The following is a 115343-nucleotide window of genomic DNA, read 5'->3' as shown; positions in this document are numbered from 1 at the left end:
CTGATTTACCGCAATTTCATGCCGAGCTGGCTCGCGATCACGCTCGCCGTGGTGCTGGTCGTGCTCAGCCAGATAAAGATCAACGTGACGAACGCGTACTCGGGGTCGCTGGCGTGGACCAATTCGTTCACCCGCGTCACCAAGCATTACCCGGGGCGGGTGGTATTCCTGGGCGTCAACCTCGTCATCGCGTTGATCTTGATGGAAGCCAACATGTTCGACTTCCTGAACACGATTCTTGGCTTCTACGCCAATTGCGGTATGGCCTGGGTGGTTTCGGTTGCTTCGGACATCGTCTTCAACAAGTACCTGCTGAAGCTGTCGCCGAAGACACCGGAGTTTCGGCGCGGCATGCTGTATGCCATCAACCCGGTCGGGTTCGGGTCGATGCTGCTGGCGGCCGGGCTGTCCATCATCGCCTTCTTCGGGGGCCTCGGCGCAGATTTGCGCGCCTATTCACCGTTGGTCGCAATCGTCATCGCGTTGGTGATGCCTCCGATTCTGGCGATCGCGACCGGAGGCAAGTACTACCTGCGGCGCAGCGACGACGGTATCGACCTGCCGATGTATGACGAATACGGCAACCCATCGGCCGCAACGTTGAAATGCCATGTCTGCCATCACGACTACGAGCGGCCCGACGTGCTGGCGTGTCGGACGCACGGCGCGCATGTCTGCTCGCTATGCCTGTCCACCGACAAGCTCGCCGATCACGTGCTGCCGGCGCACGGCTAGTGTTGTGAGTCGTTAATTCGCTTGCAGTAGTTGGCGATGGATTCGAGGATTTGATCGGCGGTCTTGGTCCAGACGTAGGGGCGCGGGTTGTCGTTCCACGTGTCGATCCAGGCGCGGATGTCGGTGTTGAGTTGGCGCACCGAGGTGTGGGTGCCACGGCGCAGTTTTTTGGTGGTCAGTTCGGCGAACCAGCGCTCGACGAGGTTGAGCCAGCTTGAGCTGGTCGGGGTGAAGTGCAACACGAAGCGTGGGTGAGCGTTCAGCCAGCGTTTGACCTGCGGTGTTTTGTGCGTGGAGGCATTGTCCAAGACGACATGGCAGTCCAAGTCGGCAGGCACCGCGGTGTCGATCTTCTTGAGGAAGGCCAGAAATTCCTGGGCGCGGTGACGCGAGTGCAGGGCACCGATGACCTGGCCGGTGGCCAGATCCAGGGCGGCATACAAGCTCGAGGTGCCATGGCGGACGTAGTCGTGGCTGGCTCGCGCCGGCGTGCCGGGCAGCATCGGGAACACCGGTGCGGTGCGGTTGAGGGCCTGGATCTGGGTTTTCTCATCCACGCACAACACCACCGCCCGCTCGGGTGGGTTCAGATACAACCCGACGACGTCACGGACCTTCTGGACAAACAGCGGGTCTTTGGACAGCTTCCACGAATCCTGTTTGCGCGGAGCCAATCCGAACGCCCGCCACACCCGCGAGACCATCGACTGGCTCAAACCCAGATGCTCGGCCATCGACCGCGTCGACCAGTGCGTGGCATCGGGGGGCGTGGTCTCTAGCGTCGCGGTGATCAACGCTTCAATCCGCTCATCACCGACCACCCGGGGCCGGCCCGGGCGCGGCTCGTCGAGCAATCCCTCCAGGCGGTCAGCGGCAAAGCGATTACGCCACTTGGTCACCATTCCCCGCGTGATACCCAGATCGCGTGCTACCGCGGTATTACTCGAATCCCCTTCGCAGGCAAGCACAATCCGCGAGCGCAAGGCCAACGCCTGGGCGCTCTTGGGGCGGCGCGCCCACCCCTGCAACTGCTCACGTTCCTCATCGGTCAACACCACGGGCACAGCAATCGGACTCGGCACACCCCAAGTCTACCCAGTGATCGCGAATTAACGACTCGCGACACTAGGTGTTTTCGTACTGCTGCACCGTCTGCCCGCGCCGCGCCTGCCAGACCGCGGGCCGAAACGCCGCCAGCAGCGTGCCGGCCGCCAAGATCACCGCCGTCAGCCACGGGAAGTGCCCATCGGAGGCAAAGCCATCGGCGGCAATCAGCGACAGCGCGTAGGCCGCCATCGCGGCACCGGCCAACATCACCGGTTCCGCCCAGCGTTCCGTGAGCGGGACACCGAGCATGGGTAGGGGAGCGGCGAAAACCCTTCGCGCCCAGAACAGCAGCGCCATCTCGGCCACAGTTACCACGCCGAGGACGACCACCCATTCCAGCCGGGCCAGCCACCAGTCCGCGCCACCTTCGGGCGGCTGCGGCAACAGCCCGGCCGGATAACCGACGATCGCCACGATCACGACGGGAATCATGTGCCACAGGTAGAGGGCCATGATGTTGTTGTTGGCGATGGACAGCGCCCGCTCGGCGCGCATGGCCCGTAGCGCGCGGTCGAGCGCGGGTGCGGCCGCCATCGCGATTCCGGCTTGGGCGCACCCGAACGCCACCAGGGCGACGGTCGGTGGTGTCGTGTTGTCGATGGTCTGTCCCGGAACACCGATCATGCTGACCGGATAAATCTTCAACCACACCAGCAATGCCAGCGCCACCGCGGAAACACCGGCCAGCAGAAAGGGTTTGCGACCCCCTAATGACCCGCCGTGCCAAGCGATCCCGAGCTGATACAAGGTGCCCCAACCCAGCAGATAATTCACCCAGTTGAGGTAGGGCAGGTGGCCGACCAGCCGGGCGACGTCGGTCACCGCGATGGCCAGGGCGAGAACGCCCGGCACCAGCAGACCCCAACGGCGCTGTGCGGCAATGGCAATCGGCGTCAGCGACACCACCACCAGGTACACCGCCAGGAACCACAGATGCATCGCCACCGCCCAGCCGGCGTACTCGAGCACAGCGCCGGCCACACCGCACGCGCCCAGGATAATCACGACCACCGACACCAACGCGATGTACACGGCCGTCGGCCCGAGGACTCGCGCCAGTCGGCGCTGCACCCAGGTCCGACGCGAAACGCCGTCGGTGTCGTGCCGATGCGTCCAGGAGACGGCGGCGGCGTAGCCGGCAACCAGGAAGAATGCCGGCACTGCCTGGAAGGGCCAGGTCAGCCATTGGGTCCAGGGCTGGTCGACGAGCGGGTTCTGTCGGCCGAACTGTCCGTCGTGGTAGGTCACCGATCCGGCCAGCCAGTGTCCCAGCACGATCAGCACCACGCCCGATACCCGGTAGTAGTCGACCGCCAGATTGCGCGCCGGTCGCGCGGTGTTTGCGCGGTCCATCAGATCGGGGGAGGCTCGACGCGGTACACAGCGCCACGGTACCGTCCAGCAGGCGGCGGGGTCTCGCGCAACCGATGAATAGGGGACATCCCATGAAGCTGGCTCGACTCGCCGAGTTACAGGTCGGTCGTCTCGGTCTGGGTGCGATGGGGATGTCGGTGGCCTACGCCGGCGCGGGCAGTGATGATGCCGAATCGATCCGCACCGTTCATCGCGCCATCGATCTGGGTGTCACGCTGATCGACACCGCCGAGGTTTACGGCCCGTATGTGAACGAGGAACTTCTGGCCCGTGCCTTGCACGGCCGGCGCGATCAGGTAGTGCTGGCAACCAAATTCGGCCTGATTTCGCACACCGGCCGCGACGGCCTCGACAGTAGTCCCGCCAACATCCGCATCGCCGTGGACGGTTCGCTGCAACGATTGGCGACCGAGCACATCGATCTGTACTACCAGCACCGCCTCGACCGCCAGACCCCCATCGAAGACACCATCGGAGCGCTGGCCGAGCTGGTGGCCGCCGGGAAGGTTCGGCACATCGGGCTGTCCGAGGTCGGCGTGAACACCATTCGTCGCGCCCACGCCGTGCATCCCATCACCGCCGTCCAATCGGAATACTCGCTGTGGACACGAGATCAAGAAGACGAGATCTTGCCGGTGCTGCGCGAGTTGGGGATCGGGTTCGTCGCCTACTCGCCGTTGGGCCGTGGCTTCCTGACCGGCGCCATCCGCTCCGCGCAGGAGCTGCCTGACACCGACTATCGCAAGACGAATCCGCGGTTTTTCGACGACAACTTTCAGCACAATTTGCGGTGCGCGGACGAGTTACGCGACATCAGCGTGGACGTCGGCGCCACGCCGGCTCAGGTTGCGTTGGCTTGGCTGCTGGCGAAAGGGCCTGACATCGTTCCCATTCCCGGAACTAAACGTGTCACCCGCCTGGAAGAAAACGTCGGTGCCGATGCGGTGGAACTGACGGCCGACCAACTGGCCAGACTCGATCGCCTCACCCGGCCCGTGGGAGGGCATCACGCCGAGGCGCAAATGGCCTGGATCGACCGCTAGTCGCGCTAGTCGACGCTGGCCAAAGCCGCTGTGCCATACTTCTTCTCGATCAGCGACCATGGGTCGGCGTAGGGGCCGCGTCCCTCCAGCCGGCGCTGAACGATCAGAACCGCACGCAGCGCCGGGCGTAGCACCGGGGCAAGCACCCGCAGCATGAGTCGCAGGCGGCCCTGCGATTCGGCAACCCACGCCATCGTCTGGCTCCAGTCGTGCTCCTGGAAGTCCAGCAGCGCCTGCGCTTCGGTGGTGTCGTACCAGCCGGTGAAACTCCAGCCGCGGTCGTCGGCCGGGTCGCCGGGCAGGCTCGCCGACGGGCCCAGCGCGCCGAGGCCGATGGCCTGCATCATGCTGTCCTCGAGCTCGCGCTGCGTCAGCACGTAGGACTCGTTGCCGCCAATGAGCAGGACCTTGCCGGAAATGGTCGACTCGCGATCGACCCCGTTGGCGAATGCCAGCGCCACATCGCGCGCGTCCACCGCATGCATGCGGTTGTCACCAGGCATCGATCGCATCAGCAGCAGGGAGTCGCCGTTGACCGTCGTGTGGGTGTCCGGCGAGATGACGCCGCCCAGCCGGAAAAGCGCGTACGGCAGGCCGCTGCCGCGGATGGCCGCCTCGGCGAGCACCTTGTCCTGGCCGTACTGATCGATGGGGTTCACCGGGGTATCCGGGGTGATCCGCTCGGGCTGACGGTAGGGATTGCGCGACCCGTATACCGCGGCGCTGGACGCCATCAGGAACAGTGGCCGGCGGGGGAGCGCCGAGCAGGCCGCCAAAAGGTTCTCGGTCCCACCGACATTGACGCGCCGGGCCACCGCGGGCTTGCGGTAGGACAGCGGAGCGACGACGGCGGCCAGGTGAACGACGGCCCCCGGGTTATGAGCCGCGACCAGCTCGCTCACCGCCTCGGCGTCCAGGAGATCGGTGTACGCGGGAATCAGCGTTCCCGGCCACCCGCCGGCGGCGAGTTCTTTCTCGGCGGTGACCGTGTTGTCGTTGCGCAGATCCATCGCGACGACGGTCCGTCCCCGCTCCAGCAGGATCTGCGTGCAGCGCTTACCGACCTGCCCGAACGCGCCGGTGACCAACACGGTGTCGACTGTCATCGGCGAGTCACCGATCCATCAGGCGGCCGGCGATCCGGCCGATCGCGGTGCGAACCCGGGGAGACACGTAGATCGAGAAGAACGGCGTCACGATGTCCTCGCGGAGTCGAGTTAGCTTGGAGCTCTTGATAAGCCACTCACCGTGGATGTTCTCGTAGGTTTCGTGGTAGTGGCCGTAGCCGACCAAGGTTACCCCGGGCCCGAACCGGACCACGTCTTGCAACGCCCATATCCCTCGGGCGGTCGTCGCCGAAGTGAACTCGATTTCGGGTGTGTGCACCTGGTGGGCGGTGGGCTGGGTAGGGCGGCCCAGGGCGTGGCGGGTGAACGCCACGAAGGCGTCGGCGCCGGCGATCAGCTTGCCGCCGGCCTCGGACGTGTCACTGACGAAGTCGTCGGCAAAGATCGTCCGCCAGGCCGCCCAGTCCTTGGTGTCCAGGTAGCGGCAGTAGCGGGCCTTGAGCTGCTTGATGGACTCCCGTGCCGGCAGCGTCTCGGCGACCAGGCCTTCCGCGCGCTCTGTCATTGCGGCTCGATTCTTCCGGTAACCGTCCCGGCGTGACGTTTCACTGGCGAAGTGTAAACCGGTCACCCTTTGAAGTAGACGATCTGATGCGTGGTGGCCAGCAGCCCGCCGTCCCGCGTCCAGACTTTGGCGCTCTGGTCGAAATAGCCGCGAGAAAAGCGGTTCGCGTGGGCGGTGGCCAGCACGAAGTCGCCCGCAAGGGTGTCGAGCTGAGGCTGGTCGGCGTGAAAGTGCGTGGTCAACGAAATGGTGCCGGACGGGATGAAGCCGCCGCGGCGCAGGAACACCCGCGGGTAGAAGATGTCACACATCGCGGCGAGCGCCGGATAGTCGACCCGGCGTCCCGCACTGTCGCGAACCCACAGCGTCGAGGTCGACGACGGACCCGGAACCCCGCCTTTACCGGGCATCGCCCCTTCGACGTACCGCATGTCGTACAGGCTCGTCCATCGAACGAGGCCCGGATCGATCGCAGCCACCTGCTCGGGCGGCGGCGCGCTCGGCGGGTGGCTCTCCGTGTCGGACCAACTTTCGCGCCGGACCGCGAAGATCGCGGTCGCCGTCGTCTTGACCACGTCGTCCTGTCTGAGCTCGACGATCCAATGCTGATTGGTGCGGTTGGTGCGCGCGGCCCGCAGCGTGAGGTCGAAGTCGCCGTCGGCGATCGGCGCGGCGTAGTTGACGGTCAGGGCCAGCGGCTCCCCGATGTGCTCGGGGTGTGTTTCGACGGCGCGCAACATGACGGCGGCGGTGATCCCGCCGAACGGTCCGACCATGTTGGCCCACTCCGGGTGCGTGCGGCCGCGCCTGACGTCCGCATCGACCGTGTCGAGCAGGAGGGCTTCGTCGAACGGATGTGTGTCGGTCATGTGGGTTCCTTGTTCGCCAGAGCGTGCAGCGCCGTTCGGCCGGGCCGCGCCACCGCCACCGTCACCGCCCCGACACGAGTCGACCGCAGATTACTTGCGGCCGGCCGCCTTGCCGAACACCGGGTCTTGGCATGTGGCGCCGAGCCGACGCGCCTGTACACCCGTGTGACGGTGCTGTACAGTCGCCCAGCACAAGGTCGACGCTCGAATGAGAGGCCATCGGTGTGACTTCCGAGTCGGTCGAGGAATTCCGGACCCGGGCCAGGGCCTGGCTGGCCGCGACCATGCCGAGACTCGATCCGGCCAAGGCCGCGCTGCTGGAGCGTGATGAGCTGCCGTCGTGGCACCGGGCTCGGGAACTACAAAAGCTGTTGTGGGAAGGCGGATTTGCCGGGATCTGCTTCCCGCGCGAGTATGGCGGGCTCGGGCTGAGCTACGAATACAAGAAGGCGTTCGACGTCGAGTCCCAGGCATACGAGACTCCGCTTTTGCTCAACGTCCCATCGTTTGCCATCTGCTGCGCAACGATTCTCGACATGGGCACCGAGGAGCAGAAGCGCACGCACATTGCGGCCGCGCTGCGTGGCGACGAGGTGCTGGTGCAACTGCTGTCCGAACCCAGCGGGGGTTCGGATCTGGCCGGCGTCATCACCCGTGCCGAGCGCCGGGACGGACGGTGGGTCATCAACGGCGCCAAGACCTGGAGCACCTGGGCGTTCGCCGCCGACTACGGCCTGTGTCTGGCCCGAACCAATTGGGACGTCCCCAAACACGATGGCCTGACGATGTTCCTGGTGCCGCTGCGCCATCCCGGTGTCACCATCAATCGCATCCGGCAGGTGAACGGCTCCGTCGAATTCTGCGAAGAGTTCTTCGACGACGTCGACGTGGGCGACGACGCCGTCGTCGGTGAGCCGGGCAAGGGGTGGGACGTCGCATCGCGGCAGCTCTACCATGAGCGGCGCACCATGGGAGACGGCTCGGAGTACACCAGCGGGCCGGGAATCGCTGAAGCCCACGATGTTTCGGTCGACCTGGTGTCGCTGATCGAAAAGACGAACCAGGCCGGTAACCAGCGGCTCCAGGAAATGGTCGGCCGGGCGCTGGTACACCGGGCCGTGCATGGACAACTCAGTGAACACGTCTTCCATGCGGTGGCCGGCGGGGCCCTGCCGCCCGCCGCGGGGTCGATCATCCGGCTGTACATGGCCGAGGTGCACGACGTCGAGACCGATACCGCGCTGGCCGTGGCCGGCCCAGGCGCGGTGGTTGACGACGAGGGCGGATTACTCGATATCGGAACGCGCTATCTGGGCCGTCAGACCGCCAGCATCGGCGGCGGCACCACAGAGATGGCGCGCAATGTGATCGGCGAGCGAGTGCTGAACTTCCCGCGCGAGCGCGCCGACGACCGCGGTGTGCCGTTCAACCAGGTGCGGCGCGGCAAAAGCTAAGGAGGCGAATCGGATTGAGCGGTCAACTGCGTGACATTCGAGAGTTGACGGGTGACTCCGACGCCTACCGCGATGAACTGTACCGGCGCTGGACGGGCCTACTGAGCTACCGCTACATCGGTCGCAAACACTCGTCGATGAATCTTGGGGAGACCGACGACACCGTGGTCATCCGCCGCGACATGCGCAACCAGGCGGGTGGAATCATGGTGGCGCCGTTAGCGATTTCGTCTCCGGAGGGCTGCCAGACCGACATGGTCGCCGTGCCCAATCCGGTTATCGCGTCGGTACAGATCGTCGATCCCGGTTACGACGTGAACAGAATCGAGATCGTCGGGTCGGGGATCGTGCACCAGGGCCGCACCATGGGCTACGGGCGCTGCACCATCGTCGACGCCGACAACCCGAGCAGGGTTATCGCCTTCAACGAGGGGCAGGGGGCGATCATCGGAACCCCGCCGGAAGGCCTTGACCGCATGGACGTTTCGGGTACCGAGCTGGTGGTCGAGGACTCACCCGATTTGCCGCCGCTGTGGCAGGCCTTTGGCGCCGCTCGCCGAGACGACGGTCATTGGATACTGCCCGAGCTGAGCACCGAACTCGCGTCGCCGGATGCCGCGCTGCACATCGGGCCCCAGCACGTGGTGCTCGAGACCGCGGCGATCGACCTCGCCGCGGGGGTCGCCGGAACAAACAAGCTGCAGGTCGTGAGCTGGCATGTGATGTTCATGTCGCGCGGCAAGGTGGGTCCCTTCCGGGTCGAGGGCACCGCGCATCGGGGTGGACCCGGGCGCGTCGGCGTGCGCATGCTGCTGCACGACGAGGGCAACGCCGACAAGGCCATCACCTCAGCCGCGGCGGTCTTCGACATCGTCGGTTGAGGCGGGTTTGGCGCTTCCAACCCGCGCGATGTGTGCTGTTAACCAACGAGTTCCTTGATCAAGGACTTTGGGCTCTGCCCGCGAATCCTGCCAGCTGACAACATTACAGAGCTGTAGCCAAGCGGCCGACGGTGTCCTGCCCGTACACCGCGAAGACCGTCCAGGAGTCAACCATGATCGAGCATTACCCGGATGGTGCGCAATGCTCTCCGGCGGTGGACATTTGACGTGCCATGCGGTCGCCCATGAACTCGCCTCCAGCTTGCCCGGGGATGGCGCATGCCTGCCGTTGACACCTTCCCGAGTCCTGGCGTAGTGCAGCGCGCAGCGCGCAGCCCCGTCGCCGATCTGGCAGTTTTCCTTGGCGCCGTAATCATCTTGTGGTTGGTCGTGCGTGTCGGCCGTGGAATGGCCGCGCCATGGATGGTGACGGGCGCACCGCAGGCGGTGTCCACGGATCCGTTCCAGTTGCCTTATTTCGCGGCGCGGTCGTTGCTGCGCATGTTCGTCGCGCTGGGCTTGTCCCTGGTGTTCACGTTCTTCTATGCCACCGCAGCGGCGCGCTCGCGCCGCGCCGAGAAGGTGCTGATTCCGCTGCTCGATATTCTGCAGTCCGTTCCCGTGTTGGGATTCCTGGCGATCACGATCACGGGGTTCATTGCTTTATTTCCCGGTTCCATGCTGGGGCTGGAATGTGCATCGATATTCGCGATCTTCACCTCTCAGGCATGGAACATGACGTTCGCGTTTTACCAATCGCTGATCGCCCAGCCTCACGACCTGGATGAATCGTCCCGACTGTTGCGACTCTCACGATGGCAGCGATTCTGGCGAGTTGACCTGCCCAGCGGTGTGATCCCGCTTGTTTGGAACGGCATGATGAGTTTCGGCGGCGGCTGGTTCTTCCTGACAGCGTCAGAAGCCCTGAGTGTCAACAATCATAAGTTCGCTCTGCCCGGCATCGGCGCCTACATGGCCGCTGCCAGCGCCGACGGAAATTTGACAAGGGTACTGCTGGCCATCGCGGTCATGATCGTGTTGGTCGTTGGAGTCAATGCACTGTTTTGGCGGCCGCTGACGGCATGGTCGGAACGATTTCGGATCGAGGAATCCGAGGCTGCCGAAGCGCCGCGAAGCGTGACGCTGGAGGTTCTGCGACACTCGAGCATTCCGGCGATTGTCGGCCGTCCCCTTGGACGGCTCGTCTATCCGATCGACCGGATGACGGCGCCGTTCGGGATAACGAGGCGGCCGCTGAAAACGTCTGCGACGCGCCGCAGTATCGGCGACGCCGTATCGGTTGTCGTGTTGTCGGTCGTTCTCGGCTACGGCGCATTTCGGGTGATCGAATACATAGTCAGCAGCATCGGCCTCGCCGAAATCGGCCATGCGGCACTCCTCGGCGTGGCCACCTTCGCCCGTGTTGTAGTAGTGGTGGTGGTCTCGACGTTGATCTGGGTACCTATCGGTGTCTGGATCGGCTTGAATCCCAAGGTAACTCGATTAGCCCAACCCATAGTCCAGGTGTTGGCGTCGTTTCCGGCGAACTTTCTGTTTCCGATATTCACCGCCGTGCTGTTGATTACTGGCGTCAGCCTGGACTGGGGCGGCATTTTGCTGATGGCGCTCGGCACGCAGTGGTACATCCTCTTCAACGTCATCGCCGGTGCCAGTGCGATCCCCACTGATCTTCGCGATGCCGCCAACAACCTGAGGCTGTCTTCAGCGCTGAGATGGCGCACCCTGATACTGCCGGGAATCTTCGGCAGCTACATCACCGGCGGTATAACTGCGGCCGGCGGTGCCTGGAACGCTTCCATCGTCGCTGAGGTCGTCCAGTACCACCACACCACGCTTTCTGCCGTCGGCCTCGGCGCCTATATCACGCATGCCACCGCGGTGGGTGATGCCCCGCGGCTGCTCATCGGTGTGATCGCGATGAGCTTCTACGTCGTAACGATGAACATCGTGCTGTGGCAGCCGCTTTACCGCTTATCCGAGCGACGCTTCTCGCTATCCTGACTCTGACGGAGGTTTCTCATGTCCCCACCCGACGTGATCGTTCAGCTGGACCACGTCAGCAAGAGTTTCAGCAAGCCCGGCGGTGGTACCTTGCTGGTTCTCGACGACATCAATCTCGACGTCCGAGAGGGGGAAGTCGTCGCCCTGCTGGGCCGCTCCGGATGCGGCAAATCGACCTTGCTGCGCGTGATCGCCGGCCTCATCGGCCCGAGCAGCGGCGTGGCACGTTACGACGGGATCGAATTGCGCGGCGCCAACCCGGGCACCGCGATGGTTTTCCAGAACTTTGCCCTGATGCCGTGGCTCACCGTGCAGAAGAATGTGGAACTAGGGCTTGCGGCGCGCAAGGTCGGACCTGCCGAACGCAGCAAGCGCGCGCTCGAAGCGATCGATCTGATCGGCCTTGACGGCTTCGAATCCGCGTACCCCAAAGAATTGTCCGGGGGGATGCGCCAACGAGTCGGGTTTGCCCGCGCGCTGGTACTGCAGCCCGATCTGCTGCTGATGGACGAACCCTTCTCTGCCCTTGACGTTTTGACCGCCGAGAATCTGCGCAATGAGTTGATGAGCCTATGGACAGGACCGGAATTTCCGACCAAGGCCATCTGCCTGGTCACGCACAACATCGAAGAAGCGATCCTGCTGGCCGATCGGATTATCGTGCTGGGCAGCAACCCGGGCCACATCCTTGCTGAACTGCCGATTGGGCTGGAGCGTCCCCGGGACCGACGTTCCCCACCATTCCAAGCGCTGGTTGACCAACTCTATGAGCTGCTGACAGGGACCGGGCCGGCCACTACCCTTGTCGACCCCGACAGCGCGACGCCTACCAGTCATCCCTTACCGAGCGCCACTGTCGGCGGGTTGGCCGGATTAGTCGAAATCATCGACGGCAAAGGCGGGCGTGCCGATATCCCTACGATCGCCGCGGACTTGCGCATCGATGCGAAAACCCTGCTGCCACTCGTCGATGCCGCAGCTCTGCTCGACTTCGTGCGCATCGACTCCACCGACCTGGAATTGACCCCGGTCGGAAAGGAGTTCACCACCGCCGATATCCAGACCAGCAAGACGATCTTCGCCCAACAGGCGCGTGGCCGCGCACCGCTGGTACGCACCATCTGCAACGCCTTAGACGATTGCCCGAACAGTACCCTGCGGGCGAGCTTCTTCCTCGACATCCTTCAAGGGTTCAGCCAGAAAGACGCGAAGCAGCAACTCGATACCGCCATCGCTTGGGGACGCTACGCCGAGCTATTCGACTACAACACCGACACCGATGAGATCACCGCGGAACGCGGGGTGAAGATTCCGGCGCCGACCACTACCGCGAGTTAGCGTTCGGTATCGGGGGCCCGCGACGGTCGGCCGCGCATCCCGCTCGACAGACATCGGCATACGGCCTGTTGCCGCGGTCGGCCCCGCGGGCCGAAAGGCCCGCCAGTGTGGGCATTACGGCACTTGCCCGCCAGTGTGCACGACTGATCCACTCGGTAGGGACGGAGTCGGCCGTCGTCGCGATGCTCGATGGCTTTGGTTCTCGATGACACGATTGCGAGGCCGGAGGAAGCGCTCATGGTTTTCGGTGCGCCCCGCCGTTGGATCGCGTGGGTACGGCCCTATGTCGAACCGGCTTTGGTGGCAAGCACATTGGGTGCACTGACGGGCGGGGGGATCGCGTGGCTGGGCGGTTGGCGCGAGATAGCCGATGACTGCTGGGTCGCGGGCACGATACTGGCGATCTTGCCGGCTTCAGTGTGGATGATGTCGGCGTTACGCCGCCGACGCGGCGGTGTCGACTTCATTGCGCTGTTGTCCCTGATCGGTTGTCTGCTGGTCGGCGAGTACCTGGCCGGTGCACTCATTGCGCTGATGCTGACGGGAGGGCGTGCGTAAGATGCGGCGGCCGAGCGCCGTGCCTCGCACGATCTGCGCGCTCTGCTTCAGCGCGCGCCGCGCTTTGCGCGGCGACGTATCGGAACCCAGGTGACTGTCATCCCGCTGGCTGATGTAGCTGTCGGCGACGTGGTGGTGGTCGGCTCCGGTGAGGTGGTGCCGGTGGACGGGCGGGTGGCCGACGTCACGGCAGTGTTGGATGAGTCCGCGCTCACTGGGGAACCGCTCCAGATCGAGCGTGGTGTTGGCGAGCCTGTCCGCAGCGGTGTGATCAACGCCGGCAGCGCGTTTGAACTCCGTGCGACCAACATCCCGGGCCGGGGTCATCGTCCGCGGCGGTGGCGTAATGGAAAACCTTGGTCACGCAACCACTCTGGTGATGGATAAGACCGGAACGATGACAATGGGACGGCCGATGGTGGTCGACACGTTGGCCGCTGCGGGAGAGGAACCGACGTGCATCCTGCGGTTGGCCGCTTCGGCGGAGCAGCTTTCGCCGCACGTGCTGGCCGAGGCCATCGTCACCGAAGGGCTGCGCCGCGGCCTGGAGCTTTCGCTTCCTACCGACGTGGTCGAACACCCGGGCCGTGGTGTGGCGGCGACCGTTGATGGAAGGCGTGTCACCGTGGGCAAACTGCCGGCCGACGCGGTGAGCAGCCCTTGGACATTAAGCGTGCTGAATCGCGCTCGCCTTGACAGCGCAGCCATCGCTTGGGTCTGCATCGATAATCGGCCCGTAGGCGCGGTTCTGTTACGAGACCCGCTGCGTTGGCAGGCGCCCCGAACCGTGCGGCGGTTGCGCGAGGCCGGGCTGAATCGGCTGGTGATGCTCACCGGCGACCGCCCCGAGCCGACTCGTGAGATCGCCGCCGCGGTCACCCTTGCAGCCGCAGCGTAGCTGCCGGCGATGTACACATGGTTGCCGATTTGTGGCACAAAGTCCCTCGCAGCTGAGGTCGTCATCCCCTCGCGTACTTCCGCGTGACCGCACAACGATTGACACAGCCACGCCACGGAAGGAGCCGATTGAGATGACGAAGCGTTTTCCCGATGAGGGCACCATCCGGACGGTGTTGGCCCTGGCGTCTCGCGCGCCTTCCGTACATAACACGCAGCCGTGGCGATGGGCGGTGGGCCAGGAGAGTCTGCACCTTTACTCGGACGTCGATCGGCAACTGCCGAACACCGATCCGGACGGCCGCGACATGATCTTGAGTTGTGGGTTGGCGTTGAATCACTGCGTCATTGGCTTCGCAGCAGTGGGGTGGCACGTCAAGGTGGCCCGTCTGCCTAACCCGGCCGAACCCAATCACCTTGCGGCGATCGAATTATCCCGTTCCCCTGCGGATCCCGTCGACATAGCGCTCGCCGCGGCCATACCGCGGCGTCGAACTGACCGGCGCCACTACAGTTCCTGGCCGGTTCCCGTGGGTGACATCGCGCTGATGGCCGCCCGGGCCGCCCGCAATGGCGTCACGTTATGCCAAGTCGAAGACACCGACAAGCTGCACAAGATCGTGACCCAATCGGTCTGGGATCACATGAATCATGATTACCTTATTGAGCTCACCGCGTGGAGCGGACGCTACGCGTCGGTAGCCGGAGTTCCCGCGCGGAATACGCCCAAGTCCGACCCCAACGCAAAGATACCCGGCCGGCTCTTCGCCGGTCCTGCGCTCACCATGCCATCGGGATCTTCTGCCGCCGAGGACAATGCTGCACTGCTGGCGCTTGGGACCAGGAACGACGACAGGTTGGCCCAGTTACGGGCCGGCGAGGCCACCAGCATTGTGTTGCTGACCGCGACGTCGATGGGCCTGGCCACTTGCCCGGTAACCGAGCCGCTGGAGGTTGCGGAAACGCGGGAAGCGGTGCGCGCCGAAATCTTTGGCGGGATCAGCTATCCGCAGATGTTGCTTCGGGTTGGCTGGGCGCCGATCAACGCCGACCCACTGCCATCGACACCTCGGCGCGAACTTTCAGATTTCGTCGAATGGATGGCTGATCGTGAACGAAACACCGCTGATTAGTTCCATGAGGCATCGAAATCGCTAGAGCTCGTGGGAGTTTGTGATGGAAACGTTCATATGGGATCCACGCTGCTGGCAGATAGCCCGCATCTTTGGCCGCAATCCGCTGCTCCGGCGTACCGATCGGGTTGAATCCCTGGCCGTGTTGGTCGCGATCGTCGTGTCGCTTATCGCGATACCTGTAGCGGGCATCGAAGGCACTGCGGTCTACGCTGCGCTCCACAGCCGATACCTGCAGGAAGCGAACCAACGGCACGCGGTTGTGGCGACAGTGACCGCGACCGGGATCGATCGCATGGATCGCTCTGTCGTACAGGCGAGTTGGCCGGCCGCAGGCGGCGACCGCACTGGCACAGTCGGACTCACCACTGAGGCCAAAACGGGCCAGCACGTCCCAATTTGGATCGATCAGCATGGCAATCCAGCAGACCCGCCAACGCCGACTTGGCGAGCGCTGACCCGCGCACTGGGAACGGTGATGGCGATGGTGTTGGCGACCGGTTTCGCTATGGTCGCACTTGTTGCCGGCATCCGTTTACGGCTAGATCGTGCGCGTGACGCTCACTGGGAGCGCGCAATCAGGTGCTTCCAGGAGAATGGCGGCCGCGCGAACCAACGCTGACGTCATTCGGGGACAAACGTCTCTATGCAGAGCACGCAAATCGGGCGGAAGATATGTCGATGGGCGGATATCGCGACAATCCCGAAGTGACGATGTTAACCGCCGCTGGGCTGCAATGTCTTGTCGAGGAGCTGATCGAACGAGGATACCGCGTTGTTGGTCCGACGCTGCGCGACAACGCAATCGTCCTGGCCGAGCTCGACTCGGCAGATGATCTGCCCCGAGGCTGGGGTGTGGATGTGGGTCCGGGACATTACCGGATCCGCCGTCGCGAGGACGATGCGGCATTCGGGCACTCGGCTGGCCCCCAGTCCTGGAAACAATTTCTTCATCCGCCGCGGCAGCGCGTGTGGAGCGGCACAAGGGACGGGGCCGGCGAAACGCAATCCGAAGAAGATGCTCCCCGGTACGCATTCCTGGGGGTGCGTGGGTGCGATCTCGCTGCGATCGCCACCCTTAACCGCGTACTGGGCACCTCCGAGCATCCCGACCAGTCGTTTGTCAGCCGTCACGGCCGTGCTTTCGTGATCGCGGTGAACTGCACGGAACCGGGTGGACTGTGCTTCTGCGCATCCATGGGCACCGGCCCGGCCGCTGGGCCCGGTTATGACTTGGCCCTTACGGAGCGCCTCGCGGGTGACGAGCCGTCGTACCTTGTCGACGTCGGAAGCGTGGAGGGCGCCGACGTGCTCGCGGCGGTGCCACAACGAGCGGCTGATGCAACCGAAATCAATTCTGCGCGTGCCGAAGTCGAGACGGCAGCCCTACGAATGGGCCGCCAGATGCCGCAGGCGGATCTGCGAGACCTGCTGGTCCGCTCCCGTGAATCGCCGCGGTGGGATGAAGTGGCTAGTCGTTGCCTCACCTGTGGCAACTGCACAATGGTGTGCCCGACATGCTTTTGCACCAGCACGGATGACGTCAGCGATCTCACCGGCGGGCACGCCGAACGCTGGCGCGAGTGGGCGTCGTGTTTCGAGTTCGATTTCACCTACGTTCACGGCGCCGGCAGCGTCCGTCAGTCGGGCGCATCGCGCTACCGGCATTGGCTGACCCACAAATTGGGCACCTGGCATGACCAGTTCGGCATGTCGGGCTGCGTCGGCTGCGGACGCTGTATTGCGTGGTGCCCCACCGGTATCGACATCACTGCAGAGATGAACAAGATGGCCGGCAATGACTGACTGGGCGGCCAGTCACGCCGCACCGCCGTCAGCCATGGCGCCGGTTCCATATCGGGTACGCACCCGCGCGGTGGAAAGCCGGGACTCGGCTACCCTGACCCTGGCACCGGTCGACGAAGCGCTACGCACGCCGCAACCGGGAGAGTTCATGATGCTGTATGCGTTTGGCGTGGGTGAAGCGGCAATATCTCTAAGTGGCGATCCCACCGTCACAGACGGCTCCATCACTCACACCATTCGCGCGGTCGGCGCCGTCAGCCGAGCCCTGCATGCCGCCGAGCCGGGAACCGTTGTCGGCGTGCGTGGTCCGTTCGGCACTGCGTGGGGGTTGGACGAAGCGGCCGGAAGGGATTTGGTGATGGTCGCCGGTGGCGTGGGGCTATGTCCGCTGCGCCCGGCGGTGCTCGGCGCGCTGGCCCAGCGGCAGCGCTACGGCAAGGTTATGCTCGTCGTCGGCGCGCGCTCCCCGGCCGACTTCGTCTTCGCCGCCCAGCTGGAGAAGTGGGCGGAAGAACCCCAGATCGAACTGCATCTGATCGTCGACGCCGCTACGTCCGGCTGGAGCGGCGAGGTCGGCTTGGTCACTGCGCCGCTGGGCCGGCTGGAGCTGGATGCCGATCGCACTACCGCATTTCTGTGCGGGCCGGAGCCGATGTTGCGCTTTGGGGCGGAGACCCTGCTCGCGAAAGGGGTTGCGGCGCAACATATCCGAGCATCATTGGAACGTAACATGCAATGTGGAGTTGGATGGTGCGGTCACTGCCAGCTGGGGCCGCTACTGCTGTGCCGAGATGGTCCGGTGGTCGGTTATGACATTGCCGGCCCGCTGCTGCGGGTAAAGGAGCTCTGATGAGCCGACCGACGCTGGCCGTATGGAAGTTCGCCTCCTGCGACGGTTGTCAGCTGACCCTGCTGGACTGTGAGGACGAGCTGCTCACCCTGGCTGACCAGGTCGAGATCGCCACCTTCGCCGAAGCTTCTAGTGCAACGGTCGGCGGCCCCTACGACGTGTCGTTGGTCGAAGGCTCGATCACCACCCGGGGCGATGAGCTACGCATCCACGAGATTCGGGACCAATCGAAAGTGTTGGTCACCATAGGAGCATGCGCAACGGCCGGGGGAGTGCAGGCGCTGCGCAATTTTGCCGACGTTGCCGAGTTCACGTCCGTTGTCTACGCCAAACCCGAGTACATCGATACGCTGGCCACCTCGACGCCGGCATCGGCGCATGTCAAAGTTGACTATCAGCTGCAGGGGTGTCCGATAGACGGCGGACAATTGCTCGACACCCTCGCGGCGCTGCTGATCGGGCGCAAACCACGACTGCCGGCCAAGACGGTGTGCACGGAATGCAAATTGCGCGGCGTGACGTGCGTCTTGGTCGCGGAGGGCATCCCGTGCCTCGGGCCGGTCACGCACGCCGGCTGTGGGGCCTTATGCCCGCGGCATCATCGAGGTTGCTATGGCTGCTTCGGCCCGTCGGCGGTACCCAGAACCGCGACACTGATCCCGCTGCTGCGCCGTGACGGAATGTCTGAGGACCAGGTCGACCGGGCGTTCTCGACGTTCAACGTCGCACCCTTCACCGAAGAGCGAGACAAGCAATGAACCAGGAAACGCGCACACTGGGTGTGCGCGCGCTCACCCGGGTCGAAGGCGAAGGCGCGCTGCGCATCTCCCTCAAGGGGGAGGAGCTGCAGAGCGTCCAGCTCAACATCTACGAGCCGCCGAGGTTCTTCGAAGCGTTCCTGCGGGGCCGTTCTCACTCGGAGCCCCCGGACCTGACCGCCCGGATCTGCGGAATATGCCCCGTCGCCTATCAGGTGAGCGCCTGCAACGCGATTGAACAAGCCTGTGGCATCCGGGTGGATGACGATATCGTCGCGCTGCGCCGTCTACTGTATTGCGGCGAATGGATCAATAGTCACGCCCTGCATATTTACCTGCTGCATGCGCCGGACTTCCTCGGCTACGCCGACATCATCGGCATGGCCCGCGATTACGGGGCGGCCGTGGAACGTGGGCTTGCATTGAAGAAGGCCGGGAACCAGCTGATGGAGTTCGTTGGTGGCCGGGCGATCCACCCCGTCAACCTGCGCCTGGGCGGGTTTTACTCCGTGCCAACCAAACTGGAGTTCCAGCCAGTGGCCGAGCAGTTGCGTAGGGCGCTGGACAACGCACTGGCCACGGTTGAATGGGTGTCCGGCTTTGATTTCCCCGACCTCGAGCTGGACCATGAATTCCTCGCGCTGACGGCATCCGGCCGGTATCCCATCGAAAATGGCCTGATCGCACGCAGCGCCGGCCCGGCGTTTCCCGCCGCCGATTTCACCAGCCATGTCGTTGAGTCGCAGGTTCCGTACTCGACGGCGTTGCATGCGACCCTGGACGGCGGACGCTACTTAACCGGGCCGCTCGCGCGTTATTCGTTGAACTCGTCGGCGCTGTCGCCCATGGCCGCGCAGGCCGCCACGAACGCCGGATTGTCATCAGAATGCCGAAATCCATTCCGCAGCATTATCGTTCGAGCCATAGAAGTGGTCTATGCGCTCGAAGAGGCATTGCGGATCATCGACGAGTATGAGCGTCCGTCGCGCCCATGCGTCGACGTTCCTGCCCGCACCGGCGTAGGACATGGCGTCAGCGAGGCGCCACGCGGCCTGCTGTATCACCGCTATCAGATCGATGATGCGGGCCTGATAGAGTCTGCGACCATCATTCCGCCCACCTCGCAGAATCAGGCAGCCATCGAGGCGGATCTGGGCCGCGTCGTCACGGACAATCTGTCTCTCGATGATGACGCGCTGACCACCCTGTGCGAAAGAACGATTCGCAGTTATGACCCGTGCATCTCCTGCTCGGCACACTTCTTGCGGCTGACGGTGTTGCGACAGTGACGGGCGCGTCCGGTCCAATCGTAATCGTCGGTATCGGATGCGGTTGCCGGCGCGATGACGGCGTGGGTATTGCCGCTGCGACCGCACTCGACGACCGAGCGATTCCGAACGTCGTTGTGAAAACGGGTATCGCCGACTCGATGAGCCTGCTCGAGGCGTGGACGGGTGCCTCGCTGGCGGTGATCATCGACGCCGCGATTGCCACCCCGTCGACTCCCGGCCGAATACGTCGCTGCGAATTGAGTGATGTGGCCGCACAAACCCACGGATTGCATTCGCACAGCCTCGATATCGGCCGCACCCACGAACTTGGTCAAGTGCTTGGGCGCGTTCCCGATGAACTGGTGATGTTCGCTATCGAGGTGCCAGATATCGATCACGGCATCGGCCTGAGCCCGCTGGTAGCAGATGCCGTGCCCAAGGTGGTCGATATGGTTGTGGCCGAGATCAACCGCGCCTTGCCTGTGGGCGGACGTCGCCCTTCGCTTTTCGACTCATCGACGACGTCAAGATATTAGTCCGTTTTCCCGCGTCGGTTGAGTACGTTCGACCTTCTGGCCGCAGTTCGGGCAGAATCGCTCGGCGGGGTGATGCTCCGCACCGCAGTGCGCACAGAAGTGAGGTTCGTTGGCGTCCGACTGGTTCGGTATCAGACGAAGCGACTGTACGCCGCCGGTATCGCCGGAAATGTCTGGCGCCGATGTCTGCTTCGCAGATGTAACGGCGCGTGCACCAGTCGATTCGGCGTACACGCGAACAGGGCGGGAACTGGCTCTGAGCAACAACGAAGTCAGCGCGGCGCTCAAGCCGACCACCGATACGACGCTGATGAGCAGGTACCACCACAGCACCGCGCCGCTCAACAGCGCCGTATCTCCGTACTGCTGGCGCAGATTGACCGCGCTGGTCCTGAGGTCTTCTAGGCCGGGATAGCCAGGCGACAACGCCAAAGCCTGGTCGAACTCGCCGATCGCATCGGTGTAGCGACCCGAATAAAGATTCCGCAGCCCTCGCCGATAAAACACATCTGCCGGCCCTAGCGTCGATTTCACGCCGCGGGCGGTCAAGATTGCGGTGAGCCCGCCGGCAGGTGTGATGAAGTTGAACGGCTGGGTTTCGCCGGCGGGGGCGAAACTGTTGACTCCGACCACCTTGCCGTTCAGCCCGATCGTGGGGCCACCGCTCATGCCTTCCGTCATGGCAGCGTCGATCTCATACTCCGGGCTTGGCCCCACGGTCGACTTCTTGCTGATAGTGCCGCTCTTGTAGGTGGGATCCAGCGATGGGCCGGTGATGTTTTGGGTGCTTTCGGGGAATCCCACCGCGAGAATGGGCGTCCCAATGGCCACGTCAGCGTCCGCTCCCAATTCGGAGGACGGAAGGTTGGACTTGGCTATTTTGAGCACAGCGACGTCGCCCTCTCCGAGGGGACGGAAATCGACGACGTTGGCAGCTAGTTTCGCGACGAGCTTGGCCCCGGTACCGGACATGACCTTGAAACTCACGCGCGGACCCTGCCCGGGCGCGTCACCTTCCACTACCGCGTTCTTCTGGAGCCAGTCGAGGGTCTCCGAGGGCTCGCGCGACTCCGGGACATCGGGGTATTGACTTCGGTACTCGCTGGCGGCCCGCTTGAGGATGAGCATCTTGGCGCTCGCCGGGTCTACGCAGTGACCTGCCGTCGCCACCCACCCGTCGGGATTGACGGCAAAAGCCGTGCAGTTCCAGGTGACCAGGAAAGGCATGCTGGACCCGCGTCCGAATTGAGACAGAACCTCGCCATTGGGCAGGCGCACCTGGCCGTTGCCCTCGCCGGCGAGGTACATAACGGATGGCCGTATCAGATCGGCCGCCCGTTCCTCCAGTTTGGCTTGCTGAGATTCGTTATCGGCGAATGCCGTGCCCGGCGGCTCAGCCAGCAGGATCAGCGTGGCCGCAAAACATACCGCCAACGCTCGAAACCAGGGCGCGCTTGATACGGCCTGGGCCGCACGGGAAGCCGTCATTTCTGGCACCACTTGCCCCGAGCGATCTCGCCCTCCGCGCAGCGCTTGGCCAGCGATGACGGATGACGGCTCATTGCCTCTAGGCGCTCGGCTGCGTACCGTTGCGCCGCAATCCAACTGGGATGCGACGCAAGAACGATTACCTGCCCTCTAACGACCGATGTCATGGTGAACCGCTCCTCCCATAAGCAGGTGCAAGCACGGCCGGAACGGCGATGGAAAACTCAGGTGCGCGTGAGAACGCCTTTGCAGCATGTCTCTTCCTTCCAGGAAGGGTCGCAGTCACATCATTCATTTGAGCGGTTCATTGGAACGGTTGATAGGGACCGAAGTCCCGACCGTAGAGGACCTACGTTCGTCCCTACTGGCCACAAATGTCTGGTCGAACGCGGCTCGGTATGGCGCACATGTCGGTTTGGTGACCTACGGCACTAGGCGGTCGCTCGTACCGCCTACAGAGTTAGGTGTAGCGAAGGAGGATCCGATGATCGAAGTGTTGCCGGACATGCCGCAGGGGGTGACCGGTATCCGGATATCGGGCCGGCTGCGCGGTGATGAACTGCGTAAGGAGAGGCCCGCTATTGAGAAGATGCTCAACGCCGGTGAAGTCAGGATCGTGGAGGTCATCGACTCCGATTACGAGGGTTTCGGCCCCGGTGGCTTCGTCGAGGACGTCAAGCTGGGCTTAGGCACCGTGTTGCCGCACCATTCGGCGTTCCGGCGAATCGCGGTCGTATCCGATAAGGAGTGGATCGCACCTACCTTGCATGCCCTGGCGTGGATGGTCCCCGGTGAGCTTGCTGTGTTCGGGCTCGACGAGCTCGACCACGCCAAACAGTGGGCGGCTGGCACAGGACCGTCCTTCTGATCCAGGCGAAAACGTCCGCGTCATAAGGACTTGGGGCCATCCAAGGTGGTGACGTGATACCTCTTCCGCCACCGGCCATACACGTACACGATGTGCTGCAGTAGAGCAATGCACTAGAAAGGAGAACCTCGTGAAAGCGAAAGTCGGTGACTGGCTGGTGATCAAGGGCACCACGATTGGGCAACACGAGCAGCGGGGACTGATCACCGAGGTTCACGAATCAGATGGTGCACCACCGTATGTGGTGCGGTGGCTCGCCGACGACCACGAGGCGATCGTCTTCCCAGGCCCGGACGCCGTGATTGTGACCGCCGCGGAGCAAACGGACGCTGACAGGCGGGCGCGGGACCGCTTCGGGGCCGTACAGTCGGCCATCTGGCATAAGAGCAGAGCCGACTAGCGCATGAGATGAAGCATTGAGAATGCTGTACCAGTGAATGGGGAATGCGGCCACCAAACCGCTGGTCCCAATGTGACTTACTGTCGACGAACCTGCCGCGAGCTGGCGTCGCTCGTTGAACCTGTTGCACTTGATGAGTTTTCATTGCGTGAGCGATATAGGGCCGATAGGCGGTCGGCGAACTTTTCGATAACCGCGTTGCGGCGCAGCTTCATGCTCGGGGTCAAGTCGCCGGCTTCGACCGAGAGTTCGCGATCTGCGATCGCAAAGTCTTTGATCTGTTCCCAGCGGTTCAGCTGCGAGTTCAGCACGTCGAGGTATTCGGCGATCAATGCGTGCGTCTTCGGTTCGGAGGCGATCTCGGCGAATGACTTACCCGCGAGACCATTCTTGCCGGCCCACTCGGTGATCGCCTCGGCATCGAGCCCTACCAGCGCCACACAGTACGGCCTCGCCTCCCCATACACCAGGAGCTCGCTCACATACGGACAGATGCCCTTGAATCTCGCGTCGATCGCCGATGGCGCCACGTACTTGCCCTGCGAGGTTTTGAACATGTCCTTCTTGCGGTCGGTGATCCGCAGAAAGCCATCGGCGTCAATTTCCCCGACGTCGCCGGTGCGGAACCAACCGTCCGGACCGAGCGCCTCGGCGGTGGCGTCGGGCAGATCATGGTATGCGGTCATCAAACCCGGTCCTCTGAGCAAGATTTCACCATCGTCGGCGATCTTGGCCTCGGTGGCCGGGAACGGCCAGCCAACTGTTCCGAATCTGTAGGCGCCGGGGCGGTTGATGAATGACGCGGCGGCGGTCTCGGTGAGACCGTAGCCCTCGAGCACGACGATGCCGATGGCGTCGAACCACTGCGCCACATCACGGTCGAGGGCGGCGGCAGCGGAGACGAAGAACCGCAGCCGTCCACCGAACCGCTGCCGGATGGTCGACAACACCATCCGGTCGGCCACCTTGTAGGCCAGCGAAGACGTCACCGAGGGCTTCTCTCCCGCCTGCCGGGCGGCCGACACCTTCAAGCCGACTGCGACCGACCAGTCGAACACCTTCCTGCGGAACCGGCCCTGCTCGGCGACCATCTCCTGGATGTGGGCATGGGCCTTCTCGAAGATGCGCGGTGCGGCGCCCATGATGGTGGGATGTAACGCCGCGAGGTTATCGACGATCCTTTCCACCCGGCCGTCGATTGCGGTGGGGAACCCGATCTGTAGCGGCAGCGCCAGCATCACCTTGCCGAATGCGTGCGCCAACGGCAGCCATAGGAAGTTCAAGTCGTCGGGACCGAGGATGCCGAGCGCGTCGATGGCCGCCGCGGTGTACGTCCATGCGCCGTGGGTCAGCCGCACGCCTTTCGGGCGCCCGGTGGTTCCGGAGGTGTAGATCAGGCTGGCGAGTTGATCGGGCCCTATGGCCGCGACGCGCTCCGCGACGGCGTCGGATGAGTCAGCGAGCAGTTGCTTTCCGAGTTGTTCGAGCTCACCGAGAGTGATCACCCAGTCGCCGTCACCGTTGCCGTCGAAGATCACCACCTTGCCTACGTTCGGCAATTCGGCCCGATGGATGAGTAGTTTGTCGAGCTGGCTCTGATTCTCGACGATCACCACCCTGCTGCCCGAATTGGCGATGATGTATGCGGTGTCGCGGTCGTTCGTCGTCGGGTACACCGTGGTGGTAGCCGCACCGGCGCACATCACGGCGAAATCGATGAGCACCCACTCGTAGCGCGTTGACGATATGAGGGCGACCCGATCCTCGGGTGCGATTCCCAACGAGATCAGACCGCCGGCGACATTGGAGACTCGTTCGCCGACCTGCTGCCATGTCACGCTCTCCCAGGTGTGGTCCTGTGGATATCGAAAGGCCTCGGCGTGTGGAGTGGCAGCGACTCGGCTGAGGAACATGTGAGCCACCGACGGCGCGCGATTCTCGATCTTGGCGAAGTCTGGCTGCTCCGCCGCGACGCTTTTTGCTTTCATGGCGCTAATCCATTGGTGCCGAATCCGAAACGCTCGTAGGAGCGTGTGTTGCCGCTCTGACGGTCCCGCGGTCCGCCGACCGAGGATAGAGGCGAATGTCACGCGGATGTCGACAAACGGCCCTGCCCAGCTTGGCTGTCCTCGCGCGGTTACCCGGGATCACAACTGACGAAGGCCCCGGTCCACATGAGTGTGGACCCCCGGCGGCGAAACTTGAAATGGCGAGAAACCAAGGGCTTTGAGGTAATCGGAACGTATTCGTGCCGCAGGTTCGACACGCTGGGGCCATTCGGGTCGCTCCGGGCATTAACCGGGGCGGCCCGTCAGCCACGATCTTGAGCGGGCCGGTGCGTTAAGCTTCGCCCGCTGAGTTTGGTTCCATGGCGCCAACACTCGAGTGATATCCGGGTGAACGCGACTGCGTCGCAGTGCGGCCGGCGGCCGTCCCGTGCTGGTAACCGCTGCCTGGCTGCAAGGGCACGCCGCCGGGTCTATTGGCAATCAACCGGAGGTCTAACGACCCTAGCAACGGCAAACGGATCACTTTACTTTCGGCAACAGGCGGGATTACCCAGTCCGAGGAGGATGCGATGACCACTGCACGTGACATCATGAATGCCGGTGTGACTTGTGTGGGAGAACGCGAGACGCTCAACGCGGCAGCACAACACATGCGCGAGCGCGATATCGGCGCGCTGCCGATCTGTGGAGACGACGACCGACTAAACGGCATAGTGACCGACCGTGACATCGTGATCAAAGGCCTCGCGACGGGTCTGGATCCCAACACCACCACGGTCGGGGAGCTGGCGCAAAACGGTGTCCATTACGTAAGTGCTGATGCAAGCATCCAGGAGATGCTTAACGTGATGGAAGAGCATCAGATTCGGCGCCTTCCGGTCGTCGAGGGCCATCGCCTTGTCGGCATGGTCACCGAAGCCGATATTGCCAGGCATCTGCCTGAACACGCCGTCGTGCAATTCGTCAAGGCAATTTGCTCACCCGCGGCCATTACCAGGTGACCGGGCCGCCGGGGGTCTGGCTCTACGATTAAGTATGACCCCTGACGCCTAAAGAACGATCCCACAACCGTTTCGGAGGCGACGAGGTGCATGGCGCGTTTCCGTTAGGAAGATTTGCCGGGTTCCAGATCAAGGTCCACTGGAGCGTGATCGTCATCCTGTGGCTGTTCACCTGGAGCTTGGCCACCGCGTTGCCCGGTGCCGTCAAAGGGTATTCGCGACCAATCTACTGGGTGGCCGGCGCGTGTGGTGCGCTGATCCTGCTGGGGTCGCTGTTGGCGCACGAACTGGCGCATGCTGTTGTCGCCCGCCGCATGGGAGTTCGGGTCGGCGACGTGACGCTGTGGTTGTTCGGCGGCGTCACGACGCTGGAAGGCGAGGCGAAGACGCCGAAGGCGGCCTTTCGGATCGCGGTCGCCGGCCCGGCAACCAGCCTTGCCTTATCGGCAGCATTTGCCGCGTTGGCTGCCGAGCTGTCCATGGTGCACGCGGGCACCCTTGCGGTAAGCGTTGTTTGGTGGCTTGCGGTGATCAACCTCGTGCTGGGGTTGTTCAATCTGCTCCCCGGTGCGCCACTGGATGGCGGCCGACTGGTGCGTGCTTATTTGTGGCGCCGGTACGGCGACCGCGTGCGCGCCGCGGTTGGCGCGGCACACGCTGGGCGTGTCGTCGCCATCATTTTGATCGTCTTGGGATTGGCGGAGTTCTTGGTGGGCGGCCTTGTCGGGGGCGTCTGGCTGGCGTTTATCGGTTGGTTTATTCTTGCCGCCGCACGTGAGGAAGAGCTACAAGTGACGACCCGGCAGGCACTGGCCGGGGTGCGCGTCATCGACGCGATGACGGCGAACCCGCGTTCGGCCCCTGGCAGTGTGACAGTGGAGGAATTCATCGAGCGGTACCTGCTCGGTGCGCCGCACTCGGCATACCCGGTCGCCGACGCCGACGGCTCGATCCTGGGACTGGTCACCTTGCGGCAGCTGAGGGAGGTCACGCCCGGCCACCGCGCCACGACGATGGTCCGCGACATCGCGCTGCCGCTAGACCGCGTTCCGACCGCGACGCCTCTCGAGCCGCTCAGCGAAGTCATCGAGCGGTTAGCGGCGGCAGGCCACTGTAGCCGTGCCCTGGTGATCGATGGCGGCAGGGTGGTGGGCATCATCACGCCAAGCGACCTCGCACGGTTGATTGAGGTCTACCGGCTGGCCCACCCGGGCCCAGGTCGGGACGCGCATCCTCGGGAAACCGAACACTATTCCAGCACACAATGATTCGACCAGTCAGGCCATTGTGTTCACCTGATCAACGAGTGCGTGCCACGATTATCGGCACCCGTGCCATCTGGGTCACGGTCTCGCCGACCGAACCCACCAGCAATTCGGCAAACCCGCCACGGCCGCGGCTGCCCACCACAACAAGTTGGGCATCCTGGGACCGCTGAACCAGCTGCTGCGCCGGCCTGTCGCGTACGACTATGCGATCTACGCATACATCGGGATATCGTTCCTGCCAGCCAGCCAGACGTTCGGCTAACGCCTCTGCGGCCATCGAATCTATTGTCTGCAAATCCATTTGGGAGCATTTCGAGATGTTGTTATCGGCCCATGCGTGTAGGGCGAGCAATCCGACGTTTCGCCGCGAAGCTTCGTCGAAAGCCAACGCGGTCGCCGGCTCTGAGGCGGGCGAGTCATCGATACCGACCAACACCGGTGCTCCGCTGTCATCCGATATCGACGCGGCCTCGTCGGGTATAAACGCCACCGGACAATGCGCGTAGCGCAGCAGTCCGGAACTCACCGACCCCATTGGTCGGCCGGTCCACTGTCCGGTTCCACGACACCCCGCCACCACCATCTCTGCATGCTTGGACAATTCGACCAGCGTCGGAACTGCGGCCGCGGGCAAGACCTTGGTGTGCACCTCGGCGGGACCACCACGCCGCGAAGCTTTTTCGGCGATTGCGAATGCGTCTTCGACGAGCCGACGTCCGCGGTCTTGCTGCCAGCGTGCCAGGCCCGCGGGTAACCGCATCGCCGGCCACGTGGCGATCTCCGGTGAGATCGCGTGCACGAGTGTCAGCGGGATCCTGCGGAGTTCGGCGTCGCACGCCGCCCACCGCACTGCCACTTGGGCCCCTGGTGATTCGTCAACACCGACGACGATCCCCAGCGATGCGTTTCGCGATGACATGACCAGACCCCTAGTCGTGGGTGTTTATCCGGCTGGTGCTGAATCGGCAGCCGCCGGCTACCACTATCGGTTCCAGTACAGGGTCGGGCGTCACTCCATCGTGGTGGCCAGCTACCTGGACGCGCGCGTCATGCAGCGCGTGGGATCTCGGGACTCGACGTCGCAGCTTGTGTCGACGGGGGAGCCGGCACCGGCCTCCAGCCGACATAGGTCAGGTAGAGCCCCACCAGCCCGACGAAAACGGTGACACCCACCCATAGGGCGGTCATGCGCATCGCGGCGTCGGCAGCCCCCATGAAGGCATGCGGGAAGGCCATCAGAAATACCGCGCGCAGCGCGAGGACCCATCCCACCACGGACACCGTGATCGCCGCCGCACCTCGCCAGTACTGATGAAGCCCCACGATGACCAGAGCCGCCAGCAGCAGGAAACCGGCCGTCACCCACGGCAACGCGGAATTGGCCTCGAAATCTGACAACAACTTGCGCATTTCCGATGCGCGGGCCACGGTCGTTACGGCGAAGATGACGAAGAACGGGCCGAGCACACGGGCGAACATTCGGGTGCGTAGCCCCGGTATTTCTGTAGTGGTACTCATTTGTCACACCTCCATTGCTGCGCCTGACATCTTCCGATGACAAGTCGTTGCGCGTGAGATATCCATCTCATGGCGATATCTGAGCATTCCTCCGCGACGCTCGGCGAGGGGCGGAAGTCCCACACCATCGGGACATTCGTCGTGAATCCGCCTCCGCCCGGCCGCCCTACTTGTGTGATGACCAAGGGCTACGACCCGAGGACAAATGACCCTCGTCGGTGCGCCGGGGCGCTAATACGGTCGAACTGGTTGCTTTCAGCCCTGCAGGAAGGTTGACCCGTGTCTGATCCGGCGCCCACCGCTCCTCCACAACCAGCGGTGGTGCCGGCCCGGATGAGCGAAATCAGAACGCACAGGAGTCACACGACGGCCGTTGACGATAAGGGTGCCCCGACCGTGGTTCTCGATCCGGAGGAGGCCGCCGATCGGCTGCTCCGGGATCTGCGCAGCACCGGCGAGGGCCTGTCGACCCGCGAGGCGGAGCGGCGGTTGCTGCAGTACGGACCGAATTCGCTACGGCACCAGCGGGTGCGCCGCTGGCCTGTCGAATTGGCACGTCAGTTCACCCATCCACTGGCCCTGTTGTTGTGGTTGGTGGCTGGACTGCTGCTGATCGTCGGTTCCAATGTCGTTGCCGCCGCGGTCGTGCTGATCATCGTGCTGAACGCGGCGTTCTCATTCGTTCAGGAGCTGCAAGCCGAGCGGGCGGTGGAAGAACTCGCCAAGTTCCTGCCGCAACGCGCCGCGGTTGAACGCGACGGAATGACGACTGAAGTCGAGGCGACCCAGCTCGTGCCCGGCGACATCGTGTTGATCCGGGAGGGGGACCGGATCGCCGCGGACGTCCGGCTGCTCGACGGTGCCGTCGGAGTCGACATGTCGGCGTTGACTGGGGAATCCGCGCCGGTACTGCGTTCAGCGGCCATGGCCGATGCGAATGTGCCGCTGTTGTCCGCACATGAGTTGGTGTTCAGTGGCAGTAACTGCACCGCCGGCGAAGCGCGTGGGGTGGCGTTCGCTACCGGCATGGCGACCGAGATCGGCCGCATCGCGGCGCTTTCCGAGCGAGTCAAACCCGATCAAAGTCCATTGGAGCACCAGGTCCGCCGGGTCGCCTGGCTGATAGCCGCGGTCTCGGTAATGCTGGCGCTGTCCTTCATCCCGGTGGCAACCCTGGCTGCGCACCTGACGTTAATTAATTCGCTGGTGTTTGCGGCCGGCCTGCTGGCCGGGATGGTGCCAGAAGGTTTGCTACCGGTGATAACACTGGCGCTCGCGGTAGCGGTGCGGCAATTGGCTCGCCGTGGCGCTCTCGTCAAGCGCCTCTCAGCGGTGGAGACGCTGGGTTCCACCGACGTGATCTGTACGGACAAAACCGGCACTCTGACCGAGAACCGGATGGAACCGGTCGCCGCTTGGGTGCCTGGGCAACGACTTGAGCTCGACGACAACGCTTTTGCGGCCTCCGCAGCCTCTGTCTCCGCGGCAGCGCGGTCATTGGCCGCTGTCGCGGCCAGCTGCAACAACGCGCGCCTGCACGACGCGGGTGATCCGACCGGAGATCCGACCGAGATTGCCATTCTGATGGCCGCCCAGGCGTTGGGAGCGGACCCCGACTACCGCCGGCGAGACGCGCAGCGCTGCTGTCAATTTCACTTCGACCCAGAACTGAAGCTGATGTCAACGGTGGACCAAATGCTCGATCGGCCACCCGTGGTTCACACCAAGGGTGCACCGGAAGCGGTGTTGTCGCGATGCACTCGCGTGCTTGACATCGACGGGCACCCGGTAACACTCACCGCTGCCGGACGCTTGGAAGTCGAGGCGGCCGTCAACGAGTTCGCCACCGAAGGCCTGCGTGTGCTCGCCTTCGCTTCGCGCGACCTGGCCGCCGACAGACCGCAACCGCAGCGCCGCACCGATGCGGAGCGGAACCTGTGCTTCACCGGACTGATCGCCTTGCTGGATCCGCCGCGCGCCGGCGTCGCCGACTCGGTCGCCAAGTGCCGCACGGCCGGGATCCGCATCATCGTGATCACCGGCGATCACCCACTGACCGCGAGAGCCATCGCCCAGCGAGTCGGCATCACCGGTGAACAGCCCACGGTCGTGACCGGTGATCAATTCGAACGGCTCGGTGAGGCACAACTCGCCGCGCTGATTCAGGACAATCCCGAGGTGATCTTCGCCCGAGCGTCTCCGGAAGCCAAATTGCACATCGCTGAGGCACTGCGCGACGGTGGGCACGTGGTCGCGATGACCGGCGACGGCGTCAATGACGCTCCGGCGTTGCGCTGCGCGAATATCGGGGTGGCGATGGGTAGGTCCGGTACCGACGTCGCCCGTGAAGCCGCAACGATGGTGCTCGTCGACGACAATTTCAGCACCATCGTCACAGCGGTGCACGCAGGCCGGCGGATCTACGACAACGTGCGCAAGTTCATCGTCTTCATCTTCGCTCACGCGACGCCAGAAACCGTGCCGTTCTTGGTATTTGCCATCGGCGGCGGATTGATACCACTGCCGATCACGATCATGCAATTATTGGCTTTCGACGTGGGCAGCGAAACGCTGCCGGCACTGTCGCTGAGCCGCGAACCCGCCGAACCGGGCATCATGGTGCGGCCGCCGCGCCCGCGCAAGGAGGGCGTGATCCGTGCTCCGATGTTGGCCCGGGCGTGGTTACTTCTCGGCGCCATTGTCGCCGCACTACAGATGGGTGGATTCTTCTACGTCCTGCTGAAAGCAGGCTGGCACCCGGGCGCACCCGTGTACGGCGATGCCCCGCTGCACCACGCCTATCAGCAAGCGACGACGATGGCGTTCCTGGGCATGATGGCCGGGCAGGTCGGCACGGCGTTTGCCGTGCGGACCCAACGGGCTTCGTTGTGGTCGGTGGGTCTGTTCACGAATCGGTACCTGCTGGCCGCCATTGCCGCCGAGATCGGGTTGGCGGCCCTGTTCGTTTACGCGCCGCCGATGCAATCGTTGTTGGGTACCGCGCCGCTGCCCGCCTCGGATCTGCTTCTGCTGCCGGCGTATCCGGTGATCGTCTGGGGAGCCGACGAGATCATGCGGTATCTGCTGAGGACGTGGGCACCGTGAAAATCGGCCAGCTACGAGGCCGGGTCAGTGCCACACCGGGCGACCGATTCTTGGTCAAAGGTGACGTGCGAGCGGCCCGCACCATCGGCATCGTGTTGTCCGCGTTAACCTGCCTCGCGGTCCCGCTGGTGTACGAGAACGTCGGCCCCGACCGGTTCGGCTGGTCACTGGCGTTGCTTGCCGCGGTGGCCCTGATCGCGCGCGGCATTTTCCTAGGCCGGCCGGTGACGACCGCGCATGCGGCGGCCGCGGCGGCCGTGGCGTGCGTGGGACTGGGTGCACACTTTGTGTCGTTCGGATTAATCGGCAACATCTTTATCGGCGCTAGCGGGTTGACGTTGATGTTGCCCACCTCGGCGCGGCCGCAGCCCGAGCTGCTGGACCGGGTTTGGGCGCTCGTTAACGCGACTCGGGGGGATCCATTAGCGCCCTTCGCCATGCATTCAAGCAAGAGCTACTACTTCAGCCCCGACGAGGCCGCGGCGATCGCTTACCGCACCCGCCTTGGATTCGCCGTCGTCAGCGGCGACCCGATTGGTGATTCGGCCCAATTCGCCACTTTGGCAAGTGATTTTGCCCGCATGTGTCGCAGTCGAGGCTGGCGGATCATCGTGTTGGCGTGCGGTGAGCGTCACATGGAGCTGTGGCCCGATCAACTGATCGGACACCCGAGGCTGGCGGTGCCAATCGGGCGTGATGTCGTTGTCGAAGTTCGACACTTCAGCTTGAAGGGCCGCAGCCATCGCAACTTACGCCAGGCTGTACAGCGCACCCTCAACTGCGGGGTCACCACCCAACTCGTCAATGAGCAGGAAATCGACGGTCCACTGCTCGCCGAACTGACCGATGTGCTGTATGCCGCGCACCGCTCCGGGCGCACCGAACGCGGATTCTGCATGAACCTGGACGGGGCTTTGCAGGGTCGCTTGCCCGGCATCAAACTCGCCATAGCGCGCGACAGGTGCGGGCGGGTAGTTGCATTTCACCGATACGCCACCGCAGGCAAAGGGTCAGAAATCAGCCTGGACGTGCCTTTCCGGCTACCAACTGCCCCCAACGGCGTTGACGAACGGCTGTCGTTTGACATGATCGCCGCGTCGAAAGACGTCGGCGCAGAACGAATTTCGCTGGCCTTCGCCGCGTTTCCAGAGATCTTCGATGCCACTCACCCGGGTAATTTGCAGCGCCTGGCCTACCGGTTGATTCATCTGTTGGATCCGATGATCCGGCTTGAGTCACTTTATCGGTACCTGCGTAAGTACCACTCCCTGGGGCAGCGGCGCTATGTGGTGCTGTGCGCCTACCACATTCCGATTGCGTTGGCGGTGCTGTTGTCGCTGGAGTTTGTGCCGCACCGGTATGACACGCAGCCGACTCGGCCTGGCCCGCAGTAGCTCAGCCGTCTGCGCTTCGAATAGTCGGTTATCAGCGCGGGGTTTTGGACGCGTGCTGTTCGACGTAGCTCACCACGTCTGCCAACGTGCGTAGCGACGCGTAGTCCGCCTCTGGAATATCGACGTTCAACCGTCGATGAATGCCGCGCAGAAAGTTGAGCCAGTCCATGGAATCGAGGTCGACCTGATCCCGTAGCAGAACGTCATCCTCGATGTCGGCGGGTTCGACTTCGGGTGCAATGGACGTCAGGACAGACACGACAACCGCACGTGTTTCATCGGTCATGGCACATCACTTCTCCAGGAGATCGGGTTGCTGGAGCAACTCGTCGATTGCGGCCAGGAACAGCGCACCGCGGTGACCATCACTTGCGCGATGGTCGGCGGCAAGGGTGGCTTGCACGGTGGTGACTACTCGGATCCCCCCGTCGATGACGCAAACCCTCTCGGCCGGTCGGCCGAAACCGACGATGGCAACCTGCGGAGGATAGATGACTCCGAACACGGCATCGACGCCTTGATCACCGAGGTTGGTAACCGTGATGGTCGGGTCCGACATCTCCGAACTGCGCAGCGAGAACGAACGCGCTCGAGCCACCAGATCGGTGAGGTCGTCCATCAATTCGTCCAGCTTTTTCTCCGGAACGTCGTGAATGGCCGGGGCGACCAGCCCGCCACCGCGCAACGAGATCCCGACCCCGACATGCACCCCGGTCACCGGCTCGAAGCCGTCTTGTCGCCAGAAGCCGTTGAACTCACTGAACCGCTGCGCCGCGAGACCGACCGCCTTGAGGATGAGTACGGCCGGCAGGACCCGTTCGTCGATGGACCGCTGCGTATTGCGTGCGGTCAGCCAGGACAGCGACTTCTCCAACGCGATTTCCTCGGCGAGATAGTAGTGCGGGATCTCGCGCTTGGACCGGCTCATCGCGGCCGCGATCGACTTGCGCATCTGGGCCCCCCGATCGGCCGGCGTGGCCTTCGTGGCCGGCTTGGCCGACGGTTCGATGGCCGTTTTTGCAACTGCAGCCATGCGCTCGACGTCGATTATGGTCACAGCCCCCTGCGGACCGGTACCGCTGACCGCATCGACATCGACATGCAGCGATTGGGCCAGCCGTCGTGCGGCGGGGGATACCCACCGCCGATGCCCGGCAACAGCGACCACGGGAGCGGATGGCCTCTTCGACGCTGCGACGGCCGGCTTTGCAGCAACTTTGTTCCCGGTCCGCGGCTTCCTAGCGGCCCGGGCTCGCTTCTCCGCGCGTTCACCCGGCGCCAGCAGCGTCGCCAAAGTCGTTCCCACTTGGACGGTTTCGCCGATCGGGATGAGCAGCTCGTTTACCGTGCCCTCCTGCCAGCACTCGACTTCGACTGCGGCTTTGGTGGTCTCGACCACGGCCACGATCTGGCCGCGAGTCACCTTGTCACCGGGCTTGATCAACCATTCGTTCAGGGTGCCTTCATCCATATCGGAACCCAACGAAGGCATTTTGAAGTCGATCATGACCGCTCACCGAACAAACTCTGAACGCCCGCGACGATACTGGCGGTCTGGGGGAGGGCCGCCTGCTCCAGGTGCTTCGCGTAGGGCATGGGGACTTCCGCGCTGCAGACCCTGACGACCGGGGCATCGAGGTCGTAAAATGCCCCCTCCATCACCCGTGCCATGACTTCCGCGGCGAGACTGCCGGTGCGCCAGGCCTCGTCGACGACCACGGCGCGATGTGTCTTGCGCACCGACTCAAGGACGGTGTCATCGTCGAGCGGTCGCAGCACCCGCAGGTCGACAACTTCACACTCGATTCCAGCTAACGACAATTCGTTCGCGGCGTCGAGCGCCTTCCCCAGGGAGCCGCCGTAGGCCACCACGGTGACATCGTCGCCGCTGCGACGGATTGCCGACCGATAGATGTCGGTGGGTCCGAGTGTATCGATATCCGACGAAGTGTTGTAAAGCTGAACGTGCTCGAATATGACCACCGGATCTGGATCGGCCAGCGCCGGTCCGAGCATGCCGTAGGCATCCTCGACCGTGGCCGGTGCGACCACCTTGATGCCCGGGATGTGCGCATACCAGGGTTCGAGACTGTGCGAATGCTGGGCGGCAAGCTGGCGCCCAGCGCCCGTCGCCATCCGGACTACGAGGGGGACTGAGAACTGCCCACCGGACATATGGCGAAGAGCCGCAGCGGTATTGACGATCTGATCGAGCGCCAGCAGGCTGAAATTCACCGTCATGACTTCCACTATGGGCCGCAGTCCGTTCAGGGCAGCCCCGATGCCGAGCCCAACGAAGCCGAGTTCCGACAGCGGGGTGTCGCGCACACGCTCCGGACCAAATTCGTCCAATAGACCCTTGGAGGCGGCGTATGTTCCGCCGTACCGTCCGACGTCTTCACCCATCAGCACGACGCGTGGGTCGTCGCGCAAAGCGTCGCGAATCGCGTCGTGGACCGCGATTCGGTAGGTGATCTTCATTGCGCCGCCTCCGGTGTCAGCACGTCGCGTTCGAGATTCTGCACGTCCTCCCACGTTCCGGCTTCCGCGAACGCCACCGCGTCGTCGATCTCGGCAGCGGCCGAGTCCTCGATTTCACGCACGTCGACTTTGGACAGGATGCCGTCGGCCAGACACTTTTCGGTGAAGACTTGGATCGGATCGCGCTTGCGCCAGCGTTCAACCTCTGGCTTGCCCCGATACAGTTCCGGGTCGAACATCGAATGCGCCCGGAAGCGGTAGGTGCGGAACTCGATGAAAAATGGCCCGCCGGTGTCGCGAACGTGATCGGCACCCTGTTGCGCAGCGGTATGGCAGGCCTCGACATCCATGCCGTCGACCGCCAGTGTCGGAACCCGGTACGCCGCCGCCTTGACGGTGAGATCCGTCTGTGACTGCGCCCGATCCAATGCGGTACCCATCGCGTAAAGGTTGTTCTCGCAACAGAACAAGACGGGTAAGTGCCATAACGCCGCCATGTTCAACGATTCGTGGAACGCGCCCTCGGCCACCGCGCCGTCGCCGAAATAGCACGCGGTCAACCGCTTCTGGTGCAGCATGGCGTCGGCGAGCGCGATGCCCACCGCGAGCGGCAGGCCGCCCGCAACTATCGCATTCCCGCCGTAAAACCGTCTCGAGGAATTGAACAGGTGCATCGACCCGCCGCGGCCGCGTGAGCAGCCTTCCTGCTTACCGAACATCTCGGCCATGATCGAAGTCATGGGGATGCCGCGCAGCAGTGCATGCGCATGCTCGCGGTAGGTCGCGACTACCGCATCATCATCGGCCAGCGCGCGCAACGATCCGGCGGCGACGGCCTCTTCACCGACATATAGATGTAAGAAGCCGCGAATCTTGCCCGCGCTGTACATTTCCGCGCATTTTTCCTCCATGCGGCGCACGCGGATCATGTCCGAAAGAAGTTCGTGGGCCAACTTCGTATCGCTCATAACGGCACCCGCTCAACGTCGCGGTCAGGATGCTGTTCGATGGTGGAGGTATCACCTTCGGGCAGCCCCAGCTCACGAGCCTTCAGCAGCCGGCGCATGATTTTGCCGCTGCTCGTGTGTGGCAACCAATCGACGAACTCGAGTTCTTTGGGCGCCACTGTGGCTCCGAGCCGCTTGCGCGCGTGGCCTATGAGTTCAAGGCGCAGATCGTCGTCGCCGACTATGCCGTTCTTCAGAGTGACGAAGGCTTTGACCATCTCGCCGACTGTCGGATCGGGCTTACCGATGACAGCCGCTTCGGCCACCGCCGGATGATCGGTCAGCGCGCTTTCCACCTCGAATGGTCCGATCAGATGTCCCGCTGACTTGATCACATCGTCTTTGCGCCCCACGAACCAGAAATAGCCGTCAGCATCCTCCTTAGCGAGATCTCCGGTCAGATAGAACCCGTCTGCGAAGCACTTCCGATATCGGTCCTCGGCGTCCAGGTAGCCCCGGAACATCGACGGCCAACCCGGCTTGAGCGCAAGCTCGCCCTCGATTTCGGGTTCATCGATCACCGTGACCGTCCCGTTTTCGTTGTGGCGCACTATGTATGCTTCCACGCCCGGAAGGGGGCGGCCCATTGAGCCTGGCTTGATGTCGAACGCGGGGGTGTTCGCAATCATGATGCCGCCCGTCTCCGTCTGCCACCAATTGTCGTGAATTGGCAAACCCAGCACTCGCTTTCCCCACCACACCGCCTCGGGATTGAGTGGCTCACCGACGCTCGCGATGAAGCGCAGCCGTGGAAAATGGTAGTGCGTCACCAGTTCGGGACCGGCTTTGATCAGCATCCTTAGCGCGGTTGGTGCCGTATACCAGACCGACACGCCCTGGTCTTGCAGAATTCCGTACCACCGCTCAGCGTCGAACTCCGCCTCGTCCACGATGGAAGTGACGCCATGCAACAGCGGGCTGATGATGCCGTACGAAGTCCCGGTAACCCAGCCGGGATCCGCTGTGCACCAATAGGTGTCGTCGGTATGTAGATCAAGCGCATACATTCCGGTGACGTAGTGCATCGCGACCGCACCGTGGACGTGAATGGCACCCTTCGGTGTGCCGGTGGTGCCGCTGGTGAAATGCAACAGCGCGGGATCATCGGCGGTGGTGGGTTCGATTGGCGCGTTCTCGTCGGCGGCGTCCATCCAGTGCCAAAAGTTGAGCGTTCCGGGCGGCTGGGATGCGGCTTTGTTTTCATCCACTACCAAGACGTGCCGCACCGATGGAATCCGATCGCGGATCTTGGCGATTTTGCGCTGGTAAATCGCCCTGGTAGTCACCAGCACATCTGCTTGTCCGATGCTTACCCGCGTCACGATCGGCTCGGGGCCGAACGCTGAGAACAAGGGTGAAACGATGCTGCCGTTGCGCAGCGCGCCCATGACCGCGATGTACAGCTCTGGGCAACGGTCCATGATCGTGAACACTCGATTGCCTCTATTGACGCCCAGCGAGCGCAGCAAGCTGGAGAATCGTCTGGAAAGCCGGCCGAGCTCGGCGTAGCTGAGGTCTCGTGTCGCGACCGCACCATCCCAGCCCTTGTCAGTGACGAAGCGCAACGCAGTGCGGCTGGCGGTCACGCCGACCGCGTGCCGGTCGACGGCGGCGTAGGCGATGTTGCATTTGCCTGGACCCATTCCCTCGCACAACTGCGGCACGTCGGACCAGCGGAATCGCGCGCAGGCTTCCGCGTAGTTCGTGAGGTTCGGCCGAGTGCTCAGGCCGTGAACGTCTTTGCGGATGATGTCCATGCGGAAGTCCTAGAGAGGTGAGCTATCTGTGACAGCAAGGGCCTTGCGCAAACTCGAGCGGATGCTCCGGGAGCGGTGCTCGGCGCGGCAGATCGCTGGCATGGCTGTCCCTTTTCGTCACGTGGGTGTGCTCATCGTTTTCCGGATGCCGCCTGCCGGACTAGAGACAAAAGTCATCGTCAAGGCGGCGTTTCGTCCTTTTTTGGGCTTCGCGCAGCATTGCCGTCAGCGGGTCGAAGGGCTTGATTGTGGGGGACCTAGAACCCTTCCGGCGCCCCAAAATTGGTCGTCGTTGAAATCGGTGCTTCGCAACGACATTGGGAAGTGCCTTCGTCGCCCTGGACGTGCTAGGCGCGGATGCGCGACCGCGGTTGGCGGAGACCGCTCGGCTCGCCGAAGCCCTGCGCCGCCACGATGATGATTACCACCATGAATTGAATTGGTGGTGCCATCTGCCTCGAGCGCCGGGGCGCGCAGCGATTTCGCCAGCGGAGGAAATCTTGTCAAGCAGTGACTTCGGGCCCTATGCGCTTTCGGATCGCAACGGCAAGAATCGGACCGCTACGACTCAACGTGAGCCGTTTTGCTAAGGCAACGGAGCGACGAGAATGGCAGCGGCACTAGCTGAAGAAGCCGTCCGACGACTTCCCGCGCAAGCGGGGCCGTCACGAACCAATGCGCTGACGCGCGTCCAGCCCTTTTCACACAGGCGAGTCCTGCCCCTCCGGCGCGGCCGGGGTCCGCAGCATGTGATCCGAGAGCGCAAACAGCTGAATCGTTACCAGGCGTATTTAATCGCCAGATCGCTGTGGCCATTCGAACGGCGGAATCCGCACCGCCACGGCGACTCGCCCAAAGCCGCCCATATACGTCGGGGGAAGCGAGATGGCGAATGACGCGCGCCACGACTTCCGTCGGTATTCGCGGCTTTTCCGGATATCTTCGATGCCGCCCTGGGCCCAGTGCAGCGGGTCGCGTATCGGTCGATCCATTTCCTGGACCCGCTGATCCGGCTTGAGCCCCCTCTACCGCTACCTCCGGCACAGTGCCACCTAGCCCCGGCCGCTGCGGTCACAGGTGGATGGCTTTCCCCATCGGCGGCGTGCCGAATTGGAACCGACGCCCGGTGATCCTCTCGGGAAGGATTCGCACATAATGCGGCTTCTCAGACGCCGTCCAGGGCAACACCTGGGCATCCTCGGCGTCCTCGATCTGTTTATTCGTGCGAAGCGAGCGTGCAACACCCTTCACGACCACACTCCAACCCTCGGCGACATTGTGATCATCCACCTCGAACACCACGTGATTATTTATCGCAGCGCTGACCAATTTGGTGCCCTCCGCGGTCTTAAACAGAATCGTCCGGCGCTGGACGACGTAGTTCACCGGGAAGATCTCCGGTTGCCCACCAACATCGGTGACCAGACGTCCCAGCGTCATGCCCGAGAGCAGATCCCAGCACTCGTGAGCGGGCAGGATAGTAACGCCATCAGCGTTTGGATTTGGATGAGTCATAGGGATCAAATTATTCGTGAAAGCCAAGCATCGCACGGGCCAAAAGTCCTGCCGCGCAGGGACAAAAGTTATTGAGCTGCATCGCGCGGCAGAATTACTGGCAAATCTCCAAGACCTCGTCTAAGGGCCGCCGCGGCGTGGGCGCCGGGAGGTTTCCTGTAAGCGGCGCTATCCCGGCGCGGATCACCACCTGCGGCTCACCGTGCTGAGAGATCAGGCTTCGCACGATATTGCGGCTCTCATCGACTTCGATCAGATGGGTCAAAGTGCAGGTCGCCATACCGGCCACAGTGCACTCCAGCAAAACGGTCGACAGCGCTTCACCACATCTCAACGCATCGACTCGCGTATCCGCTGCGGTAGACAACACAAGGATTTTCGACCAGTCCGCGCTGACCTCCGGACGCCGATCCTCATGGCTTCTGATCGGAAATTCACGCCCCACGTCAACGCGGTAGTGTTCTTTGTCGGACGCCAGTGAACTCACTGGTATGCCCTCGGCCGCAACGAAGGGCGACGTCCACCAATCCAGTTCGGCATGGTACGACCAATCGTCGCGGCGAATCGCCTCGGTGAGCCGCGACGCCTCAACCAGCTGTGGTCGCACGTCATCGGAGAGCACATCGAGTGTCACGGGCCTGTCGCCGATACTGCTGCGCAGCACGGGTTCGAAGACACCCCAGTATGTGGGCCGACCCAGCGGAAGTCGATCAGTTCTGCGTTGCAGAATTGCCCCGGCGCGCAGGCGATCGGCATCGGTGACGCCGTCGACGGGACTGAACTCGACTGAAGCCAGATTTTCGGGGTCATGCGGGTCGGGAAACCGCTCGATCTGCGCTTGCCAACCTGCGGCGAGCATCGCGACACGAAGATGATCGAGCACTGCGCCACAACCGATCAGCGTTTCGCGCCCGGACTGGTCGGCGCCGGGCACCGTCTGGTATCGATCGACGAACAGGCGCAGTCGCGCACCGTGGAGCACCCACCGCCATGGCTGGCTGTTATGCATGGACGGGGCCCGGCAGGCGACCAGCAAGGCCCATCGCAGCACCTTGATGTCCAGATTCGAATGCATGTCGCTAACCCCTTGCCGAGCTCTCGGTTGCTCCATGGTCGGGGCAAAACAGCCTTGATACTAGAGTCCTACGTCCCGGGCAACGATGGACTAATTCCAGGCCTTACCGGCTGCCTTTCAGAAAATTGAATGACCCGGCGGTGGGGACCTAAGACTCTGGCGTCCGATGTTCACATGCCTGAAGGTCGTTGCGAAAGAACAGGCAGGTGAGAATGATGGCCCAATTAACCGCGGACACCAATGTGATCACAGCGGCAGTCGAGTTGGCGTGCCATGCCCCGTCGCTGCACAACAGTCAGCCGTGGCATTGGCTTGCCGGCGGCGTCAGCGTCGAGCTATTCCTCGATCCGCGCCGAACAGTGACATCGACCGACACATCCGGCAGAGAGGCGATTATCAGCTGTGGCGCCGCGCTCGACCACTTTCGGGTGGCCATGGCCGCCTCCGGGTGGAGCACGAACGTCGAGCGACTTCCGAACCCGAACAACCTCGACCACCTCGCCTCGATCGGCTTCGGGCCGACCGACTATGTCGCACACGCCCGCCGCGATCTCGCCGACGCGATCCTGCGCCGTCGCACAAGCCGCCTGCCGTTCGGGGCGCCCAAGCATTGGTCATCGTTGGAACCGGTGCTTCGCAACGCGCTGAAAGATGAACTCGTGACCCTGGACGTGTTGAGCGCCGACGCGCGGCCGCGGCTGGCGGAAGCGGCTCGACTCACCGAAGCCCTGCGCCGATACGACGACGATTATCACCAGGAATTAGCCTGGTGGACATCGCCATCGAGGAGATTCGAGGGGATTCCCGACAGTGCTCTGCTTTCGGAGCCGGATGACCGCAGAGTCGATGTGAACCGTCGGTTTCCTGTCGACCCGCTCGACGAGCGGAGCTCCGCGGGCACCTACGACGAAGCGAAAATACTCGTTCTGTCGACCCTGGGGGACGCGCGAGTGGATGCCCTCCGATGCGGTGAGGCGTTGTCGACCACCTTGCTGGAATGTACGTTGGCCGGCTTGGCGACTTGCCCGGTAACGCACATCACGGAGCTGGAAGCTACCAGGGAGATGATTCGGGACCTCACGCGTCGCATCGCCATACCTCAGGTTTTGATCCGGGTGGGTGTCGAACCTGGGGGCGAGTTGACACCCCGGCCCACGCCGCGGCGCCCCCTGAGCGACGTGTTGCGGATCCGGCGCTAGGAAGCGAGAATGGCGTCTCGCCTTGATGATTGGTTGCTGCCGGCTGACTCCGACGTCGATGCGCTCGCCTGGCAGTTCACGAACTCCGCCTACGCGGACGACACCTATGCGGATTGGCCGCTGGATCGGCGGCTCGAGGGGTTCCTGCATCATCGGGGATTGTCCAGCATCGCTGAAGACGGTGACGCCTTCCATTTCGTTCTCGACCGCGTCATGGCGTGCATCGGCGTGTCGTCCGACCGGGTTTCACGGGCATAGCTGGCGATCGGCGTGGAGCTGACGAACGACCTACAACCCGGGGACTTCGGTCCCTTTCGGCATCGCCGGTTGATTGGTGCGATGGACAGTGCAAATACCAGATCTCTTCATCAGGAGACATCCATGAGCACCGTTTCCGTTCAGCGCCGGCCGCTTTCGCTATTCCCGGAGTTCTCGGAGTTGTTCGCCGGCTTCCCATCCTTGACAGGGCTACGCCCCGCCTTCGACACGCGCGTGATGCGGCTCGAGGACGAGATGAAAGACGGCCGCTATGTAGTGCGCGCGGAACTGCCAGGTGTCGATCCCGCAAAGGACATCGACATCACCGTGCGCGACGGGCAGCTGACGATCAAGGCGGAGCGTAGCGAGAAGAAGGACTTCGATGGACGGTCGGAGTTCTCGTACGGCTCATTCGTCCGGACTGTGTCGCTGCCGTCCGGTGCAGACGAAGGCAGCATCGAAGCCACTTACGACCAGGGGATTCTCACTGTCTCGGCAGCGGTCTCGGAACCGAAGCCGGCCGAGCGACACATCGATGTGCATTCGGCCAACGGGCAGTGACCGCGGTGCAAGATGACCAGAGCGGCTGACGTTACCCGGCGCTCGCCGCGGCGCGTATTTCGCGACCGCCGCGAGGCCGGGCAGGTGTTGGGAAACCTCCTCACCGCGTACCGCGACCGACCGAACGTGGTCGTCCTTGGGCTGGCCAGGGGAGGGCTACCCGTGGCATGGGAGGTGGCGGCGGCACTGCACGCCCCGCTGGACGCTTTCATCGTGCGCAAGCTCGGTGCGCCCGGACACGAAGAGTTCGCGGTGGGGGCCCTCGCCAGCGGGGGCCGGGTCGTGATCAATGACGACGTCGTGCGCGGCCTGCGGATCACGCCGCAGCAATTGCGCTTCATTGCCGAACGCGAAGGCCGAGAACTTGTCCGGCGCGAGGCCGCATATCGCGACGGGCGGCCACCCGTAGACGTCACCGGTAAGACGGTCATTCTCGTCGATGATGGATTGGCCACCGGCGCAAGCATGTTCGCGGCGGTGCAGGCACTGCGCGAGGCCGAGCCTGCCCACATCGTGATGGCGGTGCCCGCGGCACCCGAATCTACCTGCCGGGAATTCGCCGGCCTGGTTGACGATGTCGTATGCGCCAGCATGCCGACTCCATTTCTCGCCGTCTGTGAGTCGTTCTGGGACTTTCGCCAGGTAACCGACGACGAGGTGCGCCAGCTGCTTGCCACACCCACCACAGCAGCGAAAACGGCCACGGAGGTGACGCCGGCACAGGTGTTAGCCGGAGCAGCAGTTGACGCACCGGCAGGTGTCTCGCCGCGTGAGGCGTTGGACGCGCTGATAGGTGATGCCCGGATCGTGCTGATTGGTGAGAGCTCGCATGGCACACATGAGTTCTACGAAGCACGAGCCGCAATCACAAAATGGCTGATCGAAGAAAAAGGCTTCTGCGCAGTAGCGGCCGAGGCTGACTGGCCTGACGCCTATCGAGTGAACCGGTACGTCCGTGGTCGGGGCGAAGACAACAGCGCCGACGCGGCACTGAGCGGCTTCGAGCGCTTTCCGGCCTGGATGTGGCGCAACACGGTGGTTCGTGATTTCGTTGACTGGCTGCGCCTGCGCAACCAACGGCAGGATTCGAACGCACACCAGCAGGCCGGCTTTTACGGGCTCGATCTGTACAGCCTGCATCGATCGCTGCAGGAAGTTGTCGACTACCTGGACAAAGTCGATCCGAAGGCGGCGGCGCGGGCGCGGGAGCGATATGCATGCTTCGACCATGCCTCGTCCGACGACGGTCAGGCGTACGGTTTCTCGGCGGCATTCGGCGCCGGCCCGTCGTGTGAGGCACAAGCGGTCGAACAGCTAGTCGATATCCAGCGCAATGCACTGACCTACGCGTGCATGGACGGGCTGCTCGCCGAAGACGAACTCTTCTACGCCGAGCAGAATGCGCAGACGGTTCGTAACGCAGAGATGTACTACCGAGCGATGTTCAGCGGGCGCGTAAACTCGTGGAACTTGCGTGACAGGCACATGGCGCAGACCCTTCAGGCGCTGGCCAAACATCTTGACCGCCATTCGGATGTTCCATCGGCGCGAATCGTCGTGTGGGCCCATAATTCTCATGTCGGCGATGCACGGGCGACCGAGGTGTGGGCGGACGGACAGCTCACCCTTGGACAGCTCGTCCGGCAGCAATACGGTGATGAATCCCGGCTGCTCGGTTTCACCACGTACGGCGGCACGGTCACCGCTGCCAGCGAATGGGGCGGCTCGGCAGAACGAAAGGCCATTCGGCCGGCGCTCAACGGGAGCCTCGAGGAACTTCTGCACGAAACCGGTAATACCTCGTTCTTGGTTTCGGCACTTATCAGCCGGGAAGCTATCGGTCCGCTCAGTGCGGTTCGGTTGGGCCGTGCCATCGGTGTTATCTACCGCCCCGAGACGGAACGACAGAGCCATTATTTCTACGTCCGGCCGGCAGACCAATTCGATGCGATTATCCATATCGACAGCACCCGGGCGGTGGAACCTCTGGAGCCCACCAGCCTCTGGATCGCCGGGGAGACACCGGAAACCTATCCCACCGGACTGTGATCAACGAAGCGGAGTCTACGGAGATGGATGCGCGGGCGCAGTCGATTCCCCACCGGCAACAGATTGTCACTTTCACCATGAATCCGGCTCTGGACATCACAACAAGCGTTGATGTGGTGCGGCCGACTGAGAAGATGCGTTGCCAGACAACGCGTTACGATCCGGGCGGCGGTGGCATCAATGTTGCTCGTATCGCCAACGAGCTGGGCGCTTCGGTGTCAGCCATTTTCACCGTCGGCGGACCGACCGGTGCACTTGTCGCCTCTTTCGTCAGGGATGAAGGAGTTCCCTGCCAGCAGGTCGAAATCGCAGCCCCGACCCGTCAAAGCTTCACCGTCAACGAAAACAGTTCTGGTCAGCAATACCGTTTCGTTCTTCCCGGACCACGGCTGTCGGCCGCCGAACAATCGCGCTGCCTCGAGCGGCTACGGGCCGAGGCGGAGTCCGCCGATTTTGTCGTCGCGAGCGGTAGCCTGCCGCCAGGCGTACCGCCTGACTACTATCAGCGGGTTGCCGACATTTGCCGGGATGTGGACTCCCGCCTTGTTCTCGACACGTCCGGGGGAGGATTGCAGCACATCGCGTCCGGCGTCTATCTACTCAAAGCGAGCGTGCGGGAACTCGGCGAGCGCGCCGGACGCCCACTCGCTACCGAGTCGGAACAATTAGCCGCCGCACAAGCGCTTATTGAAAACGGTTGCGCGCGTACGGTCCTCGTGTCGTTGGGATGTCGGGGAGCACTACTCGCGACGCAGCTGGGTAGCCAGCGATTTTCCGCAATCGCGATACCTGGCGGCGGAAGCGGCGTTGGGGCGGGCGACGCAATGGTTGGCGCTATCACAACTGGGCTCAGTCGTGGATGGCCGCTTGTCAAATCCATTCGCTTGGGGATAGCCGCGGGCGCAGCGATGTCGATGACACCCGGTACCGAAGTCTGCACCCGAGCGGAGGTCGAACGATTGTTTGCCCTCGTCGCCGAACCGTACGACCTCACGTGCCAGTGAACGATATGTGTCGAAGCATCCTCAGCGCGGCATCTTTGGGACGAACGGCTGTCGATAAGAGGCCTAAGGACTCCTCTAGAACCGGTGCAAAATCCATAGCCTGGCATTGAGTCGATCAATGCTCGACTACAACAGCTAGCTCAGGAGCTCCGATGAATCAGCTGCACTCGAAGTCGGTGGTCGTCGGCGTCGACGGGTCGCAAGCCGGGGTTAACGCTGCCAAATGGGCCGTCGACGAGGCGATCACCCGACAGCTGCCTCTTCGCCTCGTTCATGTCGCCGGACGCAAGACGCCGCAATCCACGTCGGTAACGCCATCGGACCGGGAGCTTGAAGTCGGCGAAACGGCCCTTTACCAGGCCGAAGTTGCGGTGCAGGCCGTGGGGAAACCCGTTGAGGTCGAAACGGTTTTACTCTCGGGGGACCCAGAAGAGGTATTGATCAACGAATCATTGGATGCGGCGCTGGTGTGTGTCGGTACCGACCAGCGCCGGTGGGCCGTCGACAAGGTCCTGGGCACGACCGAGGCTGCGTTGGCGACGCGTGCACACTGCCCGGTGGCGATCATCCGCACCAGTCCCGACGGAACGCCGGCAAAACCCGGGGTGATCGCCGTAGTGCTCAACGATGAGCCCGACAACGAAGAGGTTGTCCACCAGGCTATGGAGGAAGGGCGCCGGCGCAACGCCACGGTGCGGCAGATCGATCAGCGCCTGAACAGCTGGGTCCGCCGCTATCCGGACGTGCCCGTTCAAATCGTCGCAGCCGGCACCGGCCCGAAGGCCTCTGAAAACCACAGCAATGCAATAGAACTCGCCGTGGTAGGCAGGGCCGACGCCGGCCACATTGCCGAGCTTGGCACCCCCAATTATCACCCGATTGTGGGCTATCCGAGCTGCTCAGTGCTGATTGTCCGAGATTGATCCGAAAGGCCCTGCGGTGAACCACCTTCCTGCTCCTCGGCCGATTGTCGTCGGTATCGACGGCTCGAATGCGGCCATCCGCGCCGCCCTTTGGGCGGTCGACGAGGCGGTGAGCCGCGACGTCCCGTTGCGTCTGCATTATGCGATTCAGCAGAGCGACGCTCCGAGAGCCGAGCGTGAGGCCATGGCAAGCAAGCTGGCCACCGCAGATACTGCGGTTCACCGCGCAGTCACGGCAATCGAAGCCACAGGTCGCCCGGTAAAAATTGAGACGGAGATTGCCCAGGGGACACCGATCGAGTCGCTGATCGCCGCGTCGGCATCAGCAGCGATGGTGTGTGTGGGTGCGGTCGGGTTATTACATTTCCAACCGAATCGGGTGGGTTCCACCGCTGCAGCTCTGGCAATCTCGGCACGGTGCCCGGTGGCCATTATCCGCGAGCCCCACCATCGACCCAGACAGCCAGTGCAGCGGATCATCGTCGAAGTAGACAAGTCTGCTGACGCTGGGTTACTGCTAGGCGCCGCTATGGAAGAAGCCACCCTCCGCAATGCCACCGTTGAGGCGGTCATCTGTCGACGCATCATGTCGGACGATACGGCGGCGGAGGATGAAAGGGCTCGCCAAGTACTCGCCGACCTCGATCGCCGCCTGGGCTGTTGGAAACATCGCTATCCGCATCTCGAGATGGAGTCGGTGGCGGTCCACAGCACCTTCATGGAGTATCTGGCTTACAACTGCCGATCGGTGCAGCTGGTGATTGTCGGCACCCACGATCGTGCGCATCTCAAGGAACTTATCGGGCCGGTAGGCGGTGCCATCCTGCAGGACGCCGACTGCGCGCTGTTGATTATTAACCATCAACATTTGTGAATCGGCGAATCATAAAGATGTGGGATATTGAGTTCAGCGTTTGACAAATCTTGCCTCGCTGATAGCCGGCAGGAAGGACTTGCAGTGGTTAAGGTTTTTTTAGTCGATGACCATGAAGTCGTTCGTCGCGGGCTCACCGATCTGCTTGCATCGGACCCCGAGTTGGAAGTCGTCGGTGACGCGGGTTCAGTGGCCGAAGCGATGGTGCGAATATCCGCGACGCAGCCTGACGTCGCTGTACTCGATGTGCGCCTTCCCGATGGCAATGGAATCGAACTGTGCCGCGACCTTCTGTCGGAGCTTCCGGAGCTGCGGTGCCTGATGTTGACGTCGTTCACTTCCGACGAGGCGATGCTGGACGCAATTCTGGCCGGTGCAAGCGGTTACGTCGTTAAAGACATTCGGGGAATGGAACTTGCTCAAGCGATCAAGGACGTCGGTGCCGGCAAATCGTTGCTGGACAGCCGCGCGGCCACCGCGCTGATGGCCAAGCTCCGCGGTGGTACGGAGCATAAAGACCCGCTGTCCGGATTGACCGAGCAAGAGCGAACGCTACTGGGGCTGCTCGGCGAGGGCTTGACCAACAGACAGATCGCCGCCCGGATGTTTTTGGCCGAGAAAACAGTCAAAAACTATGTATCGCGGCTCCTCGCCAAACTCGGCATGGAGCGGCGCACTCAAGCCGCCGTGTTCGCGACGAGGCTGGACCAGCACTCCCCGCCGACGAAAGGCGTCTGACCTGCGAAGACGGCGCCTGCCGAGCCTCCCCTTACTCTTGGTGACCAGGCCAGATGAGACTAAGCTGGCCTGAGCACCTCCGCGTCGACGCCTTCGAACTCGCTGTGTGACACGCGCAGTTGCTATGGGGCGTAGTTGTCGGAGGTAGCAGGTCGGTGGCCAACGACGATAACGGCTCGGCTTTCGCCGGACTGGGTAAGCGTGGGCTGGTAGGCAGGATGCACCAGCAGCTCGATGAGCTGCTGGCAGCGCGCGATCAGATGGAGCGATTGCTGCGTGTGATCGTCGGGATCGGCTCCGATCTCGATCTCGACGCGACGCTGCGCCGGATCGTTCATGCGGCCAAGGACCTGACGGGCGCTCCGTATGGGGCGCTTGCCGTGCGCGATCCCGGCGGTGCGTTGATCTCGTTTATCCACGACGGAATCGACGAAGCTACAACGGAACGGATCGGGCATCTGCCCGTCGGTAAAGGAGTTCTTTCCGTCTCGTTTCTCGACACGCCGGCTTTGCGCCTAGACGACCTCACAAAACACCCGGCTGCGGTCGGTTTCCCCGATCATCATCCGGCGATGCAAGCCTTCATCGGGGTGCCCATCACCATCCGTGGAGCGGTTTTCGGCAATCTGTACCTGACCCACGACGAGCCAGGGCGGGTGTTCTCAGAATCCGATGAGGTTGCCGCCCGGGCTCTGGCGGTTGCGGCGGCCGTCGCTATCGACAATGCGCAACTTTTCGAGCGCGAACGCATGTCGGTGAAATGGATGGAAGCCAGCCGCGAGATCACCACCGCTCTACTTTCCAATGCTGAATCGGGCTCGACTCCAATGCAATTGATCGCCGATCGTGCGTGCGCTCTAACCGAAGCTGAGCAGGCGATCGTGCTGGTCCCCGTCGACGCCGACCTGCCCGCCGACGAAATCGATACGCTGGTGATCTCGGCGGCGGTGGGGCTGAACGCCTCCGACGTCATCGGTCAACGGATCCCGGTGGACGCCTCTACCAGCGGTGGCGTTTTCCGCTCTGGTGAGCCGATGATCACCGAGTCGTTGAGCTACCCGATCCAGGCGTTCACCGACGTCGGGCAGCGCAGCGCAATCTTGATGCCGTTGCGGACCCAGGACGAAGTCGCCGGCGTGATTGCAGTAGCACGCAGCGCCGACCGGCCACCGTTCGACGACAGTTACCTTGACCTGGTACGTGATTTCGCCACCCACGCGGCGCTGGCTCTTATGCTCTCGTCGGCTCGCGAGCACGCCCGCCAGTTGACGCTGGTGGGAGAGCGCGAGCGCATCGCGCATGACTTGCACGATCACGTCATCCAACGATTGTTCGCCGCGGGAATGGACCTGCAGGGCACCGTTGCCCGGGCACGTTCACCCGAGGTTGTCGAGCGACTCAATAGGACGTTGGACGATCTCCAGACCATCATCGAGGAGATCCGCACCACGATCTTCCAGCTCAAAACTTCGGACGAACATGAAAGTAGCTTCCGAAGTCGCATTCAGCGGGTGGTCACCGACCTCACCGAGAACCGCGACATTGTGACCACCGTGCGCATGCACGGACCGACGACCACCGTCGGCGGCGAGCTTGCCGAACACGCCGAAGCCGTCACCGCGGAAGCCGTGAGCAACGCGGTCCGTCACTCCGGCGCCTCTCGGTTGACGGTCGAAATTGATGTCGCCGACATGCTGACGCTCGACATCATCGACAACGGAAGCGGTGTGCCCGCTGATAATCAGCGGCGCAGTGGCCTGGCCAATATGCAGTACCGCGCCGAACAGGTCGGTGGCCGTTTCGAAATCTCCAACGAGGCTGGCGGCGGTACGCGTGTTCATTGGACCGCTCCGCTCACCGCTGGCTGATCCGCCATCCGCGACAACGCCCAACGGGACCAATGGCATCGACGCGGGGTCCTATGGCCCTGCCTCGTCTTCAGCCTTCCCCATAGGGTCATTTCCAGGGTGGTGAGAAAGACCGAGACGCGCCACCCGCCCCGGCCGAGGAGACGCAATGGGAAGCCAAGCGGTGGGGAACACTGCCACATCCCGATTGCTGGACGGCCGGGTGATCTCATTGCGCCGCATCGAGAAGGATGATGCCGAAGCCGTTGTCGCTCTTCATCAGCAACTCAGCGATCATGACCGGTACTTCCGCTTCTTCACCCTGCATCCGGCCCACCTCGATCAACTGGTGAGGAAGCTGATCGAACCCAAGGACGGTCAATACGCGTTGGGCGCATTTGACGGGGATCGGCTGTTGGGTGTGGCGAACTACACGGTCTGCGCTGATCCGACCTGTGCCGACATCGCAGTTGTGGTTGCTCATCAAGAGCATTCGGTCGGCGTGGGAACGGCATTGATCAAACGCCTGGCTCACATCGCCAGAGCCCATGGGATTCGGCGATTCGTCGCCGATGTATTGGCTCAGAACCAGCTGATGCTCGCCGTCTTGTCCGATTTCGGCTGGCCGCGCGAACGAAGTAACTTCGGATCAGTCCTTCACCTGGACATCGGTCTGCCCGCCCGCATCGACGCGTCATCATCAGCCGGCCAAGGGATTTCGTAAATGAAAGGAAAATTGTCGGAGAACAAGCATCGCGGAATACTGGTCTGTGTCGACGGATCGGAGGCATCTGATGCCGCCGTGACGTGGGCTGCCCGCGAGGGCATCATGCGTCACTTGCCGATTACGCTGATGCACGCCGTGGCACCGGTGGTCGTCGGTTGGCCGGTCGGCCAGTTGTATGCGGAGATGCCCGAATGGCAACAAGAAAGTGCGCAGCACGTTGTCGACCAGGCCCGCGAGAGGGTCGCAACAAACCTGGATAGTGCGAAGTGCGCTGAAATACACACCGAAATAAGCTATTCCAGCATTATGCCGGCACTGATCGATGCCACCAGGGAAGCGTGGATGGTCGTCGTAGGCAGCCAGGGTCTCGGGGCGGCGGGCCGCCTGCTGCTTGGTTCGGTCACTGCCGGCTTGCTTCACCATGCCTACTGCCCGGTGGCGGTAATCCACTCCAATGCCGCCGTGACCCCCGATGCCAACGCGCCCGTGCTGGTGGGCACCGACGGATCGCCCGCCTCGGAAGCGGCGATCGCGTTGGCTTTTGAGGAAGCATCCCGCCGGGGCGTCGACTTGGTTGCACTGCACGCTTGGAGCGATGTGGGCGTCTTTCCCATCCTGGGGATGAATTGGCGTGACCGCGAGGCTGAGGGCCAGGAGCTCCTCGCCGAACGCCTCGCCGGCTTCCACGAACAGTATCCGGATGTGCATGTCAAGCGAGTGATCGTGTGCGACAAACCCTCTCGATGGCTGCTCGAAGAAGCCGAGCACGCTCAGCTGGTCGTGGTCGGTAGCCGCGGGCGGGGCGGCTTCGCGGGCATGCTGCTCGGGTCGGTGAGCTCGCATGTCGCTCAAGCGGCGTCGGTTCCGGTGATTGTGACCCGCGGTCGCTGAGCTCGCCTATTGGCTTGCTCAGCGCACCACCAGCACCGAACATCCGGTGTGTCCGAACCGCGGAGTCAGGGGGCCGATCATTCGGGCGACCTTATCGGAATACCAGCTGTCCACTACCGCGAGCTCAATCGGTTCCTGCGTGCGGATCAGATATTCAGCGGCTCCATGTCTGGCCGCGGCGGGGCGGACATGCACCTCGGGAAATTGGGTCACCCAGCGGTGAAGTCGACGGTCCAACTGACGGTACGGGATCTCTCCGAAACCCCATCGCCACGTACCTAGTGCCAGGATCGGCGCTTTGCGAAGCCGTGCTTCTGTGAAACCGTGCTCGAGCACCGAGTCGTTCTGGGGTGAGTCGTCGACCACCACGGCGATAGATCCCGAATGTGGCTCGCCCGCAACGCGGTTGGCGCGCACGATCGCGACCGGGCAATGCGCGTTCCGAGCGACAGCCTCGGCGGTTGAGCCGATGACCTTTCGGGCGATCTGCCCGATCCCCACAGAACCCACACAGACCATTGCCGCATCACGCGATTCCTCGACCAGAGCGTTGGGCGGTGAACCGCTCACCAAATCGGTTTCGATTTTGACTTCGGGAGTCATCGCATGCAGCGCTGCGCAAGTGGCGCGCAAGGCAGCTTCGCCGCATTCCACATCGAGAAGATCATCGTTGGGGAGCGCGTCGGCTGAACGCTCGGGAATGGCATAAACCAAACGCAGAGGGATGTCCCGACTGGTTGACTCGGCTACCGCCCACTTCGCCGCATTGATCGCAGCATCAGAACCGTCGATACCCACGACTACCCATTGTGGTGAGTGCGGATCGTTCATCGCTGTTCTCCGATCGAGACCCCGGGCGAGCGGGATAACCATGGTCAACTGGCGACGTTAGTCAGCGTTGCCGGCTCACGGCAGGGCCCTTCGGCCCTTCGCCCGACGGCTATCGTCATCTGTTTTGATATTCACCCGACCTGGATGGTGTGGCCCGGCAGGAGTTGTTGCACGCAACCACGACATTCCACGTCAATCGGCAACGATTTACCGGCTTCCGCGGTCACGGCCGCCGTTCGCCCGCCGATCCGAAGATGAAGGCGTTGACCGCGGTACACGATGGTGAACTCCATCGGACCTAGCGCTTCGGGCCACAGTGGGGCGAGTACGAGCCGGTCGTCACGCATTTCCAGACCGGTGAAGCACCGTTGCAGCAGATCCACGCTGCCGGCCATCGCCGCCAGATGTATCCCCTCCGATGTGGTGCCGCCCTGGATGTCAGCGATGTCGGACTCCAATACCTGGTTGAAGTACTCCATGGCCATGTGCCGGTTGGCGCGAGCAAGAACCCAGGTATGCACGACAGCGCTCAGCGTTGAGCCATGCGACGTGCGCGCGAGATAATAGTCGACTGTCTCTGGGATCTGCGCCGGGGTAAACCTATAGCCGAGGCGGCCGAATAGACCCAGCAATTCCTCGGATGACAACAGGTAGAACAGCATCAGCACATCGGCCTGCTTGGACGCCTTATATTTGTTGACACTGTCATCCTCGGCATCGAGGATGCGGTCGAGGCGCTGAATGTTCCCATAGCGCCGCCGATAATGCTCCCAATCCAGTTCGCCCAGTTCCGAATAACCTTCGAACTGACTGATCACGTGGTCGTGAAACGGGACGAACATGCGCCGTGTCACGTGGTCCCACCGGTCGAGCTCGTCGGCGCCCAGATCGACTTTTGCGACCAGATCGAGCCGGTCCCGCAGCGGCAACAGGTCCAGCGCGTCCATCGCCCGCAAAATCACCCAGACCGCCATCACGTTGGTGTACGCGTTGTTGTCTATCCCGTCGTATTCCTTTCCGGGGTATCCCGAATGGAATTCATCGGGGCCGATGACCCCCCGTATCGTGTAGCGGCCGCGGCTGTCATCAAAGTTGGCTAGGCGCGCCCAGAATCGGGCGATCTCGAGCAGCATCTCGGCTCCGTAGTCGACGAGAAACTGGCGATCACCGGTCACCTGGTAGTGCTGCCACGCGTTGAACGCGACGGCGAGACCCACGTGATGCGCACGCGCGCTGGCATCCGGGTTCCAACGACCGGACCGCGGATTGAGGTGCACTTCCTGACTCACCTCCCGCCCGTCGCTGCCCGATTGCCAGGGATACATCGCGCCGATACAGCCCGCCCGCTGCGCGGCACGTCGGGCCTCGGGAAGCCGCCGATACCGATAAAGCAGCAGTGACCGAGAGACATTCGGTAGCCGCACACTCAGCACGGGGGAGACGAACAGCGCATCCCAGAAGACATGGCCGCGGTAGGCCTCGCCGTGCAGCCCCCGCGCCGGGACTCCGGCGTCCAGTTCGGCTGTGTGAGGCGAAAGCGTCTGTAGTACGTGCACCAGGTGCAGCCGGAGGACCTGCGATGCCGCCGTGGTGTCGGCAAGGCCGACGCTGCACTGTTCCCACAGCCGGGCCCATGCCCGGACGTGCTGGCGGTGCAGATCGGCATATCGGCCGGTCGCGTCAAGATGTTGCTGGGCGGCGCTCGCCGATTCGGATATCGCGCTGTCCCGGCCGGTGAAAATGGTTGCGACCTTTTCCAGTGTGACCGACCGTCCCACGGCCAGCGCGACCCGGATATCGTGACCGCCACGGTTGCCGTCGCGTACGAATTTGTACTGTGCGTTGGCCGGCGCATCGTCGCGCCACACGGTAGTGCGGGCCGCGACCGCGATCGAGATATGCGATTGCGACGTTTGCGTCCGCAATGCGACCGAGTCGGACGCTATTTCGTCTATCGCCGATTCGATCAAATGAGCGCTCGACAATGAACGGTAGCGCTCGATCATGGTGTTTTGCACGTCTCCGTCCAGTAGGGATCTGAACTCGACTGTGCCCAACCAATTTTCGGCGCTGATAATCGTCTGCATGGCAAGAACGTGAGGTTGGTGCATGGAAGCGAAGCGATGCTGCGTCAGCGTGGTGATCTGACCCAAGCTGTCCCGAAAGCGGAGTCTGCGGCTCAGCGTCGCATGCCTTAGGTGGAATGTCTGCCGATAGAACAACACTTCAGTATCGTCTATGTGAAACCATGCCCCGCCGTTGATCCGAAACGTCAGCGGCAGCCAGTTGGGCAGGTTGACGAGGCTCTCGTTCTCGACGGTCCGGTCCGCGATCCGATCGGTCAGCGTGTTGTACACGCCCGTGGCGTAAGTGCCCGGATAGTGGGCCTCGGACGCCGCCGCCTCCGGCGCGCAACCACGAGTGGCGACATAACCATTGCCGACGGTGCACAACGCTTCGCGCAGCCGCTCATCGTTCGGGTCATAACACTCGTAAACGAGTTCCCAAGCGCCGCTAGGCCTCGTCGGGAGATTTTCCAAATCTTCGGCCAGCTGGCGGACGAATTCCACAACAACGGTAGGGCTTTCGACACTGAACAGGGCGGCGGACGGGCGATCACCGTCCTCGCTGTGCCGCACAACGATTCCCACGCCGTCGAATTCGACCGCGTCGAATCCATCTTCGTCGGTGATGTCGTCGCCGATGTAGATCGGTAAGACGGCCCCAGCATCAAGATGGCTATCGCTGGCCCCAATCTGCTCGAGCAGCCAATTGACTGTCGTGCCTTTTCGCCAGTCCATGTTCGGACGCAGCTCGATGAGCTTGCGACCGGTGGCGATCTGTAGGCCCTCGGAACGCCCGAGGTTGCGAACCGCCGCCATCACCCGATCGATGTCTGCCGGATCGGCATTGCGATAGTGAACAGCCACCGCAAAACGCTTGTGCTCCACCACTACTCCCGAGACATCACCCAGCGTCTCTGTCAACCGTCGGGCGGCACGCGCAACGGTAGCGATGACGCCGGCGGCGGCGTTCTCGTGGGGGGTGCCATCGGGTGCGATCAGTTCAAAGCCGTGGCTGACCGCATACCACACTCCGTTGATCTTGACCCGTTCGCGTACATCGGCCAGATCGCGGCCGCTGATCACCGCCACGGGACACTGCGCGGCCAGCGCGCTCAACGCTTCGTCGGCACCGTCGACCAGTGTCGCCGAGTCCCGGTTCGGGGTGATATCGGACAGGGTGCCATCGAAGTCGAGGAACACCACCGGTCGTCGGGTTGACAGCAGTTCCTTCAGCTGGCTGTAAGCCTGCATGGCGTCGGCTTTGGCCGACCTTGCACTGCCGCCACTTCGCACGGAGATCTCGGCCAGGTCGGCGACGACGGCGTCGGCCCCGCAGGACAGCAATTCGTCATCGTAGCCGTTGCAATCGAGCCCGAGGACCAGACCGAAGCCGCCGTCTCTGCCGGCTCTCAGTACGGCTTGGTCGCGGTCGATAACCACGCACCGAACGGGAAGGACCCCCAGGCGCCTTGCCGCTTCGGCCAGCGCCGGCACATCGAGCCTTTCCGGGATCTCGGGTTCGCCGACAACAATGCTGACCAGTTCGTCGACTCCCGCAGCGCGCAGCACTTGCAGGCACTCCGGGGTGGATGAGTAAACGGCCGTTGCGGCGCCGACGTCTCGCAGCCGCCGCAACAGTGGACCGGCGGAACCGCGCTCCTCGACGACACCCGACGCGGTCTCAGTCACCACGGTGTCGAGTCCCAGAATCACCGCGTCGTGGTATCGCCGGTCGATGGTGGCGGGCCACTCGGTCACCTTTGCGACGATGCCACAGCGCGAGCGCCAATCAACCCGTGGCGAGCCGATGAAGGTCTCTCGTCCACGCAGTTGAGGACTAAAGCCTCATGATCGACGACTGTTCGGGCAATAGCGTTTCCGGTGACCAGACCGAAGGAGAAACAATGTCTGCACCGGTAGACCACCACGGCGTCGTCGTCGGAGTTGATGGATCGCCCGCATCGGATGCCGCCGTCGTTTGGGCGGCGCGCGAGGCGGCCATGCGAGACGTCCCGCTGACGCTGGCCCACATGTTGAAGACATTCGTGCCGACATTCCCACAAATACCGATGCCGAGCGGCGTGGGGGTTTGGCAGGAAGACGACGGCCGCAAGGTTCTCGAGCAAGCGGTCAAGATCGCCCAAGACGCCGTGCCGGCAGGCCGAAAAATCTCAGTCGCGACCGAGGTGAAGCATTCGCCCCCGGTGCCGACGCTAGTCGAGCTGTCCGAAAAGGCAGCGATGGTTGTTGTCGGCAGCAACGGGCGCGGCGCGGCCGCCCGGGTTGTGCTGGGTTCGGTCAGTTCGGGTGTGGTCCATGCCGCGAGGTGTCCGGTCGCGGTCATTCGTGCCGAGGATTCATACACGCAGCGTTCCGATCGAGCCCCCGTGCTGGTGGGAATCGATTGCTCGCCGGCGTCGGAGCTTGCCTTGGAAATTGCGCTCGATGAGGCGTCGCGTCGTGGTGTCGAGCTGACGGCATTCCACGCGTGGAGTGATGCTGCGGTGTTTCAGCTCCCATGGGTCGAGTGGGCGGAGGAAGCGGAGCGGAGTCTGGCGGAATATCTGTCGGGTTGGCGAGAGCGCTACCCCGATGTCAAGGTGCGCCGACTCGTCGCTCTGGATCACCCGGGCCGAGCACTGATCGAAGAGTCGGAATCAGCTCAGCTTGTCGTCGTCGGCAGTCACGGTCGAGGCGGCGTTGCGAGGATGCTGTTGGGCTCGGTCAGTAATGCGGTCGTTCACGCCGTCCACACGCCGGTGATTGTCGCCCGGTCGTCCTAGCCCGCTGCACGGGATGCAACACCTGGGGATCAAAGACTCATGACCGATAACCGTTGGAGTCACGGTGTTTTCGGCGGTTGCGGAAGGAGAGCGAAATGACAGAATCCGTGAAGCGCCATGGCATCGTCGTTGGTGTCGACGGGTCGCCCGCGTCGAATTTTGCCGTCTGCTGGGCCGCGCGTGACGCGGCGATGCGTCATCTGTCGTTGACGTTGGTCCACATGCTGCACCCCTTCGTGCCGGCGTGGCCGGTGCTGCCGCTCGTAGACGATGCTGTGATATGGCGGGAGGACGACGGTCGCCGGCTCCTGCAAGAAGCGGTCAAGATCGCCGAGGACGCTACGAGAACAAGCCGCAGAATCGACATCGCGAGCCAACTGTGGAAGGCACCTCCGACGCCGACGCTGGTCCAAATGTCGGACGAGGCAGAAATGGTCGTCGTCGGATCCCGTGGACGTGGGACCATCGGCCGGGCCTTACTCGGTTCGGTCAGTTCCGGCATCGTACGGCGAGCGAGTTGTCCGGTCGCCGTGATTCACGATGAGGACCCCTTGATGCCTTACCCGCAGCAGGCGCCAGTTTTGGTCGGAATCGATGGCTCGCCGGCCTCCGAAGTCGCCACGAGCATTGCCTTCGACGAAGCCTCACGACGTGGCGTTGAACTCAACGCGGTTCATGCCTGGAGCGATACCGAGGTTTTCCGGCTTCCCGGAATGGACTGGGCCGCGGTGAAGCGCGATGCGAAGCGGATCCTGGCCGAACGTCTGGCCGGCTGGCAAGAACGCTACCCCGACGTCACGGTGCACCGAATCGTCGTGTGCGACCAACCGGCAAGGCAGTTGGTCGAGCAGTCAGAATCCGCGCAGCTGACGGTCGTGGGCAGCCACGGCCGCGGTGGCCTGACCGGCGCATTGCTGGGCTCGGTGAGCAACGCGGTCGTTCACTCGGTTCGCATGCCGGTGATCGTGGCCCGGCCGTCCTAGGACCACACCGAGATGTCCACGGCGACTGACAAACCGACGGTGAGGGCACGCGGCGTCGTGACCGCTGACGTTGCGGCAGCGGGGACGTCCGCGGTGCCGTATGTCGATCTTCACGAAACCCATACCGGTGTGGTGGTGCTGGCCGGTGACCGTGCCTACAAGGCGAAGAAGCCGGTGCTGACCGACTTTCTCGACTTCCGTACACCGGAGCAGCGTGAGCGTGCGTGCCATCGCGAGGTCCACTTAAACAGCCGGCTTTCCCCTGAAAGTTACCTCGGGATCGCTTATCTCACCGATCCAGTGGGCGCTCCCCCCGAACCGGTCGTCGTCATGCGCCGTTACTTCGATAAAGACCGTCTGGCATACAAGGTGAGCTGTGGTCCCGACGAATCCCTCTACCAGGTGTTGGACACCATCGCCGCCATGTTGGCCCGCTTTCACCAACGGGCCCAGCGGAGCCGCGCCATTGACGCTCAGGGCCAGGTGTGTGCGGTCGACGGACGGTTTCGGGAAAACCTGATAGAGCTGAATCGTTCTGCGGAAAAGCCCGACTCGGGATTCTCCTTCGAGCATCTAGCCCGGATCCAACGCTTGGCAGTCGATTTCACTTCGGGCCGTGCCACCTTATTCACGCAGCGCATCACAGCCGGGTGCATTGTCGACGGCCACGGCGATCTGCTTGCCGACGACATTTTCTGCGCGGCTGGCGAACCGGCACTCCTCGATTGTCTGGAGTTCGACGACAAGCTCCGGTACCTCGACCGCATCGACGATGCCGCATTCCTGGCGATGGATTTGGAGTTCCTGGGACGCGCGGACTTTGGAGACTATTTCCTCGGACGCTATGCACACCACTCGGGCGACACCGCTCCATCGTCACTGCGGGACTTCTACATTGCCTACCGCGCCGTCGTCCGAGCGAAGGTCGACTGCCTACGGGTGTCGCAAGGCAACCCCGAGGCTGCCGCAGATGCGGCGCGGCACCTGGCCATCGCCACCCGACACTTGGAGAACGGCAGCGTTCGGATGGCCCTCGTCGGAGGGAATCCGGGCACAGGGAAATCGACCATCGCACGAGCCCTCGCCGAAAAGACGGGGGCACAGGTCATCTCTACCGATGACGTACGTCGGGAATTACAGGCAGTGGGAATCATCACCGGCGACCCCGGCGACCTGGACGCGGGATTGTATTGTCCCACCAACGTCCGCACGGTGTACGACGCCGTCTTGCACCGGGCACGGGCGCTGCTGGCCAACGGGCAATCGGTCATCCTCGACGGCACCTGGCGCAATCCGCATGTTCGCGCTCACGCCTGTCGAATTGCCTGCGAGACATTTTCGACCTTTGTGGAAATCCGATGCTCGGCGAAGTCTGAAGTCGCCGCCGACCGAATAGTTACACGCCGGCAAGGCAATTCCGACGTGACTCCGGCCATCGCCGCGGCATTGGCTGGACAGTACGACGAGTGGGAGACGGCGTACCCGCTGGACACGTCGGGGAAGCTCGACCACTCCGTCGAACAAGCTCACAAAGTTTGGCGCCGGGCGGTCTACGGGCCGGCGCAGCGCAACCAGATTGAGAAGGGCTAGACATGTCAACCCAAACCCTTACCGGCAAGTACGTCTCGAATATCGCGACTCTGCGCCTGGGAGACGCCGAGGAGGCCGGCGGCAAGGGCGCCAACATGGGCGAGTTGGTCGCCGCCGGCCTTCCGGTGCCGCCTGGTTTCGTATTGATGCGCAGTAGCTACCTTGCCTCAATGGAGACAGGTGGTGTCGATACCGAACTCGCCGCCCTGCATCGCGAAGCGTTGACACAGGTGGACAGCCCCGCCCGCCTGGCCGAGCTTTGTCAACGCATGCGGACCCTGGTGGCGAAGGCGGGCGTGAGTCCGGACGTCCGCGATCAGCTGCTGGAGTCCTACCGTGCGTTAGGTTCAAACTGTACTGTGGCCGTGCGGTCTTCGGCGACCGGCGAAGACGGTCGGGACGCGTCGTTCGCCGGAATGAATCAAACGGTGACCAACGTGACCGGGGAAACCGCCCTACTCGAGGCAGTCACCACATGCTGGTCCTCGCTGTTCAGCCCGCGGGTCGTCACATACCGCGCCAGCCGTGGATTCGGGGCCGATCCCGCGATGGCGGTCGTCGTCCAACAAATGATCGCCTCCGAGCAGTCCGGCGTCGCATTCACCACCGATCCCAGCACGGGGGAGCGAGAGCACATCGTCATCGAAGCCGCCCTCGGGCTTGGGGAAGTGGTGGTCTCCGGAAAGGTCCAGCCCGACACCTACGTCGTCGACAAGAAAACCTTGGACGTGGTCGACGTGAAAACCGGCTACCAGGCTTTCAAAATCGAGCGCGGCCCTGAGGGACACGACGTCATTGTCGAATTGGACCCCGCCCAGGCGCAAGGGCGAGTCCTTGACGACACGTCGTTGCGCCGCATTGCCGAGTTGGCGATCGCCGTTGAGGCGCACCATGGTTGCCCGCAAGACGTCGAATGGGCGATCGCATCCGGTAAAGCCTGGTTGGTCCAGGCCAGGCCGATCACCACGCTCAATACACACGCGTCCGACGACTCGGAAACAACGGGGGTCCTGGTTCGGGGTCTGCCGGCGGCACCCGGGTCGGCCTCCGGACGCGCGCGAGTGCTCCGCACCCCGGAAGAAAGCAATCGCCTGCTGGACAACGAGATTCTGGTGGCCCCGATGACCAATCCGGATTGGCTTCCCGCCATCCGGCGCGCGGCGGCAGTGGTGACCGAGACCGGCGGTATGACTTGCCATGCCGCCATCGTGGCGCGTGAACTGGGAGTTCCCTGCGTCGTGGGCGCCCGCAATGCGACCACCATCCTGCGCGAGGGCCAGTCCATCACAGTCGATGGCTCGCGCGGGAACGTCAGTGCCGGAAGCCTCAGCCCGCTGACGCGTGTTTCGGCGCCCCAGCAGCCGGTCGTACCCACGAATGCCACTGAGATAACCGGTACTAAGATTTACGTCAACCTGGCCATACCCGATACCGCCGAAGCGGTTGCGGCCCAAGACGTTGACGGTGTGGGGTTGCTGCGCGCCGAATTCCTACTCACCCAGGCTCTTTCGGGCAGGCATCCGCGGGACTTCATCGCAAATGGTGAGCAGTCCGCTCTCATCGAGGGCATCGCGTCATCCATCGGGCGAATCGCGTCGGCATTCGGGAACCGGCCGGTGATCTACCGTGCAACGGATTTCCGCAGCAACGAGTTCCGCGGTTTGCAGGGCGGTGACGCCTACGAACCCGTCGAGCACAACCCGATGATTGGTTACCGGGGGTGCTATCGGTACGTCAAAGAACGGGATCTGTTCGGTCTGGAGCTTCAGGCCCTGGCGCGGGTGCGTGAGCAGAATCCCAACGTGCATCTGATGATTCCGTTTGTCCGAACTCGGTGGGAACTGGAGACCTGTCTTTCGCTGGTTGACATGAGCCCGCTGGGTTCCCAGCGCGGCCTGCATCGGTGGGTGATGGCTGAGGTCCCCTCGGTGACCTACTGGCTACCCGAATACATCGGGCTGGGGGTGGACGGAGTATCCATCGGCAGCAATGACTTGACACAGCTGATCTTGGGGGTGGATCGCGATTCGGAGATCTGTGCCGAGCTGTTCGACGAGTCCGATGGGGCCGTTCTCGACGCCATCGGCCGCATTGTCGCCACGGCGCGCAAACACCGCATCACGTCGTCGCTATGCGGCCAGGCGCCGTCCACCAACCCGACCTTCGCCGAACACCTTGTCAGGATGGGCATCACCTCGGTGTCGGTCAACCCCGATGCGGTGGCCGCCACCCGGCGCGCGGTTGCCGCCGCGGAACGGCGGTTGCTCTTGGAAGCGGCGGAGGTCAACAACTGGGCCACGCGCCCGCGAAGCGGAGTGTGACCGATGCCGCGGCATTGGCTGGTGATGGACGCCGTCGGGGAACGGGTTGCAGCACCATACATCACCCGGTTGGCGAGTGCCGGCAGGCATCTGCCGCAGACACACCTGACGACCGACGAGTTGATGGCAACCACACGGCATCGGACGCACATCGATCTGGAACGCCTGACCGGCATCCGCGAGCGGCGGATCTCTGTGGGCGAAGAAGATTCGTACACCCTCGCCACCTCGGCAGCGATCGACTGCCTCTCCAGGGCGCAACAGGATCCCGCGTCGCTTGATGTGGTGATCAGCTGCAGCATCACAAAGTTCCGTGGTGGCCTAACTCAATGGCTTGAGCCGCCGATGAGCAGCGGTGTGGCCCGCGCGATCGGTGCATCACAGGCCATGACCTTCGACGTATCCAACGCCTGCGCGGGGATGCTCACCGGAGTGACGATTCTGAACAATTGGATTCGGCAGGGAATCGTCGAGCGGGGGCTGGTGGTCAGCGGTGAATACATTTCGCAGCTGAGCCATAATGCGGCACGCCACATCCGCAACATCATGAGTAGGGAATTGGCGTGCCTGACGCTGGGCGATGCCGGGGCGGCCCTGCTCCTCGAGCGGGCCCCTGCCGGCTCTGCCGGCATCACCCTGGCCGGATTCACCACAGTTGCCGACTACAGCCGGCTCTGCTTGGCCTATCCGCAAGGCCATGATCCCGGCGCGCGGATGTTCACGAATTCCCGCGCCATCCAGCGGGCCGCGATTGCCGACACGCCGTTGTTACTCCACGAAGTCCTTGATGCCGTGGGTATTTCGATCCACGACATCGACCATGTGATCACGCACCAGACCTCGGCCCGTGCCATTCGCAAAGGAATGGCACGGATGTCGGAAGCATTCGGCGACAGGCCCCGCCATGACGCCGTAATCACCGTCGATCGGTACGGCAACACGGCATCGACGACCCACACGGTGGCTCTTGTCGAGGAACTCGAAGCGGGACGCATCGCGGCGGGGGAGAGGATCGCGCTGCTCGCGCTGGCGTCGGGGCTGGAAATCGGCGTCGTCTTGATGACCCTGGACGAGGATTTGGTGAGCCGCTATGGGCACGATCATTGATCGAGTCGCCATCGCCCATCCGCGCTGGCGCAGCCGGCATAGTGCTCTGCACTTGGCTGTAGCCGCCGGAAAGGACTGCCTGCAGGGGGCCGGCCGCAACCCCCACGAACTCGATCTCGTTGTCAACGCCGGAATCTATCGCGACCGTAATCTCGGAGAGCCGGCATTGGCGGCGCTGATCCAGGATGACATCGGGGCTAATCCCGAAGATCCCCACACCGGCGCCCACGGCACGTTTTCTTTCGATGTCGCCAACGGCGCCTGCGGGGTGCTCACCGCACTCCAGATTGTCGACGGCTTTTTGCGGTCAGGTGCCGTCCAGCTGGCCCTTATCGTCGCCAGCGATGCCGATCCCGGACACGGCATGAGCGAGCACTTTCCGTTCTCGGCCGCCGGCGCGGCGTTGCTGTGCAGATGGACGGATGAGAACTACGGTTTGAGTCCGGTGTCGTGGTCGAATGCTGAGGACCTCACACCGGAGGTACAAAGCTTCGCCGCCACAGTGGGATTCGCCGATTCACGCAATGTTCTCCGATTCGATCAATCGGGTGACGTCGATGAGCGGTTCGCGGTAGCGGCCGCGTCGGCGGTGTGCACATGCCTGGAAGCCCAATCGGCGCAGCTTGCGGATGTCGACGTGATTGTCGCGGCGCCCGCGTGCTACGGGTACCGCACGATGCTGAGCGAGAGGCTCGGGGTGCCCGTCGACAAGATCTTCGTCGCCGAGGATCAACACATGCACACCGCGGCGTTGCCAGCCGCATTCGATCGAAAAGCCGAGACGCTACCCTTCGGCACTCAAATGCTTTTTGTCGTCGCCGGTGCGGGCACTACAGGTGGCGCCGCTCTCTATCGACAACCACCGTCTGCACTTCCGGTTTCTCAATCAGGCAAAGCGGCGCGGAAGGTGGCCACATGGAGCAGCTAACCGCCTTGGACGCGGGCTTCCTCGAGGCCGAAGACGCCGATCCTCACGTGAGCCTCGCGGTGGGCGGGGTGTCGATCATGGAAGGGCCGGCGCCAAGCTACGACGAGTTCCTTTCCGTTGTCGCAGAACGGGTGCCGACAATCCAGCGATTCAAGCAGGTGTTGCGGACTCATCCACTCGATCTGCGACCGCCCGAGTGGGTGGACGATCCCTGCTTTGAGATCTCGCGCCATGTGCATCGGCTCGCGGTTCCGCGTCCCGGGGCGGATACCGAACTGTTTGAGACGGTCGCGTCTTTGATGGAGCGCCGACTGGATCGCGAAAGGCCACTGTGGGAGTGCTGGCTGATCGAAGGGCTGTGCGATAACCGGTGGGCGGTACTGACCAAGATTCACCACTGCATCGCCGATGGCATTGCGGCAACGCAACTGATGGCGAAATTCAGCGACGATGACGACGGCAACAGCTTCGCGACAAACATTCACGTGGCTCAGCGGTCACCCTGGCGGCCGGGGTCGATGAGACCAAGCACCAACCCATTGAACTGGGTGGCTGACATCGCACGAAGCGCCATCGATGCGGCTACTGCTGTTGAGCACATTGCGGTCGGTACTGTCGAGCTGGCGGCCAGCCTGCTCGCCCCCGCGCCGGAATCGTCACTCAACGGACGGGTCACGACGATGCGCCGGTACAGCGCGGCCCGGGTTCGGCTGGCCGACTTGCAGAAAGTGTCCCGCCATTTCGGTGTGACGGTGAACGATGTTGCGTTGGCAGCGATTACGAACAGTTATCGTACGCTGTTACTCAAGCGCGGTGAACGGCCCGGACGGGGCTCGTTGCGCACGCTGGTTCCGGTTTCGGTTCGTCCGATTGACCAGTTCAACGTGGCCGACAACCGCGTTTCGGCCATGTTGCCCCTGCTGCCGGTCGACGAAGAGGACCCAGTGGAACAGCTGCGGCTGGTGCACGATCGGCTCAACCGAGCAAAAGCGAGCGGCCAAAGCGAAGGTGGCAGTGCTGTGGTCTCGGCTATCACACGTGTCCCGTTCGCCCTCTCCGCATGGACGATTCGGTTGCTGATGCGACTGCCCCAACGGGCGGTTGTCGCCCTGGCCACCAACGTTCCGGGTCCGCGAGGTCAGCAGAGACTGATGGGGCGTCGGGTACTGGAAATTCTGCCAATTCCTCCGATCGCTCTTCAACTGCGCACGGGCATCGCGATGGTGAGTTACGCCGATAGCTTTGCTTTCGGTATCACCGCCGATTACGACACCGCGCCCGACATCGAGGCGCTCGCCAGTGGAATCGAAGATGGTGTCGAGCGGTTGATCAGGGCTACCCGTGCGCGTCGGCGTAAGCGCGCTTCGAAGCCCGGGCGGCAAATCCCTGAATTATCGGGTGAGACTCCATGAATCATTGTGTGGCCGAGCGGTAGCAGCTTCAGTCGAGGCAACGGAAGAGGCCAGCCCTGATGACATCGCCCAGCACCGAAGGCTATCTCAGCGCGGCATTACTCAATAAAAGCCTGCGGGAGCGTCTATTCGACGTTGATGCCATGGTGGATGCGATCACCGACTACGCGATCATCCAAATCGATGCGAACGGTCACGTGGTCCGCTGGTGCCCTGGCGCGCAGGCGATGACGGGCTACTCGGTGGCCGAGGCGCTCGACCAATCCGTGGCGATGTTGTACACGGAAGAGGACCGTGATGCAGGGCTAGCTGAACGCGAGTTGGCCAAGGCGCGCGAGTCGGGTCGCATCGAATTCGAAGCGTGGCGGGTACGCAAGAGCGGTCAGCGGTTTCGCGCCGGCGTGGTGTTGGCCGTGATGAAGGATCACACGGGTGCTGTTACCGGGTTTACGAACGTGATGCGAGATGTGACCGCCGAGCACCAGCGAGCCGAAACCATGTTCCACGCTTTGCTGGAGTCGGCGCCGGACGCGATGGTCATAGTCGGTCCCGACGGGTGCATCATGCTCGCAAACGCCCGAACTGACCAGCTGTTCGGTTATCAGCGTGAAGATCTGCTCGGGAGGGAGATCGAGGTGCTGATCCCGCCCCGACTGCGGGGCGCGCACGTGCAGCATCGTTCCGGCTTCTTCGCCGGGCCGTGCGCTCGGCGCATGGGGGCCGGCCTAGAGCTTTGGGGCCAGCGTCGCGACGGAACCGTGTTTCCGGCCGACGTGAGCCTCAGCCCTCTGCGGACCGAGCAGGGCGTATTGGTGTCGGCGGCCATCCGCGATATCACCCAACAGATGGTCCTCCAGACCGAACTCACCGAAACTCGCGCCCAGGCCGAGGTGCTGGCTGAGCGTGACCGCATTGCCGGCGACCTGCAAGATCATGCCATACAGCGCGTCTTCGCGGTTGGTCTCGCACTGCAGAGCACCATCCCGCTGGCGCGCTCGGCCGATGTGCAGCAGCGCCTTAACACGGCGGTTGACGACCTTCACGCGGTGGTTCAGGACTTTCGCATCGCGATCTTCGACCTGCGCCGCAGGCCTACCGACGTCGCAGGGCTGCGTCAGCGTTTTGATGAAGTGATCGGCCGATTTTCTGACGATCTGGCCACCACCGTTCAATACAAAGGACCGCTTTCGGTGGTTGAAGGTGCGTTGGCGGAAGACGCCGAAGCCGTGATCACGGAAGCGATCAACAACGCCGTGCGGCACGCGGCGGCGACCAAGCTCACGATTGCCGTCGAGGTCGCCGACGAGTTGCGCATCGACGTCGTCGACAACGGTAAAGGCTTGCCAGGCGACATCACGGAAGGCGGCTTGAAGAACTTGCGCCAGCGAGCCGAGTTGGCAGGAGGCGCCCTCAGCGTTGGTAGCGCCGCTGGCGGAGGCGCCCACCTACGATGGGTTGTCCCGCTGCGGTGATCGGCGCCGGGTGCTGAGGCGGAGCGGACAACCGACCTCTGACAGCGTCTTATCAAAATGCATGGCCAGGAAGGCCTAGACGTAAAGTTGCATGACAACAACCTTCCCACCACAGAAGGCGACGCGGAGGAGCGTGGTGGTCATGCAGGTCAGTATGTTCGGTCAACTCAGCGGGTCGGGCAGTGAGTCACCGATCGACGCGACGATCGCCAACCTCGCGATGCTTCGCGATGAAGGCTTCAAACGGGTGTGGATGAGCCAATTGCCATACGAGCCAGACCTTCTCACCATCGTGGCCATCGCGTTGCACGACGTCGACACCATCGAGGTGGCCAGCGGGGTGGTGCCGATCCAGAATCAGCATCCGATGCAGATGGCGCAGCGCGCCCTCACGGTGAGCCTGGCCTCGGGTGGCCGGTTCACGCTCGGGCTCGGTATGACCCACCAGGCGGTCACCGAGGGAATGTGGGGCATCCCATGGGACAAGCCGGTGCGCAGGCTGAACGAATTCCTCGACGGGCTGCTGCCTCTGCTGGCCGGTGAACGTGCCGACGCGGTGGGGGAGACGGTGACCACCCGCGGCGCGCTGATGATCTCGGGGGCGCCGCGGCCCGACGTCTACATCGCGGCGCTGGGCCCGCAAATGCTCAAGCTCGCCGGGCGCCGGACGTCAGGCACCTGCACCTGGATGACCGGCCCTAAGACGCTTGCCGAGCATGTCGGCCCCACGCTGCGGCAAGCGGCCGCCGCGGCCGGACGCGAGGGCCAGGTGCGCGTCGCCGCGTCGTTGCCCGTCAGCGTCACCGACGACGTCGACGCCGCCCGCAAGCAGGCGGCCGAACAGTTCGCCATCTACGGTCAGCTGCCTTCGTACCGCGCGATGCTCGACCGGGAGGGCTACGCCGGACCGCAGGATGCCGCAATCATCGGCGACGAGAACACCGTGCGCGGCCGGCTCGACGAACTGCGCGCCGCCGGTGTCGACGAGTACGTCGCCGCGGCATTCGATCCGTCGGCGGAGGGCCGGGCACGCACCCGCGCACTGCTGCGCGCGTACGACTCCTGACCATTCTTCCGACTATGGCCATACACAGCCGCCGGTACGTATGGTGCAATGACCAACCCACGACAGGAGAAGCGCAGTGGCAGAACGGTTGGCGGGGAAGGTCGCCCTGATCAGTGGCGGCGCCCGGGGCATGGGCGCATCGCACGTGCGGTCGCTGGTCGCCGAAGGGGCGAAGGTGGTCTTCGGCGACATCCTTGACGACGAGGGCAAGGCGGTGGCGGCGGAGGTCGGCGACGCGGTCCGCTACCTGCACCTGGACGTGACCAAGCCCGCGGATTGGGACGCGGCGGTGGCCACCGCCCTCAGCGAGTTCGGCCGCATCGACGTGCTGGTGAACAACGCCGGCATCATCAACATCGGCACGCTGGAGGACTATGCGCTCTCGGAGTGGCAGCGAATCCTCGACATCAATTTGACGGGCGTGTTCCTCGGCATCCGGGCCGTGGTCAAACCCATGAAGGAAGCGGGCCGCGGCTCGATCATCAACATCTCCTCGATCGAAGGCATGGCCGGCACCATCGCCTGCCACGGTTACACCGCAACCAAATTCGCCGTCCGGGGACTCACCAAGTCGGCCGCGCTCGAACTGGGCCCGAGCGGAATCCGGGTCAACTCAATCCATCCCGGCCTCATCAAGACCCCGATGACCGATTGGGTTCCCGACGACATCTTCCAGACCGCGCTGGGCCGGGCCGCCCAGCCCGTGGAGGTCTCCAACCTCGTGGTCTATCTGGCCAGCGACGAGTCCAGCTACTCCACCGGCTCGGAGTTCGTCGTTGACGGCGGCACCACCGCCGGCCTGGGACACAAGGACTTCTCCAACGTCGAAACGGACGCGCAGCCGGACTGGGTTACCTAGCGGCGCTTACCGATTCGGGTTCCGCGGCCGGTTTCGGCCAAGGAGAGGGAACCGGGCGTTGACGGACCCGCTGCGGCCACCAGAACCACTTGCCCAGCAGCGCGGCAATGGACGGTGTCATCAACGACCGCACGACCAGGGTGTCGAACAGCAGACCCAAACCGATCGTGGTTCCGACCTGCCCGATCACCGTCAGCTCGCTGACCGCCATCGTCATCATCGTGAAGGCGAACACCAGCCCCGCCGAGGTCACCACCGAGCCGGTGCCGCCCATCGACCGGATGATCCCGGTGTTCAGGCCGGCGTGGATCTCCTCCTTGAACCTCGCCACCAACAGCAGGTTGTAGTCGGCGCCGACGGCCAGCAGGATGATGACCGACATCGCGAGCACCATCCAGTGCAGCTCGATGCCGATCAGGTGCTGCCAGATCAGTACCGAAAGCCCGAAGGACGCGCCCAGCGACAGCAAGACGGTTCCCACGATGACCGCCGATGCCACCACCCCTCGGGTGATGATCAGCATGATGATGAAAATCAGGCACAGTGACGCGATTCCGGCGATCAACAGGTCATAAGTGTTGCCGTCGCTGAGATCTTTGTACATGGACGCGGTGCCGGCCAGATAGATCTTCGATCCCTCCAGCGGTGTGCCCTTCAATGCTTCGTAGGCGGCCTTCTTGATCAAGGGGATGTGCGAAATGCCTTCGGCAGACATCGGATCGCCGTCATGGCTGATGATGAAGCGCACGGCATGCCCGTCGGGGGAGATGAAGTTCTTCATGCCCTTTTTGAACTCGGCATTGTTGAACGTCTCCGGGGGCAGGTAGAACGAGTCGTCGTTCTTGGAGGCGTCGAACGCCTTACCCATCGCGTTCGAGTTCTTCTGCGCCTCGTTCTGCTGATCCTGCAGACCCTTCTGGGTCGAATACATGGTCAGCATTGTCGTTTTCATGGCCTTCATGTTTGCGATCATGGAGGGCATCAGCGCCACCATCTGGGGCATCAGGGTGTCGAGATGATCCATGATCGGCAGCAGGCTTTCGATGTCGTCGGTCATCGTGTCGATGCCGTCGAGGCCGTCGAAGACCGAGCGCAGTGACCAGCACACCGGGATGTCGTAGCAGTGCTTTTCCCAGTAGAGGTAGCTGCGGATCGGGCGGAAGAAGTCCTCGAAATCCGCCATGTGGTCGCGCAATTCGTTGATGTCGATGGTCATGTCATGCATCTTCTTGACCATCTGGTGCATGTCATTGGTCATCTGCGCGGTGATGCTCTGCATCTTTTCCATGCTGTCGATGGTCGTCTGCATCATGTCGGCCTGATGCAGCATGTCGGCCATCTGATCTTCCTGGTACTTCTGGTTCATCTGCTGGGTGACGCCCTGCATGCTGATCTGGAACGGGATCGAGGTGTGCTCGATCGGCGTGCCCTGCGGGCGGGTGATGGCTTGCACGCGGCCGATTCCCGGTACCCGGAAGACCGTCTTGGCGATCTTGTCGATCACCAAAAAGTCCGCCGAGTTGCGCAGGTCGTGATCGCTTTCGATCATCAGCACTTCGGGGTTCATCCGCGCCTGGGAGAAGTGCCGGTCGGCGGCGGCGTATCCCTCGTTGGCGGGCAGATCGGCGGGCAGGTAATTGCGGTCGTTGTAATTGGTGCGGTAGCCCGGCAGGGTCAACAGACCCACCAGCGCGACCGCGATCGTCATGACCAGGATCGGACCGGGCCAGCGGACGACGAGCGCGCCGATCTTGCGCCATCCGCGGATCCGTTGTGTGCGTTTGGGTTCGAGGGTTTTGCCGAAACGCGTGGCCACCGCGATGACGGCCGCGCCCAGCGTCAGCGCCGCTGCGACCACGACCACCATGCCGATGGCCAACGGGATACCCAGCGTTTGGAAGTACGGCAGGTTGGTGAAGTGCAGGCAGAAGGTCGCGCCGGCGATGGTCATACCCGACCCGAGCACCACGTGGGCGGTGCCCTTGTACATGGTGTAGTACGCCTCTTCGCGGGTCTCGCCGATGGCCCGTGCTTCCTGGTATCGGCCTATCAAGAAGATCGCGTAGTCGGTCGCGGCCGCGATCCCCAACGTGACCAAAAGGTTTGTGGCGAACGTCGAGAGCCCGATGAGGTTGAAGTAGCCGAGAAACGCCACCATTCCGCGCGCGGCCGACAACTCGAGCACCACCATCACCAACGTCAGTAGCACCGTGACGACGGACCGATAGACCAAGAGCAGCATGCCGATAATCACGGTGAACGTAGCCAGTGTGATGAGTTGCAGGCTGCGGTCGCCAGCCTCGTGCTGGTCAGCCGCCAACGCCGCCGGGCCGGTGACGTAGGTCTTGACCCCCTTGGGCGTCGGCACACTCTTGACGATGTTCTGGACGGATTCGACCGACTCGTTGGCCAAGGCCTCACCTTGGTTACCCGCCAGGTAGACCTGAACGTAGGCGGCCTTGCCGTCGTTGCTTTGCGCGCCCGCCCCGGTCAGCGGATCGCTCCACATATCCTGCACGTGTTCAACGTGTTTGGTGTCGGCGTCGAGCTTTTTGACGACCTTGTCGTAGTAGGCGTGCGCGTCGGCGCCCAGGGGATTCTGCCCCTCGAGGACGATCATCACCGAGCTGTTGGACTTGTACTCGTTGAATATCGCGCCCATGCGCTTGGTCGCGACCACCGACTGCGCATCCTCGGGTGCCATTGACACCGAACGCATTTTGCCGACCTCGTCCAGCTGGGGGACGGCGACATTGAGCACCGCGATGAGCGCGATCCAGCCGATGATGATCGGCACGGCCAACGTGCGGATGATCCGCGGGATCTTGTCATGCACGGGTTCTTTGACGACGGGGATGGCGTCGGTGCGGGTGTCGTCGATCGTTGTGCTCATGCGGATTTCACCAAGCAGAAGGTCAGGGCGTGCACGCCGTGGGTGATGTTCTCGGCCTTGACTTCGTCATCGATGGTGATGCGGCAGCCGAGCGAGTTGCCATCGCTTTGTGCCGAAAGGTTCGGGAAGACGGAGGGGGCGGTAGTGCTCAGGACCAGCGTCCACGGCAGCGGCGCGCCGTCGATACGCCTCGGGTCGGCGGACAGGTCCAAGTAGTTCACGTTGGCCTGGCTGGCCGAGCCAAAGACCTCGTATTTGACGACTTTGGGCTTGAACGGCTTCGAATCATCGAGCCGCGGGCTGGTCAGGACGCCGGTGTCGTGGGCGCCGAAAAACGATTTCACCCTGACGACCGCAAAGCCGCCGACCACCACGACCGCCACGATCAACAGCGGCAGCCAGGCGTTGCGCACAAGTCTCGATATCTGCACCTAGGTGATCCCTTCCCCGCCACGCGGTCGTGACGTGGATCAGCGTCTGCGCGACCGGAAGTCGTGGACGGGTGAGTGCCCACAAGTCGCATTGCTCAACAACGAATTGCGTCGATTGCTACGGTTCGCGCGCGCTGGAGCGTCAAACGCGGTGAATGCTGCCCACCCACACCGGCCGACGTCCCCGGCGTCGACACCCGGCTCGCCTCGTTGCTGAAGCCTCCCCGGGTACCGCCACCAGCGCATAGTACATGATGTGCATATCTTGCAGTGCATGCAACATTTGCTGTTGGTGTTTCAGATCACTTTGTGAAGATGCTGTTCACCAGGGCTGCGGCACGCTCAACATAGGGCATCGGCGTGTCGTCGGTTCCATTTGCCTCGCCGCTGGCCCACTTCTCGATGCCGGACCGTACCGCCGTCAACGCCAGCGCGGAGATCAGGGCCGCCATCTCGTCGTCCGGCTTCATCGCCTGGCGGCGCACGATGATGTCGGTCAACTGGTTTTGAAACCGCTCCAGGTCGGCAAGGAACGCCGACAGCACGGCGGGAGAGGTTTTGGCGAGTTCCAGCATGTGGGCCGCGTGTTCCCGTGGCGGGGGCACGTCCCGGAGGTGGTGGGCGGCCAAGGTGATCAGCTCCGCCAGCACCACCGAGTACGGGGCGGGTCCGGCGGCGACGAAATCCGCTACCAGCTCCGGGGGTATGTCCGAGGGACCGTAGGCCAGCGCGGACTCTTTGTTGGGGAAGTAGTTGAAGAAGGTGCGCGTGGCGATCCCGGCTTCGGCGCAGATCTCGTCGACGGTGACCTTGTCGAATCCGCGTTCCAGCGTGAGGCGCACCGCGGCGTCGCGGATGTCCGCGCTCGTCTGGCGCCGACGGCGCTCGCGTAGCCCTACGGGATTGCCCATACCCCTATAGTTGCACCTTCTGCACACTTTGCAGTCAAAAGGCGTCGCGTTCGCCGTCGGCCGCCGGGTGCGCGGCGTCGCACAGCAAAGATCGGCCGATCAAGCTTTGGCGACCGGGTGGCGAGACCGTCGTGCGGCAAGCCACTCCTGCGCAACATCATTCGACTACAGCTGGCGCATGATGCGATGCATGATGGCGGTCAACCACTGGTCGCCAGCGCGCCCCGCAAATATTCGCATTGACTTTCGAAGAACCTCGTCGAGATCGGTGCCTTGTCCGCGAGCTGATCGAACGCATGAAAGGCGCCCGGAACGATTTCCTCGTGCACCGGCACGCCCGCCTCGCGCAGGCGCCGCGCATATTCCAGGCTCTCCTGATAGAAGAGGTCCAGCGTTCCCACGCCGATCCAGGCGGGCGGCAGGCCGGACAAATCCGTTCGGCGAGCCGGTGCCGCCTCTTGGGGATCGGCCCCGTTGAGGTACCACTGCCAGGCCAGTTGATTGTCGGATTCGGTCCACATAATGCGTCGGGGGCCGTCACGCTTGCTGCCGGTGCGATCATCGAGCATCGGATACACCAGCATTTGGAAGGCGATCTGGACGGCGTTGCGGTCATGCGCTCGCTGGGCCACCGCGGCGGCGAAATGTCCACCGGCACTTGCCCCTCCGATGGCCACCCGGCCCGGATCAACCCAGGGCTGGCCGGCCAGCCACAGAAGGGCCGCATAACAATCCTCGACCGGTATCGGGTAGGGGTGTTCGGGGGCCAACCGGTGTTCCACCGCGGCAATGGCGAATCCGGTGCGCTGAGACAGCTTGCGCAGGTACTTATCGTCCTGGGCCGCGTGGCCCATGATGGTGCCGCCGCCGTGGATCCACAGCAGGGCTGGTGACGGGTCCGGCCGGCCGGCCGGCCGATGCAGACGGACGCTGACGTGCTCGTTGACGGCGGCGACGGGCACGGAGCGGAGGCGTCCCGCGTTGCCCATCAGGTTCATGACTGCGCGCTGGAACTTCAGACCGCGATGCAGGGCGTATCCGCGCGGGACGAATCGGGCCACCTTCCGGAGGCCGGGGTCTAAAACCTGGGGGGACGTGAAGGCGTTGTCGGGAAGCTTGTTTGCCATGGAAAGCCCTCTGTTCCCTTGCGCCGGCAGACATCGCTGACCATACAGGAACGGGCTTAGTGTCCATCAGCAGTTAATGTGACTCGGTCGGGTCGTCGACCAGTGCGCGCACTGCGGCATCGAACATGGTCTGCTTTATCGCGCCCAGCGTCCCGGGGTCTTTGCCCTGTAGCGGGCGCACCGCGTCGAGGGCCGTGTCGGTGACCGCACCCTCGGGGCAGGTGGCGTCGACGATGCCGAACCGTTCCGCATCGGGGCCGCTGAAGCGCCGGCCGGTGGTCATCGAGGCGACGGCGGCACGAGGCGTCAGTTTGGATTGGATGAGCGCGGCCATGCCGGGATTGAACGGGATGCGGATGTCCACCTCGGGAAAACAGAAGTAGCCTCGGTCGGCGCGCATCACGCGAAAGTCATGCGCGATGGCCAACATCGCGCCGGCACCGAACGCGTGGCCCACCACTGCGGCCGCGGTGGGCAGGGGCAGCGTCAGCATGCGTGCCAGCAGCCGGTGCACCCGGCCGATGTACCACTGGCCCTGATCGGTGTGCGCGCTCAACCATTCCAAATCCAGGCCGTTGGAGTAGAACTTTCCGACGGCGGTGGTGACCAAGCCCTGGGCGCCGTCGGAGACGGCCTGGCTGAGCGCATCATCGATGTCATCGAGAAACGCAGGGGAGAAACGATTCTCGTCCTCACCGAGACGGATGATGGCGATTTTGTCGGCATAGTCCAATGTCACTGTCATGTGTTTCCTCTCGAGTTGCGCTGTTATGTACTAAGGTTCATCAGCCGCGGCGGCGCAGCGGCGCCAACCGCCAGCACGGCGCGCACGGCCGCGTGCAGCTGCGCGCGTGCGGCGGCGCTGCCAATCCGGTCGCGGCGCAGCAGCAGTGCGGTGGGCAGGTCGACGACGCAGCTGGTTATCGCGTCCACCGCCGCCGCGTCCTTGCGATCCCACACGGCGACGGCGAGCCGCACCATCAACGCGACGAGAAGCTTGTCGAGACGCCGCAATTCGTCGGCTACGTCGCCCGGTACGTCTTCGGCGAGCACTTCCTCGCGACGCACGCGCAGCACCAGCGATGACGAACCGGGGTACTGCTCGGTGAATACGACAGCGGCGTCGGCGGCGGCCACCACGGCGTCGATGGGGCCGGCGCCGGCCATTGCCTCATCGACCAGGGACGTCTGCACGGCCAAAAACCGCTTAGCGGCCCGCAGCCACGCCCGCCCCATCAGCCCGCCCCGCGATGTAAAGGTGTGGTACACGGCGCCGTTGGACACGCCCACCGCCGAGCTGATCGCCCGGATGGTCACCGCGGTCGGGCCCGACCGCGCCACCAGGTCTTCGACGGCGTCGAGCACGACGTCTGGATCGTGCATGCGCGGACGTGGCATGCCGCCACAGTAACAGAGCGTTCGCTCTATTACTGGAGGGCGCCGTGACCTGGCGTTCGTATCGTGCCGCGGTATAGATGCGGAGCCCGCCGGTTTGCCCGGCGCCGGCCGGGTATCCACTGTCGTGCCCTCAACCATGACGAAGATAATCAGCGTTCTGGACCCTCGCACCGGCGAGACCGCCACCCAGGTGCCCGTCACGGAGCCGGCTGAATGTGATGAAGCGATTCGCCGCGCCGCCGAAGCCGCCGAATCCTGGGCTCGCACGTCGCCCGCCGAGAGGGCGGCGGCAATCGCGGCGGCGGCGGCCGATGTTCGTGCGGCTGCGGACGAATTGGCCGAGCTCAACGAGCGGGAGACGGGGAAGTCGCGCGGCGACGCACGTGGGGGCGTGGACGCCGGAGTCGAAACCCTCTTGCAGTACGCGCAATTAGGGCCGCTGCACTGCGGGCGAAGCTTGCAAGGCGCGTGGTCGGCAACGGATTTCATGATTCCACAGCCCCGCGGCGTGGTGGCCGTGCTGACCCCGTGGAACGATCCCGTCGCGGTGGCCGCAGGACTCCTGGGCGCGGGCCTGGTGACGGGAAACACGGTGGTGCACAAGCCAAGCGAGCGTTCCCCCCAGACGGGTAGGCGCTTCGCCGAATTGTTGGCCGCCCGATTGCCCGAAGGCGTATTGCAGATAGTCAACGGCGATGGCACCACTGGCGCTCACCTGGCTGGCGCTGAGCTTGTCGACGTGGTCGCGCACGTCGGCGGCAGCGCGACCGGCCGAGAAATAGCGCAGGCATGTGCGCAACGCGGTGCCAAGGCTCTGCTGGAGAATGGTGGAAACGATGCGTTGATCGTCGACGCGGACGTGGATCCGGGCTGGGCGGCCAGCCAGGCTGCACTGGGTGCCTTCGCCAACGCGGGGCAGATCTGCGTATCAGTAGAACGCGTCTACGCCGTACAGCCCATCGCCGACGCGTTCATCGACGCGCTGATCGAGGAGGCCGCGTCCTGGGCAGCGCGCATCGGGCCCCTGGTCGACGAGCGTCACCGTGACCACGTCCACGCCCATGTCGAGGACGCCAGGCGCCGCGGCGCACGCGTGGTGTTCGGCGGTGAACCGGGTTCCGAGCCGGGCTCGTTTTATCCGCCGACAGTGCTCACCGATTGCACACCCGACATGGCAGTAATGCGGGAGGAGACGTTCGGGCCGATAGCCCCGGTGCGGGTGGTTCCGCACTTCGGCGCTGCGCTGGATGAAGCGGCCGACGATCGCTACGGCCTGGCCGCCACCGTACTGACCGCCGACATGGCGCATGCGCAGGACTCGTGGCGCCGCCTTCCCGTTGGCACCGTCAAGATCAACGCCGTCTTTGGCGGCGCCCCCGGTGGGGCCTCGGAGCCGCGCCGAGCCAGCGGAAACGGGTTCGGTTTCGGGCCTGAACTCCTCGATGAGATGACCGCCATGAAGGTGGTGCATTGGTCGGCGCCCGGGCGCTGACGTGGCATCCGGGAGTTTGGCCGCACGCTTTGATGGTGGGCGCTGACGCGTCAGCCCGAGTCGGGCCGCCAGCTGTGGGGCATCATCGGAAGCGTCGGCGCCCCTCCGAACGCGTCACTTTCCAGTGTGGTCAACCCCGCGGCCGGCAGCGGAGTCACCGTCGCGGCGGCAACCCCTAGCGCTCCTGCGCCCTGGCTGCCCGCCGACACCGAATTCGCTTGTATCGCAACGCTCGAAGCGTCAGCGCATTCCAATCCGGTATCGGATTCGGGGCCGAGGACCCCCTACACAAGCCACGAAACCGGGCACTCGTCACGGCAAATTGCGTTGTGGCGCAGCTATCAGAGCCGCGCGCAGCGCGGACGACACATGTTGCGCCGGTTAGCATCGGGTGTCCGGATGTAGATGTGGAGGGTAGTGCTTTGGCCGCGATACCTGTCATCGCGCTCACCGGCCATCTCGGAGCCGGCAAGACGACGCTGCTCAACCATTTGTTGCGCCACCCTGGCACACGAATCGGTGTAGTGGTCAACGACTTCGGCGACATCAACATCGATGCCGGTCTGGTCGCCGGCCAGGTCGATGAGCCGGCCTCGATCGCCGGAGGGTGCATCTGCTGCCTGCCCGACGGCGGGGGGCTCGACGAGGCGCTCATCAAACTCGCCGACCCGGCTCGGCGCCTCGATGCGATTGTCGTCGAAGCCAGCGGTCTGGCCGACCCGGTGGCAATCGCGCGGCTCATCGGCTTCAGCGAGATACGCGGCGCCCGGCCGGGGGGCCTCGTCGACGTCGTCGACGCCGTGAACCACTTCGATACCGTCGACTGTGGCAGCCTGCCCCCCGCCCGCTATGGCGCGGCGTCGGTGATCGTGGTCAACAAGCTTGACCAGATTCCTCAGCTGGAGCGGTCGGCCGTGGTGCAACGCGTCGCGGAGCGAGCGGCACAACGGAATCCGCGCGTCCATGTCGTGGGCACAACGGCCGGCCGGATAGACCCGGAGCTGCTCTTCGACGCGTCCGCCACGTCCGAGCAAGTGGGGCAACTGTCGTTTTTGGACCTGCCGCCCGAGCACGACCATGTCCATGACCACGTTCACGCCGATGCCGTGACCGTCAGCAGCACGGGTTGCGTCGACCTTGATGCCGTGTTCGACCTTCTCGAAGACCCACCGCCGCAGGTTTTCAGGCTGAAAGGTGTTGTGGCGGTCCGTCACCGCGCCACCGTCCGCGACTATGTCGTCAATCTGGTGGGCAGCGCAATCCATATCGGAAAGGCGCCGCGGGACGCCATGGCCAACTGTCTGGTGGCGATCGGGATGCATCTCGACACCGACGCCGTACGCGCGCGGCTCGACAAGGCGGTGCAGCCTGCGGCGGGGCCGGCATCGACGCAGGCTTTGCGGCGGCTGCAGAGGTACCGGCGACTCAGCGCGTGAGAAGCGATCCGGCAAGATACGTCGTGATGTCATCTTCGCTGAGCGACGTGCTCGCCACCTTGGAGCTGGAGAGGGTCGACCAGTGGCTCTTCGTCGGTCGCCAACTGCCGGCGCCGGCCAACCACATTCTCGGCGGACATATCTCCGCTCAAGCTCTATTGGCGGCCAGCCACACCGCGCCGGGTCGCTCACCGCACAGCGTCCACACCTATTTTCTGCGCGCTGGTGATTCGCGCCGGCCGGTCGAGTTCGAGGTCGTCGATCTCCAAGAAGGCCGCACGTTTTCGGCGCGACGGGTCACGGCGCGCCAAGACGGCAAGATCTTGATGGAAGCGATGTCTTCGTTTAAAGGCGCCGACTCCGCACCCGCTCAGGTCGTTTATCAACCACACATGCCGGCGACTACCAGCCCAGAATCCCTGCCGTGGGTTGCGCCGCACCTGGCGGAGTCCGACGAGAGCGCCCAAGGGCGGTGGGCGAGCCTGCGCTGGTTCGAACGCCGAGTCATCGACACCCAGGTTGTTCCGCCCGCACGTGCGCAGATGTGGTGGCGACCCGACGGCGAGGTTCCCGACGATCCAGCGCTCGCCGCCAGCCTGGTGGCCTACCTCTCGGCGGTGACGTTGACCGAGCCGGCCCATACCGCCCGCGGTGGGGTCGGTGCGTCTGCTCAACGGGACCATTCGGTGTGGTTCCACGCGCCGGCCGCGTTGTCGGATTGGCTTCTCTACGACCGGTCGTCGCCGAGCAGCGCCGGTTCTCTGGCGCTGGCGAGCGGGACGATGTTCAACCGCAACGGCGACCTGGTGTGCACGGTCAAACAAGAGATGCACTTTCCACCGCACACGGGCTGAAACGGCTCACCGAACCGCTGCGCCGCAATGGCATTCGTCACAGTGACGTATTGCTGGCGGTAGGGCCCGGGAGAGGGGGAATGGGAGTCGACGCGCCCGGTTCGTGGATGCGATAGCCCGGTGCCCGCGTCCTCGCCTTGCGCCACCCGTGGTCGTCGGATGGTGGGTGTCGGCGCCGGGTGTGACGAACGTCAACCATCGAAAGTGACGGAGGTCATAGTTTGACCGCCGTTGATCGGGTCATCCTGACCTTTCGTTCGCATATCTAATGGCTGGGAGCGTGATGGCCGACCTCGATTTTGCTTATGACCTGACCCTCGACGAGGCGCGCAGGCGCACCGCAGTGCTCGAAGCGATCGGTGAGGATTGGGACCCCGTCGCTGTGCTCAACGAGGAAGAGCGGGCCTACGACATGCTGTACTCGAACCTGGACGAGGAGCAGCAGCGGGTCTACGACGAGTTGGTCCGCGCCGGCATGCTGCCCGAACGGACGTCTGCCCGTGCTACCGATTGATCCGACCGCCGACCGTGGCCGCCGCGCGTGGTTGCTCTGCCCGCGCTGCGATCACGGCTCCAAGTGCGGTGATTGCCGAAGCAGTCGCAACTGCGATACGCACTGGCAGTATCTGCTGAGCAACAAGGGCACGCTGGTGCACCTGCAGTGCGCCGATTGCGGCCATCTCTGGTCGACCGACACGCATCGCCGCACGCGTCCCAGGTCTTGGAGGCACACGCCTTAACCAACACCGGTCAACGCCGCCCCTCAATGGCCGTGCGCTGCAACGGTATTCGTCACTGTGACGTATTGGTGGCGATGAGCCGGGAGGAGGGGATGGCGTGCCCGGGGCGGCGGAGGGTGCAAAGCCTTGGCGCCGGTCATTGCGTCAACGGAGGCTCACCGTTGGGGCCAGGTGGCTCGGCGTTGCTCGACGGCCGGCGTAGCAACGCTGAGCGATGACCGGTGCCGGGGCCGAGTGGGCAGAGTCGGATGCCATTCCGAAAGTGACTGCGGTCCAGCACAATTCGTCACCGTGACGTATTGGTGGCCGTGTTGGTGGAGGGCGGGAGGGGTAAGCGACCAACCGGTGCATGCCCCGCTTGGCCGGTCGGTAGCCGCTCATTGACCTCCCGTCGCCGACTCCGGGTGATGCCGAGCGTCGCGGCGATCGGGTAACCGCGCATCGGTGGGCGACACCGAGCCCAGTCGCGGCCCAAGAGGTAAAACCACAGGTCAGCGCCCGGAGCGGCTTGAACTCGGCGTTAGCTTGTGCCGATAAGCGACATTATGTCAGATAAACGTGGCCGTTTTCGTCATATGGATCATCCCCGCCGAAAACTTCTGCGCCCTCCACCTCGGTCTTTCGCTTCTAGAATCAGCTGAGCCGTCAAGCTCGTCATCCAGCTTTGTCATGAGCGCCGCGAAACTAGGGAGCACACGATGAGCACTACCGAATCGCAGGCGGACTCGTCGTACCCGAGCTTGGAAGACCCGACCTCGGCATCGACGTGGCTAGCTCTGAGCGGATGCCCAATCACGGACGAAATCCTTCAATGGCCCCCAGATTTGTTCGCCCTCACCGACGTGATCCTGGACTACACACAGGCGTATCGCTTCGTGTTCTCCCCGCCCGGCGACATGACATGGCCGCCCGCCCGCTTGAGCAACTGGGGGCAGGCCGTCGAGGACGCCGGCCGGGGCTTGAGTAACTGGGTCGAGAATCATGACGGTGCACCGCCTGATCTCCTTGCCGAGCAGTGGAGCATCTTCCGCGAGCACAGTGAGATGCCGCTTGACCAGCTGGCCGAGGGCCGCAACTGGCAGGCCTGCGAAGCGCTGCTGACGCTTCATGCCATAGCCGACGAGGCTTGCGCGGGCTTGGGCATCCCCCTGGGTGTCTCCGACGCGAAGGGATGCGTCTATCGCGCCCGCGGCCGCGAACTGTTGGCAAGGACAGGCTCACTTGCTCGCATCCACTCGGGGCTGGTGCGCGTCCTACCGAAGGTCCGTACCTCGCCCAACGGGACGGCACTAGGTTCATTTTCCCGCTACACCTGCGTGCATCGCCCTGGGGCGAAGGTGCGGTGGTCAAAGATTCCCGCCCGCCACCGCGGCACCGATCCCCGAGCCGAATACGCCAACGTGCTGCTTCTGCCCTGGCCACTACGGGTGCGTGAGAGCGATTTTCGCCCGGTGGAAGGGTCGGTGCGCGGGCTTACCAACGAGCCCTTCGGCTACTTCGAGTTCGCACCGGCGGAAAAGCTCGACCTGGACCTCCTAGACCGCACCCTCCTCGCCGCCCGAGACGAAGCCGGCGGTGTCGATGTGGTGGTCTTCCCCGAGAGCGCCGTCGACGAAAGTGATCTTGATGATCTTGAGGCCGTGTTGGAATACCACGGTGTGACCATGCTCATGACTGGCGTACGCCAGCTAGCACCACCACCCGGCCGGCTGCCCGGCAATTGGATGCACATCGGTGTGAATCCGATACTTGAAAAGCGCGCCGTGGCAACCGGTTCCACCCGCCAGCGATGGTTTCACATACGCCAGAACAAACATCACCGATGGTCGCTCGACGAATCACAGATCTTCCAATACCACCTGGGAGGTGCCCTGCATCCCCACATTCTTTGGTGGGAAGCGATGGACGTCGCTCGTCGCACAGTGCAATTTGTCGAGCTCGGCGAAGAACTGACCCTTGTCTGCCTGGTCTGTGAGGACCTCGCCCAACACGACGATGTCGCCGACGTCGTTCGCTCGGTAGGTCCGAGCCTGATCTTCACGCCGCTGCTCGACGGACCGCAACTGACTTCACGCTGGGCCGCCAGGTATGCCAGCGTGCTGGCCGATGACCCTGGCTCGGCCGTCGCGACGCTCTCTGCCTACGGCATGGTGCAGCGATGCCGACCCCCCGGGCAACCTGCCTCGCCGGTCGTCGGCTTGTGGAAAGACCCCGTCCGGGGCATCCGAGAAGTTCCCCTGGAGCCAGGCGCCCACGGCATCTTGCTGACCATCTGCGGAGACCGCGCACTCCGCCGCACCGCCGACAGCCGCCTCCCCATCGATAACTCGATTCACTACTTCGACGTTGCCGTGCATCAAATCCGCGCCGCCACTGCGCCATCGGGATCACAACCACTGCCGACCGAGCCGCCACTCCCCCCGGCGCTGGAAGTCGAGGAGCTGACCATCTTGACCGGCTGGGCCCAGGCTGTCGCAGAGACACTCGAGCACGCACCCGAGCAAGTGGTCAAACTGGTCGCAGACGCACGTCCAGGCCGACGCTGGCGCGCAGCGCTCAAGATTGCCGAGCCATCGGCCCAACTCACCCAAGCGATTGAAATTGTCGACGAAATCGTGCGGGCGAGCACTTCGCCAAGCGGCTATCCCACACCCGACGCACTGATTGCCGCGGCGAGCGAAGACCGGCCGAGTGAAACACGGCTAGCCAAGCTGGTTCGCGCGGTACTGCGGTCAACGCTCGAACAGCATCGCACCCGACAAGCAACAAAAGCCGACCACTGATCATCGGCACCTTGTCGTATGGGCCGTGTTGACCGCAGACCTACTGCCTGATGGCCTGCCGACACCGGCGACCGTCGTCTTCGCCGACCGGCTGGAGGACAACTTTGCCGCGATGCAGCGTTCGCCAGCGACAACGGAATCGCCCTGCGGCCGCACGCCAAGCCCCACAAGTGCGTCGAGATCCCCCGCCGCCAACTCGCCCTGGGGGCCTGCGGTCTGTCAGTGGCGACCGTCGGCGAAGCAGAGGTTACTGGTGATCTAGTCGGTTCGCGCGCGGCTTGCGAGGCCCTAAACGGTCGAAACGGTCACCGCTCGATATCCATTTTGAAACGCACCCGTGTTTCGGCTGGCGCAGGTCTATCGGCAACTGCAGTCACCTCGTTAACATCGCGCGATGCACGATTTGTCTCCAACGGCAAGCGATGTGCGATTGCGCATGGTTTCCCGGCGCGATGCGCTGCGTTACGTCACTGCGCTGGCCGGTTTGGGTGCCGTATCGGTAGCCTGCGGCACGCATACGGCGGCCGCCGCTTCTCCTCCTCAACTGATTGACTTTGCCGCGCGCCAGATTCCGGCGCAGGAGATCCGAGCTGCCGGCTATAGCGGGGTAGTCAATTACGTCTCGCTGTCACGTCCTGGCTCGTCTTTTGGCGCCAAGCCGATCACTCGGTCCTACGCCGACTCATTGAAAGCCGCGGGCTTGGTGATCGTGAGTAACTACCAATATGGCAAGCCAGGTGGATCGGCACCGTCCGACTTCACGCGGGGCTACGCCGGCGGCATCGCGGACGCGCGCACCGCTTGGCAGCTGCACACCGCGGCGGGCGGCGGCGAGAATGCGCCGATCTTCTTCACGATCGACGAAGGCATCAACCGCGACACCTGGAATCGCGTCGCGCTGCAGTGGTTTCGGGGGATCAACTCGGTTCTCGGCGTTCAACGCACCGGAGTCTACGGGGGCATCGATGTGTGCCAGTGGGCCGTGAGCGATGGGGTTATCGGGTCTTCGAGCACAGCTGGCCGCCGGTGGGCCTGGCAAACTCGCGCGTGGTCCGGCAATCGGGTCCACCCCGCGGCTGTTCTCTACCAGCGCGTTGTGAGCACCGCGTCCAATCCCGGCCCACGGGTCGGCGGACTCGAAGTCGACGTCAACGATGTCCTAGCGCCCGATTGCGGCCAGTGGAACCTCCATCGGTCGAGTTATCCGAATGGCGATGTGCGATAGGTCCGATCTCTCCATGAAATCCCATCGAGTCTGGCACGGCGCAATATGCAGGAAGTGGATCTGCCTCGATGAGGCAATTATTCTTCTCTCCCCCAATACTATTCGATGGCTCGTAGGCCCGTGATCCTTCAAGCTGTTGATTCATCTGGTGAATCACACGCGGCGATAACGCCTGGCGCCTGATATCTGTTCGGCGTATCACAGCTCCAATCCCGCTCGAGGACAGGTGCTTGCCCGCGCTCAGGTGTGCCCGTTACCCCTCGCCCCGGCGGCTGAGCGTGATGCCGCGCGCCGTTCCACCAACTGGATTCGAATTAGAGACGACGAGTACGGGAGGAACACAGCTTGATTCATCAGATGAACCGCAGCCGCACCCGGCTAACGCATTATCAAGAACGCCGCGGCGAGGCCAATCACCGTTACGAGGGCCACCAAAATCACCGCGATCACCCCGCGCACGATCTCTTCTTCCGTGAGTCGCCAGTGCGGGCTCGATTCGGCGAGAACGGTGTCCCCTCCACGGGCACCTGCGTTCATTTTTGCGATCGCCAAAAGGAGATCGTCATGCCTGTCGGCGGCGTCTTTGTCGACTGCGTTGTGCGCGGCAATTAAGGTGGTCATATCAGCCCCAAGCTCGTGGACGGCGATAGGCGTAACTGGAAGGTCAGAAACTTAGGCCTTCTGACATGTCCGAAGATACGAGTGCGAGATCACGATTGCGGCAACGATGCTTAACGGTCATGGCACACAACCGTGCTCCCGCAACGTGCGGCGCCCTGTGTGAGCCGCCGTCGTTGTGTGGGCCTGGGCGTCTTCAACGGGACCTTCGCCGCAGGCAAGCTGCCGACGGCGACCAGAACCGATCAATATTGAACTCGGAAGCCGCCAACGAGCCGGATCGTGTTCGCGTCAGGGTCGGTGATCGTTGACAACCGCACCCCCTTAGTTGCCTCGACAATTTCGCCCGTTGACCAAAGTCGAGCCAGCACGTTGCTTGTCAACGAAGACCTGTACCCATCCACCCGGAACTACCTGCCACTCAACGAGATTCGGCATGGGATTGTTATCGGCCGCGCGCCCAAATAGCGATTCGTACCAGCGTCGACTCCTTTCTAAGTCGGTCACAGGAACAACGGTCAAGACATGCTCGATCGACATGGAACACAAACTCCTTGGATTAGGTCTCCAAGGAAAGACCTGTCAGTCGGTCCAAACTCATCGGGACGGGGTCGCCGGCGCAACAGGAACTGAATCGTCTCCATTCTTTCCACTGAGACGATGCCAGGCGGGCTTGAGTAAACATCAGGTTTCAAATTCCGAACTTTGGATAGACCTCATTCCAGTTGCCGCTCTCGGAAAGCGGCATATCACGGAGGGAGCCTGAGGTGGCGTTCTCACACATTGCATCGAAAACAACGGCAGCAACAGCTGCATTCGCGGCGGTCGGATTTCTCACCGCGGCACCGGCAATGGCCGACCCACAAGTACTGCAGTTCGGCCAGATGGCAGAGATTTCCAGTAATGGCGGCACCATCGACTACACCGTGAGCGACCTGCAGCCCAGCGGCCACAACGACGGCGTGTGGTACTCCGACGTCACGGCCAAAGGGGTAAGCGGTAACGCAACTCCAAACATTGCCGATTTCAACGCTCGGGCCGCCAACAGCTCCACGTACGCGGTGATGAAGGGTAATCAGACAGACGGCCTTCCCGAGGGGCCACTCCCCCTAGGCAGCCCTGTTACGGGGCGCATTTACTTCGACGTTCGCAACGGCACGAACCCCGACAGTGTCGTCTACCGTGACGCCGGAGGCACGGACAAGGTCGTCTGGAAAGGCTAAGCACTTCGCCTTCCGCCGTTTCGTCGAGAACTCGCTCTGAGGGCCACTTTCGACGCCCATGCACCGCATGGCTACAGCCCGGATGGTACGACCTTGCCGTTGACCGTCACCTCGACCTGGCCGGTCCCCGAGTTGTACGCGATTGTGCCGTGCTCGAAGTTCTGCACTTGCAGATCGGCGACGGAGTTCGCGTCGCTGACGGGAAAGCCCAACGGACCTGCCGAACCGTTGGTGCCGGTGACCGCAGGCGCGCCATCCGGGTCGCGTGGGATATTCCAGGCGTCCCGAATCTTGCCCAGGGTGATATATGCGGGCGTGCCGGCCTGGTCGCTCCTGGCGGTAATCACGCCGCCCTGGAACTGCTGGAATACCAGGCCGCTCTCCCGTGTGCCCGCGTTGCGGTCGCCCGTCAGCGGCTTGCCGAGAGCCTGCTTCTGGGCGTCGGTTGCCGACGTGTACTTGGCAGCGATCGGGCCGGTCAGAGTCACTTCGATGTCGCCGTCCCCGATGAGCTTCACCTCGGCGGGCTGCGCTGGAGCGTTGGACGTAGCGGTGGCGCTCACCCCGTTCTGAGGCGGTGCCGACGCATCGACGTTCCTGCCGTTGCTACAGCTCGCAGTCATCAGCGCGACGGCGGCCAGGCCGACGACTGCCGCGTGGCGGGGTGCGATCGTTTTCATGGGCTTCCTCCGGAGTGGCAAGGCGGTCGCGGTCGTCGTAGCTCCGAACGAACTTACGCCGCGGTCATTGACGGCGCAGAAGCGATGCGAGGCGACGGGTTCACGCGACGAGCAGTCCTATACCCAGCGAAGTGAGTCCCGCCGCGAGGGTCAAACCGCCGGCATAGACGAGTGCGATGAATGCATTGGGAGTGTTACGCCCAGCGCCCATCGACGAGAAAAAGAAGCCGGCAGGCATCATCAGCGCCGCGGCCGGCGCCCCGATTCGTGCGAGCCACCCCCATAGACCGGTCAAGTGCACGCTGTCGGCGTAGAGCAATCCGGTCAACGACACAATGAGAAGTACGCCTGCATGGGCGTGGCCCGCACGCGCGAATGCCAGCTGAAAAGGTGTCGCCGGGGCGGTTCCCCGCACCAGTTGCACCAGGTAGACCCCACCGGTTTCTACGGTGACGAGAGACAGCAGCAGGATCCCGGCCAGAGTTCGAGTTGTCTCGGACACTTGATGCCCCCTTGATTGGTGACCAGAACTCTCCAATTTATTGGATAGCATCGGTACCTGATATGTCAAGATGGAGTATGCGATTGGCCGAATTGTCCTCACGCAGCGCAGTCTCCGTGTCGACCATCAAGTACTACCTGCGTCTGGGGCTGCTGCATCCTGGCGAGTATCAGAGCAGCACTTGGTCGGAATACAACGATTCCCACCTACGCCGCCTGGCGCTGATTCGCGCGTTGATCGAGGTGGCAGGACTCCCCCTGGTGGCGGTGCGCCGAGTGCTCGCGGTGGTCAAAGACGAGTCCGTGCCATTACATCGGGCGCTCGGGACCGCGCAGTGGCTGCTATCCCCCGCCATCGCCGAGGCGCCGACCGCCGAGTCGGCCGCACGAGTCGAAGCGCTGCTCACCCGCCACGACTGGAAGCTGGCGCCTGACAGCCCACACCGCCGGGTGCTGGCCGATGCACTCGACCGACTTGACCGCCTGGCGTTTTCGGCTTCCGATGCCCTGCTGGACCAGTACGCCGAGACACTGTCGACCCTCGCCGCCAGCGAGGTCGAATCGATTGCCGCCGAAGCAGACCGCGCGACCGCAATCGAACATCTAGTAATCGGAACTTTGCTCTACGAGCCGCTATTGACCGTGATGCGCCGAATGGCACACGAGTCCGAGTCGACCCACCGATCCAAACCCTCTTGAACTTCGACGATGATCCGGGGCGCCCCGACGATGAGCTACTTGCGCTGTTCGATGAAACGGGAGACCAGTCCGAAGAATTGGCCTTCGAGTTCGTGCTCGACGAAGTGACCGCAGGCCGGTATCACCAGCTCGGCGTCGGTAATACCGTTCGCGATCTCCCGGGAGAGCGGCAACGGTGTGCAGAAGTCGTCTGCACCGCAGATCACCAGCGTCGGCTGCGCGATGCGCCCGAGCGAGTCGAGCGTGTCGTGTGCCGCGATCATGTCGATCCGCCGCAGAGAGATGTCAATGTCCCCCGGTTGCATGGGCACCGCTGCGGCCCGCTCGATCCACGCCGACACCTTTTCCGGGTTGTGGCGGAAAAACGCTGGGGAAAACAAGAACACCGAATAGGCCGAAAGAAGCGACTCCCGGTCCCACTCGGCAGCCATTCTGCGTCGCGCCGCGAACTCGCGCCGCAGGTAGGCATCAAAGCGGGCGAAGGAGGCCACGAGCGTCAGGGTGGCGACCGTGTGGGGGTGGTTCAGCGCCATGTACTGCGCGATCGCTCCTCCGGTGGAGGCTCCGACGACGTGTGCCGCACCTACGCCGAGGTGGTCGACGAGGCCGGCCATGTCGGCGGCGAGTTATTCGGTCGAGTGGCCCACGTCGGTGCGGCTGGTCCGTCCGGTTCCGCGCTGATCGGGCACGATGACGTAATACCGGGAGGCGAATCGGCTGATCTGGTTACCCCAGCTGGCGCCGACGCCGGCCAGCCCGGACAACAGCAGCAGAGGCCGATTGCCCGAATCCCCGTGGGTCTCGTAGTACAGCGAAATCCCTTGCGTCTCAAGAAGGGCCATTAGAAAACCGCGTCGGCTAGGCGGTCGATTTGGTCGATCTGGGCGACGCAGGGGTGGAACACGAGTGCGTCGAAGCCCAGGTCGCGGTAGGTGCGCACGGTCTGCGCCGCCTCGTCGGCCGAGGTGAGCATGTCGGCGACGTTGAGGGCGGCGTAGTCAGGCTTGAAGCCGTAGTAGCTGCGCAGGTGGGCGCGGCCGGCCGCGACGGTGTCGGTATCACCGAAGGCGAAATTGACGCTGGCGTGAAGCCGCGGGTGCCCCGAGCGGCCCGCCTCCGCCCACGCCACGCGCACCTGGTCGGCGAGCACGGATTGGTTGGCGTAATCGCGCAACGCTCCGGCGGTCCAGCCGTCACCGATCGTCGCCGCGCGGCGGATGGTCGCATCCGCGCGTCCGCCGAACAGGATCGGAATCTCCACCGGCGCAGGGCTCAGCGACTTGTCGCCCGTGACGGTTCTGGCGTCACACGTGTCACGCAATACGGCCACGGCCTCGTCGAGCATGTGCCCGCGCCGCCGATAGTCCACGCCGACAGCGCTGTAGTCATCGGGTCGGCTACCGATGCCCAGGCCGAGGGTGAGCCGCTCACCGGATGCATCGGCGAGGGTGGTGATCTGCTTGGCCAGCAGCGCGGCGGGATACAGCGGGGCCAGCAGCACATTGGTAATCAGGCCGATCTCGGTCGTCGCGCCCGCGGCCACCGACAGCGCGACGACGGAGTCAAGGCTTGGATAGACCATCCGGTCTATCGCGGCCAGTGCGGCGAAGCCGCGCCGCTCGGCTCGGCGCGCCCACTCCACGGTCAACGGCCCCGGGGTGTGCGCGATATGGCTGGGCAGTCCGATTCCTATGTCCATGGTGATTGCTCCTCACGGGTTGATTGAATGAAAGATGTCGTCGTAGTGGCCGTCGAGGGTGGCGAATCGCACTCGTTTGGCGGCCTCGACCACGATCTCGTCGGCGTAGGGTTGGCTGTACAGCAGCGAAACCGTCTCGGCGACAAAGGCATTCAGCGACATCACGTCGGGACCGCGGTCCGGGTCGGTCAGCATGTCGGTGTCGACCCGCGGCGGGACGATCTCGATCACCTGGACCGGCGTGTGGCGCAGCTGGTGACGCAGCGACTGGGTGTAGGCGTGCAAGGCCGCTTTGGTTGCCGAGTAGGTCGGCGTAATCGCCTTAGGCACAAAGGCTAAAGCGGAGGTGACGTTGGCGATGGCGGCGTGCGGTTGTCCGATCAGGCTGGGTAACAGTGCCCCGGTGAGCCACATCGGTCCCAACAGGTTGACTGCCACGGTGGTGTTGGCGACCTCGGCGAGGGCAGCATCGCCGCTCAACAGGTCCTCAACGTGCATAACGCCCGCATTGTTGATTAGGACGTTCAGACCGGGGTGGCTGCCAGTCAACTCGGCGGCCAACCAGCTGATGCTGTCCGGATTCGACAGGTCCAGCTCGCGGCATTCAATGCCCGGATTGGCATCGGCGACGGCCTGCAGCATCTCACGACGGCGCCCGGCGATGACGACCCGGTTGCCCGCTCGATGCAGGGCCTCGGCCAGTCCGCGGCCGATGCCGCTGCCGCCACCGGTGACCACGATGGTGTTGCCCGTCAGCTTCACGGAGTCCAGGCTGGCAGCGACAGTGCCGAAATCGCGACCATTGCGGTGACATTGGCCAGAAGTCCTCATCGTGGGCCGCACAGGCAGATACTTTTCCTTATGATCGACGAGTTAGACGCCCAGATTCTGCATGCCCTGCAGCTGGCTCCTCGCGTGTCGTTTCGCCGGATCGCGGCCGTGGTAGAGGCCACCGAGCAAACGGTCGCCCGGCGCTACCATCGGTTGCGGCGCGACGGCGTGGTGCGAGTTGTCGGGTTGGAGAACCGCTGGGTCGAGGGCGACGCAAGCTGGGTGTGCCGCATGCGTGCCGCGCCAGACCGCATATCGCAGCTGGCAGACGCGCTGGTGCGCCGCCCAGACGTGTCCCATGCCAATGTGCTGGCGGGGTGGACCGATCTGGTCTGCGTCATCCGCGCACCGCTGGGTGATACTCGCGAGGATCTCCTGCTGCAGCTATTACCGCGAACAACTTCGGTCACCGACATCACCATTGATCTGCTGCTGCAGTCGTTCGGGCAGCCGGCAAGCGCGCCGTGGACCGGATATGGCCGCAGGCTGTCCGACCGGCAAGCTGCAGAGATCTTGGCCGAGCGGACCAGCCCTGCCTCCTGCACTCCACAGGTCTTGCCCACCGCAGCGGACCGCCCCATCCTCGAGGCCCTCGCCGAAGACGGCCGCACGCCGCAGTCGAAACTTGCCGCACGCACGGGCTGGTCGGTGGCGCGAGTGGGTCGGCGGATCGCGGCACTGGAAGGCTGCGGCGCCCTGGTCTACGACGTCGACGTGTTGCCCGAACGGCTCGGCCATCGACTCAGCGCCATGCTGTGGCTCACGGTAGCGCCCCGCGACATACAACGCGTCGGCGAGCGCATCGCCGCGCACGACCACATCGCCTTCGCGGGTGCCGTCAGCGGGACTAAAAATCTGATAGCGGTAGCCATCTGCCGAGACGCCGACGATCTCTATCGGTACCTCACCGAGCAGCTCGGCCAGATCGGGGAGATCCTCGGCTACGAGGTCAACATCCGCACCCAGCGCCTCAAGCAACATGGATCGCTTGTGGCCCACGGAAGGCTGATCAACCCCCGACGTCCGACCCGCACTGTGCGCTGAACCGGCCTCCTCGGTGTCGTGCCGACGATGTTGATGCAGCTGATAACCTCAGTATACGAGGATGGCCATCGGATGAAACGAGAGTACATTGGTTCCCGACGGTGTACCTGGCGAAGTGCGGGGTGGTGCAGACAGCGGCTCTGATCTGGCGACCAAGATCAACCAGCTGTTTGAGGTCATGCGGAAGGCCGGTGCGCCTGCGTTATCGAACGCCGCCGCTGCGGCAGCTATCACCAGCAAAACTGGCGTATCAATCAGTGCGGCCTACCTCTGGCAGCTCAGAAATGGCGTGAAGACCAACCCGACGGTGCAACATCTGCGTGCCATCGCGGATTTCTTCAATGTGCCCCCCTCCTACCTGATTGACCGCGATACTGATCAGCAAATCGAGGCACAGCTGACTTTGATGCAAGCACTGCGTGACAGCGGCGTACGTGATCTGGCGATGCGCACGTCGGGGCTGACCCCGCAAACTATAAGGAGTTTGGCGGCCATGGTCGACGAGGTTCGTAAACTCCAAGACCTGCCGCCCATGGCCCCGGGAGGAGGGGCAGATCCAGATGACGTCCAAGGGTGACAACATGCTTGCACTGGTGCGTACCTTGCCCGTGCCGGTGCCCTGGGATCGCGCCGAGTTCATCGATGGCGTTGCGCGGTTGCGTGGTCGGCCGATTCAAGTGGTCCCTACGGTGGCCAGACTGACGATGAGTGCTTGCGGATTATGGATGAAGCGCGACCGCGACGACATCATCATCCACGAAGCAGGCACCTCCGAGTACCACATCGACCAGATCGTCTGCCACGAAATCGGACACATGGTGCTGGAACATGACCGCGACCCCCGCGAGGCCGCGAGCGGAGCCGATGGCTACTTCCCGAAGATGATCTTCGCGACGGCTCTGGCAGGGTTGAACCCTCGCATGGGGGCGATCCTGGGCCGCACCGCCTTCGACGACGACCGAGAACGTGATGCAGAGATGTTCGCGTCGATAGTGATGCTCGCGGCCGCCGAACGCGGAGCGCAAAAGTCGATGATGAGCAGCGTGTTCTTCCGCCCGTGAGCCCATCGATCGTGCCGGGCATCATCGCCTGGCCATTGATCGCGTTTATGACGCTCGTGCTGGTCGGCCGCTACCGATGGTGCAACACCAACCTCTATGAGCGGTACTTCAACAGCACACTGGCGTTTCAGGTGCTGGCCCAGTTGTTGCGCGAGCATCTCGTGCAAAACATGCTCGTTCGAACAGCCCTGATGACGATGCCCGGCACATGGCAACTGGGTACCGCCGTGTTGAGCTACAGCTATAGCGAATTCGTCGGGTTCACGTTGTTGTGGTCCGGCATGTCAGAAGCCGAAACCCGGCGTAAGCAAAGGTATTACCGCCTGGCGGGCTTACTCTGTGTCGCCGGACTGCTCATTTTCGGTACTCGTGCTCGAATCGCCGCCGAACCCCTCGAGTTCACGACAGGCTGGAACTCCGTGACGACCTTTAGTTGCTTTGCGGCCATGCCGATGATCGTAGTGGCGCGCATGATATGGAATTCCTTGCGCGAGTTTGGTATTGCCGGCAGGCGGCAAGAACGCTTGATCGCGTTCAGCACTCTGTCGATGGGTCTGACGGCCGTTGCTACCGGACTACTAGAAGTCGGCCTGCAGATTTCCGACCGGCTTGGCTGGACTCACTCTGCCCACTTCAGGCAGCAGTTTCACGCGTCCTGCCTTTTCTTCATGATATTTAGCCTATTCGTGATCGCCGCGGTCCCTCTTGCGATCAAACTGCTCCGCTTGCTGGGGCTGGATCCCGTCAGCCGTAGCTGGCGCACACTGCAGCCACTGCGGCAGGCCCTGAGAACCGTTGTGCCAGAATGCGCTTTCAATCTTGACGACGATGAGCCGGGGCGGCGAAAGTCACCGCTACAGCTACACCACACCGTCGTCGAGATCCGGGACGCCATCTTGGGACTCCGCCCATATTTCCGTGAAGTACCCGACAATGTTCGGACGCGCTTTCTCGCCAAGCCCCACACGGTGAGAGCGCGCGACCACGATACGGCTGTCGCGACCCTGCGCCTGGCATACGCCGTCAGGGCTAAAGCGGCCGGCGTCACGCCGCAACCCCTCGACGTCAATTCAACGCTGTTCGGCGCTTCCCGGGCGGCAACCCTTCACCAGGAAGCGGCCGAATTGGTGACGCTGGCGAAATGGTGGCCTACAGCTTATGCCGCCACGGAGGGCGGCATCGAATCCGCGACCAACGCGAAGGCGAGCCAGACACCATGACCCCGCATGCCGCGAACCCACTCGGCTTGCCCGCGGCCCGTTCGTCAACAGCTTCCACAGCCACCATTGAGGCATGAGAGATGCCTGAGACCACTGTGACACGCTGAACCAACTCATCCCCCGACACCCCAGCAGCCGGACGCCGATTGTCGGCTCCGTGCCCTATCTTGGATCGTCCGAGACATGATCGATCGAGACGGAGGGCATGTGCTGGACGACGACACCACGCTGTCGCCTGCCGACCTGCTCGAACTCAATCGCGGCCTTCAGGGCTCTCCGACGGTCAGACTGCTGTCCACGCTGAACCTCAACCTCTACGCGACTCTGATGGAGCGTCAGCTCAGCGGTGGTGTGGTCCCCGAGACCGACCTCGTCATCCGCCTCGAACGCGATCTTGCCGAACTCGATCAGGTCGGCGAGCAGTCCGGCCTGGCCTTGATCAAGTCCTGGGCCAGCCAGGGCTGGCTGCACCGGGTCGCCGACACCCGCTCCGGCATCGAACGCAACCTGTGTTACCTGACCCAGGAGGCCCGCCGCGCGCTCGACTTCCTGCGGGGCATGCGCCGGCAGGACACGATCGCCACCGGCGGCTCGATCAACGGCATCGCGTCCCGGCTCAAGCAGGTCGCGTTGCGGGTGGGCAATGACCCCGACCGCATCCGCGCCGGTATTGAAGCCGAAATCGCCGCCCTACAAGCCGAACTCGGCGCACTAGATCAGGACGTCGCCTCGGGTGCGAGCAGCCAAGATGTCGACCTGACCGACGCCTATGACGAAGCCCATGCCATCGCGTTGCAGATGGAGCGCCTGATCACCGACATCGGCCAGTACGGGACCATGATCGAACGGGCCACCGCGGCACTCGACGAGCCGATCGACAGCAATGTCGAATACCGCGACCGCCAGCGCCGCATGTACGCCGACTACGAGGCCGCCTGGGATTCGCAGGGCCGCGACTCGCACCGCGCGTTCCTGCGCATGATCAACGACCCCGACCAGCGCGCAGAATTCGAAGCCGACGTCGCCGCGGTTGCCGAAGCCCTGCCGGCCCTCGATCCCGCCCTGCGCAAGGTGATGGCCGGCTTCTTCGAACTGGTCGGTCATCAGATCGATGAAGTCGAACGCATCCAGCAGCGCTGCGCGCAACGCGTCAAGCGATTCACCGCGTTCGGCACCCTCGAACAGCGCCGTGGTGTGGCCCGTCAGCTCAACGAGGCCATCGGCGCCGCACGCAACTTGCTCAAAGCTTCGCTGACCGACTCCCGGCTGGACATCGAACTCCCCCTGGCCCGACATGCGTTCAGTTCGGTCGGCGCGCTCAGCTTCCGGATCGGTGACTTGTCCAATCCAAAGCCTGCCCAGGTCGCCGAGGGTGAGGTCGACTTGACCAGCTTCGCCGCGCTGACTACCCAGGTAGACGCGCCCGCGATGTCCGAGATGATCAACAGCGCAATCAGTTCCGGGACCCAGCTGTCCCTGCCGGATGCGGTCGCGATGCTCGACTCGGCCTATCTCGGTCACGTCATCGTGCTGTGGTCCTGGGCGCTCAAACAACCGGAAACCTCGCAGGTTTCCGAGTCGGTCACCGTCCGCTTCCAGTCCCTGGACGGACGCGACCGCGAAATGGAGGTGCCGCGCTTGATGTTCACCGAACCGGTTTCCACCCTGCTGGGAGCTACCGCGTGACGGTCGAAGAGACCTTTGAGAAGACCGCGGACTACAGCGGGTTCTCCGCGCTCCCCCAGGTCGACCAGACCGCCCGCGCCCCGCATCAGCGCCGACCCCGGTTCGACGGCGACGTGTCCGAACTTCCCGACCGGGCCTGCTGGGCGCTGCAACAGTTGCTGACCCGCCGCTACATAAGCGCCGAAGCCGACCGTGACGTCTACACCTGGGTGCTGGAGTACCGAGCCCAGTTGTCGGTCAGGCTGTCAGAGCTGGATCTGTTACTGCGCATCGTCGAGGGCTCCTCCGACACTGACGGGGTCGCGTTCGTCGAACAAGCCCGCTACCAATCTGCCCGGGGCGTAAAGCTTTTGCGTCGTGAACCGCTGGGCACCTACGACTCGATCCTGGCGCTGCACCTCGCGCAGATAATGCGCGCCTCGGGCGATCAGGCCGTCGTGATCAGCCGCGACGAAATGCACGGGCTGTTCGCCGGCGTGCTCAACGATGTCGACCGCGATGCCGTCACGTTCACCGCGCGCATCGATGGTGCCATCGCACGGCTGGCATCGCTGGAGATATTGCGCAAAACCCGCGACGACGAGGACAGCTATACCGTCAGCCCGGTCATCAATGCCGTCATGACGGCCTCGGTGATCACCGAGTTGCAGCAGCAGTTCGAGGTCCTTTTGGGCGGTGGCATGCCCGCGGAGCAGGGCCCCGGCGACGAGGAGGAACCCGAGGATGACTGAACAGTTCCACCTGTCCCGTCTGCAGGTCATCAACTGGGGCGTCTTCGACGGCTATCACTCCATCGAATTTAGCGAAGGCGGCGCACTGATCGCCGGCGCCTCCGGCAGCGGCAAATCCTCACTGCTGGACGCTATTTCACTGGGCTTTCTGCCGTTCAACCGGCGCAACTTCAACGCCTCCGGTGACCACACCGCCGCCGGGTCCAGCGCCGGGCGGCGTACCGTCGACAAATACGTCCGCGGCGCCTGGGGTCAGCGCAGCGACGCCGGCACCAGCAAGGTGATGTACCTGCGGGGCGACGGCACCGCATGGTCGGCGATCGCCGTCACCTACACGAGCAACACCGGCCGCACCGTTACCGGCCTGGTACTCAAGTGGCTCACCGGCGAATCGCGATCGGACTCCTCCAGCCGGTTCGTGCTGGCCGACGGCGACCGCGATATCGAGAACGTCTGCAACCGCTGGGCCGCGGGCCGCTTCGATGCCGCGGTGTTCAAAGACGACTGGCGGTTCTCCACCAAAGTGGAGTCGCAGTATCTCGCCCAGCTGTACGCCACCATCGGCATCCGCGCCTCCGACGCCGCTCAGCAGCTGCTCGGCAAGGCAAAATCGCTGAAAAGCGTTGGTGGGCTTGAGCAGTTCGTCCGAGAATTCATGCTCGACGAGCCCACCAGCCTGACTCGGCTGCCCGAGGCGCTCAAGCAGATCGACCCGCTGGTCGACGCCCGCGAGCTGCTGGCCGTCGCACAACGCAAACGCAAGATCCTCGGCGACATCGAGAAGATTCAGCAGCGCTACGCCTCGGAGTCTTCCGACCTGGGCATCATCGATCTCGTCGACCAGCCGATGGTCCGGGCCTACACCGATCACGTCCGGCTCGCGCAATGCCCGGCGCAGATCGAATCGCTCGACGCCACCATCGACCAACTCGGCAATGAATACGAGGACGTCACCCGCCAGCTCAATCTCGCCAAGGCCGAAGGTGATTCGCTGAACGCACAGATCAGCGGATCCAGCACCAGCCTGGGGCCGCTGCAGTCGCAGGTGGCCGGCGCCGAAGCGCACGCCGAACAGGTATCGCGGCGGCGCACCGCCTACGAATCCATGCTCAACGCGCACGGTCTCGATGTCCCGGACACCGCCGAAGAGTTCTGGAATCTGCGCGAGGAACTCAGCACTCGGGCCACCGAGCTGTTGGCCAAACTGGATCGCGGACGGGAAGCCTCGACCGATGCGGAGTACGCCCAGAAGGTTGCCCGCATCGCCCGTGACGACGCCGCCAAGGAACTCAAGCGTGTCGAGCGCGTCGGTTCGGCGCTCCCGGAATTCGCGCTCACCGTGCGCGAACACATCTGCGCCGCCGTGGGTATCGACCCCGGTGAGCTGCCCTACATCGCCGAGCTGATGGATCTGCGACCCGAGCAGAGCCGGTGGCGCGTCGCCGTCGAAAAGGTGCTGCGCGGCGTGGGCCTGCGGCTGCTCGTCCCCGACAGTCATTACGCGGCAGTGTTGCGGTTCGTCAACGAAACCAACATGGGCGGCCGGCTTCAGCTGCATCACGTCCGCGCCAGGTTCATCGGCGCGGCGGTCACCGAAGCAGAGCCAAACACATTGGCTGGCAAGCTGTTCGTGGTCGACCCGGCCCATGGCTGCGCCGCCGAGGCCGCAGACGTCATCGCCGCCGCCGGTGACCACATCTGCGTCGATACCCCCGACGTGTTCCCCCGCTTCCGGCGCGCCGTCACCGACACCGGCCTGTACAAGGACTCCGAGCGCCTGGCCATCAAGGACGACCGCCGGCCGCTCAAGCAGGCCGACTATATCTACCAGGGCGATGTCGCCGCCAAGGTCGACGCACTGACCGTGGATCTCGCCAATGCCGAAGACGCGTTTCGCCGGGCCCGCAGTGTCGCCGACGAGATCGCCGCCGAGCGCCAGCAGTGGCGGGACCGGGCCGCGGCGTTCAAGGCGATCTGCGATCAGTTCGAGCAGTGGACCCACGTCGACACCGAGACCGCCGACGCGCACGCCGACCGGCTGCGAGAGCAGTTCGAGTTGCTGCTGGCCGACAACCCCGATATCGAGGCGCTCACCGCCCGCGCCGAGGAGTGCTGGGAACAGATCCAGGCGCTGATGACCCGACGCGGCGCCATCCAGACCCGCCGCGACGATCTCGACGGTCGCCGCACCCGGCTGCTCGAACTGCAGGAACGGCTCGCCCCGGCGTTCGTGTCCGAGCCGCTGACGGAGCTGCTGAATCGCTACGCCGCGGACGTGCCGGTTGCCCTGGACATGCTCAACCCCGAACCGCATCGTGACGCGGTCTTCACCGCGATCCGGCGCGAACGCGAGCAACTGCGCGAAAGCCGCAGGCGCTCATACGATGAGCTGGCGCGCATCCTCAATACCTTCGACACCGCGTTCCCCGATGCGATCCCCAACGACAGCGACGTGTTCGACGAACGCGTGCACGATTACGTCGCGTTGTGCCGCCATATCGACGAGCGGGAACTGCCCGAGGCCTACGAGCGGATGATGCGGCTGGTCACCGAGCAGGCGCCCGATGCCATCCTGACCTTGCACCGGGTGGCCGAGCAAGAAGCCCGACGAATCAGCGAGCAGATCGAACGGGTCAATACCGGCCTGGGGGCGGTGGAATTCAACCGCGGCACCCGGCTCACCCTGCGCGCCACCGCGCGCAGCCTGACCGCCGTCGCCGAACTCACCGAGATCGTCCGGGCCATCTCTCGGCGCATCGCCGAGGTCGGTCTCGGCGACAAGCAAGCGATCCTGGACCAGTACGCCGACATCTTGCGGCTGCGCAACCGATTGGCGTCGACCGCACCGGAAGACAAGGCCTGGACCCGCGACGCCCTCGATGTCCGCAACCGGTTCACCTTCGACTGCGCCGAATGGGACGTCAGCAGTGATGAGCTGATCCGCACCCACAGCAACGCCGGCGACAACTCCGGCGGCGAGCAGGAGAAGCTGATGGCTTTCTGCCTGGCCGGTGCGTTGAGCTTCAACCTCGCCAACCCCGAAAGCGCCGACAACAAACCCGTTTTCGCCCAATTGATGCTCGATGAGGCGTTCTCCAAATCCGACCCGCAGTTCGCCCAGCAGGCTTTGCAGGCGTTCCGCAAGTTCGGGTTCCAGCTCGTCATCGTGGCAACCGTGCAGAACGCGACGACCATCCAGCCTTACATCGATAGCGTGGTGATGGTGTCCAAGCGTGAAGCCACCGGTCGCAACGCCCGCCCGGTGGCGACCGTGACTACAAAGACGATCACGGACTTCACCGCGCTGCGCCACGAGATGCGGGCGTCGGCCGCCCTGGTCCCGGCCGGAGTGTGATGCCGTCGCCGAGACGCGGCGAGCGTCAACTCATCGAGGCACACGTGTGGTCGACCGTGTAGCTGACGGCTTCGGCGGTGCCCTGGGCATCGTAGGCCAACCAGCGTTCCGTGCGCTGGCGTTCGAATTCGGTCCAGGACGCTACGGTGAACCTCTCGATGAACGAGTCCGGTTGTCCCACATCTTGATAGAGCTGCCAACTGTGGCCGCCGGTGCGCAGCCTTGACCGCCGGACCGCGCTCATCGCCACCCATCGCATCGCGGTTGTCGGCCTTGGGGTTTCGCGTCGGGCGATTCGTCAAGCGATCGCGGCAGTCCGCCAAGGGAGCTGCCACACGCCGCGTGCGGGTACTAGCCGGCCGGCGGTACCGCTGGCGGACGGCATTCGTTGGCGCCGGGGTCCCACCACCAGCCGTTGTCACACGCCAGCGGTTGCGGCCCAACACCGAGGGGCCGGCACACATTGGCCGTCGGGTCCCACCATTGGCCCGGATCGCACGCCAGGGGTTGCGGCCCGACCCCGAGCGGTCGGCAGACCTTGCCGGTGGGGTCCCACCACTCGCCGTCGCCGCAGTCGGCCTTGCTCACCGCCGGCGTCATGATCGTCACCGCTGCGGCCGACGCGAGCACCAACATGACGATGACTACGAATTGGCGAACTAGCGTCCTCATCGGAGGCCTCCCATCGTCTGCGATATCGAAATATCGAACCCAGTAGCGGGCATTCGGGTCAAGAGTGTTTTTCGCGACCGAGTAGAGGTTAAGCCAGTGTGCCGATGATTTTCGGGCGGTTCGCCAGTCAGACCTTCCGGAGGGACAACTCGAGAGCAAAGGTGGGAGCCATGCCCCCGAAAAACACGGCCTTGCCGCCGGTCGTCGACCACCAAACCTGGCGCGCGGCGCTCGACGAACTGCGCCGGCGAGAAAAGGCCGCCACCCGCGAATTAGATGCGATCGCCGCCCAGCGACGGCGGCTGCCGATGGTCGAATTGGCCGACTACACCCTGGTCGGTGCCAACGGACCCATCCGCCTGGCCGACGTGTTCGACGGCCGGTCCCAGCTGATCGTCTACCACCACATGTGGTCTGACGGGGCGGAATGGCAGTGCGCCGGATGCACAGGATTCACCTCCCAATTCACCCGACTGGAGTTCCTCGACAACTACGACGCCCGGTTCGTCATCGTCACGAACGGACCTATCGAGGAAGCGCTCGTGTACAAGCACAAGGTCGGCAATGGCATGGACTGGTATTCGTCGTCGCAGAGCACTTTTGCCGCCGACATGGATGCGCCGCCCGGCGGTGGCTTCGGGGTCAACGTGTTTCTGCGTGACGGCGAGACGGTGTACCGCACGTGGCACACGAACGGGCGAGGCACCGAGCAACTCAGCCACTCTTTCGGGCTGATCGACATCCTGCCGTGGGGTCGCCAAGAGGAGTGGCTCGACTCGCCCGAAGGGTGGCCCTCGCGGCCCACGTACTCGGGATGGCTCGACTCCCCCGCTATTGCGGCGGTTTACGGATCTAGTCCAGGTCGAACATGCGTCGAGTGAGCGCGGCCCCCAGCGAGCCGGCGAGGTGGTGGCGTTGTGCTGGTGTGGACTGCTCGCGCGCAGGGCGGCAAAACTGTTGTAACGCAACGCCATAACCGCAGGTTCGCTATGAAGGGTCCGGTTGCCTGTTGGCGCTCGGAATTGTCCACGCTTCGACACGGGCGCCGACAGGGCGCACACTTGTCGAATGGAGGTATGTCATTCCATCGCCGTTGCGCTGACCGCACCACCTCTGACCGGGGCGCTATCCCTTCGGTGGCGGGCCTCGACGTCAGCGCGGCCGACGTGACGGGCGCCCAGCCGCGCCGCGTGCTGAACGGTCTCTCGGATATTCGCGCGTTCTTTCACACGAACAAGGTGCCGCTCTACTTCATCTCGCCCACCCCGTTCAACCTGCTCGGCGTTGACCGCTGGATACGAAACTTCTTTTACCTGACCTACTTTGATTCTTTCGAGGGCACACATTCGCGTGTGTTCGTCCCCCGGCGACGCGACCGCCGTGATTTCGATTCCATGGACGAGGTGTGCAGCCACCTGCTGTCCGATCCCGAGACCCTCGAGTTCATCGCGGGTAAAGGTCCCGGCGGCAAGTGCTGCTTTGTGATGATGAACGAGGAAATCCAGGCCCTCGCCCGTTCGGCAGGCCTCGAGGTCATGCATCCGCCGATCGAGCTGCGCAATCGTCTGGGCTCCAAGATCGTCATGACGCGGCTGGCCAACGACGCGGGGGTGCCCAGCGTGCCCAACACGATCGGACGGGCCGGCTCCTACGACGAATTGCTGGCGCTCGCACAGGACGCCGGTTTGGGAGATGACCTCGTCATCTCGATCGCTTACGGCAACGCCGGCAGCGGGACGTTCTTTGTGCACGGTCAACGCGACTGGGACCAGCACGCCGGTGACCTGGCAGGGCAGGACCTCAAAGTCATGAAGCGGATCCGCAACGTCGAGGTGTGCCTCGAGGGTGCCGTGACCCGCCACGGCACCGTCGTGGGCCCCGCGATGACGAGTCTCGTCGGCTATTCGGAGCTGACGCCGAGCCGGGGCAGCTGGTGTGGAAATGACATCTGGCATGAGGTGCTGCCGCCCGCCCAGACGCACGCCGCCCGAGAAATGGTGACAAAGCTGGGCGACGTGATGCGCCGCGAGGGTTACCTCGGCTACTTCGAGGTGGACCTCCTGCACGACCTCGACTCCGACGAGCTCTACCTCGGCGAGGTGAATCCGCGGCTGAGCGGCGCCAGCCCGATGACGAACTTGACCACCGAGGCCTACGCCGACATGCCGCTGTTCCTCTTTCACCTGCTCGAATACATGGACGTGGAGTACGAGCTCGACATCGACGAGATCAACGCGCGCTGGGAGCGCGGCTATGGCGAGGACGAGGTCTGGGGCCAGGTGATACTCACCGAGACCTCGCCGAATGTCGAGATCTTCACCGCGACGCCACGCACCGGGGTATGGCGCATCGACGACGACGGTCGGGTCTCCTTTTCGCGGACCGCCAACGACTGGGCCACGCTGCTCGACGGCTCCGAGGCCTTTTACATGCGGGTCGCGGCGCCTGGCGACTTGCGTTCCGAGGGCGCCCAACTCGGCGTGCTGGTCACCCGCTCACACCTGCAGACGGACGACTATCAGCTCAGCGAGCGCTGCCAGCGCTGGGTCAAGGGCATGAAGGCGAAGTTCACCTCAACGCCCCTGACACCAGCCGCGCCGATCGTCTCTCGGCTCGTCGCACGCGCGTGAAAGGCGCCCCGGCCGGTATCTCATTGGATAACTGGCTGTCGGAGCCCTATGCGCAATGGTCATTGCAGCACGTCGAAGATTTCGTGCCCACCGCGCTGATCTCGCGCGGGACCGGACCGGTCGCGGCGATATCCCCGACCCCCGCTCCCCTCGCGAACATTTCGGTGACCAACACCAACGGGACGGACACCACCGTCGGTGCGGTCATCGCCGCCACCGCTACCGACGCCTGGGCGGTCGCCCACCGCGGTTCGATGGTGGTCGAGGAGTACCTCAACGGCATGGCGGCTGACACCCGGCACCTGGTGTTCTCGGTGAGCAAGTCGCTGGTAGCGACGGTCGTCGGCGCGCTGCACGGCGCCGGCGCGATCGCGCTCGACGCGCCGGTCACGGACTACGTTCCCGCACTGGCGAATTGCGGCTACGCGGGTGCAACGGTGCGTCACCTGCTGGACATGAGGTCGGGAATTGAGTTCTCGGAGAATTACCAAGATCCGGCCGCGGAGATACATCGTCTCGACCAGGCGATGGGGTGGGCGCCCAGGAACGATCCGGACGCTCCCGCGACCCTGCAAGATTTCCTGCTGACCCTGCGGCGGAAGTCCGCTCACGGCGGCCCGTTCGAATACCGGTCGTGCGAAACCGATGTGCTGGGCTGGATCTGCGAGGTCGCCGGCGGCCGGCGGATGCCCGGACTGATGTCGGAACTGCTGTGGGCTGGGATCGGCGCCCAAAGTGACGCCACCATCGGCGTCGACTCGGAAGGCACCGGATTTTTCGACGGCGGCATCAGCGCCTGCCTCACCGACATGCTCCGGTTCGGGTCGCTGTTCTTGCGCGACGGTGTCTCGCTCACCGGCCAGCAGGTGGTGCCGGCCGCGTGGATCGCCGACACCCTCGACGGCGGCCCCGACTCGCGTCCGGCTTTCGCCGCCTGCCCCGAGGACACTGAACTGCCCGGCGGGATGTACCGCAACCAGGTGTGGCTCCCCTACCCCGGCAACAACGTCGCCTTGTGCCTGGGCATGTGCGGCCAGATGATCTACGTCAACCGCGCCGCGGATATCGTCGCCGCCAAGCTGTCCACCCAGCCGCATTCCCATGAGCCGCACATGCTCGATACGTTGCGCGCATTCGATGCCGTGGCCCGCGAATTGGCCGGCATTTCCCGCTAGACATCCACGTTGAAAATTCGACGAGCCGCTTGAGTGAACTGCGGCTATTCTGCTGACTGTCTTGCTTTGCTACGGCGCACTTTTGGCGGCTGTGATCGCGCCACGAAGATTGGAAGGGAATTCAAATGCCCTCACTTCGAAGGCTGGCCAGAATCGCTGTCCCCACTATGGTTCTCGCTGCATTGTTGAGCAGCGCCGGCATTGCGGGCGCGACCCCCCAAGATGACGCGTACCTCGCACAATTACGTGCCGTGGGCCTCACGTGGCCGCCCAAGACGGAAGAGGCACTCATCGCTGAGGCGCACGACGTGTGCTACGACCTCACCTGGGGTTGGACACCCCAACAGATCGCCGACGACCTGCACGCCCGCTTGGACACGAAGGGCGTGACGCTGTTAGACATCGGAAGCCTGGTCAACGCCGCCCACTCGGTCTATTGCCCCGGCAATGTGTGCGACGCCCCCAGCCTGTGCACCTGACCGGGCCATCCGGCACAGGCCTACGGCAGCTGGCGCATCAGGTGGCTGTAGCGTGTCGGCCGTGAAGTCCTCCCGGCTGTATTCCTCCGTCGCGCTCGTGGCTTCGGTCGCGGCCACCGTCATGGCGTTCGCTGCCGCGGGCACCGCCACCGCGGCCGGCTCATGCCCCACCACGCCACCGCCAAACGGTGCAACGCCCGACTGGACGCTGAGCGGCACCACCGGCAGCGTCGCGGTCACCGGCTCCACGGATACCACCGCCCCGCTGGTGACCGTGACAACACCGTTCAGCGTGAGCCAGACCCAGGTGCACACGCTGCACGCCGGAGACGGACCGGTGGTGTCCAGCACCGCAAGGGTCTCCGTCTGCTACATGGGCGTCAATGGACGTGACGGATCTGTCTTCGACAGCAGCTACCAGCGCGGCGCGCCCGTCGACTTCCCCCTCACCGGAGTCGTGCCGGGCTTCCAGAAGGCCATCGCCGGGCAAAAGGTCGGCTCCACCGTCGCCCTTGCGATGGTCCCGGCGGATGGCTACCCCCAGGGCCAGCCCAGCGCGGGGATCCAGCCCGGCGATTCGCTCGTGTTCGCGATCAAGATCCTCAGCGCTTCCAGCTGACCCGCGACGCACTGAGCCTCATCGGATGGCGAGGAACCGGTGCCCTTGCTTCGGAGTTCACGTGCGGTGCAGCGTGATGATGGTGACGTCGTCGTCGGTGTGGTCCGATGCCATCGCCGTCCAGATCCGGGTCGCCGACGCGTCGCAAGAGCGGCCGAGGGTTGCGGCCAACCGGTCGAGGCTGTCGTCGATCGATTCACCGCGGCGTTCCACCAGTCCGTCGGAGAACAGGACCAAGCCGTGCCCGCGTTCGACGGTGAAGGTGCTGGGGGCGTAGCTGACTCCTTTGACGCCGATCGGTGGCGAGAGCCTGATCGGCGCTGCGACCGCCGCCGTCGAGTTCGTCAGGTACGGCATCAAATGACCGGCAGACGCAGCCTCCACTTGACCCGAGCCGAGTTCGACCCGCGCGGCGATGACGGTGGCGAACGCTCCGCGCAGCATGTGCAGGCAGAAGTCGTTGAGCTGCCCCAGTGCTTCGGCCGGTGCGGCGCCGGCGAACAGCTGGGCGCGCAGCGCGTTGCGGAGCGCCGCCATGGTGCCGGCCGCGGCGATGCCATGCCCGGCGACGTCGCCGATCAGCACGATCAGCCGGCCGTCCCGGAGCTCGAACGCGTCGTACCAGTCGCCGCCGACGTTGTCCCCCGACGCCGGCTCGTAATGCGCTGACAATTCCCAGCTTTCGAGTATCGGGATCGACTCGGGCAGCAGGCTGCGCTGCAGCGTCTCGGCCACGCGCAGCGCTCCGCGGGTGCGGCGGTACAGCGACTCGACCAGGTGGCGCCGCAACGATCCGGCGGATTCGTTCTCGCTCAGCGACCACGGTTCGCTGCGTTGATGGACGATCTCGCGCCACCGGTCGAAGGATTTGCGCGGACTGAGTCGAAGCTGATCGCCCTCGCTGACTGCGATCGCCTTGTTGTACGGATCGCCGCCCCAATCCACCGAACGCAGCACCTCGCGCCGGAACCAGATGGCGTACTGGCCGTCAGGCAGGTTGAGCGCCAGGGCGCCGGCGGCCACCTGCGGATCGAGGTCGAGCTCGGGCAGGGCACGGGACAGGCACTCGCTGCTCGCGATTTCGTCGTCGACGTCACGCGCCCAGGTGGCGACGGCGGATACGACGTCCGGCGGTGGTACCGGCCCACGCGTTCGCAGATCGCCCCCGATGTTGATCACGACGCCGTCGGCGGGCACGAGGTCGAGTAGGTCGGGCGCGCCCAGCAATGCCGCCGACAGCGGCTCGCCATCATCCAGCGTGGCGGCGGTGAGCTTGGTCAGCACGGCCTGCGCGGCCAGTCGCTGGTGCAGTTGTTCGTCCTCGAACCGGTCGACGAGCCGCAGCGACAGGGTCGAGCCCAGGAACTCGGCCGCCGCCCGGGAGCCGAACGGCGGGAGGTGCGGACCTGCGTAGTGGTGGCAGGCGATCAGCCCCCACAGCCGCCCCTGCCGCAGCAGTGAGATCGACATCGAGGCGTGCACACCCATGTTCTGCAGATACTCGATGTGGATGGGCGAAACGCTGCGCAACGTGGCGTACGTCAGGTCGAGTGGCGTGCTGCTCACCGGGTCGATGCTCGGCACCAGCGGTGCGGGCGTGTAGTCGACGTCGGAAATCAGTCGGATCCAATTCTTTTCGTACAGGGCGCGCGCCTGCGCCGGGATATCGGTCGACGGGTAGTGCAGGCCGAGGAAGGAGTTGAGGTCGTCGCGCTTGGCCTCGGCGACAACCTCGCCGTTGTATTCCTCGTCGTAGCGGTACACCATCACCCGGTCGAAGCCGGTCAGGTCGCGGACGGCGCGTGCGGCGGTGGCGTACAGCTCGGGCAGCGTCGACGCGCGGTTCAACTCCTCTACCGCGCCGCGGACCGCCTGATAGGTATTGGGGAACGAGAAAGGCCGCTCGCCGTAGGCGATCTCGAGCTCCACCAGCAGCACTCCGCCGGGCTCAAGGTGCAGGATGGCGTCGAAGGCGCGGGATTCGCCGGCCATCTCGATGGTGAACTCGAGCGGGTTGTTCTGGCGCAGGCTGCCAAAGGTCGCCGCGGCCCGCTCGATGCGGGCGGCTTGTTCCGGACCGATCAGCGCCGACAGGTGCCGGCCCAGGACGGCGTCGACGGGACGGCCGAGCAGGTCGGCGACATTGGCGCTGACCTGACGGATCTCGAACGCCGGCTGGTGCACCACCGCAAGCACACCCCGCGGCTGGATGCTGCCGGGAATATGGATCGGCTCACGCGCACAGTTGTCCAGGTCGATCGGGGTGCCGACGGGTACGAGTTCGTCGATCGGTGCATCCGCGGGTGCCGATGGCGCGACGGGCCCCTCGTCGCTGGTCACGCGAGCGGCTTTATCGGAGTGGTGAGGGGTAGCAGCCAGACCTCCAAGCTATCAATATGTGTCCCCATCGTGGACCAGGTCGGCCGCGGTGCGCACTTCCGAGCGTATTTCTCCGGCGCGGATTTCCTATCCGCTCAAGGAGTTTCCCTCTCCGACAGATTACTGGGGTCTGGGCTGTGGTCGCCTCCGCCGCAGCAGCCGCCCGGTCGCAATCATCAATGTAATCTGGGCAGGTCATGTCCTCGATCGCCGCCCCAACCAGCCGCCGTCTGTCGGTCGCGATGAAGGAGGGTTCGGCGGCCGAACATGACGCCGCCGAGCAGAGCCCATTCATGGTCGAGCTGCTGGCCGGGCGGATCGGCGCGGCGGGATATTCCGACTACTTGTTGCGGTTGCGCGTGGTGTACGCCGCGCTCGAGGACGTCGTGCGGGCACGTCGTGATGACTCCATGGTCGCCGCCGTGTACGACCCCGCGCTGGAACGGCTGGCGGCGATCGATGCCGACCTCGACCACTGGCTACCCGAGGGCGCCGCACGCAAGGTCGACTCCCCCGCGGCGACGGCTTACGCCGACCGGCTCGCCGCTCTCACGTGGGGTGGCGCGGTAGTGGCCCACCACTACACGCGGTATCTCGGGGATCTCTCCGGAGGCCGGGGCATCGGCAAAATATTGGAACGCACCTTCGGTCTTCGCGGCGACGGTCTGGCGTTCTACAAATTCCCGGTGCGGCCCAAACCGTACAAGGACGGCTATCGGGCCCGCCTCGACGCGCTGCGCGCCGACGCCTTCGAAATCGATCGCATCGTCGGCGAAGTCAAATATGCTTTCGGCCTGAACCAAGCCATCTTCGATGAACTCTCGGACGGCATCGAGCAGCATCGGCGCTGAATCATGCCGGCAAGCGGCCCCAATGAACCTGCGCGGCGACAAACCAGGTGCCGTCGAACAGCACCTCTCCCCCGAGTTCGTCCGCCAATTGCTGACCGCTGAGGTAGCGCTTGAAGACGCGGTGACGCGATCCGTCGTTGAGGATTCGCTCTTGCCACTGTTCGGGTTCCACTCCGGCGCGAAGCGCCGAATCGATGACGATCAGCTCCCCCGCCACTCGGCGCGCCTCGCACAGAAAGGCGTGACGTTCATCAGCGGGAAGATGCCCGTAGAAGTGTCCAGTCAGAACTCGGTCGAAGGCGTTGCCCGCAAAAGGCAACGACAAGGCGTCAGCCACGATTGCCACGCCGTGCGGTAACCGCGATTGGGTCAGTTCGACCATGGCCGGGCTCTGGTCCGCTCCCACCACGACGCCACGTAGGTGGCGGGTCAGAAACCCGCTGCCGCAAGCGACGTCCAACGTGCGGGCGATTGGCAGGTCGGCAACCAGCCGCACCACGCGATCGACTTCGGCGCTCCACCCTGGCCGGTCACGCTGGGCGAATTGCCCTTGCTCCAAATACCATTCGTCGTATTCGGCGGCGCGCTGATCGTAGTAGGCTGCCGTGGCGGGGTCCCGGGCAAAGGCCGGGGAAGAGGGCGACATCCCATCAATCTTCATCGAATCGCCAGCGGATCGCCACCCATTTACGCACGATGACTCTTCGGAACCAGTCAGACTTGATTGAACCCACCGTCGGCGGTGACCGTGGATCCGGTGGTGAAGCTGGACAGATCGCTGGCCAAAAAGACTGCGGCGTTGGCGATCTCGGTGGGATCGGCGAAGCGGCCGAGCGGGATGGTGGCGATGCGGCCGGCGCGGAACTCTTCGATCGAAGCATCGGGATCGGTCTGCGCGGCCAATGCGTCGCTTCCCGGGGTGGCCGTGGACCCGGCCACGATTACGTTGACCCGGATGTTGCGGTCGGCAAGTTCATTGGCCCAGCCGCGGGCCAGTGACCGAACGGCCGCCTTGGTGGCGCCGTAGATGCTCAGCCCGGCGCGGCCCCGGTCGGCGGTGGTGGAGCCGGTCAGGATGATCGAGGCGCCGTCGTTGAGCAGCGGCAGCGCTTTCTGCACGGTATAAACGACTCCCTTGACATTGGTGGTCAGCAGCGCGTCGAGATCGTCGTCGGTGATCTCCCCCAGTCGCGCCACCCTGGTGGACCCCGCGTTGGCCATCACGATGTCGAGGCCCCTGCCGGCGGTCGCAACCTCGGCATAGAGCCGGTCAAGGTCCTCGGGCGCTCCGACGTCGCCGCGCACTGCGGTGGCGCGCGGGCCCAAGATGGTTGCCGCAGTGTCGAGTTCAGGCTGGCGGCGGCCCGTAATGAACACGCGGTCGGCGCCCTCGGCGAGGAAACGCTGTGCGGTGGCCAGCCCAATACCCGAGTTGGCGCCGGTGATGACGGCGATCTTGTTGTCCAGCAATCCCATTCGGTTCTCCTGAGCTGCGCGGCCGGGGTTCGGGCGTACTGTTCCCGGGCTATTCCTGTTTCGCGCGCTGCCAGATCAGGCGTCCGTTGCGGAGCTTGCCTTTGATGAGCACGGGTTCGGTGGGGCCTAGCTGCAAGCGGCCATCGCCGACTTGTGCTGCGCGGTACTGTGTTCCGCCGATCCAGTTGGGTAGCAGGCTGACGTCGACGTGGTGGGCGATCACGCCGTCGTCGAGCACGCTGTACGGGCCGGCGTAGGCCAGATATCCCCTGGCCGCCGCGGCCAATTCGTCGTCGTCGGCGACCTGAAGATCGCCGCGGGCGATGGGCGCGCGGTCCGCGCGCATGAGTTGGGCGGACATGTAGCCGTCGGCGGTGTACATGATGATTCCGCGGGCGTCGGTTCCCAGCGGATAACGCACGTTCGAGTCATCGACGTCGGAGCTCTGGAAGGACTCCAGCGTCCAGGCCCCCACCAGGTACTCACGTAGACCCTGCGTGGTGAGTGTGGTCATCGTGGCGCCCCTTCGTCATGTGCTGTCCGCTCGACTCCGTCGACGGCGCATCGACGCACGCGCGCCGCAGACGCATCGATAATGCCGCGCACTACGTGCCGATACACCAGCGGCCCCCGCGTCATCACTGGTGAGCGTGGTCACCGGTGACGACCGGCAGCCGTGCCCGGCGGACTTCTCATGCCTTGCACAGCGAGCTGGATTACCTTGTCGCGTGTGACTGATCGTCAAGAGCGTGCAATGTCCTTCGGTTCGATCGCCGAGGATTACGACGGGCTGCGGCCCCACCCTCCGCAGCAGGCGGTGGACTGGTTGTTGCCGCCCGGCTGTGAGGTGGCCGTCGACGTCGGTGCCGGCACCGGGCTGTTCACCCGCACGCTCGTCGGCCGGGCGGCGCAAGTGGTCGCCGTCGAGCCCGATGCGCGGATGCGTGCGGTGCTGGCCGAGCGGTCCCCGGGAGTCCGCGCCGTTGCGGGCACCGGTGAGGCGATTCCCCTCCCCGACCACTCCGCGGACGCGGTGTTCGTCTCGTCGGCGTGGCACTGGATGGATCCCGAACGGGCGGTTCCGGAAATCGGCCGGGTACTGCGCGACGGCGGGCGGTTCGGGCTGATCTGGACCAGTCGAGATCGCGACGTGGACTGGGTCCGCGACCTCGAGGTGCTGCCCAAGGACGGCACCTCCGAACTCGATGCGCCCGACCGCTTCCGCCGCCGCCACGAGAACGTCGCGCTTCCCGATCCGCAGATCTTCCACAACGTCGCACGGGAGACGTTCGGGTTCGTGCGGAACATGGCAATCGACGACATCGTCGCGATGCTCGCCACGTACAGCCGGGTGATCATCGCCTCTCCGGATGACCGCGCGCAGCGGCTCGACAACGCCCGAACCGTCCTGACTGAGCGTTTCCCGGGTGCCGACACGATCGATGTCCCCATGCAGTCCCGGTGCTGGCGCGCCGACCGGATCCCGCGCGGCAGGTAGCCCGCGGGAAACCTACCTACAGACCAAGGTTGTCTGGGCCCAGATGTAGCGGGCTCAGGACTGGGGTCCCTCGGACGGCGGCCAAACCGTGCCGGGCCACGCCTCGCCCGGACTCTCGAAATCGCCGCGAGACAATGGCACCCAACGCTCGCTGGGCGCGGGCTGCTCCGACGACGGGAAGTCGCGCAGACTGCCCGACGGTTTGGCGTCCCACTTTTCGAACGTCAACGGGGTCTGCAGCCAGGCGTGCAGAAGGTTATACGCGGCTTCCAGCGAATCGATGTGGGTGCGCTCCCAGCCATGACTGCCGTCGAGGCCGAAGCCGACCAGCGCGGCGCGGGTGTTGGCCCCCGCCTCGATAGCCGCCGCGGCGTCGGAGCGGTAGTAACGAAAGACGTCGCGGGCGAACGGAATTCCTTGCTCTTGCGCGAGCCGGCAGAGTTTGCGGGTCAGGTGGTAGTCGAACGGGCCGTGCATGTCGGCCATCGGGATCGTCACCCCGTCCTCGAGGGAATGCTGGCCGGGCGCGCACACCGCGTTGTCCACCGACACCAGCTCGGCGACATCGGCGGGCAGGCCGTGGCTCGCTCCATGGCCGACCTCCTCGGTGATGGTGACCATGATCGTGGTGCGGTGTGGCAGCACCACCTTGTTCTCGGAGAAGTTCTTGGCCAAGGCCAATGCGATGGCGACGCCGGCCTTCCCGTCCAGGTGGCGGGAGACGATGAAGCCGTCGGCGGTCAGCTCGGGACTGGTGATCAACGCCACGAAATCACCGACCTGCAGACCGAGCCGAACCAGATCCTCCCGCGTGGACACCTTGCGGTCGATGCGAACCTCGACGTTCTCCCAGCTCGTGGGTTGCGTGTCGATCTCGTCGCCGAACGCGTGCCCACTGGCTTTCAGCGGCATGACCGTGCCGGTGATGAACTCGTCGGGGTCGTCGATGAAGATGCGCACCCGGGCGCCGGCGGCGAACCGCGCCGAAAAGGTGCCGACCGGAACCAGTTCGAGGCGACCGTTGTCCTTGAGGCCGCGGACCATGCAGCCGATGGTGTCGGAGTGAACCACCAGGGCCCGGTCGATGGTGGCGGACTCACCGGCGAGTTCGGCGGTCAGGGCGCCGCGCCGGGTCAGCGTGAACGGCACCCCGAAGTGGTCGAAGATGTCGCCGATGACCTGCATCACCGCGTCCGTGCGCCCCGCTGGGCTCGGGGTCTGCAGCAGCGTTAGCAGCGTGTCGATCATCCACGTGCGGTCGGCCTCGGCCATCGCCGCGGTCTGGCCCACGTCATCTCCTCTCGCGTCGTCTCGAACGCGTTCAACCTACCGTGTGGCCGGCGTCGAAGGCCCGGTGCGGGCTGCCCGCCCGGCTGCCACCGCCGGCGTCCGACCTGCCCACTGCTCCTAGGAGGCGGATTCCATCTCGGAGATCAAGCCCGCGAGGGTGAGAAGTCGTTGGGCGTCGCGGACGTGCAGGCTCTCGATCATCCTGCCATCGACGGTGATCACGCTGGTTCCGGTGGCCTGCGCCTGCTGGTAAGCGGAGACGATCTTGCGGGCGTCCTCCAGCTCCCGGTGTGACGGACCGAACAGCTCATTGGCGGGAGCGATCTGCGACGGGTGGATCAGGGTCTTGCCGTCGAATCCCATCTCGCGGCCCTGCTGGGCCTCGGCCCGGAACGCGCCCTCGTCGGTGATGTCGTTGAACACGCCGTCCAAGATGACCTTTCCGGCCGCCCTGGCTCCCAGCAGGGCCAGCCCCAGGGCGGGCACGGCGGGTGCCCGCCCCGGGACGTGCAGCCCGTGCAGTTCGTTCACCAGGTCGTTGGTGCCCACCACCAGCCCGGCCAGGCGATCGCTGGCCGACGCCACCTCCTCGGCCCGCAGAAACGCCCGGGGTGTTTCGACCATCACCCACAGCTGCAACGACTCCGACGCTCCCAGTCTGTCGAGCGCGTCGCACAGAGCTCGAACCTGTTGACCCGTTTCGACTTTCGGCACCAGCACGCCGTCGGCCGTCGATCCGGCCACCGCGGCCAGGTCGTCGTCGTGCCAGTCGGTGTCGAGGCCGTTGATACGCACCAGGACCTCGCGGGGCCGGTAGGTGTTCGACGAGATCGCCTGGCACACCGTCGCCCTCGAATCGGCTTTCGCGTCCGGCCCGACGGCATCCTCGAGGTCGAAGATCAGTACGTCGGCAGGCAGCGTTTCAGCCTTCTCCAGGGCGCGGGGCTTGTTGCCGGGCAGGTACAGCGCGGATCGGCGCGGGCGCAGGGTCGGTGCCATGAAGATTCGCTCTCCTGTCGTCGAGCAGCGGGGACGGGAACCAGGTGCCCGCGCGGCGGTGCGTGGCGCGCGGCATAGGCAGAAAGTACCCTTCGATACCGGTGGTGTAGTTGCCGGTGGCGAACGCCCCGAGGAGCGAATTGGCCGCCGCGGCGGGTGGATCCCGGAAGGGGAAGCGAATGTCATCGTTTGGCTCGGCGCGTACCGAGGGCGACAGTTGGGACCTGGCCTCCAGTGTGGGGGCGACCGCGACGATGGTGGCGGCGTCCCGGGCGCTGGCCTCCCGTGAGCCGGACCCCTTACTGGATGACCGGTTCGCCGAGCCGTTGGTGCGCGCGGTCGGGCACCCCTTCTTCATTCGCATGCTGGATGGCCAAATCCCGCTCGACACCGACGACATGCCGATGACGCTGCAGCAGCGGCGCGAGCAGATCACGGTGCGAACGAGGTTTTTCGACGACTTCTTCGGCGCCGCCACCGACGCCGGGATCCGGCAGGCCGTCATCTTGGCAGCCGGACTCGACGCGCGGGCCTATCGGTTGTCGTGGCCGTCAGGCACCGTGGTTTTCGAGGTCGATCAGCCTGAGGTCATCGCCTTCAAGACCGACACGCTGGCTCAGATCGGTGCCGAACCGACCGCCGAGCGCCGGACCGTCGCAATCGATCTTCGCGATGATTGGCCAACGGCGCTGCGCGACAGCGGCTTTGACACAAACTCCGCTACCGCCTGGATCGCCGAGGGTTTGCTGCCCTATCTGCCGCCCGATGCCCAGGACCGGCTGTTGGACAACATCACCGCGCTCAGCGCCCCGGGCAGCCGGTTGGCCACCGAGAACATCACCGACATGAGCGTCTTCACCGACGAACGGTCCCGGGCGATGCGCAGCACCTGGCGGCAGCACGGACTGGACATCGACGTCGCCGAACTGGTCTGGCTCGGAGAGCGACGCCCCGCGGCCGAGCACTTGAGCGCCACCGGCTGGAACGTCACCCGCCAA

The 115343-nt window shown here is 64.0% G+C and carries 103 protein-coding genes and 2 pseudogenes (2 of these 105 cut by a window edge); 64 read left to right on the top strand and 41 right to left on the bottom strand.

Annotation, left to right across the window (positions count from 1 at the left end):
• On the top strand, positions 1-735 hold the 3' portion of the coding sequence (locus ACIUM1_RS00820; protein ID WP_406817883.1) for a purine-cytosine permease family protein. Its footprint begins 867 nt before the window's first position; only the last 735 of its 1602 coding nucleotides appear in the window; its start codon lies beyond the left edge, outside the window; the stop codon is at positions 733-735.
• Here ACIUM1_RS00820 and ACIUM1_RS00815 read toward each other — a convergent pair.
• Both ACIUM1_RS00815 and ACIUM1_RS00810 read right to left on the bottom strand, forming a co-directional pair.
• Positions 732-1817, bottom strand: a complete 1086-nt coding sequence (locus ACIUM1_RS00815) for an IS630 family transposase (protein WP_406815433.1) — start codon at positions 1815-1817, stop codon at positions 732-734. The genes ACIUM1_RS00820 and ACIUM1_RS00815 overlap by 4 nt on opposite strands.
• 43 nt (positions 1818-1860) lie before the next feature.
• Positions 1861-3195: an acyltransferase gene (locus tag ACIUM1_RS00810; RefSeq protein ID WP_406815432.1), complete on the bottom strand. Its 1335-nt coding sequence runs from the start codon at positions 3193-3195 to the stop codon at positions 1861-1863.
• A gap of 92 nt (positions 3196-3287) precedes the next feature.
• Here ACIUM1_RS00810 and ACIUM1_RS00805 point away from each other — a divergent pair, with 92 nt between their 5' ends.
• Positions 3288-4259 carry an aldo/keto reductase gene (locus ACIUM1_RS00805; RefSeq protein ID WP_406815431.1) on the top strand — a complete coding sequence of 324 codons (972 nt, stop codon included), beginning with the start codon at positions 3288-3290 and terminating at the stop codon, positions 4257-4259.
• Between the two features lie 5 nt (positions 4260-4264).
• On the opposite strand, the gene ACIUM1_RS00800 is transcribed toward ACIUM1_RS00805, so the two are convergent.
• From ACIUM1_RS00800 to ACIUM1_RS00790, 3 genes are all read right to left on the bottom strand, one after another.
• The gene (locus ACIUM1_RS00800; RefSeq protein ID WP_406815430.1) at positions 4265-5365 is read right to left on the bottom strand and encodes an NAD-dependent epimerase/dehydratase family protein; all 1101 of its coding nucleotides are present in this window, start codon (positions 5363-5365) and stop codon (positions 4265-4267) included.
• Between the two features lie 7 nt (positions 5366-5372).
• The gene (locus ACIUM1_RS00795; RefSeq protein WP_406815429.1) at positions 5373-5891 is read right to left on the bottom strand and encodes a nuclear transport factor 2 family protein; all 519 of its coding nucleotides are present in this window, start codon (positions 5889-5891) and stop codon (positions 5373-5375) included.
• 62 nt (positions 5892-5953) lie between these two features.
• Positions 5954-6760 carry an acyl-CoA thioesterase gene (locus tag ACIUM1_RS00790; RefSeq protein ID WP_406815428.1) on the bottom strand — a complete coding sequence of 269 codons (807 nt, stop codon included), beginning with the start codon at positions 6758-6760 and terminating at the stop codon, positions 5954-5956.
• Positions 6761-6984: 224 nt separating this feature from the next.
• On the opposite strand from ACIUM1_RS00790, the gene ACIUM1_RS00785 reads away from it, so the two are divergent.
• The 12 genes and pseudogenes from ACIUM1_RS00785 to ACIUM1_RS00730 all read left to right on the top strand — a co-directional run bounded on the left by ACIUM1_RS00785 (position 6985) and on the right by ACIUM1_RS00730 (position 20264).
• A complete protein-coding gene (locus ACIUM1_RS00785; protein WP_406815427.1) occupies positions 6985-8214 on the top strand; it encodes an acyl-CoA dehydrogenase family protein in 1230 nt (409 codons plus the stop codon).
• A gap of 14 nt (positions 8215-8228) precedes the next feature.
• Positions 8229-9095: a hypothetical protein gene (locus ACIUM1_RS00780; protein WP_406815426.1), complete on the top strand. Its 867-nt coding sequence runs from the start codon at positions 8229-8231 to the stop codon at positions 9093-9095.
• 279 nt (positions 9096-9374) lie between these two features.
• Complete coding sequence (locus tag ACIUM1_RS00775) at positions 9375-11117, top strand: ABC transporter permease (protein ID WP_406815425.1); 1743 nt, start codon at positions 9375-9377, stop codon at positions 11115-11117.
• Positions 11118-11135: 18 nt separating this feature from the next.
• Positions 11136-12455 carry a nitrate/sulfonate/bicarbonate ABC transporter ATP-binding protein gene (locus ACIUM1_RS00770; protein ID WP_406815424.1) on the top strand — a complete coding sequence of 440 codons (1320 nt, stop codon included), beginning with the start codon at positions 11136-11138 and terminating at the stop codon, positions 12453-12455.
• 237 nt (positions 12456-12692) lie between these two features.
• Positions 12693-13896: pseudogene (locus tag ACIUM1_RS00765) on the top strand (HAD family hydrolase); the annotation flags it as partial.
• A 148-nt stretch (positions 13897-14044) separates the two neighbouring features.
• A complete protein-coding gene (locus tag ACIUM1_RS00760) occupies positions 14045-15043 on the top strand; it encodes an Acg family FMN-binding oxidoreductase (protein WP_406815423.1) in 999 nt (332 codons plus the stop codon).
• A 43-nt stretch (positions 15044-15086) separates the two neighbouring features.
• Positions 15087-15665 (top strand): hypothetical protein, encoded by a 579-nt coding sequence (locus tag ACIUM1_RS00755; RefSeq protein WP_406815422.1) that lies wholly within the window; start codon positions 15087-15089, stop codon positions 15663-15665.
• A 59-nt stretch (positions 15666-15724) separates the two neighbouring features.
• Positions 15725-16849, top strand: coding sequence for a 4Fe-4S dicluster domain-containing protein (locus tag ACIUM1_RS00750; protein WP_406815421.1), 1125 nt, complete (start codon positions 15725-15727; stop codon positions 16847-16849).
• A complete protein-coding gene (locus tag ACIUM1_RS00745) occupies positions 16842-17699 on the top strand; it encodes an FAD/NAD(P)-binding protein (protein WP_406815420.1) in 858 nt (285 codons plus the stop codon). The genes ACIUM1_RS00750 and ACIUM1_RS00745 overlap by 8 nt, the downstream gene beginning before the upstream one ends.
• The gene (locus ACIUM1_RS00740) at positions 17699-18457 is read left to right on the top strand and encodes an oxidoreductase (RefSeq protein WP_406815419.1); all 759 of its coding nucleotides are present in this window, start codon (positions 17699-17701) and stop codon (positions 18455-18457) included. Before ACIUM1_RS00745 ends, ACIUM1_RS00740 begins: the two co-directional genes overlap by 1 nt.
• The gene (locus ACIUM1_RS00735; RefSeq protein WP_406815418.1) at positions 18454-19746 is read left to right on the top strand and encodes a Ni/Fe hydrogenase subunit alpha; all 1293 of its coding nucleotides are present in this window, start codon (positions 18454-18456) and stop codon (positions 19744-19746) included. The genes ACIUM1_RS00740 and ACIUM1_RS00735 overlap by 4 nt, the downstream gene beginning before the upstream one ends.
• The gene (locus ACIUM1_RS00730) at positions 19743-20264 is read left to right on the top strand and encodes a hydrogenase maturation protease (protein WP_406815417.1); all 522 of its coding nucleotides are present in this window, start codon (positions 19743-19745) and stop codon (positions 20262-20264) included. Before ACIUM1_RS00735 ends, ACIUM1_RS00730 begins: the two co-directional genes overlap by 4 nt.
• Here the strand turns inward: ACIUM1_RS00730 and ACIUM1_RS00725 are convergent.
• Positions 20253-21752, bottom strand: a complete 1500-nt coding sequence (locus ACIUM1_RS00725; protein ID WP_406815416.1) for a trypsin-like peptidase domain-containing protein — start codon at positions 21750-21752, stop codon at positions 20253-20255. The two genes, ACIUM1_RS00730 and ACIUM1_RS00725, sit on opposite strands and share 12 nt — an antisense overlap.
• A 484-nt stretch (positions 21753-22236) precedes the next feature.
• On the opposite strand from ACIUM1_RS00725, the gene ACIUM1_RS00720 reads away from it, so the two are divergent.
• Both ACIUM1_RS00720 and ACIUM1_RS00715 read left to right on the top strand, forming a co-directional pair.
• On the top strand, positions 22237-22620 hold the full coding sequence (locus ACIUM1_RS00720; protein ID WP_406815415.1) for an STAS/SEC14 domain-containing protein: 384 nt from the start codon (positions 22237-22239) through the stop codon (positions 22618-22620).
• A gap of 130 nt (positions 22621-22750) precedes the next feature.
• Positions 22751-23020 carry a DUF1918 domain-containing protein gene (locus ACIUM1_RS00715; protein ID WP_406815414.1) on the top strand — a complete coding sequence of 90 codons (270 nt, stop codon included), beginning with the start codon at positions 22751-22753 and terminating at the stop codon, positions 23018-23020.
• Between the two features lie 77 nt (positions 23021-23097).
• Here ACIUM1_RS00715 and ACIUM1_RS00710 read toward each other — a convergent pair whose 3' ends face one another.
• A complete protein-coding gene (locus tag ACIUM1_RS00710; RefSeq protein ID WP_406815413.1) occupies positions 23098-25008 on the bottom strand; it encodes an AMP-dependent synthetase/ligase in 1911 nt (636 codons plus the stop codon).
• A gap of 590 nt (positions 25009-25598) precedes the next feature.
• Here ACIUM1_RS00710 and ACIUM1_RS00705 point away from each other — a divergent pair.
• Together ACIUM1_RS00705 and ACIUM1_RS00700 are read left to right on the top strand one after the other, a co-directional pair.
• Positions 25599-26030, top strand: a complete 432-nt coding sequence (locus ACIUM1_RS00705; RefSeq protein WP_406815412.1) for a CBS domain-containing protein — start codon at positions 25599-25601, stop codon at positions 26028-26030.
• A gap of 86 nt (positions 26031-26116) precedes the next feature.
• Positions 26117-27298, top strand: coding sequence for a site-2 protease family protein (locus ACIUM1_RS00700; RefSeq protein ID WP_406815411.1), 1182 nt, complete (start codon positions 26117-26119; stop codon positions 27296-27298).
• Positions 27299-27329: 31 nt separating this feature from the next.
• Here the strand turns inward: ACIUM1_RS00700 and ACIUM1_RS00695 are convergent, their stop codons facing one another.
• Together ACIUM1_RS00695 and ACIUM1_RS00690 are read right to left on the bottom strand one after the other, a co-directional pair.
• Positions 27330-28217 (bottom strand): universal stress protein, encoded by an 888-nt coding sequence (locus tag ACIUM1_RS00695; protein WP_406815410.1) that lies wholly within the window; start codon positions 28215-28217, stop codon positions 27330-27332.
• Positions 28218-28345: 128 nt separating this feature from the next.
• Positions 28346-28777 carry a hypothetical protein gene (locus tag ACIUM1_RS00690; protein ID WP_406817882.1) on the bottom strand — a complete coding sequence of 144 codons (432 nt, stop codon included), beginning with the start codon at positions 28775-28777 and terminating at the stop codon, positions 28346-28348.
• A gap of 372 nt (positions 28778-29149) precedes the next feature.
• On the opposite strand from ACIUM1_RS00690, the gene ACIUM1_RS00685 reads away from it, so the two are divergent.
• Complete coding sequence (locus ACIUM1_RS00685; protein WP_406817881.1) at positions 29150-31921, top strand: cation-translocating P-type ATPase; 2772 nt, start codon at positions 29150-29152, stop codon at positions 31919-31921.
• Entirely contained in the window at positions 31918-33315 is a 1398-nt protein-coding gene (locus tag ACIUM1_RS00680; RefSeq protein WP_406817880.1) for a bifunctional lysylphosphatidylglycerol flippase/synthetase MprF, read from the top strand. Before ACIUM1_RS00685 ends, ACIUM1_RS00680 begins: the two co-directional genes overlap by 4 nt.
• Positions 33316-33346: 31 nt before the next feature.
• On the opposite strand, the gene ACIUM1_RS00675 is transcribed toward ACIUM1_RS00680, so the two are convergent.
• The 7 genes from ACIUM1_RS00675 to ACIUM1_RS00645 all read right to left on the bottom strand — a co-directional run bounded on the left by ACIUM1_RS00675 (position 33347) and on the right by ACIUM1_RS00645 (position 41150).
• On the bottom strand, positions 33347-33601 hold the full coding sequence (locus ACIUM1_RS00675; RefSeq protein WP_406815409.1) for an acyl carrier protein: 255 nt from the start codon (positions 33599-33601) through the stop codon (positions 33347-33349).
• A gap of 6 nt (positions 33602-33607) precedes the next feature.
• A complete protein-coding gene (locus ACIUM1_RS00670) occupies positions 33608-34822 on the bottom strand; it encodes a dihydrolipoamide acetyltransferase family protein (protein WP_406815408.1) in 1215 nt (404 codons plus the stop codon).
• Complete coding sequence (locus ACIUM1_RS00665; protein WP_406815407.1) at positions 34819-35796, bottom strand: alpha-ketoacid dehydrogenase subunit beta; 978 nt, start codon at positions 35794-35796, stop codon at positions 34819-34821. Before ACIUM1_RS00665 ends, ACIUM1_RS00670 begins: the two co-directional genes overlap by 4 nt.
• The gene (gene pdhA / locus ACIUM1_RS00660; RefSeq protein ID WP_406815406.1) at positions 35793-36764 is read right to left on the bottom strand and encodes a pyruvate dehydrogenase (acetyl-transferring) E1 component subunit alpha; all 972 of its coding nucleotides are present in this window, start codon (positions 36762-36764) and stop codon (positions 35793-35795) included. Before pdhA ends, ACIUM1_RS00665 begins: the two co-directional genes overlap by 4 nt.
• Entirely contained in the window at positions 36761-38560 is a 1800-nt protein-coding gene (gene acsA / locus ACIUM1_RS00655; protein WP_406815405.1) for an acetate--CoA ligase, read from the bottom strand. Before acsA ends, pdhA begins: the two co-directional genes overlap by 4 nt.
• Positions 38561-39631: 1071 nt before the next feature.
• Entirely contained in the window at positions 39632-40075 is a 444-nt protein-coding gene (locus tag ACIUM1_RS00650; RefSeq protein WP_406815404.1) for a pyridoxamine 5'-phosphate oxidase family protein, read from the bottom strand.
• A 94-nt stretch (positions 40076-40169) separates the two neighbouring features.
• Positions 40170-41150 carry an Acg family FMN-binding oxidoreductase gene (locus ACIUM1_RS00645; protein ID WP_406815403.1) on the bottom strand — a complete coding sequence of 327 codons (981 nt, stop codon included), beginning with the start codon at positions 41148-41150 and terminating at the stop codon, positions 40170-40172.
• A 212-nt stretch (positions 41151-41362) separates the two neighbouring features.
• Here ACIUM1_RS00645 and ACIUM1_RS00640 point away from each other — a divergent pair, with 212 nt between their 5' ends.
• The 11 genes from ACIUM1_RS00640 to ACIUM1_RS00590 all read left to right on the top strand — a co-directional run bounded on the left by ACIUM1_RS00640 (position 41363) and on the right by ACIUM1_RS00590 (position 52221).
• The gene (locus ACIUM1_RS00640) at positions 41363-42349 is read left to right on the top strand and encodes an Acg family FMN-binding oxidoreductase (protein ID WP_406817879.1); all 987 of its coding nucleotides are present in this window, start codon (positions 41363-41365) and stop codon (positions 42347-42349) included.
• Between the two features lie 9 nt (positions 42350-42358).
• Positions 42359-42607 carry a hypothetical protein gene (locus tag ACIUM1_RS00635; RefSeq protein ID WP_406815402.1) on the top strand — a complete coding sequence of 83 codons (249 nt, stop codon included), beginning with the start codon at positions 42359-42361 and terminating at the stop codon, positions 42605-42607.
• Positions 42608-42730: 123 nt separating this feature from the next.
• Entirely contained in the window at positions 42731-43168 is a 438-nt protein-coding gene (locus ACIUM1_RS00630; RefSeq protein WP_406815401.1) for an Hsp20/alpha crystallin family protein, read from the top strand.
• A 12-nt stretch (positions 43169-43180) separates the two neighbouring features.
• Entirely contained in the window at positions 43181-45217 is a 2037-nt protein-coding gene (locus ACIUM1_RS00625; RefSeq protein WP_406815400.1) for an erythromycin esterase family protein, read from the top strand.
• A gap of 23 nt (positions 45218-45240) precedes the next feature.
• Positions 45241-46221 carry a 1-phosphofructokinase family hexose kinase gene (locus ACIUM1_RS00620; RefSeq protein WP_406817878.1) on the top strand — a complete coding sequence of 327 codons (981 nt, stop codon included), beginning with the start codon at positions 45241-45243 and terminating at the stop codon, positions 46219-46221.
• Between the two features lie 152 nt (positions 46222-46373).
• Positions 46374-47144: a universal stress protein gene (locus ACIUM1_RS00615; protein WP_406815399.1), complete on the top strand. Its 771-nt coding sequence runs from the start codon at positions 46374-46376 to the stop codon at positions 47142-47144.
• Positions 47145-47160: 16 nt separating this feature from the next.
• Entirely contained in the window at positions 47161-48018 is an 858-nt protein-coding gene (locus ACIUM1_RS00610) for a universal stress protein (RefSeq protein ID WP_406815398.1), read from the top strand.
• 84 nt (positions 48019-48102) lie between these two features.
• Positions 48103-48756 carry a response regulator gene (locus ACIUM1_RS00605; RefSeq protein WP_406815397.1) on the top strand — a complete coding sequence of 218 codons (654 nt, stop codon included), beginning with the start codon at positions 48103-48105 and terminating at the stop codon, positions 48754-48756.
• 218 nt (positions 48757-48974) lie between these two features.
• Positions 48975-50624, top strand: coding sequence for a GAF domain-containing protein (locus tag ACIUM1_RS00600; RefSeq protein ID WP_406817877.1), 1650 nt, complete (start codon positions 48975-48977; stop codon positions 50622-50624).
• Positions 50625-50772: 148 nt separating this feature from the next.
• The gene (locus ACIUM1_RS00595; protein ID WP_406815396.1) at positions 50773-51327 is read left to right on the top strand and encodes an N-acetyltransferase family protein; all 555 of its coding nucleotides are present in this window, start codon (positions 50773-50775) and stop codon (positions 51325-51327) included.
• Positions 51328-52221: a universal stress protein gene (locus ACIUM1_RS00590; protein ID WP_406815395.1), complete on the top strand. Its 894-nt coding sequence runs from the start codon at positions 51328-51330 to the stop codon at positions 52219-52221. It begins immediately after the preceding gene.
• An 18-nt stretch (positions 52222-52239) separates the two neighbouring features.
• On the opposite strand, the gene ACIUM1_RS00585 is transcribed toward ACIUM1_RS00590, so the two are convergent.
• Together ACIUM1_RS00585 and otsB are read right to left on the bottom strand one after the other, a co-directional pair.
• The gene (locus ACIUM1_RS00585) at positions 52240-53052 is read right to left on the bottom strand and encodes a universal stress protein (RefSeq protein WP_406815394.1); all 813 of its coding nucleotides are present in this window, start codon (positions 53050-53052) and stop codon (positions 52240-52242) included.
• Positions 53053-53183: 131 nt separating this feature from the next.
• Entirely contained in the window at positions 53184-56876 is a 3693-nt protein-coding gene (gene otsB, locus ACIUM1_RS00580) for a trehalose-phosphatase (RefSeq protein ID WP_406815393.1), read from the bottom strand.
• A gap of 146 nt (positions 56877-57022) precedes the next feature.
• On the opposite strand from otsB, the gene ACIUM1_RS00575 reads away from it, so the two are divergent.
• The 10 genes from ACIUM1_RS00575 (at position 57023) to ACIUM1_RS00530 (ending at position 69639) form a co-directional block, all read left to right on the top strand.
• On the top strand, positions 57023-57901 hold the full coding sequence (locus tag ACIUM1_RS00575; RefSeq protein WP_406817876.1) for a universal stress protein: 879 nt from the start codon (positions 57023-57025) through the stop codon (positions 57899-57901).
• A 95-nt stretch (positions 57902-57996) separates the two neighbouring features.
• Positions 57997-58884, top strand: coding sequence for a universal stress protein (locus ACIUM1_RS00570; protein ID WP_406815392.1), 888 nt, complete (start codon positions 57997-57999; stop codon positions 58882-58884).
• A 12-nt stretch (positions 58885-58896) separates the two neighbouring features.
• Entirely contained in the window at positions 58897-60474 is a 1578-nt protein-coding gene (locus tag ACIUM1_RS00565) for an AAA family ATPase (RefSeq protein WP_406815391.1), read from the top strand.
• Positions 60475-60476: 2 nt separating this feature from the next.
• Positions 60477-62795 (top strand): phosphoenolpyruvate synthase, encoded by a 2319-nt coding sequence (gene ppsA / locus ACIUM1_RS00560; RefSeq protein WP_406815390.1) that lies wholly within the window; start codon positions 60477-60479, stop codon positions 62793-62795.
• Between the two features lie 3 nt (positions 62796-62798).
• Positions 62799-63902 carry a 3-oxoacyl-ACP synthase III family protein gene (locus tag ACIUM1_RS00555; protein ID WP_406815389.1) on the top strand — a complete coding sequence of 368 codons (1104 nt, stop codon included), beginning with the start codon at positions 62799-62801 and terminating at the stop codon, positions 63900-63902.
• Positions 63886-64830: a 3-oxoacyl-ACP synthase gene (locus ACIUM1_RS00550; RefSeq protein WP_406815388.1), complete on the top strand. Its 945-nt coding sequence runs from the start codon at positions 63886-63888 to the stop codon at positions 64828-64830. The genes ACIUM1_RS00555 and ACIUM1_RS00550 overlap by 17 nt, the downstream gene beginning before the upstream one ends.
• Entirely contained in the window at positions 64818-66242 is a 1425-nt protein-coding gene (locus tag ACIUM1_RS00545; protein ID WP_406815387.1) for a WS/DGAT/MGAT family O-acyltransferase, read from the top strand. The genes ACIUM1_RS00550 and ACIUM1_RS00545 overlap by 13 nt, the downstream gene beginning before the upstream one ends.
• Positions 66243-66301: 59 nt before the next feature.
• Positions 66302-67714 carry a PAS domain S-box protein gene (locus ACIUM1_RS00540; RefSeq protein WP_406815386.1) on the top strand — a complete coding sequence of 471 codons (1413 nt, stop codon included), beginning with the start codon at positions 66302-66304 and terminating at the stop codon, positions 67712-67714.
• A 142-nt stretch (positions 67715-67856) separates the two neighbouring features.
• On the top strand, positions 67857-68780 hold the full coding sequence (locus ACIUM1_RS00535) for a TIGR03564 family F420-dependent LLM class oxidoreductase (protein WP_406815385.1): 924 nt from the start codon (positions 67857-67859) through the stop codon (positions 68778-68780).
• A 76-nt stretch (positions 68781-68856) separates the two neighbouring features.
• A complete protein-coding gene (locus ACIUM1_RS00530) occupies positions 68857-69639 on the top strand; it encodes an SDR family oxidoreductase (RefSeq protein WP_406815384.1) in 783 nt (260 codons plus the stop codon).
• Here the strand turns inward: ACIUM1_RS00530 and ACIUM1_RS00525 are convergent.
• From ACIUM1_RS00525 to ACIUM1_RS00500, 6 genes are all read right to left on the bottom strand, one after another.
• A complete protein-coding gene (locus ACIUM1_RS00525) occupies positions 69632-72532 on the bottom strand; it encodes an RND family transporter (RefSeq protein ID WP_406815383.1) in 2901 nt (966 codons plus the stop codon). The genes ACIUM1_RS00530 and ACIUM1_RS00525 overlap by 8 nt on opposite strands.
• Positions 72529-72963 carry an MmpS family transport accessory protein gene (locus tag ACIUM1_RS00520; protein ID WP_406815382.1) on the bottom strand — a complete coding sequence of 145 codons (435 nt, stop codon included), beginning with the start codon at positions 72961-72963 and terminating at the stop codon, positions 72529-72531. Before ACIUM1_RS00520 ends, ACIUM1_RS00525 begins: the two co-directional genes overlap by 4 nt.
• 302 nt (positions 72964-73265) lie before the next feature.
• A complete protein-coding gene (locus ACIUM1_RS00515) occupies positions 73266-73874 on the bottom strand; it encodes a TetR family transcriptional regulator (protein ID WP_406815381.1) in 609 nt (202 codons plus the stop codon).
• A 200-nt stretch (positions 73875-74074) separates the two neighbouring features.
• A complete protein-coding gene (locus tag ACIUM1_RS00510) occupies positions 74075-75001 on the bottom strand; it encodes an alpha/beta hydrolase (protein WP_406815380.1) in 927 nt (308 codons plus the stop codon).
• Between the two features lie 73 nt (positions 75002-75074).
• Positions 75075-75746 carry an enoyl-CoA hydratase-related protein gene (locus ACIUM1_RS00505; RefSeq protein WP_406815379.1) on the bottom strand — a complete coding sequence of 224 codons (672 nt, stop codon included), beginning with the start codon at positions 75744-75746 and terminating at the stop codon, positions 75075-75077.
• 23 nt (positions 75747-75769) lie between these two features.
• The gene (locus ACIUM1_RS00500) at positions 75770-76399 is read right to left on the bottom strand and encodes a TetR/AcrR family transcriptional regulator (RefSeq protein WP_406815378.1); all 630 of its coding nucleotides are present in this window, start codon (positions 76397-76399) and stop codon (positions 75770-75772) included.
• 136 nt (positions 76400-76535) lie between these two features.
• Between ACIUM1_RS00500 and ACIUM1_RS00495 the strand changes: the two genes are divergently transcribed.
• Positions 76536-77891, top strand: coding sequence for an aldehyde dehydrogenase family protein (locus ACIUM1_RS00495; RefSeq protein WP_406815377.1), 1356 nt, complete (start codon positions 76536-76538; stop codon positions 77889-77891).
• Between the two features lie 50 nt (positions 77892-77941).
• Here the strand turns inward: ACIUM1_RS00495 and ACIUM1_RS00490 are convergent, their stop codons facing one another.
• Entirely contained in the window at positions 77942-78100 is a 159-nt protein-coding gene (locus ACIUM1_RS00490) for a hypothetical protein (RefSeq protein ID WP_406815376.1), read from the bottom strand.
• A gap of 213 nt (positions 78101-78313) precedes the next feature.
• On the opposite strand from ACIUM1_RS00490, the gene ACIUM1_RS00485 reads away from it, so the two are divergent.
• The 5 genes from ACIUM1_RS00485 to ACIUM1_RS00465 all read left to right on the top strand — a co-directional run bounded on the left by ACIUM1_RS00485 (position 78314) and on the right by ACIUM1_RS00465 (position 84929).
• Positions 78314-79327 (top strand): CobW family GTP-binding protein, encoded by a 1014-nt coding sequence (locus ACIUM1_RS00485; RefSeq protein WP_406815375.1) that lies wholly within the window; start codon positions 78314-78316, stop codon positions 79325-79327.
• Positions 79328-79353: 26 nt separating this feature from the next.
• Complete coding sequence (locus tag ACIUM1_RS00480) at positions 79354-80181, top strand: acyl-CoA thioesterase (protein WP_406815374.1); 828 nt, start codon at positions 79354-79356, stop codon at positions 80179-80181.
• 283 nt (positions 80182-80464) lie between these two features.
• Positions 80465-80695 (top strand): DUF6400 family protein, encoded by a 231-nt coding sequence (locus ACIUM1_RS00475; RefSeq protein WP_406815373.1) that lies wholly within the window; start codon positions 80465-80467, stop codon positions 80693-80695.
• 924 nt (positions 80696-81619) lie between these two features.
• Entirely contained in the window at positions 81620-83704 is a 2085-nt protein-coding gene (locus ACIUM1_RS00470) for a hypothetical protein (RefSeq protein WP_406815372.1), read from the top strand.
• Between the two features lie 394 nt (positions 83705-84098).
• A complete protein-coding gene (locus ACIUM1_RS00465) occupies positions 84099-84929 on the top strand; it encodes a DUF1906 domain-containing protein (RefSeq protein WP_406815371.1) in 831 nt (276 codons plus the stop codon).
• Between the two features lie 378 nt (positions 84930-85307).
• On the opposite strand, the gene ACIUM1_RS00460 is transcribed toward ACIUM1_RS00465, so the two are convergent.
• Both ACIUM1_RS00460 and ACIUM1_RS00455 read right to left on the bottom strand, forming a co-directional pair.
• Positions 85308-85550, bottom strand: a complete 243-nt coding sequence (locus ACIUM1_RS00460; protein WP_406815370.1) for a hypothetical protein — start codon at positions 85548-85550, stop codon at positions 85308-85310.
• 242 nt (positions 85551-85792) lie between these two features.
• Positions 85793-86087 (bottom strand): annotated as a pseudogene (locus ACIUM1_RS00455) (VOC family protein).
• A 227-nt stretch (positions 86088-86314) separates the two neighbouring features.
• Between ACIUM1_RS00455 and ACIUM1_RS00450 the strand changes: the two are divergent.
• Positions 86315-86770 carry an MPT63 family protein gene (locus ACIUM1_RS00450; protein ID WP_406815369.1) on the top strand — a complete coding sequence of 152 codons (456 nt, stop codon included), beginning with the start codon at positions 86315-86317 and terminating at the stop codon, positions 86768-86770.
• Between the two features lie 71 nt (positions 86771-86841).
• Here the strand turns inward: ACIUM1_RS00450 and ACIUM1_RS00445 are convergent, their stop codons facing one another.
• Together ACIUM1_RS00445 and ACIUM1_RS00440 are read right to left on the bottom strand one after the other, a co-directional pair.
• Positions 86842-87450, bottom strand: coding sequence for an LGFP repeat-containing protein (locus tag ACIUM1_RS00445; protein WP_406815368.1), 609 nt, complete (start codon positions 87448-87450; stop codon positions 86842-86844).
• A 100-nt stretch (positions 87451-87550) separates the two neighbouring features.
• Positions 87551-87952: a hypothetical protein gene (locus tag ACIUM1_RS00440; RefSeq protein ID WP_406815367.1), complete on the bottom strand. Its 402-nt coding sequence runs from the start codon at positions 87950-87952 to the stop codon at positions 87551-87553.
• Positions 87953-88029: 77 nt separating this feature from the next.
• Between ACIUM1_RS00440 and ACIUM1_RS00435 the strand changes: the two genes are divergently transcribed.
• The gene (locus tag ACIUM1_RS00435) at positions 88030-88650 is read left to right on the top strand and encodes a MerR family transcriptional regulator (protein WP_406815366.1); all 621 of its coding nucleotides are present in this window, start codon (positions 88030-88032) and stop codon (positions 88648-88650) included.
• A 35-nt stretch (positions 88651-88685) separates the two neighbouring features.
• On the opposite strand, the gene ACIUM1_RS00430 is transcribed toward ACIUM1_RS00435, so the two are convergent.
• From ACIUM1_RS00430 to ACIUM1_RS00415, 4 genes are read right to left on the bottom strand one after another with little or no spacing between them, the layout of a single operon-like run.
• Positions 88686-89264: an alpha/beta fold hydrolase gene (locus ACIUM1_RS00430; protein ID WP_406815365.1), complete on the bottom strand. Its 579-nt coding sequence runs from the start codon at positions 89262-89264 to the stop codon at positions 88686-88688.
• Between the two features lie 12 nt (positions 89265-89276).
• A complete protein-coding gene (locus ACIUM1_RS00425) occupies positions 89277-89492 on the bottom strand; it encodes an alpha/beta fold hydrolase (RefSeq protein WP_406815364.1) in 216 nt (71 codons plus the stop codon).
• Positions 89492-90349, bottom strand: coding sequence for an LLM class flavin-dependent oxidoreductase (locus tag ACIUM1_RS00420; protein ID WP_406815363.1), 858 nt, complete (start codon positions 90347-90349; stop codon positions 89492-89494). Before ACIUM1_RS00420 ends, ACIUM1_RS00425 begins: the two co-directional genes overlap by 1 nt.
• Positions 90350-90361: 12 nt before the next feature.
• Positions 90362-91111 (bottom strand): SDR family oxidoreductase, encoded by a 750-nt coding sequence (locus tag ACIUM1_RS00415; protein ID WP_406815362.1) that lies wholly within the window; start codon positions 91109-91111, stop codon positions 90362-90364.
• A 99-nt stretch (positions 91112-91210) separates the two neighbouring features.
• Here ACIUM1_RS00415 and ACIUM1_RS00410 point away from each other — a divergent pair, with 99 nt between their 5' ends.
• From ACIUM1_RS00410 to ACIUM1_RS00380, 7 genes are all read left to right on the top strand, one after another.
• Entirely contained in the window at positions 91211-92224 is a 1014-nt protein-coding gene (locus ACIUM1_RS00410) for an Lrp/AsnC family transcriptional regulator (RefSeq protein ID WP_406815361.1), read from the top strand.
• An 88-nt stretch (positions 92225-92312) separates the two neighbouring features.
• Positions 92313-92801 carry a helix-turn-helix domain-containing protein gene (locus ACIUM1_RS00405; protein ID WP_406815360.1) on the top strand — a complete coding sequence of 163 codons (489 nt, stop codon included), beginning with the start codon at positions 92313-92315 and terminating at the stop codon, positions 92799-92801.
• A gap of 4 nt (positions 92802-92805) precedes the next feature.
• Positions 92806-93285 carry a hypothetical protein gene (locus ACIUM1_RS00400; protein WP_406815359.1) on the top strand — a complete coding sequence of 160 codons (480 nt, stop codon included), beginning with the start codon at positions 92806-92808 and terminating at the stop codon, positions 93283-93285.
• Entirely contained in the window at positions 93282-94505 is a 1224-nt protein-coding gene (locus ACIUM1_RS00395) for a DUF6545 domain-containing protein (protein ID WP_406815358.1), read from the top strand. Before ACIUM1_RS00400 ends, ACIUM1_RS00395 begins: the two co-directional genes overlap by 4 nt.
• Before the next feature lie 183 nt (positions 94506-94688).
• A complete protein-coding gene (locus ACIUM1_RS00390) occupies positions 94689-96191 on the top strand; it encodes a DUF3375 domain-containing protein (protein WP_406815357.1) in 1503 nt (500 codons plus the stop codon).
• Positions 96188-96922, top strand: coding sequence for a DUF4194 domain-containing protein (locus ACIUM1_RS00385; RefSeq protein WP_406815356.1), 735 nt, complete (start codon positions 96188-96190; stop codon positions 96920-96922). The genes ACIUM1_RS00390 and ACIUM1_RS00385 overlap by 4 nt, the downstream gene beginning before the upstream one ends.
• Positions 96915-100277 carry an ATP-binding protein gene (locus ACIUM1_RS00380; protein WP_406815355.1) on the top strand — a complete coding sequence of 1121 codons (3363 nt, stop codon included), beginning with the start codon at positions 96915-96917 and terminating at the stop codon, positions 100275-100277. The genes ACIUM1_RS00385 and ACIUM1_RS00380 overlap by 8 nt, the downstream gene beginning before the upstream one ends.
• A gap of 25 nt (positions 100278-100302) precedes the next feature.
• Here ACIUM1_RS00380 and ACIUM1_RS00375 read toward each other — a convergent pair whose 3' ends face one another.
• Positions 100303-100536: an MFS transporter gene (locus tag ACIUM1_RS00375; RefSeq protein WP_406815354.1), complete on the bottom strand. Its 234-nt coding sequence runs from the start codon at positions 100534-100536 to the stop codon at positions 100303-100305.
• A 92-nt stretch (positions 100537-100628) separates the two neighbouring features.
• Positions 100629-100949 (bottom strand): hypothetical protein, encoded by a 321-nt coding sequence (locus ACIUM1_RS00370; protein WP_406815353.1) that lies wholly within the window; start codon positions 100947-100949, stop codon positions 100629-100631.
• A 170-nt stretch (positions 100950-101119) separates the two neighbouring features.
• Here ACIUM1_RS00370 and ACIUM1_RS00365 point away from each other — a divergent pair, with 170 nt between their 5' ends.
• From ACIUM1_RS00365 to ACIUM1_RS00345, 5 genes are all read left to right on the top strand, one after another.
• Positions 101120-101830: a DUF899 domain-containing protein gene (locus ACIUM1_RS00365; RefSeq protein ID WP_406815352.1), complete on the top strand. Its 711-nt coding sequence runs from the start codon at positions 101120-101122 to the stop codon at positions 101828-101830.
• Between the two features lie 195 nt (positions 101831-102025).
• Entirely contained in the window at positions 102026-103579 is a 1554-nt protein-coding gene (locus tag ACIUM1_RS00360; protein ID WP_406815351.1) for a biotin carboxylase, read from the top strand.
• The gene (locus tag ACIUM1_RS00355; RefSeq protein ID WP_406815350.1) at positions 103576-104754 is read left to right on the top strand and encodes a serine hydrolase domain-containing protein; all 1179 of its coding nucleotides are present in this window, start codon (positions 103576-103578) and stop codon (positions 104752-104754) included. Before ACIUM1_RS00360 ends, ACIUM1_RS00355 begins: the two co-directional genes overlap by 4 nt.
• Positions 104755-104879: 125 nt before the next feature.
• Positions 104880-105233, top strand: a complete 354-nt coding sequence (locus ACIUM1_RS00350) for a DUF732 domain-containing protein (protein WP_406815349.1) — start codon at positions 104880-104882, stop codon at positions 105231-105233.
• A 52-nt stretch (positions 105234-105285) separates the two neighbouring features.
• Entirely contained in the window at positions 105286-105852 is a 567-nt protein-coding gene (locus tag ACIUM1_RS00345) for an FKBP-type peptidyl-prolyl cis-trans isomerase (protein WP_406815348.1), read from the top strand.
• 57 nt (positions 105853-105909) lie between these two features.
• On the opposite strand, the gene ACIUM1_RS00340 is transcribed toward ACIUM1_RS00345, so the two are convergent.
• The gene (locus ACIUM1_RS00340) at positions 105910-108192 is read right to left on the bottom strand and encodes a SpoIIE family protein phosphatase (protein ID WP_406815347.1); all 2283 of its coding nucleotides are present in this window, start codon (positions 108190-108192) and stop codon (positions 105910-105912) included.
• A 236-nt stretch (positions 108193-108428) separates the two neighbouring features.
• Here ACIUM1_RS00340 and ACIUM1_RS00335 point away from each other — a divergent pair, with 236 nt between their 5' ends.
• On the top strand, positions 108429-109082 hold the full coding sequence (locus ACIUM1_RS00335) for a heme oxygenase (biliverdin-producing) (RefSeq protein ID WP_406815346.1): 654 nt from the start codon (positions 108429-108431) through the stop codon (positions 109080-109082).
• A gap of 1 nt (position 109083) precedes the next feature.
• On the opposite strand, the gene ACIUM1_RS00330 is transcribed toward ACIUM1_RS00335, so the two are convergent.
• The 3 genes from ACIUM1_RS00330 to ACIUM1_RS00320 all read right to left on the bottom strand — a co-directional run bounded on the left by ACIUM1_RS00330 (position 109084) and on the right by ACIUM1_RS00320 (position 111072).
• A complete protein-coding gene (locus tag ACIUM1_RS00330) occupies positions 109084-109728 on the bottom strand; it encodes a class I SAM-dependent methyltransferase (RefSeq protein ID WP_406815345.1) in 645 nt (214 codons plus the stop codon).
• A 68-nt stretch (positions 109729-109796) separates the two neighbouring features.
• On the bottom strand, positions 109797-110558 hold the full coding sequence (locus ACIUM1_RS00325; protein ID WP_406815344.1) for an SDR family NAD(P)-dependent oxidoreductase: 762 nt from the start codon (positions 110556-110558) through the stop codon (positions 109797-109799).
• Between the two features lie 49 nt (positions 110559-110607).
• A complete protein-coding gene (locus ACIUM1_RS00320; protein ID WP_406815343.1) occupies positions 110608-111072 on the bottom strand; it encodes a lipocalin-like domain-containing protein in 465 nt (154 codons plus the stop codon).
• Positions 111073-111288: 216 nt separating this feature from the next.
• Between ACIUM1_RS00320 and ACIUM1_RS00315 the strand changes: the two genes are divergently transcribed.
• Positions 111289-112056 (top strand): class I SAM-dependent methyltransferase, encoded by a 768-nt coding sequence (locus tag ACIUM1_RS00315; protein ID WP_406815342.1) that lies wholly within the window; start codon positions 111289-111291, stop codon positions 112054-112056.
• A gap of 54 nt (positions 112057-112110) precedes the next feature.
• On the opposite strand, the gene ACIUM1_RS00310 is transcribed toward ACIUM1_RS00315, so the two are convergent.
• Both ACIUM1_RS00310 and ACIUM1_RS00305 read right to left on the bottom strand, forming a co-directional pair.
• The gene (locus ACIUM1_RS00310; RefSeq protein WP_406815341.1) at positions 112111-113346 is read right to left on the bottom strand and encodes an osmoprotectant NAGGN system M42 family peptidase; all 1236 of its coding nucleotides are present in this window, start codon (positions 113344-113346) and stop codon (positions 112111-112113) included.
• 117 nt (positions 113347-113463) lie between these two features.
• Positions 113464-114345 carry an HpcH/HpaI aldolase/citrate lyase family protein gene (locus ACIUM1_RS00305; protein ID WP_406815340.1) on the bottom strand — a complete coding sequence of 294 codons (882 nt, stop codon included), beginning with the start codon at positions 114343-114345 and terminating at the stop codon, positions 113464-113466.
• Positions 114346-114524: 179 nt separating this feature from the next.
• On the opposite strand from ACIUM1_RS00305, the gene ACIUM1_RS00300 reads away from it, so the two are divergent.
• Positions 114525-115343: the 5' portion of a class I SAM-dependent methyltransferase gene (locus ACIUM1_RS00300; protein WP_406815339.1), read on the top strand. Its footprint extends 105 nt past the window's final position; 819 of the gene's 924 nt are visible here — the first part of the coding sequence; its start codon is at positions 114525-114527; its stop codon lies beyond the right edge, outside the window.

The sequence above is a fragment of the Mycobacterium sp. M23085 genome, from assembly GCF_045343915.1.
Lineage (GTDB): Bacteria > Actinomycetota > Actinomycetes > Mycobacteriales > Mycobacteriaceae > Mycobacterium.
The sequence above is the reverse complement of the archived record's forward strand: the minus strand, read 5'-3'. Positions and strand labels throughout refer to the sequence as shown.

What these genes read in the sequence shown, in the direction of transcription:
- ACIUM1_RS00810 (WP_406815432.1), bottom strand. Translation starts at nt 3,195, where the DNA reads ATGGACCGCGCAAACACCGCGCGACCGGCGCGCAATCTGGCGGTCGAC.
- ACIUM1_RS00805 (WP_406815431.1), top strand. Translation starts at nt 3,288, where the DNA reads ATGAAGCTGGCTCGACTCGCCGAGTTACAGGTCGGTCGTCTCGGTCTG.
- ACIUM1_RS00800 (WP_406815430.1), bottom strand. Translation starts at nt 5,365, where the DNA reads ATGACAGTCGACACCGTGTTGGTCACCGGCGCGTTCGGGCAGGTCGGT.
- ACIUM1_RS00795 (WP_406815429.1), bottom strand. Translation starts at nt 5,891, where the DNA reads ATGACAGAGCGCGCGGAAGGCCTGGTCGCCGAGACGCTGCCGGCACGG.
- ACIUM1_RS00790 (WP_406815428.1), bottom strand. Translation starts at nt 6,760, where the DNA reads ATGACCGACACACATCCGTTCGACGAAGCCCTCCTGCTCGACACGGTC.
- ACIUM1_RS00775 (WP_406815425.1), top strand. Translation starts at nt 9,375, where the DNA reads ATGCCTGCCGTTGACACCTTCCCGAGTCCTGGCGTAGTGCAGCGCGCA.
- ACIUM1_RS00770 (WP_406815424.1), top strand. Translation starts at nt 11,136, where the DNA reads ATGTCCCCACCCGACGTGATCGTTCAGCTGGACCACGTCAGCAAGAGT.
- ACIUM1_RS00760 (WP_406815423.1), top strand. Translation starts at nt 14,045, where the DNA reads ATGACGAAGCGTTTTCCCGATGAGGGCACCATCCGGACGGTGTTGGCC.
- ACIUM1_RS00755 (WP_406815422.1), top strand. Translation starts at nt 15,087, where the DNA reads ATGGAAACGTTCATATGGGATCCACGCTGCTGGCAGATAGCCCGCATC.
- ACIUM1_RS00750 (WP_406815421.1), top strand. Translation starts at nt 15,725, where the DNA reads ATGGGCGGATATCGCGACAATCCCGAAGTGACGATGTTAACCGCCGCT.
- ACIUM1_RS00745 (WP_406815420.1), top strand. Translation starts at nt 16,842, where the DNA reads ATGACTGACTGGGCGGCCAGTCACGCCGCACCGCCGTCAGCCATGGCG.
- ACIUM1_RS00740 (WP_406815419.1), top strand. Translation starts at nt 17,699, where the DNA reads ATGAGCCGACCGACGCTGGCCGTATGGAAGTTCGCCTCCTGCGACGGT.
- ACIUM1_RS00735 (WP_406815418.1), top strand. Translation starts at nt 18,454, where the DNA reads ATGAACCAGGAAACGCGCACACTGGGTGTGCGCGCGCTCACCCGGGTC.
- ACIUM1_RS00725 (WP_406815416.1), bottom strand. Translation starts at nt 21,752, where the DNA reads ATGACGGCTTCCCGTGCGGCCCAGGCCGTATCAAGCGCGCCCTGGTTT.
- ACIUM1_RS00720 (WP_406815415.1), top strand. Translation starts at nt 22,237, where the DNA reads ATGATCGAAGTGTTGCCGGACATGCCGCAGGGGGTGACCGGTATCCGG.
- ACIUM1_RS00710 (WP_406815413.1), bottom strand. Translation starts at nt 25,008, where the DNA reads ATGAAAGCAAAAAGCGTCGCGGCGGAGCAGCCAGACTTCGCCAAGATC.
- ACIUM1_RS00705 (WP_406815412.1), top strand. Translation starts at nt 25,599, where the DNA reads ATGACCACTGCACGTGACATCATGAATGCCGGTGTGACTTGTGTGGGA.
- ACIUM1_RS00695 (WP_406815410.1), bottom strand. Translation starts at nt 28,217, where the DNA reads ATGTCATCGCGAAACGCATCGCTGGGGATCGTCGTCGGTGTTGACGAA.
- ACIUM1_RS00690 (WP_406817882.1), bottom strand. Translation starts at nt 28,777, where the DNA reads ATGTTCGCCCGTGTGCTCGGCCCGTTCTTCGTCATCTTCGCCGTAACG.
- ACIUM1_RS00685 (WP_406817881.1), top strand. Translation starts at nt 29,150, where the DNA reads ATGAGCGAAATCAGAACGCACAGGAGTCACACGACGGCCGTTGACGAT.
- ACIUM1_RS00675 (WP_406815409.1), bottom strand. Translation starts at nt 33,601, where the DNA reads ATGACCGATGAAACACGTGCGGTTGTCGTGTCTGTCCTGACGTCCATT.
- ACIUM1_RS00670 (WP_406815408.1), bottom strand. Translation starts at nt 34,822, where the DNA reads ATGATCGACTTCAAAATGCCTTCGTTGGGTTCCGATATGGATGAAGGC.
- ACIUM1_RS00665 (WP_406815407.1), bottom strand. Translation starts at nt 35,796, where the DNA reads ATGAAGATCACCTACCGAATCGCGGTCCACGACGCGATTCGCGACGCT.
- pdhA (WP_406815406.1), bottom strand. Translation starts at nt 36,764, where the DNA reads ATGAGCGATACGAAGTTGGCCCACGAACTTCTTTCGGACATGATCCGC.
- acsA (WP_406815405.1), bottom strand. Translation starts at nt 38,560, where the DNA reads ATGGACATCATCCGCAAAGACGTTCACGGCCTGAGCACTCGGCCGAAC.
- ACIUM1_RS00650 (WP_406815404.1), bottom strand. Translation starts at nt 40,075, where the DNA reads ATGACTCATCCAAATCCAAACGCTGATGGCGTTACTATCCTGCCCGCT.
- ACIUM1_RS00645 (WP_406815403.1), bottom strand. Translation starts at nt 41,150, where the DNA reads ATGCATTCGAATCTGGACATCAAGGTGCTGCGATGGGCCTTGCTGGTC.
- ACIUM1_RS00640 (WP_406817879.1), top strand. Translation starts at nt 41,363, where the DNA reads ATGATGGCCCAATTAACCGCGGACACCAATGTGATCACAGCGGCAGTC.
- ACIUM1_RS00635 (WP_406815402.1), top strand. Translation starts at nt 42,359, where the DNA reads ATGGCGTCTCGCCTTGATGATTGGTTGCTGCCGGCTGACTCCGACGTC.
- ACIUM1_RS00630 (WP_406815401.1), top strand. Translation starts at nt 42,731, where the DNA reads ATGAGCACCGTTTCCGTTCAGCGCCGGCCGCTTTCGCTATTCCCGGAG.
- ACIUM1_RS00625 (WP_406815400.1), top strand. Translation starts at nt 43,181, where the DNA reads ATGACCAGAGCGGCTGACGTTACCCGGCGCTCGCCGCGGCGCGTATTT.
- ACIUM1_RS00620 (WP_406817878.1), top strand. Translation starts at nt 45,241, where the DNA reads ATGGATGCGCGGGCGCAGTCGATTCCCCACCGGCAACAGATTGTCACT.
- ACIUM1_RS00615 (WP_406815399.1), top strand. Translation starts at nt 46,374, where the DNA reads ATGAATCAGCTGCACTCGAAGTCGGTGGTCGTCGGCGTCGACGGGTCG.
- ACIUM1_RS00600 (WP_406817877.1), top strand. Translation starts at nt 48,975, where the DNA reads ATGCACCAGCAGCTCGATGAGCTGCTGGCAGCGCGCGATCAGATGGAG.
- ACIUM1_RS00595 (WP_406815396.1), top strand. Translation starts at nt 50,773, where the DNA reads ATGGGAAGCCAAGCGGTGGGGAACACTGCCACATCCCGATTGCTGGAC.
- ACIUM1_RS00590 (WP_406815395.1), top strand. Translation starts at nt 51,328, where the DNA reads ATGAAAGGAAAATTGTCGGAGAACAAGCATCGCGGAATACTGGTCTGT.
- ACIUM1_RS00585 (WP_406815394.1), bottom strand. Translation starts at nt 53,052, where the DNA reads ATGAACGATCCGCACTCACCACAATGGGTAGTCGTGGGTATCGACGGT.
- ACIUM1_RS00575 (WP_406817876.1), top strand. Translation starts at nt 57,023, where the DNA reads ATGTCTGCACCGGTAGACCACCACGGCGTCGTCGTCGGAGTTGATGGA.
- ACIUM1_RS00570 (WP_406815392.1), top strand. Translation starts at nt 57,997, where the DNA reads ATGACAGAATCCGTGAAGCGCCATGGCATCGTCGTTGGTGTCGACGGG.
- ACIUM1_RS00565 (WP_406815391.1), top strand. Translation starts at nt 58,897, where the DNA reads ATGTCCACGGCGACTGACAAACCGACGGTGAGGGCACGCGGCGTCGTG.
- ppsA (WP_406815390.1), top strand. Translation starts at nt 60,477, where the DNA reads ATGTCAACCCAAACCCTTACCGGCAAGTACGTCTCGAATATCGCGACT.
- ACIUM1_RS00555 (WP_406815389.1), top strand. Translation starts at nt 62,799, where the DNA reads ATGCCGCGGCATTGGCTGGTGATGGACGCCGTCGGGGAACGGGTTGCA.
- ACIUM1_RS00550 (WP_406815388.1), top strand. Translation starts at nt 63,886, where the DNA reads ATGGGCACGATCATTGATCGAGTCGCCATCGCCCATCCGCGCTGGCGC.
- ACIUM1_RS00545 (WP_406815387.1), top strand. Translation starts at nt 64,818, where the DNA reads ATGGAGCAGCTAACCGCCTTGGACGCGGGCTTCCTCGAGGCCGAAGAC.
- ACIUM1_RS00540 (WP_406815386.1), top strand. Translation starts at nt 66,302, where the DNA reads ATGACATCGCCCAGCACCGAAGGCTATCTCAGCGCGGCATTACTCAAT.
- ACIUM1_RS00535 (WP_406815385.1), top strand. Translation starts at nt 67,857, where the DNA reads ATGCAGGTCAGTATGTTCGGTCAACTCAGCGGGTCGGGCAGTGAGTCA.
- ACIUM1_RS00525 (WP_406815383.1), bottom strand. Translation starts at nt 72,532, where the DNA reads ATGAGCACAACGATCGACGACACCCGCACCGACGCCATCCCCGTCGTC.
- ACIUM1_RS00515 (WP_406815381.1), bottom strand. Translation starts at nt 73,874, where the DNA reads ATGGGCAATCCCGTAGGGCTACGCGAGCGCCGTCGGCGCCAGACGAGC.
- ACIUM1_RS00510 (WP_406815380.1), bottom strand. Translation starts at nt 75,001, where the DNA reads ATGGCAAACAAGCTTCCCGACAACGCCTTCACGTCCCCCCAGGTTTTA.
- ACIUM1_RS00505 (WP_406815379.1), bottom strand. Translation starts at nt 75,746, where the DNA reads ATGACAGTGACATTGGACTATGCCGACAAAATCGCCATCATCCGTCTC.
- ACIUM1_RS00500 (WP_406815378.1), bottom strand. Translation starts at nt 76,399, where the DNA reads ATGCCACGTCCGCGCATGCACGATCCAGACGTCGTGCTCGACGCCGTC.
- ACIUM1_RS00495 (WP_406815377.1), top strand. Translation starts at nt 76,536, where the DNA reads ATGACGAAGATAATCAGCGTTCTGGACCCTCGCACCGGCGAGACCGCC.
- ACIUM1_RS00480 (WP_406815374.1), top strand. Translation starts at nt 79,354, where the DNA reads ATGTCATCTTCGCTGAGCGACGTGCTCGCCACCTTGGAGCTGGAGAGG.
- ACIUM1_RS00475 (WP_406815373.1), top strand. Translation starts at nt 80,465, where the DNA reads ATGGCCGACCTCGATTTTGCTTATGACCTGACCCTCGACGAGGCGCGC.
- ACIUM1_RS00470 (WP_406815372.1), top strand. Translation starts at nt 81,620, where the DNA reads ATGAGCACTACCGAATCGCAGGCGGACTCGTCGTACCCGAGCTTGGAA.
- ACIUM1_RS00465 (WP_406815371.1), top strand. Translation starts at nt 84,099, where the DNA reads ATGCACGATTTGTCTCCAACGGCAAGCGATGTGCGATTGCGCATGGTT.
- ACIUM1_RS00460 (WP_406815370.1), bottom strand. Translation starts at nt 85,550, where the DNA reads ATGACCACCTTAATTGCCGCGCACAACGCAGTCGACAAAGACGCCGCC.
- ACIUM1_RS00445 (WP_406815368.1), bottom strand. Translation starts at nt 87,450, where the DNA reads ATGAAAACGATCGCACCCCGCCACGCGGCAGTCGTCGGCCTGGCCGCC.
- ACIUM1_RS00435 (WP_406815366.1), top strand. Translation starts at nt 88,030, where the DNA reads ATGCGATTGGCCGAATTGTCCTCACGCAGCGCAGTCTCCGTGTCGACC.
- ACIUM1_RS00430 (WP_406815365.1), bottom strand. Translation starts at nt 89,264, where the DNA reads ATGGCCGGCCTCGTCGACCACCTCGGCGTAGGTGCGGCACACGTCGTC.
- ACIUM1_RS00425 (WP_406815364.1), bottom strand. Translation starts at nt 89,492, where the DNA reads ATGGCCCTTCTTGAGACGCAAGGGATTTCGCTGTACTACGAGACCCAC.
- ACIUM1_RS00420 (WP_406815363.1), bottom strand. Translation starts at nt 90,349, where the DNA reads ATGGACATAGGAATCGGACTGCCCAGCCATATCGCGCACACCCCGGGG.
- ACIUM1_RS00410 (WP_406815361.1), top strand. Translation starts at nt 91,211, where the DNA reads ATGATCGACGAGTTAGACGCCCAGATTCTGCATGCCCTGCAGCTGGCT.
- ACIUM1_RS00400 (WP_406815359.1), top strand. Translation starts at nt 92,806, where the DNA reads ATGCTTGCACTGGTGCGTACCTTGCCCGTGCCGGTGCCCTGGGATCGC.
- ACIUM1_RS00390 (WP_406815357.1), top strand. Translation starts at nt 94,689, where the DNA reads ATGATCGATCGAGACGGAGGGCATGTGCTGGACGACGACACCACGCTG.
- ACIUM1_RS00380 (WP_406815355.1), top strand. Translation starts at nt 96,915, where the DNA reads ATGACTGAACAGTTCCACCTGTCCCGTCTGCAGGTCATCAACTGGGGC.
- ACIUM1_RS00375 (WP_406815354.1), bottom strand. Translation starts at nt 100,536, where the DNA reads ATGCGATGGGTGGCGATGAGCGCGGTCCGGCGGTCAAGGCTGCGCACC.
- ACIUM1_RS00370 (WP_406815353.1), bottom strand. Translation starts at nt 100,949, where the DNA reads ATGAGGACGCTAGTTCGCCAATTCGTAGTCATCGTCATGTTGGTGCTC.
- ACIUM1_RS00365 (WP_406815352.1), top strand. Translation starts at nt 101,120, where the DNA reads ATGCCCCCGAAAAACACGGCCTTGCCGCCGGTCGTCGACCACCAAACC.
- ACIUM1_RS00360 (WP_406815351.1), top strand. Translation starts at nt 102,026, where the DNA reads ATGTCATTCCATCGCCGTTGCGCTGACCGCACCACCTCTGACCGGGGC.
- ACIUM1_RS00350 (WP_406815349.1), top strand. Translation starts at nt 104,880, where the DNA reads ATGCCCTCACTTCGAAGGCTGGCCAGAATCGCTGTCCCCACTATGGTT.
- ACIUM1_RS00335 (WP_406815346.1), top strand. Translation starts at nt 108,429, where the DNA reads ATGTCCTCGATCGCCGCCCCAACCAGCCGCCGTCTGTCGGTCGCGATG.
- ACIUM1_RS00330 (WP_406815345.1), bottom strand. Translation starts at nt 109,728, where the DNA reads ATGTCGCCCTCTTCCCCGGCCTTTGCCCGGGACCCCGCCACGGCAGCC.
- ACIUM1_RS00325 (WP_406815344.1), bottom strand. Translation starts at nt 110,558, where the DNA reads ATGGGATTGCTGGACAACAAGATCGCCGTCATCACCGGCGCCAACTCG.
- ACIUM1_RS00320 (WP_406815343.1), bottom strand. Translation starts at nt 111,072, where the DNA reads ATGACCACACTCACCACGCAGGGTCTACGTGAGTACCTGGTGGGGGCC.
- ACIUM1_RS00305 (WP_406815340.1), bottom strand. Translation starts at nt 114,345, where the DNA reads ATGGCACCGACCCTGCGCCCGCGCCGATCCGCGCTGTACCTGCCCGGC.